The 115343-nt window shown below is 73.7% G+C and carries 105 protein-coding genes and 1 tRNA gene (1 of these 106 running past the window's edge); 72 read left to right on the top strand and 34 right to left on the bottom strand.

Translation table 11 applies throughout. The annotated features are described in order from the left end of the window. From SNE206_RS06985 to SNE206_RS07050, 14 genes are all read left to right on the top strand, one after another. Positions 1-2002, top strand: a 2002-nt coding sequence (locus SNE206_RS06985) for a peptidoglycan D,D-transpeptidase FtsI family protein (RefSeq protein ID WP_407912482.1), incomplete at its 5' end; no start/stop codon positions are given. Next, positions 2002-3705 carry a UDP-N-acetylmuramoyl-L-alanyl-D-glutamate--2,6-diaminopimelate ligase gene (locus SNE206_RS06990; protein ID WP_407912483.1) on the top strand — a complete coding sequence of 568 codons (1704 nt, stop codon included), beginning with the start codon at positions 2002-2004 and terminating at the stop codon, positions 3703-3705. The genes SNE206_RS06985 and SNE206_RS06990, both read left to right, overlap by 1 nt. Further along, positions 3702-5105: a UDP-N-acetylmuramoyl-tripeptide--D-alanyl-D-alanine ligase gene (gene murF / locus SNE206_RS06995; RefSeq protein ID WP_407912484.1), complete on the top strand. Its 1404-nt coding sequence runs from the start codon at positions 3702-3704 to the stop codon at positions 5103-5105. Before SNE206_RS06990 ends, murF begins: the two co-directional genes overlap by 4 nt. Then, positions 5102-6163, top strand: a complete 1062-nt coding sequence (gene mraY, locus SNE206_RS07000) for a phospho-N-acetylmuramoyl-pentapeptide-transferase (RefSeq protein WP_407912485.1) — start codon at positions 5102-5104, stop codon at positions 6161-6163. Before murF ends, mraY begins: the two co-directional genes overlap by 4 nt. Next, the gene (gene murD / locus SNE206_RS07005) at positions 6160-7587 is read left to right on the top strand and encodes a UDP-N-acetylmuramoyl-L-alanine--D-glutamate ligase (RefSeq protein ID WP_407912486.1); all 1428 of its coding nucleotides are present in this window, start codon (positions 6160-6162) and stop codon (positions 7585-7587) included. Before mraY ends, murD begins: the two co-directional genes overlap by 4 nt. Before the next feature lie 41 nt (positions 7588-7628). Next, entirely contained in the window at positions 7629-8999 is a 1371-nt protein-coding gene (gene ftsW / locus SNE206_RS07010) for a putative lipid II flippase FtsW (RefSeq protein WP_407912487.1), read from the top strand. A 6-nt stretch (positions 9000-9005) separates the two neighbouring features. Continuing rightward, the gene (murG, locus tag SNE206_RS07015) at positions 9006-10112 is read left to right on the top strand and encodes an undecaprenyldiphospho-muramoylpentapeptide beta-N-acetylglucosaminyltransferase (protein ID WP_407912488.1); all 1107 of its coding nucleotides are present in this window, start codon (positions 9006-9008) and stop codon (positions 10110-10112) included. 159 nt (positions 10113-10271) lie between these two features. Next, a complete protein-coding gene (locus SNE206_RS07020) occupies positions 10272-11042 on the top strand; it encodes a cell division protein FtsQ/DivIB (protein WP_407912489.1) in 771 nt (256 codons plus the stop codon). Between the two features lie 363 nt (positions 11043-11405). After that, on the top strand, positions 11406-12608 hold the full coding sequence (ftsZ, locus tag SNE206_RS07025) for a cell division protein FtsZ (protein WP_407912490.1): 1203 nt from the start codon (positions 11406-11408) through the stop codon (positions 12606-12608). An 11-nt stretch (positions 12609-12619) separates the two neighbouring features. After that, a complete protein-coding gene (gene pgeF / locus SNE206_RS07030; protein ID WP_407912491.1) occupies positions 12620-13354 on the top strand; it encodes a peptidoglycan editing factor PgeF in 735 nt (244 codons plus the stop codon). Beyond that, complete coding sequence (locus SNE206_RS07035) at positions 13351-14139, top strand: YggS family pyridoxal phosphate-dependent enzyme (RefSeq protein ID WP_407912492.1); 789 nt, start codon at positions 13351-13353, stop codon at positions 14137-14139. Before pgeF ends, SNE206_RS07035 begins: the two co-directional genes overlap by 4 nt. 209 nt (positions 14140-14348) lie before the next feature. Next, a complete protein-coding gene (locus tag SNE206_RS07040) occupies positions 14349-14957 on the top strand; it encodes a cell division protein SepF (RefSeq protein WP_405013766.1) in 609 nt (202 codons plus the stop codon). Between the two features lie 76 nt (positions 14958-15033). Beyond that, positions 15034-15324 (top strand): YggT family protein, encoded by a 291-nt coding sequence (locus SNE206_RS07045; RefSeq protein WP_030262809.1) that lies wholly within the window; start codon positions 15034-15036, stop codon positions 15322-15324. 49 nt (positions 15325-15373) lie between these two features. Beyond that, complete coding sequence (locus SNE206_RS07050) at positions 15374-16786, top strand: DivIVA domain-containing protein (RefSeq protein ID WP_407912493.1); 1413 nt, start codon at positions 15374-15376, stop codon at positions 16784-16786. A 156-nt stretch (positions 16787-16942) separates the two neighbouring features. Here SNE206_RS07050 and ileS read toward each other — a convergent pair whose 3' ends face one another. Then, entirely contained in the window at positions 16943-20071 is a 3129-nt protein-coding gene (gene ileS, locus SNE206_RS07055; RefSeq protein ID WP_407912494.1) for an isoleucine--tRNA ligase, read from the bottom strand. 639 nt (positions 20072-20710) lie between these two features. On the opposite strand from ileS, the gene SNE206_RS07060 reads away from it, so the two are divergent. The 4 genes from SNE206_RS07060 (at position 20711) to SNE206_RS07075 (ending at position 23632) form a co-directional block, all read left to right on the top strand. Beyond that, complete coding sequence (locus SNE206_RS07060) at positions 20711-21217, top strand: TraR/DksA family transcriptional regulator (protein WP_407912495.1); 507 nt, start codon at positions 20711-20713, stop codon at positions 21215-21217. A 190-nt stretch (positions 21218-21407) separates the two neighbouring features. Beyond that, positions 21408-22151, top strand: coding sequence for a signal peptidase II (gene lspA, locus SNE206_RS07065; RefSeq protein ID WP_407912496.1), 744 nt, complete (start codon positions 21408-21410; stop codon positions 22149-22151). A gap of 85 nt (positions 22152-22236) precedes the next feature. Further along, on the top strand, positions 22237-23175 hold the full coding sequence (locus SNE206_RS07070; RefSeq protein ID WP_407912497.1) for an RluA family pseudouridine synthase: 939 nt from the start codon (positions 22237-22239) through the stop codon (positions 23173-23175). A gap of 1 nt (position 23176) precedes the next feature. After that, positions 23177-23632: a GNAT family N-acetyltransferase gene (locus tag SNE206_RS07075; RefSeq protein ID WP_407912498.1), complete on the top strand. Its 456-nt coding sequence runs from the start codon at positions 23177-23179 to the stop codon at positions 23630-23632. Positions 23633-23783: 151 nt separating this feature from the next. Here the strand turns inward: SNE206_RS07075 and SNE206_RS07080 are convergent, their stop codons facing one another. After that, positions 23784-25070: an SUKH-4 family immunity protein gene (locus SNE206_RS07080; RefSeq protein ID WP_407912499.1), complete on the bottom strand. Its 1287-nt coding sequence runs from the start codon at positions 25068-25070 to the stop codon at positions 23784-23786. Positions 25071-25371: 301 nt separating this feature from the next. Here SNE206_RS07080 and SNE206_RS07085 point away from each other — a divergent pair, with 301 nt between their 5' ends. The 6 genes from SNE206_RS07085 (at position 25372) to SNE206_RS07110 (ending at position 31027) form a co-directional block, all read left to right on the top strand. Next, positions 25372-25722: a hypothetical protein gene (locus tag SNE206_RS07085; RefSeq protein WP_407912500.1), complete on the top strand. Its 351-nt coding sequence runs from the start codon at positions 25372-25374 to the stop codon at positions 25720-25722. Positions 25723-25816: 94 nt separating this feature from the next. Next, positions 25817-26113, top strand: coding sequence for a hypothetical protein (locus SNE206_RS07090; RefSeq protein WP_407912501.1), 297 nt, complete (start codon positions 25817-25819; stop codon positions 26111-26113). Positions 26114-26274: 161 nt separating this feature from the next. Then, positions 26275-26853, top strand: coding sequence for an O-methyltransferase (locus SNE206_RS07095; protein WP_407912502.1), 579 nt, complete (start codon positions 26275-26277; stop codon positions 26851-26853). Between the two features lie 291 nt (positions 26854-27144). Continuing rightward, positions 27145-29763 (top strand): alpha/beta fold hydrolase, encoded by a 2619-nt coding sequence (locus SNE206_RS07100; protein WP_407912503.1) that lies wholly within the window; start codon positions 27145-27147, stop codon positions 29761-29763. Continuing rightward, entirely contained in the window at positions 29760-30617 is an 858-nt protein-coding gene (locus SNE206_RS07105; RefSeq protein WP_407912504.1) for an ABC transporter permease, read from the top strand. The genes SNE206_RS07100 and SNE206_RS07105 overlap by 4 nt, the downstream gene beginning before the upstream one ends. Before the next feature lie 74 nt (positions 30618-30691). Further along, the gene (locus tag SNE206_RS07110; protein WP_407912505.1) at positions 30692-31027 is read left to right on the top strand and encodes a hypothetical protein; all 336 of its coding nucleotides are present in this window, start codon (positions 30692-30694) and stop codon (positions 31025-31027) included. 51 nt (positions 31028-31078) lie between these two features. Here the strand turns inward: SNE206_RS07110 and SNE206_RS07115 are convergent, their stop codons facing one another. Next, positions 31079-32758 (bottom strand): alkaline phosphatase D family protein, encoded by a 1680-nt coding sequence (locus SNE206_RS07115; RefSeq protein ID WP_407912506.1) that lies wholly within the window; start codon positions 32756-32758, stop codon positions 31079-31081. A 165-nt stretch (positions 32759-32923) separates the two neighbouring features. Between SNE206_RS07115 and SNE206_RS07120 the strand changes: the two genes are divergently transcribed. Beyond that, positions 32924-33517: a dienelactone hydrolase family protein gene (locus SNE206_RS07120; RefSeq protein ID WP_407912507.1), complete on the top strand. Its 594-nt coding sequence runs from the start codon at positions 32924-32926 to the stop codon at positions 33515-33517. 120 nt (positions 33518-33637) lie between these two features. Here the strand turns inward: SNE206_RS07120 and SNE206_RS07125 are convergent, their stop codons facing one another. From SNE206_RS07125 to SNE206_RS07135, 3 genes are all read right to left on the bottom strand, one after another. Beyond that, on the bottom strand, positions 33638-34975 hold the full coding sequence (locus SNE206_RS07125; RefSeq protein ID WP_407912508.1) for a DUF2252 domain-containing protein: 1338 nt from the start codon (positions 34973-34975) through the stop codon (positions 33638-33640). A 104-nt stretch (positions 34976-35079) separates the two neighbouring features. After that, positions 35080-35622 carry a hypothetical protein gene (locus SNE206_RS07130; RefSeq protein WP_407912509.1) on the bottom strand — a complete coding sequence of 181 codons (543 nt, stop codon included), beginning with the start codon at positions 35620-35622 and terminating at the stop codon, positions 35080-35082. A gap of 116 nt (positions 35623-35738) precedes the next feature. After that, positions 35739-36677: a hypothetical protein gene (locus SNE206_RS07135; RefSeq protein WP_407912510.1), complete on the bottom strand. Its 939-nt coding sequence runs from the start codon at positions 36675-36677 to the stop codon at positions 35739-35741. A 262-nt stretch (positions 36678-36939) separates the two neighbouring features. Between SNE206_RS07135 and dnaE the strand changes: the two genes are divergently transcribed. Further along, positions 36940-40473 carry a DNA polymerase III subunit alpha gene (gene dnaE / locus SNE206_RS07140; RefSeq protein WP_407912511.1) on the top strand — a complete coding sequence of 1178 codons (3534 nt, stop codon included), beginning with the start codon at positions 36940-36942 and terminating at the stop codon, positions 40471-40473. A 62-nt stretch (positions 40474-40535) separates the two neighbouring features. Here dnaE and SNE206_RS07145 read toward each other — a convergent pair whose 3' ends face one another. Both SNE206_RS07145 and SNE206_RS07150 read right to left on the bottom strand, forming a co-directional pair. Beyond that, positions 40536-41201 (bottom strand): RDD family protein, encoded by a 666-nt coding sequence (locus tag SNE206_RS07145; RefSeq protein WP_407912512.1) that lies wholly within the window; start codon positions 41199-41201, stop codon positions 40536-40538. 115 nt (positions 41202-41316) lie between these two features. Further along, positions 41317-41763: a type II toxin-antitoxin system PemK/MazF family toxin gene (locus SNE206_RS07150; protein WP_407912513.1), complete on the bottom strand. Its 447-nt coding sequence runs from the start codon at positions 41761-41763 to the stop codon at positions 41317-41319. A gap of 75 nt (positions 41764-41838) precedes the next feature. Between SNE206_RS07150 and SNE206_RS07155 the strand changes: the two genes are divergently transcribed. After that, positions 41839-42600: a class I SAM-dependent methyltransferase gene (locus SNE206_RS07155; RefSeq protein ID WP_407912514.1), complete on the top strand. Its 762-nt coding sequence runs from the start codon at positions 41839-41841 to the stop codon at positions 42598-42600. 47 nt (positions 42601-42647) lie between these two features. Here the strand turns inward: SNE206_RS07155 and SNE206_RS07160 are convergent, their stop codons facing one another. Further along, a complete protein-coding gene (locus SNE206_RS07160) occupies positions 42648-43547 on the bottom strand; it encodes a LysR substrate-binding domain-containing protein (protein ID WP_407912515.1) in 900 nt (299 codons plus the stop codon). Between the two features lie 29 nt (positions 43548-43576). Between SNE206_RS07160 and SNE206_RS07165 the strand changes: the two genes are divergently transcribed. Further along, positions 43577-44551 (top strand): dihydrodipicolinate synthase family protein, encoded by a 975-nt coding sequence (locus tag SNE206_RS07165; protein ID WP_407912516.1) that lies wholly within the window; start codon positions 43577-43579, stop codon positions 44549-44551. Between the two features lie 236 nt (positions 44552-44787). Then, positions 44788-45816: an aspartate-semialdehyde dehydrogenase gene (locus SNE206_RS07170; RefSeq protein WP_407912517.1), complete on the top strand. Its 1029-nt coding sequence runs from the start codon at positions 44788-44790 to the stop codon at positions 45814-45816. A gap of 163 nt (positions 45817-45979) precedes the next feature. Here the strand turns inward: SNE206_RS07170 and SNE206_RS07175 are convergent, their stop codons facing one another. Next, positions 45980-46741 (bottom strand): hypothetical protein, encoded by a 762-nt coding sequence (locus tag SNE206_RS07175; protein ID WP_407912518.1) that lies wholly within the window; start codon positions 46739-46741, stop codon positions 45980-45982. A 163-nt stretch (positions 46742-46904) separates the two neighbouring features. On the opposite strand from SNE206_RS07175, the gene SNE206_RS07180 reads away from it, so the two are divergent. The 4 genes from SNE206_RS07180 (at position 46905) to SNE206_RS07195 (ending at position 50960) form a co-directional block, all read left to right on the top strand. Continuing rightward, on the top strand, positions 46905-48131 hold the full coding sequence (locus tag SNE206_RS07180) for an NYN domain-containing protein (protein ID WP_407912519.1): 1227 nt from the start codon (positions 46905-46907) through the stop codon (positions 48129-48131). 72 nt (positions 48132-48203) lie between these two features. Beyond that, the gene (locus tag SNE206_RS07185) at positions 48204-49229 is read left to right on the top strand and encodes an ABC transporter ATP-binding protein (protein ID WP_407912520.1); all 1026 of its coding nucleotides are present in this window, start codon (positions 48204-48206) and stop codon (positions 49227-49229) included. 10 nt (positions 49230-49239) lie between these two features. Continuing rightward, positions 49240-50043 carry an ABC transporter permease gene (locus SNE206_RS07190; protein WP_407912521.1) on the top strand — a complete coding sequence of 268 codons (804 nt, stop codon included), beginning with the start codon at positions 49240-49242 and terminating at the stop codon, positions 50041-50043. A 56-nt stretch (positions 50044-50099) separates the two neighbouring features. Further along, positions 50100-50960, top strand: a complete 861-nt coding sequence (locus SNE206_RS07195) for a hypothetical protein (protein WP_407912522.1) — start codon at positions 50100-50102, stop codon at positions 50958-50960. Between the two features lie 21 nt (positions 50961-50981). Here the strand turns inward: SNE206_RS07195 and ybaK are convergent, their stop codons facing one another. From ybaK to SNE206_RS07210, 3 genes are all read right to left on the bottom strand, one after another. After that, a complete protein-coding gene (gene ybaK, locus SNE206_RS07200) occupies positions 50982-51476 on the bottom strand; it encodes a Cys-tRNA(Pro) deacylase (protein ID WP_407912523.1) in 495 nt (164 codons plus the stop codon). A gap of 33 nt (positions 51477-51509) precedes the next feature. Further along, complete coding sequence (locus SNE206_RS07205; protein ID WP_407912524.1) at positions 51510-52238, bottom strand: LON peptidase substrate-binding domain-containing protein; 729 nt, start codon at positions 52236-52238, stop codon at positions 51510-51512. Positions 52239-52308: 70 nt separating this feature from the next. Continuing rightward, positions 52309-53889: an oxidoreductase gene (locus SNE206_RS07210; RefSeq protein WP_407912525.1), complete on the bottom strand. Its 1581-nt coding sequence runs from the start codon at positions 53887-53889 to the stop codon at positions 52309-52311. Positions 53890-53980: 91 nt separating this feature from the next. Here SNE206_RS07210 and hisD point away from each other — a divergent pair, with 91 nt between their 5' ends. From hisD to hisF, 8 genes are read left to right on the top strand one after another with little or no spacing between them, the layout of a single operon-like run. Further along, positions 53981-55288 carry a histidinol dehydrogenase gene (gene hisD, locus SNE206_RS07215; RefSeq protein WP_407912526.1) on the top strand — a complete coding sequence of 436 codons (1308 nt, stop codon included), beginning with the start codon at positions 53981-53983 and terminating at the stop codon, positions 55286-55288. Then, positions 55285-56388 carry a histidinol-phosphate transaminase gene (locus tag SNE206_RS07220; RefSeq protein WP_407912527.1) on the top strand — a complete coding sequence of 368 codons (1104 nt, stop codon included), beginning with the start codon at positions 55285-55287 and terminating at the stop codon, positions 56386-56388. Before hisD ends, SNE206_RS07220 begins: the two co-directional genes overlap by 4 nt. Positions 56389-56394: 6 nt before the next feature. After that, positions 56395-56988: an imidazoleglycerol-phosphate dehydratase HisB gene (gene hisB, locus SNE206_RS07225; RefSeq protein WP_407912528.1), complete on the top strand. Its 594-nt coding sequence runs from the start codon at positions 56395-56397 to the stop codon at positions 56986-56988. Then, complete coding sequence (locus tag SNE206_RS07230; protein WP_407912529.1) at positions 56985-57137, top strand: hypothetical protein; 153 nt, start codon at positions 56985-56987, stop codon at positions 57135-57137. Before hisB ends, SNE206_RS07230 begins: the two co-directional genes overlap by 4 nt. 22 nt (positions 57138-57159) lie before the next feature. After that, positions 57160-57795: an imidazole glycerol phosphate synthase subunit HisH gene (hisH, locus tag SNE206_RS07235; RefSeq protein ID WP_407912530.1), complete on the top strand. Its 636-nt coding sequence runs from the start codon at positions 57160-57162 to the stop codon at positions 57793-57795. Positions 57796-57843: 48 nt separating this feature from the next. Then, a complete protein-coding gene (gene priA, locus SNE206_RS07240; protein WP_405013805.1) occupies positions 57844-58569 on the top strand; it encodes a bifunctional 1-(5-phosphoribosyl)-5-((5-phosphoribosylamino)methylideneamino)imidazole-4-carboxamide isomerase/phosphoribosylanthranilate isomerase PriA in 726 nt (241 codons plus the stop codon). Further along, the gene (locus SNE206_RS07245) at positions 58566-59000 is read left to right on the top strand and encodes a RidA family protein (RefSeq protein ID WP_407912531.1); all 435 of its coding nucleotides are present in this window, start codon (positions 58566-58568) and stop codon (positions 58998-59000) included. Before priA ends, SNE206_RS07245 begins: the two co-directional genes overlap by 4 nt. After that, positions 58997-59767 carry an imidazole glycerol phosphate synthase subunit HisF gene (gene hisF / locus SNE206_RS07250; protein ID WP_405013807.1) on the top strand — a complete coding sequence of 257 codons (771 nt, stop codon included), beginning with the start codon at positions 58997-58999 and terminating at the stop codon, positions 59765-59767. Before SNE206_RS07245 ends, hisF begins: the two co-directional genes overlap by 4 nt. A gap of 60 nt (positions 59768-59827) precedes the next feature. Here the strand turns inward: hisF and SNE206_RS07255 are convergent, their stop codons facing one another. The 3 genes from SNE206_RS07255 to SNE206_RS07265 all read right to left on the bottom strand — a co-directional run bounded on the left by SNE206_RS07255 (position 59828) and on the right by SNE206_RS07265 (position 62078). Further along, positions 59828-60607: a VOC family protein gene (locus tag SNE206_RS07255; protein WP_407912532.1), complete on the bottom strand. Its 780-nt coding sequence runs from the start codon at positions 60605-60607 to the stop codon at positions 59828-59830. A 158-nt stretch (positions 60608-60765) separates the two neighbouring features. After that, positions 60766-61413, bottom strand: a complete 648-nt coding sequence (locus SNE206_RS07260; protein WP_407912533.1) for a TIGR03085 family metal-binding protein — start codon at positions 61411-61413, stop codon at positions 60766-60768. A 62-nt stretch (positions 61414-61475) separates the two neighbouring features. Continuing rightward, entirely contained in the window at positions 61476-62078 is a 603-nt protein-coding gene (locus SNE206_RS07265; RefSeq protein ID WP_407912534.1) for a hypothetical protein, read from the bottom strand. Positions 62079-62372: 294 nt separating this feature from the next. On the opposite strand from SNE206_RS07265, the gene SNE206_RS07270 reads away from it, so the two are divergent. Continuing rightward, positions 62373-63065 (top strand): ester cyclase, encoded by a 693-nt coding sequence (locus tag SNE206_RS07270; protein ID WP_407912535.1) that lies wholly within the window; start codon positions 62373-62375, stop codon positions 63063-63065. A 24-nt stretch (positions 63066-63089) separates the two neighbouring features. Here the strand turns inward: SNE206_RS07270 and SNE206_RS07275 are convergent, their stop codons facing one another. Both SNE206_RS07275 and SNE206_RS07280 read right to left on the bottom strand, forming a co-directional pair. Then, the gene (locus tag SNE206_RS07275; RefSeq protein WP_407912536.1) at positions 63090-63611 is read right to left on the bottom strand and encodes a hypothetical protein; all 522 of its coding nucleotides are present in this window, start codon (positions 63609-63611) and stop codon (positions 63090-63092) included. Positions 63612-63682: 71 nt separating this feature from the next. Continuing rightward, complete coding sequence (locus tag SNE206_RS07280; RefSeq protein WP_407912537.1) at positions 63683-63982, bottom strand: MTH1187 family thiamine-binding protein; 300 nt, start codon at positions 63980-63982, stop codon at positions 63683-63685. 162 nt (positions 63983-64144) lie between these two features. Between SNE206_RS07280 and hisI the strand changes: the two genes are divergently transcribed. The 20 genes from hisI (at position 64145) to SNE206_RS07380 (ending at position 86375) form a co-directional block, all read left to right on the top strand. Beyond that, positions 64145-64519, top strand: coding sequence for a phosphoribosyl-AMP cyclohydrolase (gene hisI / locus SNE206_RS07285; RefSeq protein WP_407912538.1), 375 nt, complete (start codon positions 64145-64147; stop codon positions 64517-64519). A 48-nt stretch (positions 64520-64567) separates the two neighbouring features. Next, positions 64568-66094: an anthranilate synthase component I gene (locus SNE206_RS07290; protein ID WP_407912539.1), complete on the top strand. Its 1527-nt coding sequence runs from the start codon at positions 64568-64570 to the stop codon at positions 66092-66094. 127 nt (positions 66095-66221) lie between these two features. After that, a complete protein-coding gene (locus SNE206_RS07295; protein WP_407912540.1) occupies positions 66222-66710 on the top strand; it encodes a Uma2 family endonuclease in 489 nt (162 codons plus the stop codon). Positions 66711-66717: 7 nt separating this feature from the next. Next, on the top strand, positions 66718-67323 hold the full coding sequence (locus tag SNE206_RS07300) for a TIGR02234 family membrane protein (RefSeq protein WP_407912541.1): 606 nt from the start codon (positions 66718-66720) through the stop codon (positions 67321-67323). A 110-nt stretch (positions 67324-67433) separates the two neighbouring features. Beyond that, complete coding sequence (locus tag SNE206_RS07305; RefSeq protein WP_407912542.1) at positions 67434-67694, top strand: HGxxPAAW family protein; 261 nt, start codon at positions 67434-67436, stop codon at positions 67692-67694. 103 nt (positions 67695-67797) lie between these two features. Continuing rightward, positions 67798-68229, top strand: coding sequence for a DUF2752 domain-containing protein (locus SNE206_RS07310; RefSeq protein ID WP_407912543.1), 432 nt, complete (start codon positions 67798-67800; stop codon positions 68227-68229). Positions 68230-68499: 270 nt separating this feature from the next. Continuing rightward, positions 68500-69306: an indole-3-glycerol phosphate synthase TrpC gene (gene trpC, locus SNE206_RS07315; protein WP_407912544.1), complete on the top strand. Its 807-nt coding sequence runs from the start codon at positions 68500-68502 to the stop codon at positions 69304-69306. Between the two features lie 9 nt (positions 69307-69315). Then, positions 69316-69465: a tryptophan biosynthesis modulator TrpM gene (gene trpM / locus SNE206_RS07320; RefSeq protein WP_405013822.1), complete on the top strand. Its 150-nt coding sequence runs from the start codon at positions 69316-69318 to the stop codon at positions 69463-69465. Positions 69466-69511: 46 nt separating this feature from the next. After that, a complete protein-coding gene (gene trpB, locus SNE206_RS07325; protein ID WP_407912545.1) occupies positions 69512-70783 on the top strand; it encodes a tryptophan synthase subunit beta in 1272 nt (423 codons plus the stop codon). 2 nt (positions 70784-70785) lie between these two features. Further along, positions 70786-71595 carry a tryptophan synthase subunit alpha gene (trpA, locus tag SNE206_RS07330; protein WP_407912546.1) on the top strand — a complete coding sequence of 270 codons (810 nt, stop codon included), beginning with the start codon at positions 70786-70788 and terminating at the stop codon, positions 71593-71595. 162 nt (positions 71596-71757) lie between these two features. Continuing rightward, entirely contained in the window at positions 71758-72072 is a 315-nt protein-coding gene (locus SNE206_RS07335; protein WP_407912547.1) for a hypothetical protein, read from the top strand. Between the two features lie 139 nt (positions 72073-72211). Then, positions 72212-72727 carry a MauE/DoxX family redox-associated membrane protein gene (locus SNE206_RS07340; protein ID WP_407912548.1) on the top strand — a complete coding sequence of 172 codons (516 nt, stop codon included), beginning with the start codon at positions 72212-72214 and terminating at the stop codon, positions 72725-72727. A gap of 78 nt (positions 72728-72805) precedes the next feature. Beyond that, positions 72806-73663 carry a DsbA family protein gene (locus tag SNE206_RS07345; RefSeq protein ID WP_407912549.1) on the top strand — a complete coding sequence of 286 codons (858 nt, stop codon included), beginning with the start codon at positions 72806-72808 and terminating at the stop codon, positions 73661-73663. An 84-nt stretch (positions 73664-73747) separates the two neighbouring features. After that, on the top strand, positions 73748-74782 hold the full coding sequence (gene lgt, locus SNE206_RS07350; protein WP_407912550.1) for a prolipoprotein diacylglyceryl transferase: 1035 nt from the start codon (positions 73748-73750) through the stop codon (positions 74780-74782). A 206-nt stretch (positions 74783-74988) separates the two neighbouring features. Continuing rightward, positions 74989-75732: a VIT1/CCC1 transporter family protein gene (locus SNE206_RS07355; RefSeq protein ID WP_407912551.1), complete on the top strand. Its 744-nt coding sequence runs from the start codon at positions 74989-74991 to the stop codon at positions 75730-75732. Positions 75733-76372: 640 nt separating this feature from the next. After that, the gene (gene gltB, locus SNE206_RS07360; protein ID WP_407912720.1) at positions 76373-80953 is read left to right on the top strand and encodes a glutamate synthase large subunit; all 4581 of its coding nucleotides are present in this window, start codon (positions 76373-76375) and stop codon (positions 80951-80953) included. Next, the gene (locus SNE206_RS07365; protein WP_407912552.1) at positions 80946-82406 is read left to right on the top strand and encodes a glutamate synthase subunit beta; all 1461 of its coding nucleotides are present in this window, start codon (positions 80946-80948) and stop codon (positions 82404-82406) included. Before gltB ends, SNE206_RS07365 begins: the two co-directional genes overlap by 8 nt. Before the next feature lie 496 nt (positions 82407-82902). Beyond that, positions 82903-83769 (top strand): helix-turn-helix domain-containing protein, encoded by an 867-nt coding sequence (locus SNE206_RS07370; RefSeq protein WP_407912553.1) that lies wholly within the window; start codon positions 82903-82905, stop codon positions 83767-83769. Positions 83770-83837: 68 nt separating this feature from the next. After that, entirely contained in the window at positions 83838-85295 is a 1458-nt protein-coding gene (locus tag SNE206_RS07375) for an aldehyde dehydrogenase family protein (protein ID WP_407912554.1), read from the top strand. A 207-nt stretch (positions 85296-85502) separates the two neighbouring features. Further along, positions 85503-86375 carry an alpha/beta fold hydrolase gene (locus SNE206_RS07380; protein ID WP_407912555.1) on the top strand — a complete coding sequence of 291 codons (873 nt, stop codon included), beginning with the start codon at positions 85503-85505 and terminating at the stop codon, positions 86373-86375. A gap of 95 nt (positions 86376-86470) precedes the next feature. Here SNE206_RS07380 and SNE206_RS07385 read toward each other — a convergent pair whose 3' ends face one another. Continuing rightward, positions 86471-86983 (bottom strand): GNAT family N-acetyltransferase, encoded by a 513-nt coding sequence (locus SNE206_RS07385; protein ID WP_407912556.1) that lies wholly within the window; start codon positions 86981-86983, stop codon positions 86471-86473. 58 nt (positions 86984-87041) lie between these two features. Continuing rightward, complete coding sequence (locus tag SNE206_RS07390) at positions 87042-87956, bottom strand: hypothetical protein (RefSeq protein ID WP_407912557.1); 915 nt, start codon at positions 87954-87956, stop codon at positions 87042-87044. Positions 87957-88092: 136 nt separating this feature from the next. On the opposite strand from SNE206_RS07390, the gene SNE206_RS07395 reads away from it, so the two are divergent. Next, positions 88093-88314, top strand: a complete 222-nt coding sequence (locus tag SNE206_RS07395) for a DUF6296 family protein (protein WP_407912558.1) — start codon at positions 88093-88095, stop codon at positions 88312-88314. A 31-nt stretch (positions 88315-88345) separates the two neighbouring features. Here SNE206_RS07395 and SNE206_RS07400 read toward each other — a convergent pair whose 3' ends face one another. Continuing rightward, positions 88346-90166, bottom strand: a complete 1821-nt coding sequence (locus SNE206_RS07400; protein ID WP_407912559.1) for a bifunctional metallophosphatase/5'-nucleotidase — start codon at positions 90164-90166, stop codon at positions 88346-88348. A gap of 405 nt (positions 90167-90571) precedes the next feature. On the opposite strand from SNE206_RS07400, the gene pyk reads away from it, so the two are divergent. Beyond that, entirely contained in the window at positions 90572-91999 is a 1428-nt protein-coding gene (pyk, locus tag SNE206_RS07405; protein ID WP_407912560.1) for a pyruvate kinase, read from the top strand. A 64-nt stretch (positions 92000-92063) separates the two neighbouring features. Here pyk and SNE206_RS07410 read toward each other — a convergent pair whose 3' ends face one another. Both SNE206_RS07410 and SNE206_RS07415 read right to left on the bottom strand, forming a co-directional pair. Next, positions 92064-92843 carry a transcriptional regulator gene (locus tag SNE206_RS07410; RefSeq protein WP_407912561.1) on the bottom strand — a complete coding sequence of 260 codons (780 nt, stop codon included), beginning with the start codon at positions 92841-92843 and terminating at the stop codon, positions 92064-92066. A gap of 107 nt (positions 92844-92950) precedes the next feature. Further along, positions 92951-93023: transfer RNA gene (locus tag SNE206_RS07415), tRNA-Leu, on the bottom strand. A gap of 99 nt (positions 93024-93122) precedes the next feature. On the opposite strand from SNE206_RS07415, the gene SNE206_RS07420 reads away from it, so the two are divergent. The 3 genes from SNE206_RS07420 to SNE206_RS07430 all read left to right on the top strand — a co-directional run bounded on the left by SNE206_RS07420 (position 93123) and on the right by SNE206_RS07430 (position 95431). Then, positions 93123-93773 (top strand): ANTAR domain-containing response regulator, encoded by a 651-nt coding sequence (locus tag SNE206_RS07420; RefSeq protein ID WP_407912562.1) that lies wholly within the window; start codon positions 93123-93125, stop codon positions 93771-93773. A 171-nt stretch (positions 93774-93944) separates the two neighbouring features. Beyond that, positions 93945-94466: a SigE family RNA polymerase sigma factor gene (locus SNE206_RS07425; protein WP_407912563.1), complete on the top strand. Its 522-nt coding sequence runs from the start codon at positions 93945-93947 to the stop codon at positions 94464-94466. 65 nt (positions 94467-94531) lie between these two features. Continuing rightward, the gene (locus tag SNE206_RS07430; RefSeq protein WP_407912564.1) at positions 94532-95431 is read left to right on the top strand and encodes a hypothetical protein; all 900 of its coding nucleotides are present in this window, start codon (positions 94532-94534) and stop codon (positions 95429-95431) included. Between the two features lie 80 nt (positions 95432-95511). Here the strand turns inward: SNE206_RS07430 and SNE206_RS07435 are convergent, their stop codons facing one another. From SNE206_RS07435 to SNE206_RS07465, 7 genes are all read right to left on the bottom strand, one after another. After that, complete coding sequence (locus SNE206_RS07435; RefSeq protein ID WP_407912565.1) at positions 95512-96228, bottom strand: ABC transporter ATP-binding protein; 717 nt, start codon at positions 96226-96228, stop codon at positions 95512-95514. Beyond that, complete coding sequence (locus SNE206_RS07440) at positions 96225-97067, bottom strand: ABC transporter ATP-binding protein (RefSeq protein WP_407912721.1); 843 nt, start codon at positions 97065-97067, stop codon at positions 96225-96227. Before SNE206_RS07440 ends, SNE206_RS07435 begins: the two co-directional genes overlap by 4 nt. A gap of 8 nt (positions 97068-97075) precedes the next feature. Next, positions 97076-99001 (bottom strand): branched-chain amino acid ABC transporter permease, encoded by a 1926-nt coding sequence (locus SNE206_RS07445; RefSeq protein WP_407912566.1) that lies wholly within the window; start codon positions 98999-99001, stop codon positions 97076-97078. Between the two features lie 5 nt (positions 99002-99006). Next, positions 99007-99936: a branched-chain amino acid ABC transporter permease gene (locus SNE206_RS07450; protein WP_405013845.1), complete on the bottom strand. Its 930-nt coding sequence runs from the start codon at positions 99934-99936 to the stop codon at positions 99007-99009. 105 nt (positions 99937-100041) lie between these two features. Further along, positions 100042-101268: an ABC transporter substrate-binding protein gene (locus SNE206_RS07455; RefSeq protein ID WP_407912567.1), complete on the bottom strand. Its 1227-nt coding sequence runs from the start codon at positions 101266-101268 to the stop codon at positions 100042-100044. Between the two features lie 288 nt (positions 101269-101556). Then, complete coding sequence (locus SNE206_RS07460; protein ID WP_407912568.1) at positions 101557-101976, bottom strand: hypothetical protein; 420 nt, start codon at positions 101974-101976, stop codon at positions 101557-101559. Between the two features lie 394 nt (positions 101977-102370). Next, positions 102371-102823: a PaaI family thioesterase gene (locus SNE206_RS07465; RefSeq protein ID WP_407912569.1), complete on the bottom strand. Its 453-nt coding sequence runs from the start codon at positions 102821-102823 to the stop codon at positions 102371-102373. Positions 102824-103035: 212 nt separating this feature from the next. On the opposite strand from SNE206_RS07465, the gene polA reads away from it, so the two are divergent. Both polA and SNE206_RS07475 read left to right on the top strand, forming a co-directional pair. Further along, positions 103036-105714, top strand: a complete 2679-nt coding sequence (gene polA, locus SNE206_RS07470) for a DNA polymerase I (RefSeq protein WP_407912722.1) — start codon at positions 103036-103038, stop codon at positions 105712-105714. 252 nt (positions 105715-105966) lie between these two features. Continuing rightward, on the top strand, positions 105967-106584 hold the full coding sequence (locus tag SNE206_RS07475) for a DinB family protein (RefSeq protein ID WP_407912570.1): 618 nt from the start codon (positions 105967-105969) through the stop codon (positions 106582-106584). Here the strand turns inward: SNE206_RS07475 and hrpB are convergent. Together hrpB and SNE206_RS07485 are read right to left on the bottom strand one after the other, a co-directional pair. Continuing rightward, the gene (gene hrpB, locus SNE206_RS07480; RefSeq protein ID WP_407912571.1) at positions 106568-109063 is read right to left on the bottom strand and encodes an ATP-dependent helicase HrpB; all 2496 of its coding nucleotides are present in this window, start codon (positions 109061-109063) and stop codon (positions 106568-106570) included. The genes SNE206_RS07475 and hrpB overlap by 17 nt on opposite strands. A gap of 3 nt (positions 109064-109066) precedes the next feature. Continuing rightward, entirely contained in the window at positions 109067-109939 is an 873-nt protein-coding gene (locus tag SNE206_RS07485; RefSeq protein ID WP_407912723.1) for a class I SAM-dependent methyltransferase, read from the bottom strand. A gap of 417 nt (positions 109940-110356) precedes the next feature. Here SNE206_RS07485 and rpsA point away from each other — a divergent pair, with 417 nt between their 5' ends. Both rpsA and SNE206_RS07495 read left to right on the top strand, forming a co-directional pair. Further along, the gene (rpsA, locus tag SNE206_RS07490; protein WP_407912572.1) at positions 110357-111853 is read left to right on the top strand and encodes a 30S ribosomal protein S1; all 1497 of its coding nucleotides are present in this window, start codon (positions 110357-110359) and stop codon (positions 111851-111853) included. 196 nt (positions 111854-112049) lie between these two features. Continuing rightward, positions 112050-114260: an MMPL family transporter gene (locus tag SNE206_RS07495; protein WP_407912573.1), complete on the top strand. Its 2211-nt coding sequence runs from the start codon at positions 112050-112052 to the stop codon at positions 114258-114260. Here SNE206_RS07495 and SNE206_RS07500 read toward each other — a convergent pair. Together SNE206_RS07500 and SNE206_RS07505 are read right to left on the bottom strand one after the other, a co-directional pair. Further along, positions 114250-114396, bottom strand: coding sequence for a hypothetical protein (locus tag SNE206_RS07500; protein WP_407912574.1), 147 nt, complete (start codon positions 114394-114396; stop codon positions 114250-114252). The genes SNE206_RS07495 and SNE206_RS07500 overlap by 11 nt on opposite strands. Positions 114397-114503: 107 nt before the next feature. Next, positions 114504-114920, bottom strand: coding sequence for a MarR family winged helix-turn-helix transcriptional regulator (locus tag SNE206_RS07505; RefSeq protein ID WP_407912575.1), 417 nt, complete (start codon positions 114918-114920; stop codon positions 114504-114506). A 63-nt stretch (positions 114921-114983) separates the two neighbouring features. Between SNE206_RS07505 and SNE206_RS07510 the strand changes: the two genes are divergently transcribed. Further along, positions 114984-115343, top strand: the 5' portion of a protein-coding gene (locus SNE206_RS07510) for an MBL fold metallo-hydrolase (protein WP_407912576.1). The gene runs 282 nt beyond the window's last position; only the first 360 of its 642 coding nucleotides appear in the window; its start codon is at positions 114984-114986; the stop codon falls past the right edge of the window.

Consider the following 115343-nt stretch of genomic DNA (forward strand, 5'->3'; position numbering starts at 1 on the left):
CGGCCGCCCGCAGCCCCCCCGCCCGCGCGCGGGCGACCCCGACCGCCCGGCACCGCGCCGCAGCGCCCCGCCCCGGCGGCGGCCGGCGCGGCCCGCGTCCCGCCCGCAGCCGATCCGGCTCGCCGACCCGCGCAAGCGGCTGCGGCTCGCGGGCATGGCGCTGGTCGTCGTGCTCTCGGTCTTCGCGGGGCGCCTCGTGCAGCTCCAGCTCCTCGACTCGGACGCGCTCGCCGCCGAGGCCGGCGCCAACCAGTACGTGCCGGTCGTGCTCTCCGCGGAGCGCGGATCGATAACGGCCGCCGACGGCACCGTCCTGGCCACCACCGTGGACGCGTACGACATCACCGCCGACCCGACGCTCTTCACCCCCGAGACGACGCACATCCCGGACGCGCCCGAGCAGGCCGCCGCGCTGCTCGCGCCGCTCCTCGGCCTCACCCGGGAGAAGGTCGCCGGACTGCTGCACCTCAACGCCAAGAACCCCAGGAGCCGGTACGCGCTGCTCGCGGCCCGGCAGACCCCGGAGACCAAGAACCGGATCTCCGAGCTCAGGACCCGCCTCGCCAAGCAGGCCGACACCAAGGCCTGCGCGGCCCAGCGCCGCCTGCTCGCCAAGCCCGAGGACCAGGGCGGACGCAGCGCGGTCGACACCGCCTGCACCAACCCGCTGGCGGGCGTCGTGTACGCGCCGAGCAAGCGGCGGGTGTACCCGGCGGGCGACCTCGCGGGCAACCTGGTGGGCTTCGTCAACGCGGAGGGCACCGGCACCGGAGGCCTCGAACTCCAGTACCAGAAGGACCTGGCGGGCGTCGACGGCCGCTCCACGTACGCCTCCGTGGGCGGGCGGATCGTGCCCAGCTCCGGCGGCAGCCAGCAGGCCCCGGTGCCCGGGGCGGACCTCCGGCTGACCGTCGACAAGGACATCCAGTGGGCGGCCCAGCGGGCCATCACCGACCAGGTCGACGCCGCCGGTGCGGAGAAGGGGTACGTCGTCGTCCAGGACGTGAGGACCGGCCAGGTCCTCGCGATGGCCACCTCGCCCGGACTCGACCCCAACAAGCTCGCCTCGGCCCGCCCGGAACAGCTCGGCAACGCCGCCGTCCAGGACGCGTACGAACCGGGCTCCACCGCCAAGCTGATGACGATGGCCGCCGTGCTGGACACCGGCACCGCGACCTGGGACACCCACGTCACCGTGCCCAACACCCTGCAGCGCTCGGACCGGGTCTTCCACGACGACATCGACCACGAGACCTGGTACCTGACCCTGGCCGGCGTGCTCGCCAAGTCGTCCAACATCGGCACCATCGAGGCCGCCGAGCACCTCGGCAAGAACCAGGCCGAGGCCAACCGGGTGCTCGGCGGCTACCTGACGAAGTTCGGCATCGGGCAGCCCAGCGGCCTCGGCTTCCCCGGCGAGACCCGCGGCATCCTCGCGAAGCCGGAGGACTGGAAGGGCTCGCAGCAGTACACCATCCCGTTCGGCCAGGGCCTGGCGGTGAACGCCCTCCAGGCGACGTCGGTGTTCTCCACCATCGCCAACGGCGGGGTGCGGGTCGCCCCGAGCCTCGTCATGGGCAGCACCGGCGCGGACGGCCGCTACACCCCGGCCCCGGCGGGCGCGCAGACCCGGGTGGTGACGGAGGCGACCGCGAAGACGCTGACCGAGATGCTGGAGTCCGTCGTCACCGACGAGCAGGGCACCGGCACCAAGGCGCAGATCCCGGGCTACCGGGTCGCCGGCAAGACCGGCACCGCCAACCGGGTGGACCCGAAGACCGGTCGGTACTCCGGGTACACCGCCTCCTTCATCGGCTTCGCACCGGCCGACCAGCCCCGGGTGACGGTCTCCTGCGTCATCCAGGACCCGGTCAACGGCCACTTCGGCGGCCAGCTGTGCGGGCCGGTGTTCAAGCAGGTGATGGAGTTCGCCCTGAAGACCCTGCGGGTCGCGCCGAGCGGGAGCGAGGCGCCGAACCTGCCCGTCGACTGGAAGCCCTGATGAGCGACACCCCCGGCCGCCGCGGTACGCCGCCGCACCGCACCGACCGGAACGACGGGGGAGGCCCCGCCCGGTTTGGCCCTGGAGGCCCTCCGGCCGATACCCTGCCCGCCGTGCCGAAACCCGATCAAATCTCCGCGAGCCCGCCCCGCCCGACCGGCTCGGCGGCGCTGCCGCTCGCCGAGGTCGCCCGCCTGCTGGACGTGGCGCCCGCCGAAGGCCCGGCGGTCACCGGCATCACCCACGACTCCCGGGCCGTCCGCCCCGGCGACGTGTACGTGGCGTTCCCCGGCGCCAACCACCACGGCGCCGCGTTCGCCGGCCAGGCCGTGCAGGCCGGTGCCGTCGCGGTGCTGACCGACCCCGCCGGCGCCGAACAGGCCGCCGGGGCCGGGGTGCCGCTGCTGGTGGTCGACAACGTCCGCGGCGTCATGGGCGGCCTCGCCGCCGCCGTGTACGGCCGCCCCAGCGAGCAGCTGCTGATGATCGGTCTGACCGGCACCAACGGCAAGACCACCACCTCGTACCTGGTCGAGGCCGGGCTGCGCGGCGCCCGGATGCTGCCCGGGGTGATCGGCACCGTCGAGATGCGGGTCGGCGACGAGCGGATCAAGAGCGAGCGCACCACCCCCGAGTCGACCGACCTGCACGCCGTCCTCGCGGTGATGCGCGAGCGCGGCGCGGCCGCCGTGGTCATGGAGGTCTCCAGCCACGCGCTGGTGTTCGGCCGGGTCGACGGCGTGCTGTACGACGTCGCGCTGTTCAACAACCTCACCCCCGAGCACCTCGACTTCCACCCCGACATGGAGGACTACTACCGGGCCAAGGCCCGGCTCTTCCACACCGACAAGGCCCGCCTCGGGGTGGCCAACTTCGACGACGCGTACGGCCGCAGGCTCGCCGGCGAGGCGCCGATCCCGGTCGTGACGTTCTCCGCCCGCGGCGAGGCGGCCGCCGACTGGCGGGCCGTCGACGTGCAGCTCGGCCCGGCCGGCTCGACCTTCCGCGTGCTCGGCCCGGACGGCGCCGCCGCGGACGCCTCCGTGCCGCTGCCCGGTCCGTTCAACGTCTCCAACGCGCTCGGCGCGATCACCGCCCTCGTCACCGCGGGCATCCCGCTGCAGGACGCCGTCGCCGGTGTCGCCGCCTCCGCCGGCGTGCCCGGCCGCCTCGAACGGGTCGACGCCGGGCAGCCGTACGTCGCCGTCGTCGACTACGCGCACAAGCCGGACGCCCTGCGCGCCGTGCTGGAGTCGCTGCGCGAGGTCACCAAGGGCCGGCTGCACGTCGTCGTCGGCTGCGGCGGCGACCGCGACCCGTTCAAGCGCGGCCCGATGGGCGCGATCGCCGCGGCGATCGCCGACACCACCGTGCTCACCAGCGACAACCCGCGCTCCGAGGACCCGCTGGCGATCCTCACCGCGATGCTCGCCGGCGCCGCCGAGGTGCCCGAGGACGAGCGCGGCGAGGTGCTGGTCGTGCCCGACCGCGCCGACGCCATCGCCCACGCCGTCGCACGCGCGCACGCCGGGGACGCCGTCCTGGTGGCCGGCAAGGGCCACGAGGTCGGGCAGTACGCGAAGGGCGAGGTCCGCCCGTTCGACGACCGGGAGGTGCTGCGCGCGGCCATCGTGCACGGCACCCGGCCCGGGTCAGGAGCGCCCGGGGGCGAGCGCGTTACCGAAGGAGTGGAGCAGCCGTGATCGCACTGACCCTGGCCGAGGCCGCCGCGGCGGTCGGCGGCACCCTCGACGGCGCCGACCCGGACGCACGGGTGACCGGCCCCGTGGTCGTCGACTCGCGGCAGGTGCAGCCCGGCGGGCTGTTCGCCGCGGTCGTCGGCGAGCGCGTGGACGGCCACGACTACGCGGTGAAGGCCGTCGCCGACGGCGCGGTCGCCGTGCTGGCCTCCCGGCCGGTCGGCGTGCCGGCGATCCTCGTCGACGACGTGGTGACCGCCCTCGGCCGGCTCGCCCGTGCCGTCGTCGAACGCGCCCACGGCACCCGGGTGGTGGCGCTCACCGGCTCGTCCGGCAAGACCAGCACCAAGGACCTGATCGCCCAGGTGCTGCAGCGCCACGGCGAGACGGTCTACCCGCCCGGCAACCTCAACAACGAGATCGGCCACCCGATGACCGCGCTGCGGGTCGAGGGGACGACCCGTCACCTCGTCCTGGAGATGGGCGCCCGGCACAAGGGCGACATCGAGTACCTGACCTCGATCACCCCGCCGCACGTCTCGGTCGTGCTCAACGTCGGCTCCGCGCACGTCGGGGAGTTCGGCTCCAAGGAGGGCATCGCCGAGGCCAAGGGCGAGATCGTCGAGGCGCTGACCACCGACGGCATCGCCGTGCTCAACGCCGACGACCCGCTGGTGCGGGCGATGGCCGAGCGCACCAAGGGCCGGGTCGTGCTGTTCGGCGAGAGCCGGGACGCCCACGTCCGTGCCGCGGACGTTCGCCTGGACGACGCCGGACGGCCGTCCTTCACGCTGATCACCCCAGCCGGTTCCGCACCCGTGAACCTGCGCCTGTACGGTGAGCACCACGTCTCGAACGCCCTCGCCGCCGCAGCGGTGGCGGTGGAGCTCGGGATGCCCGTCGACGACACCGCCGAAGCCCTCAGCCAGGCGGGCGCGCTGTCCCGCTGGCGCATGGAGGTCGTCGACCGGGCCGATGGTGTGACCGTCGTCAACGACGCCTACAACGCGAACCCGGATTCGATGCGGGCCGCACTCAGGGCGCTCGTGTCGATGGCCGGCCGCGGCCCGGGGCGCCGCCGCACCTGGGCGGTGCTCGGGGAGATGCGGGAGCTCGGCGAGGACAGCCTCGTCGAGCACGACGCCATCGGGCGGCTCGCCGTCAGGCTCGACGTCACCACACTGGTGGCGGTGGGCGGACGCGAGGCGGCCTGCATGGAACTCGGCGCGAGGAACGAAGGTTCGTGGGGTGAGGAGTCGGTGCTGGTGTCCGACGCGGACGCGGCGATCGAGCTGCTGCGCAGTCAGCTGCAGCCAGGGGACGTGGTGCTGGTGAAGGCCTCCCGTTCGGCCGGCCTGGAGAAGGTGGCCGATGCCCTGCTCGCCGATGGGGCCGTCCAGTGAAGCAGATCCTCTTCTCCGGCGGCATCGGCCTCGTGCTGTCGCTGCTGGGCACGCCCGCGCTGATCAAACTGCTGGCCAAGCGCGGCTACGGCCAGTACATCCGTGACGACGGCCCCAAGGCGCACCACAGCAAGCGCGGTACGCCCACCATGGGCGGCATCGCGTTCATCCTGGCGACGCTGATCGCCTACTTCGCCACCAAGGCGATAACGGGCGAGTCGCCCACGGCTTCCGGCCTGCTGGTGCTGTTCCTGACGGCGGGTCTGGGCCTGGTCGGCTTCCTGGACGACTACATCAAGGTGGTCAAGCGCCGCTCGCTCGGCCTGCGCGCCAAGGCGAAGCTGCTCGGCCAGTCCTTCGTCGGCCTCGCCTTCGCGGTGCTGTCGCTGCAGTTCAGCGACAGCCGCGGCCTGACCCCGGCCTCGACCCACCTGTCGTTCGTGAAGGACTTCGGCTGGTCCGTCGGCCCGGTGCTCTTCGTGATCTGGGCCTACTTCATGATCGCCGCGATGTCGAACGGCGTGAACCTCACCGACGGCCTCGACGGCCTCGCCACCGGCGCCTCGGTGATGGTCTTCGGCGCCTACGTCTTCATCGGCGTCTGGCAGTACGGCCAGACCTGCGCCCACATGATCACCGCCACCGCCAACTGCTACGACGTCCGCGACCCGCTGGACCTCGCCGTGGTGGCGTCCGCCCTCATGGGCTCCTGCTTCGGCTTCCTCTGGTGGAACACCTCGCCCGCCAAGATCTTCATGGGCGACACCGGCTCCCTCGCGCTCGGCGGCGCCCTCGCGGGCCTCGCGATCTGCTCGCGCACCGAGATGCTGCTCGCCCTGCTCGGCGGCCTCTTCGTGATCATCACCCTCTCGGTGATCATCCAGGTCGGCTCGTTCCGGATGACGGGCAAGCGCGTCTTCAAGATGGCCCCGCTCCAGCACCACTTCGAACTCAAGGGCTGGAGCGAGGTGCTGATCGTCGTCCGGTTCTGGATCATCCAGGGCCTGTGCGTCGCGGTCGGCCTCGGACTCTTCTACGCAGGATGGGTGGCCGGATGACGGACAACCCCGACTGGGCGGGCCTCCGCGTCGTCGTCGCCGGCCTCGGACTCTCCGGCGTCAGCGCCGCACGGGTCCTCGCCGGCCTCGGCTCCGAGGTCACCGTCGTCGACGGCGGCGACGGGCCCGCGCTCCGCACCAAGGCCGGCACCCTCGCGGGCGTCGCCGTGCGCCTCGGCGACGGCGACACCCTGCCCGAGGGCACCGACCTCGTCGTCACCTCGCCCGGCTGGCCGCCCAGCAGCCCGCTGTTCGCGGCCGCCGACGCCGCGGGCGTGCCCGTCTGGGGCGACGTCGAACTCGCCTGGCGCCTGCGCCGGCCGCTGGGGAGCACCGGCGAGCCGGCCCCCTGGCTGGCCGTCACCGGCACCAACGGCAAGACGACCACCGTGCAGATGCTCGCCTCGATCCTCACCGCCGCCGGCCGGCGCACCGCCGCCGTCGGCAACGTCGGGGTCTCCGTGCTGGACGCGGTGCTCGCCGACGAGCCGTACGACGTGCTCGCCGTCGAACTCTCCAGCTACCAGCTGCACTGGGCGCCCTCGCTGCGCCCGCACTCGGCGGCCGTGCTCAACCTCGCCCCCGACCACCTCGACTGGCACGGCTCCATGGAGGCGTACGCCGCCGACAAGGGCCGCATCTACGAGGGCAACCAGGTCGCCTGCGTCTACAACCTCGCCGACCCCGCCACCGAGGCGCTGGTCCGCGAGGCCGACGTCGAGGAGGGCTGCCGGGCGATCGGCTTCGGCCTCGCCGCGCCGGGCCTGTCGAACTTCGGCGTCGTCGACGGCCTGCTCGTCGACCGGGCGTTCGTCGACGACCGCGCCAACAACGCGGCCGAGCTCGGCGCGGTCGACGACATCGTGCCGCCCGCCCCGCACAACATCGCCAACGCGCTCGCCGCGGCCGCCCTCGCCCGCGCCTACGGCGTCGACGCGAAGGCCGTCCGCGACGGCCTGCGGGCCTTCCGGCCCGACGCGCACCGCATCGCGCACGTCGCCGAGATCGGCGGGGTCACCTACATCGACGACTCCAAGGCCACCAACACGCACGCCGCCGCGGCCTCCCTCGCCGCGTACGAGCCGGTCGTCTGGATCGCCGGCGGACTCGCCAAGGGCGCCACCTTCGACGAGCTCGTCCAAGGTGCCGCCGCGGGTCTGCGCGCCGCCGTGCTCATCGGCCAGGACCGCGCGCTGATCCGCGAGGCACTGGCGCGACACGCCCCGGATGTGCCGGTCGTCGAAGCCGCCGAGGGCCAGACTGGCGCGGTGGCGATGACCGAGGTGGTGCGGACGGCGGCCTCGCTCGCCAGACCGGGTGACACCGTCCTGCTCGCACCGGCCTGCGCGTCGATGGACATGTTCACCAACTACGGTGAGCGCGGCGACCTGTTCGCCGCGGCGGTCACGGAACTGACGAAGTAGCGGCACGAGCAGCGGCCGGCGGAGCCGGAAGGGGGAGCGGAGTGTCCGGTGAGGGAAAGGCGGGCACGACCGCCCCGCCGGAGCGCGGCTCCGCCCGCCTGCAGCTGATCTCCGCGACGACCACGACCTTCCGGTCCGCCACCCCGGTCACCCGCCTCCGGGTGTTCCGCGACCGGGTGCGCTGGACCCTCGACCGCCCGCTCACCCCGTACTACCTGATCCTCGGCTCCACGTTCCTGCTCGTGGTGCTGGGGCTCGTCATGGTGTTCTCCTCCTCCCAGATCCTGGTGATGGAGCACCACCTGCCGATCACCTTCTTCTTCCGCAAGCAGCTCGTCGCCGTCCTCCTCGGCACCGCCATGCTGGTGCTGCTCGCCCGCACGCCGGTCAAGGCGATGCGGCTGCTCGCGTACCCGCTGCTGCTCGCGGTCGTCGGCGGCATGCTGCTCGTGGCGATCCCCGGCATCGGCATGATGGTCAACGGCAACCGGAACTGGCTGAACTTCGGCTTCTTCCAGGTCCAGCCGTCCGAGTTCGCCAAGCTCGCCCTCGTGCTGTGGGGGGCCGACCTGCTCGCCCGCAAGCACCGCACCCACATGCTCGACCAGTGGAAGCACCTGCTGGTGCCGCTCGTGCCCGGCACCGTGCTGCTCATGATGCTGATCATGCTCGGCGGTGACATGGGCACCACCATGGTGCTCGTCGCCATGCTCTTCGGGCTGCTCTGGATGGTCGGTGCCCCGATGCGGCTCTTCGGCGCCACCCTCGGCATCGCCGTCGTCGCCTGCACCGCGCTCATCATCACGGTGCCGCACCGCCTCGACCGGCTCGCCTGCATCGGCGTCACCAAGCCCGACCCCGACATGAACTGCTTCCAGGCCCTCCACGGCCTGTACGCCTTCGCCGCCGGCGGCCCGTTCGGCTCCGGCCTCGGTGCCGGCGTCGAGAAGTGGGGCCAGCTGCCCGAGGCCCACACCGACTTCATCTTCGCCGCCACCGGCGAGGAACTCGGACTGGTGGGGACGCTGTCGGTGCTCGGCCTCTTCGCGGCACTAGGCTACGCGGGTATCCGTGTGGCCATCAGCACGAAAGACCCTTTCGTCAGGTACGCCGCGGGAGCCGCCACCACGTGGATCATGGCCCAGGCCATGGTCAACCTGGGGTCGGCCCTGGGACTGCTCCCCATCGCGGGCGTGCCCCTCCCGCTGTTCTCCTACGGCGGGTCCGCCATGCTGTCGGCCATGTGTGCCATTGGGGTGCTGGTCAGCTTCGCGCGCAGCACCCCCGCGGCCAAGGCGGCACTCGCCGCCCGGAACCCCACCCGTGCCGGGACACTCCTGGCCCGGGTGATGCCACGACGACGAACCACAGCGCGCAAGGCGGCCGCACGGCCGACGCGCAGGGAGCGGTGAATTTCGGTGCATGTCGTACTCGCCGGCGGCGGGACCGCCGGTCACATCGAGCCGGCCATGGCCCTCGCGGACGCCCTCCGCAGGCACGACCCGTCCTGCGGGATCACCGCCCTCGGCACCGAGCGGGGCCTGGAGACCCGGCTCGTTCCCGAGCGCGGCTACGAGCTGGCGCTCATCCCCGCCGTGCCGCTGCCCCGCAAGCCCACCCCCGAGCTGATCACCGTGCCCGGCAGGCTCCGCGGCACCGTCCGCGCCGCCCAGGACGTCATCGAGCGCGTCAAGGCGGACGCGGTCGTCGGCTTCGGCGGCTACGTCGCCATGCCCGCCTACTTCGCGGCCAAGCGCGCCGGCGTCCCGATCGTCGTGCACGAGGCCAACGCGCGCCCCGGCCTCGCCAACAAGATCGGCGCCCGCTACACCGACTTCGTCGCCGTCTCCACCCCGGACTCCAAGCTCCGCGACTCCCGGTACATCGGCATCCCGCTGCGCCGCACCATCGCGACGCTGGACCGCAATGCGATGCGCCCCGAGGCCCGGCACTACTTCGGCCTCGACCAGCGGCTGCCCACCCTGCTGGTGTCCGGCGGTTCGCAGGGCGCCCGGCGCCTCAACGAGACCGTCCAGGCCATCGCCCCCCGGCTCCAGCAGTACGGCGTGCAGATCCTGCACGCCGTCGGCCCGAAGAACGAGCTGCCGCGGATCGACGACATCCCGGGCATGCCGCCGTACCGCGCGGTGCCCTACGTCGACCGCATGGACCTCGCCTACGCCGCGGCCGACCTGATGCTGTGCCGGGCCGGCGCCATGACGGTGGCCGAGCTGGCGGCGGTCGGCCTGCCCGCCGCGTTCGTGCCGCTGCCGATCGGCAACGGCGAGCAGCGGCTCAACGCCCAGCCGATGGTGAAGGCCGGCGGCGGCCTGCTGGTCGACGACGCCGAGCTGACCCCGGACTGGGTGCTGCAGAACGTGCTGCCGGTCCTCACCGACCCGGCACGCCTGTGGGACATGAGCCGCGCGGCCGGCGAGTTCGGCCGCCGCGACGCGGACGACCTGCTGGTGCGCATGGTCTACGAGGCGATCGACGCCGCCCGCGGCGGCCGCCGCCGGGGCTGACCGCCGGCCCCGCCCGGGGCCGCACGGACGGGGGAACAGGACGGATGCCGGGCCGGAGGCGGCCGGAGGCGGACGGGCGGGTCACCGCCCCCGGCCGACGGCCGCACCGGCGCCGGCCGGGACGGTCGGGCGGAGCGAGTGCGGGAGCGAGGAGCGCCGGTGCCGGGTCAGGAACGGCCGGAGGCGGACGGACGGCCGGCCGGGGTGACGGCCACCCGGCTCCGGCTGTCCCGGCGGGGTGTCGTGGTGCTGTGCGCGCTGGGCGCACTGGTGGCCGGGGTGTTCGGCTGGCTGGTGTTCCTCTCCTCGGCACTGGAGGTGCGCACCGTCGCGGTGCAGGGCCTGGAGAGCGGGCGGCTCGGCGAGGACGACGTCCGCACGGCGCTCGGCGGGCTGCGGCAGGGGCCGCTGGCCCGGGTCGACCTGGACGAGGCGGAGCACCGCGTGGAGGCGCTGCCGCGGGTGGCGAGGGCCGAGGTGTGGCGCGGCTGGCCGCACACCCTGCGGGTGAAGGTGACGGAGCGCAGGCCGGTGGCCGCGGTCCGGACCGACGACGGGAAGTTCGCCCAGGTCGACGCGGGCGGCTTCACGTTCGCGACCGAGGCGACGGCTCCGGCGGGCGTGCCGGTGGTGGACCTGCAACTCGGTCAGCAGGCGAACGAGGCGCTGGACGTGTTCGACCGGCCGTCGCTCGTCCGGGCGGCGATCACGGTCGCGGCCGGGCTGCCGGCCGAGGTGGCGAAGCGTGCAGGTGCAGTACAGGTCCACAGTTACGACGACATCCGGCTGCAGCTGTCGGGCGGGGTGACCGTGCACTGGGGGAGCCCCGAGCGGACGGACCGGAAGGCCCGGGTGCTGACCGCGCTGATGGCGCGCAAGGCGGCCAATTACGACGTGAGTGCACCGGATGCCCCGGCCGTGTCGGGATGATCCGGTAAGTTCTTCCCGAAGGGGCGGTATTGACGGGGCCGAGGCTCCGGTCCGACCCTTGGTGGTCACCCCGGTTTCACCAGGGGATCGATGATCACATAGGCTCAAAAGAAAAACGGGAAGCTCGGCGTGTTCGTTGAACACCGACCGGATGCGACCTACTGTCCTGTGTCACCAGGCTGTGTTCCACAGTGATGTGACAGAGGCACAGCCACAACCCTAAACCTCAAGTTTAGGGTTCGGGTCGGCGGTCGGCATTTCGGACATACACCACCGAAAGCACGTGCTCCCCACCCATCGACATCCGTCGGCCTTCGCGACACGGGGAGCCGACCCGGAAATTCGAGGCGAGAGGCCTTCGACGTGGCAGCACCCCAGAACTACCTCGCAGTCATCAAGGTCGTCGGTATCGGCGGCGGTGGTGTCAACGCCATCAACCGGATGATCGAGGTCGGGCTCAAGGGCGTCGAGTTCATCGCGATCAACACCGATGCGCAGGCCCTCCTGATGAGCGACGCCGACGTCAAGCTCGACGTGGGCCGTGAACTCACCCGGGGCCTCGGCGCCGGAGCCAACCCCGAGGTCGGCCGGAAGGCCGCCGAGGACCACCGCGAGGAGATCGAGGAGGTCCTCAAGGGGGCCGACATGGTCTTCGTCACCGCGGGCGAGGGCGGCGGCACCGGCACCGGCGGCGCGCCCGTCGTGGCCAACATCGCCCGCTCGCTCGGCGCGCTGACCATCGGTGTGGTCACCCGTCCCTTCACGTTCGAGGGCCGCCGCCGGGCCAACCAGGCCGAGGACGGCATCGCGTCGCTGCGCGAGCAGGTCGACACCCTCATCGTCATCCCCAACGACCGCCTGCTGTCGATCTCCGACCGCCAGGTCAGCGTGCTGGACGCGTTCCGCTCCGCCGACCAGGTGCTGCTCTCCGGTGTCCAGGGCATCACGGACCTGATCACCACGCCGGGCCTGATCAACCTCGACTTCGCCGACGTCAAGTCCGTCATGTCGGACGCCGGCTCGGCGCTCATGGGCATCGGCTCGGCCCGCGGCGAGGACCGCGCCAAGGCGGCCGCCGTCATGGCGATCTCCTCCCCGCTGCTGGAGGCGTCCATCGACGGCGCCCGGGGCGTGCTGCTCTCCATCTCGGGCGGCTCCGACCTCGGCCTCTTCGAGATCAACGAGGCCGCCCAGCTGGTCAGCGAGGCCGCCCACCCCGAGGCCAACATCATCTTCGGCGCCGTCATCGACGACGCCCTCGGCGACGAGGTCCGGGTCACCGTCATCGCGGCCGGCTTCGACGGCGGGCAGCCCCCGGCGATCGTCCGCGACCCGGTGGTCAAGGCCTCCACCCCGTCCACGGCGTCCACCCCGGACCGCCCGGCCACCCGGCCGTCCTACGGCATCGGCTCGGTGACGGCCCGTCCGGACGACGCCGTCCGCGCCGACGTCCCGGTCCGTCCGGTCCCGGCCGTCAGCCCGGTGCCGCCGCAGGTGCAGCCGGTCCGCCAGCCGTACGTGGAGAGCCCCGCCGAGGAGCTCGACGTGCCCGACTTCCTGAAGTAGACGCCTCTCCCGTGATTCCTCACATCAGTCGCAACGGTGCTCACTTCGCCTCCACCACCCGGTGGGGCGGGGTGAGCACCTCGCCGTACGGGGAGCTGAACCTCGGCGGGGCCGTCGGGGACGACCCGGCGGCCGTCCGCCGCAACCGGGTGCTCGCCGCGCAGCAGCTCGGGCTCGACCCGGCGGACGTGGTCTGGATGAACCAGGTGCACGGCGCGGACGTGGCCGTGGTGACGGGACGGCAGCGCGACGGGGAGGCCCCGACCGTCGACGCGGTGGTCACCGACCGCCCGCTCGCCCTCGCCGTGCTGACCGCGGACTGCACCCCGGTGCTGCTCGCCGACCCGGTCGCCGGGATCGTCGGCGCCGCGCACGCCGGCCGTCCGGGCCTCGCCGCCGGGGTCGTCCCCGCGGCCGTCCGCGCGATGGCCGCCCTCGGCGCCGAGCCGGGGAGGATCACCGCCGTGCTCGGGCCCGCCGTCTGCGGCCGCTGCTACGAGGTGCCCGCCGGACTCCGCGCCGAGGTCGCCGCGGTGGTGCCGGCCGCGTACGCCGAGACCTCGTGGGGCACCCCGGCGCTGGACGTGGCGGAGGGCGTCGCCGCCCAGCTCGCCGACGCCGGCGTCGCCGACGTGGTGCGGTCGACCGTCTGCACCCTCGAATCGGACGACCACTACTCCTACCGCCGCGAGCAGCGGACGGGCCGGCTCGCGAGCTACGTCTGGTGGGGCTCCGCACAGTCATGACGAACGACATCTTCGGTCCGTTCCCCGGCGGTCCCGCCTTCCAGTCCTCCCTCGACGAGCGGCAGCGCGCGCGGTACGAGCAGCTCGGCGCCAACCTCGACGTGGTCGAGAAGCGGATCGCCGACGCCTGCGCCGCCGCCGGCCGTGCCCGCGACGAGGTCACGCTCGTGGTGGTGACCAAGACCTACCCCGCCGAGGACACCGCGCTCCTCGCCGGACTCGGCGTCACCGAGGTCGCGGAGAACCGCGACCAGGACGCCGCCCCCAAGGCCGAGCGCTGCACGGAGCTGCCGCTGACCTGGCACTTCGTCGGCCAGCTGCAGACCAACAAGGTGCGGTCGGTGGTGCGGTACGCCGACCACGTGCACTCCGTGGACCGCGCGCGCCTGGTGGCGTCGCTCTCCGCCGCGGTGCTCTCCGCCGGGCGCGCGCCCCTCGGCTGCCTGGTACAGGTGGCACTCGACAAGGAGGCCGGGGAGGGCGGGCACCGCGCCGGGGTCGCCCCGGCCGAGGTCGGGGAACTCGCCGACCTGATCGCCGGCACCCCCGGGCTCCGGCTCGACGGGGTGATGACGGTGGCTCCGCTGGCCGGCCCGCTGGCCGGCGATCCGGCCCGTGCCTTCGCACGACTGGCGGAAATCGCAAGCGGGGTACGGGCACGGCATCCTGCTGCCACGATGGTGTCCGCAGGCATGAGCGGCGACCTGGAGCAGGCGGTGGCGGCCGGAGCGACACATGTACGCGTCGGTACGGCGGTACTCGGCGTGCGGTCACCGCTCGGGTAACGTCACCGGGTAGTAGATCAGATCGCAGGACAAAACAGGACAGAACCTAGCAGCCCATCAGCGCGCTAGTGACAACTTCGTGGATCGCATCTCCGCAGAATCCTCACGGCCTGACGGGCCGTCGGCCCGGCGGGCGCCGGGCGCTGCGGGGACCGCAGGCCGAGGCCGGAGTCGGAGCCGATCCACCACAGAGCGGAGGAGACAGGAGCATGGCCGGCGCAATGCGCAAGATGGCGGTCTACCTCGGCCTCGTGGAGGACGAGACGTACGACGGTCAGGGGTACGACCCCGACGACGACTACGACGCAGACCCGGAGCCCCTCCGTACCGGCCGTACCGAGGACCTGCGTCCGGTCGCGGAGCAGCGGCCCGCGCCCGCGCCCGTCGCCCACATCGCCCCGCAGCCCGTGCCGGCCGCCGTGCCGATCCGGCAGGAGGCCCCGCGGATGGCACCAGTGTCGTCCATCACACCCGACCGCCGCCAGAACGTGGAGAAGAGCGCCCCGGTGATCATGCCCAAGGTAGTGAACGAACGAGAGCCCTACCGCATCACCACGCTGCACCCCAGGACCTACAACGAGGCCCGTACCATCGGGGAACAGTTCCGCGACGGCACTCCCGTGATCATGAATTTGACCGAGATGGACGACACGGACGCCAAGCGCCTCGTAGACTTCGCCGCTGGACTCGTCTTCGGTCTGCACGGCAGTATCGAGCGCGTGACGCAGAAGGTGTTCCTCCTGTCTCCTGCTAACGTCGATGTCACGGCGGAGGACAAGGCTCGGATCGCCGAGGGTGGGTTCTTCAACCAGAGCTGACCCGGCCACGACTTTACGTGTGGACCGATCGACGGTGCGTCACAGACGGGCCGAGGACCAGGGAGAGGGAGACCACATGGGGATCGTCGGGGCGGTGCTGTACTACGCGCTGACAGTCTTCCTGCTCATCCTGCTCTTCCGGCTCGTGATGGACTGGGTCTTCCAGTTCGCCCGCTCATGGCGACCCGGAAGGGCCATGGTCCTCGTCCTGGAGGCCACGTACACTGTCACGGATCCGCCGCTCAAGCTTCTTCGGCGCTTCATCCCGCCGTTGCGTCTCGGGGGCGTGGCGCTCGACCTGTCCTTCTTCGTACTGATGATCATTGTGTATGTCCTGATCTCGCTCGTGCGGTCCCTGTCGTTGTGAGCGATGCGACAGGATTCCGGAGTGCCGACGATCACGTTGAGGTGAAGAGATGCCATTGACCCCCGAGGACGTTCGGAACAAGCAGTTCACGACCGTCCGGCTGCGCGAAGGCTATGACGAGGACGAGGTCGATGCCTTCCTCGACGAGGTCGAAGCCGAGCTGACCCGCCTGCTGCGCGAGAACGAGGACCTGCGCGCCAAGCTGGCAGCCGCCACGCGTGCCGCGGCGCAGAACCAGGCCAACATGCGCAAGGAGCAGCCCCAGGACGCCCGCCCCGGCGGCGCCCCGGTGCCCGCCGCCATATCCGGCCCGCCGGTGCCCGGCCAGCAGCAGGGCCCCGGTCCGCAGCAGATGGGCGGCCCGCAGCAGCAGCAGCAGATGGGCAACCAGCCCCTCGGCCTGCCGTCCGGCGCCCCCGCGCTTCCCCCCGGCAACGGCGGCCACATGGGCCAGCCGCAGCAGATGGGGCAGCCGCAGCTCGGGCAGCCCCAGCAGATGGGGCAGCCGCAGATGGGGCAGCCGCAGCAGATGGGCCAGACCATGGGCGGCCAGCAGCAGCTGGTGCAGCCGATGGGCGGTCAGATGCTGCAGCCCATGGGCGGTCCGATGGGGCAGCCGCAGCAGATGGGCCAGACCATGGGCGGCCAGCAGCAGCTGGCCCCGATGGGCGGTCCGATGGGTCAGCCCATGGGCGGTCCGCTCGGCGGCCCGATGGGCCAGCCGCAGCAGGCTCCCGGCGGCGACAGCGCGGCCCGCGTGCTCGCACTCGCCCAGCAGACCGCCGACCAGGCGATCTCCGAGGCGCGCTCCGAGGCCAACAAGATCGTCGGCGAGGCCCGCAGCCGCGCCGAGGGCCTGGAGCGGGACGCCCGCGCCAAGGCCGACGCCCTGGAGCGGGACGCGCAGGAGAAGCACCGCGTCGCGATGGGCTCCCTGGAGTCCGCCCGCGCCACGCTGGAGCGCAAGGTCGAGGACCTGCGCGCCTTCGAGCGCGAGTACCGCACGCGTCTGAAGTCGTACCTGGAGACCCAGCTGCGCCAGCTGGAGTCGCAGGCGGACGACTCGCTCGCCCCGCCGCGGATCCCGGCCACCGCCTCGCTGCCCCCGGCGGCGTCGTCGATGGCTCCGGCTGGCTCCTCGGCCGGCAGCAGCGCGCCGAGCTTCGGCAGCCAGTCGTCCTTCGGCGGCAACGGCCAGTCGTTCGGCGGCGGAGGCCAGTCCTTCGGCGGGAACGGCCAGTCCTTCGGTGGCAACGGCCAGTCGTTCGGCGGGAACTCCTTCGGTTCGGGCAGCAACCCGAGCTTCGGCGGCCAGCCCGGCGCCGGCACCGGTGCCGCGCAGATGGCGCCCGCCGGGATGACCCAGCCGATGGCCGCGGTCCGCCCGCAGCCGCCGCAGCCGATGCAGCAGGCTCCCGCGCCGATGCGGGGCTTCCTCATCGACGAGGACGGCGACAACTAGCAGCACCCGCGAGGGCGCCCCCACGGTGACGACGGTCACGGTGGGGGCGCCCTCGTCCGTGCGTGCCGGGCCCGGGCGGGTACCGGCTGCCGCACGTGGCGACGGGCGGGCAGGTGACCGTGGTCACCTGCCCGCCCGTCGTGGTGCGGTGCGGGGTCAGGCCCTGCGGAGCTGGAAGGCGAGGCCGAGCGACTCGTCGGTGAAGGTGTCGGACTCCCAGTCGGCGGCGCCCGCCGCGAAGTCCACCGCGAGGACCTCCTCGGCGACCAGGCCGCCGTGCTCGGTGACGGCCTCGGCCGTCTCCTCCGCGGAGGCCTGCCAGCGCAGCACGATCCGGTCGGCGACGTCCAGGCCGGAGTTCTTCCGGGCCTCCTGGATCTGCCGGATGGCGTCGCGGGCGATGCCGAGCCGCTTGAGCTCGGGGGTGATCGCCAGGTCGAGCGCGACGGTGGCGCCGGCCTCGTTGGCGACGGCCCAGCCCTCGCGCGGCGTCTCGGTGATGATCACCTCGTCCGGGGAGAGCTCGATCCGCTCGCCCGCCAGGTCGACGCCCGTGACGCCGGAGGCGCGCAGCTCGGCGGCGAGCACGGCGGCGTCGGCGGCGGCGACCGCCTTGGCGACGTCCTGCACGCCCTTGCCGAACCGCTTGCCGAGCGCGCGGAAGTTGGCCTTGGCCGAGGTGTCGACGAGCGAGGCGCCGACCTCCGCGAGCGACTCCAGGGCCGAGACGTTGAGCTCCTCGGCGATCTGCGCCCGCAGGTCCGCGGGCAGCTCCTCCCAGCCCTGGGCGGCGACCAGCGCGCGCGACAGCGGCTGACGGGTCTTCACCCCGGACTCGGCGCGGGTGGCGCGGCCGAGCTCGACCAGGCGCCGGACGAGCGCCATGTGCCGCGAGAGGTCCGTGTCGATCAGCGACTCGTCGGCGACCGGCCAGGAGGCCAGGTGCACGGAGGCCGGGGCGCCGGGGGCGACCGGTACGACGAGGTCCTGCCAGACCCGCTCGGTGATGAACGGGGTGAGCGGGGCCATCAGGCGGGTGACCGTCTCCAGCGCCTCGTGCAGGGTGGCGAGCGCCGCGGCGTCGCCCTGCCAGAAGCGGCGGCGGCCGCGCCGCACGTACCAGTTGGAGAGGTCGTCGACGAAGCCGGAGAGCAGCTTGCCGGCCCGCTGGGTGTCGTACGCCTCCAGGGCGAGGTCGACCTCGCGGACGAGCGTGTTGAGCTCGGAGAGCACCCACCGGTCGAGCTGCGGGCGGTCGGCGGGCGCCGGGTCGGCGGCCGAGGGCGCCCAGCCGGCGGTGCGGGCGTACAGCGCCTGGAAGGCGACGGTGTTCCAGTAGGTCAGCAGCGTCTTGCGGACGACCTCCTGGATGGTGCCGTGACCGACGCGCCGCGCCGACCAGGGCGAGCCGCCCGCGGCCATGAACCACCGCACGGCGTCGGCACCGTGCTGGTCCATCAGCGGGATCGGCTGCAGGATGTTGCCGAGGTGCTTCGACATCTTGCGGCCGTCCTCGGCGAGGATGTGGCCGAGGCAGACGACGTTCTCGTAGGAGTTCTTGTCGAACACCAGGGTGCCGACCGCCATCAGCGTGTAGAACCAGCCGCGGGTCTGGTCGATCGCCTCGGAGATGAACTGCGCCGGGTACCGGCTCTCGAACAGCTCCTTGTTGCGGTACGGGTAGCCGTACTGCGCGAACGGCATCGAGCCGGAGTCGTACCAGGCGTCGATCACCTCGGGCACCCGGGTCGCCGTCGCCGGGCAGCTCGGGCAGGTGAAGGTGACGTCGTCGATGTACGGGCGGTGCGGGTCGAGCGCGCTCTGGTCGGTGCCGGTGAGCTCACCGAGCTCGGCCAGCGAGCCGACGCAGGTGACGTGGCCCTCCTCGCAGCGCCAGATCGGCAGAGGGGTGCCCCAGAACCGGTTGCGGCTCAGCGCCCAGTCGATGTTGTTGTTCAGCCAGTCGCCGAAGCGGCCGTGCTTGACGCTCGACGGGAACCAGTTGGTCGCCTCGTTCTCGCGGATCAGGGCGTCCTTGACCGCGGTGGTGCGGATGTACCACGAGGGCTGCGCGTAGTAGAGCAGCGCGGTGTGGCAGCGCCAGCAGTGCGGGTAGCTGTGCTCGTACGGCAGGTGGCGGAAGAGCAGTCCGCGGGCCTGGAGGTCGGCGACGAGCGCCTCGTCGGCCTTCTTGAAGAAGACGCCGCCGACCAGCGGGACGTCCGCGGCGAAGGTGCCGTCGGCCTCGACCGGGTTGACCACGGGCAGGCCGTAGCGGCGGCAGGTGGCGAGGTCGTCCGCGCCGAAGGCGGGCGACTGGTGGACGATGCCGGTGCCGTCCTCGGTGGTGACGTACTCGGCGGTCAGCACGTAGTGCGCGTTCTCGATCTCGACGAGGTCGAACGGCCGGGTGTAGGCCCAGCGCTCCATCTCGGCGCCGGTGAACGACTGCCCGGTGCTCTCCCAGCCCTCGCCGAGCGCCTTGCCGACCAGCGGCTCGGCGACGACGAGCTTCTCGATGCCGTCGGTGGCCACCACGTAGGTGACCTCCGGGTGCACGGCGGCGGCCGTGTTGGAGACCAGCGTCCACGGGGTGGTCGTCCAGACGAGCAGCGCGGCCTCGCCCGCGAGCGGGCCGGAGGTCAGCGGGAAGCGGACGAACACCGACGGGTCGACGACGGTCTCGTAGCCCTGCGCCAGCTCGTGGTCGGAGAGGCCGGTGCCGCAGCGCGGACACCAGGGGGCGACCCGGTGGTCCTGCACGAGCAGGCCCTTGTCGAAGATCTGCTTGAGCGACCACCAGACCGACTCGATGTAGGAGGGGTCCATGGTGCGGTACGCCTCGTCGAGGTCGACCCAGTAGCCCATGCGCTCGGTGAGCCTGGTGAACTCGTCGGTGTGGCGGGTGACGGACTCCCGGCACTTGGCGTTGAACTCGGCGATGCCGAACGCCTCGATGTCCTTCTTGCCGGAGAAGCCGAGCTCCTTCTCGACGGCGAGCTCGACCGGCAGGCCGTGGCAGTCCCAGCCGGCCTTGCGGGCGACGTGGTAGCCCTTCATCGTGCGGTACCGCGGGAAGACGTCCTTGAAGACGCGGGCCTCGATGTGGTGGGCACCCGGCATGCCGTTGGCGGTGGGCGGGCCCTCGTAGAACACCCACTCGGGGCGGCCCTCGGACTGCTCCAGGCTGCGCTGGAAGATCTTGTTGTCCTGCCAGAACGACAGGATGCCGTGCTCCAGGACGGGCAGGTCCACCTGTGCGGGAACGGCGTTGTAGGTGGTCATCGCGGGCGTCTACCTCCGGCGGATGCGTGGACTGGCTTCCGACGGAGGGACGAGACGGCGAGCCGTCCCGCGGTACCACCCTCCTTGGCCGCGGCTGGTGCCCGCGACCCACTTGTTTGGGGGTTGCTGCCGGTTCTACCGGGCCGTGAGGCCTTTCTTCCGGCGGCTCCGGGGTGATCTTCCCGCCGCGCACACCCCCGGGCTCGCACCGTCCCCGGGTCGCTCATGGCTGCGTACTGCGGTACTCGTCCCATCTGCGCCTTGCAGGCCCAGTGTATCGGCCTGCGCAAACCGATTCGTGCCCGGCGGCGCGAGTCCGGGCGGCGCGCGCCCGTCCAGTCCCGCGGGCGGGGAGGTTAGCCGGTGTCGATCTGGGCACAACTTGGTCAGCACCTGGGCGCGGGCCATCGGCGGAGGCTGCCCGGGTGTGATCGGATTCGATTCGATTCCGTCATCGGTATGTCCCGTTGTGGCCGGATTCGATGGGGATTATCGTTCCGGCACCGGAGGCCGCCGGGAACCGGCGGTACGCATCATTCGTGAATGAGGTCGAAAGCCATGGCTGAGAGAGCGACTGGCGCACGCACCGCCACCACGCGGGCGCGCGAGGCTGTGGCAGGCGACCCAGGGGAGGGGACCGTGAGCACTGCACGGCGGAAGACCAGCACCAGCACCGGCCGGGCGGCGACCAGCCGCACCCATGTCCCGGCAGGCACCGGCGCCCGCAGCGGCGGCGCCGAGTCGGTGGACCCGGCCGAGCTGCCGGTGCGGACCGGCGAGGACGCCTGGACGTCGGCCGAGGTCACCGAGCTCCACGCCGAGCTCAACGCGGACCTCGAACGGCTCCGCGCCGAGATCGAGGCCTCCGAGGCGGCGATCACCGGCCTGATGCGGGATTCCAACGACGGCGCGGGCGACGACCAGGTCGACGCCGGCACCAAGAACATCAACCGGGAGAGCGAGCTCGCCCTCGCCAACAACGCCCGGGACAGCCTCGCCCAGACCGAGCGCGCCCTCACCCGCCTGGAAGGCGTCGGCTTCGGTGTCTGCGAGTCCTGCGGACAGGCGATCGGCAAGGCCCGGCTGCAGGCCTTCCCGCGGGCCACCCTCTGCGTCAGCTGCAAGGCCAAGCAGGAACGCCGCTGACCGGCCCCGGCCGCCGACCGGGCCCCGGGCCCCGTCCGGCCGGTCCTGCCGGACCCGCACGACCGGCCTGACGGAACCCGGGGCGGACCGCCCCGCGTGAGGGGTGACGGGAGACGGGCGTTCCGGCCATCGGGTGCCGTACGCTCGTCCCCGTAACCTCGGCCCCGGCCGGCCCCCACGGCCGGACCCCTTGTACACGGCAGCGGAGCGGATCATCAGCACCTCAGGTTCCCCCCAGACGCAGGACGAAGCCGTCCCCACCGCCCGCGTGTCGCACGAGCCGGAGACCGTCGTGGACGAGCCCGCCGCCGAGCCCGCCGGCCAGGCCGGTCCCGCGGGCGCCACCGCCGCGTCCGGCACCCGCGCCGCCGTCCGCCGCCGCCGCATCGGCGTGCTGCTCGCCGTGGCCCTGCTCGCCTACCTGATCGACCTCGGCAGCAAGCTGCTCGTCGTCGCCCGGCTGGAGGGCCGCCCGGCGATCCAGGTCATCGGCGACGTCATGACCTTCCAGGTCATCCGCAACCCCGGTGCCGCCTTCGGCATGGGCCAGGCGATGACCGTCGTCTTCACCGGCATCGCCGCCGCCGTGATCGTCGTGATCTGGCGGATCGCCCGCCGCCTCTACAGCCTGCCCTGGGCCGTCGCCCTCGGCCTGCTGCTCGGCGGCGCACTCGGCAACCTCACCGACCGGCTGTTCCGCGCCCCCGGCGTCTTCCGCGGCCACGTCGTCGACTTCATCTCCGTGCAGCACTTCGCCGTCTTCAACCTCGCCGACTCGGCGATCGTCTGCGGCGGCATCCTCGTCGTGCTGCTCTCCTTCCGCGGCTCCAACCCGGACGGCACCGTCCACCAGCCCGGCAAGCCCGCGAAGGCCGGCTCCGAGGCCGACACCGCCGCCGGCGACGGGCCGAAGCCGGTCGACGACACCGAGTGACCCGCCCGCCGCGACCGCCCGGGGGCCCGTGCCCCTGAGCAGGGACGGTGAGGGACGGGCCGCGCCGTCCGGCATACTCGTACGAGTGAGTATTGCAGCGCAGACCCGCAGCCTCCCCGTACCCGACGGCCTGGAGGGCGAGCGACTCGACGCCGCCCTCGCCCGGATGTTCGGGTTCTCCCGGACCAAGGCCGCCGAGCTGGCCACCGAGGGCAAGGTGACGCTCGACGGCGCCGTCGCCGTCAAGTCGGACCGGGTGAGCGCCGGCGCCTGGCTGGAGGTCGAGATCCCGGCCCCGGCCGCAGCCGTGCGGATCGTCGCCGAACACGTCGAGGGCATGCGGATCGTCCACGACGACGACGACATCGTGCTGATCGACAAGCCGGTCGGCGTCGCCGCCCACCCCAGCCCCGGCTGGACCGGCCCCACCGTCATCGGCGGCCTCGCCGCCGCCGGGTACCGCATCTCCACCTCCGGCGCCGCCGAGCGCCAGGGCATCGTGCACCGCCTCGACGTCGGCACCTCCGGCCTCATGGTCGTCGCCAAGTCCGAGCGCGCCTACACCGACCTGAAGCGGCAGTTCCACGACCGCATCACGGAGAAGAAGTACAACGCGCTCGTCCAGGGCCACCCCGACCCGCTGTCCGGCACCGTCGACGCCCCCATCGGCCGTCACCCCAGCAGCGACTGGAAGTGGGCCGTCACCCGCGACGGCAAGCCCTCCGTCACGCACTACGACCTCATCGAGGCGTACCGCGCGGCCTCCCTGCTCGACATCAAGCTGGAGACCGGCCGCACCCACCAGATCCGGGTGCACATGAGCGCGCTGCGCCACCCCTGCGTCGGCGACCTCACCTACGGCGCCGACCCGACGCTCTCCAAGCGCCTGGGCCTCGCCCGTCAGTGGCTGCACGCCGTCCAGCTCGGCTTCGAGCACCCCTCGGACGGTCAGTGGGTCGAGTTCCGCAGCGACTACCCGGACGACCTGCAGAAGGCCCTCGACGTGATCTCCGCGGAGAGCTGACATGACCGGGATCCGCGTCGCCACCGGCGAGGCCGACCTCGCCCGGGTGCGCAGCGTCCGCCACGAGGTCTTCGTCGAGGAGCAGAACGTCCCCGTCGAGCTGGAGTACGACGAGCTCGACGCCACCTCGGTGCACCTCCTCGCCACCGGCCCCGACGGCGAGGCGCTCGGCACCGGCCGCCTCATCCACGGGGCCGACGCGCTGAAGCTGACCGGCACCGAGGGCCGGGTGCTCCTCGGGCGCCTCGCCGTGCGGAAGGCCGCCCGCGGCACCGGGCTCGGCGCCGAGCTCGTCCGGGCGATCGAGCAGGAGGGCCGCGACCGCGGCGCCCGCGAGCTCGAACTCCACGCCCAGGTGCACGCACTCGGCTTCTACGAGCGCCTCGGCTACACCGCCGAGGGCCCGGTCTACGACGACGCGGGGATCCCGCACCGCACGATGGTGCGGGTGTTCTGACAGCTTTTCCGACAACCTGTCAGGCCGCTGCGCTCCTGCCCGTGAAGGATCCTCGGGTGGGAGCGCTCGTCGTCGCGGGGCGTGCCGGACGGCCGCCCGCCCCGTCCGCCCCGCCCGGCGACCGGCACCGGGACGGAACCCCCGGCGCCGCTCAGAACAGGCCGTGCCACATCTGCTCGACGACCACGCTCCACCAGGCCGACTCCTTGTGGAACGCGTCCGGGTCGATCGCGGCCAGGCCGCTCTGGAACGAGGCCACCGCGGCACCGGCCGCCACCGGATCCAGGCCCCGCATCCCGGCGCGGGCGGGGGCCAGCAGCGCCAGGCTGCGCAGGAACGCGGAGACCGAGGCGTTGACGAAGCGTCCGCTGCCGGTGCGCGGGTGGACCGCCCACACCGAGCCGACCGCCCGTTCGTCGCCGCCGCACTGCACGGCGATCACGCAGAAGCCGTCGGTGCCGATCCGCGTCCAGCCGGCCAGGACGTCCAGCGCGGAGGCCCCGGCCTCCGTGCCCGCGGCCGTCAGATGGGTGCGGAGGTCGGCGAGCAGCCCGCCCGCGGGCGGGTCGCCGGGGCGGTCCGCGGTGAAGAACAGCGGCACGTCGGCGGGCAGGCCCGCCCAGGTGAGGGTCGCCCGTGCGGCGTCCGGCAGGGCACTGTTCGACAGGTCGTCGGCGTCGAGACGGACCGTCCCGCCGAAGACCTCGGTGAGCAGGCGGCCCAGCGCCACGTCACGGACGGGCCCGGCCGCCTCCACCGCGCCCGGCTCCGGCGCGGGCACCCGGCGCGGGCGGGGCGGGCCCGGACGGCCCGCCAGCCGGCCGACGGACTCCACGCGGTCGGCGAGCGCCCGGACGCCCTCGGCCCGCTCCTCGGCGACGATGCCGTACGGGTGGGCGCAGGAGATCTCGGCGTTCGGGAAGGACCGCTCCAGCAGCGCCGCGGTGTAACCGCCCGGCAGGGTCGCCGGACGCAGGTCGGTGTGCACGGCGAGCACGTCGCCCGCGGGCACCCCGAGCCGGTCGAGCTCGGCCACGAGCTGGTGCTCCGCCGGGGGCAGGCCGGGGCCGGACATGCGGTGGAGCATCACCTCCCCGCCGTCCGACGGGTCCCGGTAGGTGGCGACGGCGGTGTTGCCCGGTCCGGTGGCCGGCGGCGCGTGCTTCTCCGTGTACCGCCGGATCACCTCGTCGACCGGCACCGACGGCCAGACCTCCAGCGCACCGGTGGCGCGGTCGATCACGCCGCAGGCGTCGCCGATGTCGGCGGGCGGGCGGCGCCCGCCCGTCACGGGATCGCGCTCCGGCGGGGCGGGCGCGGCCCAGACCACCCAGCCCAGGCCGAACTCGCGGTGGCGGACGCCACGGCGCTCCCCGGCGGGGGCACCGCCGTTCAGCCAGCCCTCGGCGGCGGCGAGGGCCTGCTCCTGCGTGATCACGAGAATCCTCCGTGCGTGCGGACCGGTCGGGAACCCGGCCCGGGACGACCGTTCGGCCGGCAGGCCGCCGTTCGGCTGCACATGATCGCATGATCGAGCGGGCTCGGGGGCCTGACCCGGGGTGATTCCCGGACCACTGCCCGACGGACCGTCACGTGACGCCTCGTCCGCTTCCCGGCGCCTGCGTCACGCCGGGGCGGTTGCATATGATCTCACCGTCAGTGCGCCCGCCCCTGCCCGGGAACGACCGCGGCAGCGGTGCGTGTCGCGCATCCTGCACGAGGACGGGGAGGTGGCCGTGATGGCCGCAGAGCGTGAGATCGGTGACGACGAACTGCTGGAGGTGGCCGACAACCCGGAGCAGGCGGCCTCGCTGCACAAGGCGCTGCGCACCATCGCCAACACCCCTGCGCTGGGGCCGGAGTTGCAGGGCATGGCGAAGGACGTGCTGAGCGGCCGGATCGGCATGCAGGACGTGATCGGGTCCGACCGCTACATGCACGCCATCGGTGACCGGCTGGGACAGATGCGGGAGGCGGCCGAGAACATGTCGCCGGAGGACCGCCGGAAGTCGGAGGCGCGCGCGGAGAAGATGATCCGCGAGGCCGAGGAGGCCGAGCGCGAGAGGCCGAAGCGGGACGGCCGGCCGTAGCGGTCCGCCGGACGCCGGCTGCCGGCCGCGCCCGCCGTCCGGCTGCCGACCGTCCCGCCGTGCGCGTGCCGGTCGGTCGGCGCAAGGTCGAGTCATGGACACTCTCGTCTACCGCGGATCGGCGACCCTCCTCGCGGAGGGCCGTGAGGTCGACGTGCACGCCGACCTCACGGGATTCCTGCCCGAGTTCGGTCTCACGAGCTGGTCGGGCACGCTGGAGTCGCGGGACGGCGCGGCGGCCGTGGGCGCGGTCGGCCGGAGCCGCCGCGGCCGGCTCCGGCTGCCGGGCGGCTGGGAGTCGGCCTTCGCCGTGACCCGGATCGTGCTGGGGTCCTCGGTGATCTGGGTGCGCGGCAGCGAGCCGGACGTCTCCCCGGCCGAGTGGGTCTGAGCCTGCGGCGGCGCGGCCGGGCGCGCGGCCGGCCTGCCGGACCGGGCGCGACACCGGGGCGGGGGACACCGGGCGGCGAAACCGGGGTGCGAAACCGGGGTGCGAAACCGGGGTGCGAAACCGGGGTGCGGCCGGTCCGGTCGTACCCCGAGAATCCCGGCATGGACGACACCACGCCCCGAATCCCTCCCGCCGTCGCCGGGCTGCGCGCCGCCGCCGCGGACCACGGCTTCACGATGTCCTGCGACGCCCGCACCGGCGCCCTGCTCGCGGCGCTCGCCGCCGCCCGGCCCGGCGGCCGCATCCTCGAACTCGGCACCGGCGTCGGCGAGGGCACCGCCTGGCTGCTCAGCGGCATGGACGCGGCCGCCTCGCTGGTCACCGTCGAACTCGACGGCGACGTACAGGCCGTCGCCCGCGAGCAGCTCGGCGGCGACCCGCGGGTCGGCTTCGCGTGCGGCGACGGCGGCGCCTGGCTGGAGGCGTACCGCGGCGCGCCCTTCGACCTGGTCTTCGCCGACACCTGGCCCGGCAAGTACACCCACCTCGACACGGCCCTCGGACTGGTGGCGCCCGGCGGCACCTACCTCGTGGACGACCTGCTGCCGCAGCCCGACTGGCCCGCCACCCACCTGGACTCCGTGCACCGGCTGCTCGGCGAGCTGACCGACCGTCCCGGTTTCCGGACCGTACGGATGGGGTGGGCGTCCGGTCTGCTGATGGCCGTCCGCACGTCCTGACAGGTCAGGGGCCTGTCAGGTGATCGCGGCCTTTACGGGCTTCCTACCGGCCACGGGGTTAGGGTCGGTGCCCATGGGGATCGGTGGGGACTGGCGCAGGCGGCTGGTGGGGCGGCGTGCGCTGGTGGCGTATGTGGTGGTGGCGGGGGGGGGCGGCCGGGGGGGGGGGGGCCCCCCCCCCCCCCCCGGCGCGGCCCCCCCCCCCCCCCCGGGGGCCCCCCCCCCCCCCCCCCCCCCCCCGCCACCGGCGGTTCCGGCGCCGCGGTGCGACAGGAGGACCGCCTCCTCGCCATGCCCGAGACCCCCGGCAGCACGGCGACCGTGCAGATCGACACCTCCTTCTTCACCACCGGCAGCTCGCCGCGGCCCGCCGTCCTCCTCGCGCACGGCTTCGGCGGTTCCAAGGAGGGCGAGCGCGCCCGGGCCGAGCAGCTCGCCCGCTCCGGCTACGCGGTGCTGACCTGGTCCGCCCGCGGTTTCGGGCACTCCGGCGGCCGGATCGGCCTCGACGCCCCCGACCGCGAGATCCAGGACGTCACCCGGCTCGTCGACTGGCTCGCCCGGCGCCCCGAGGTGCAGCTCGACAAGGCCGGCGACCCCCGGGTCGGCATCACCGGCGCCTCGTACGGCGGCGCCGCCGCCCTGCTCGGTGCCGCCTACGACCCCCGGGTCGACGCGGTCGCGGCCGGCATCACCTGGTGGAACCTCGCCGACGCGCTGTTCCCGCAGGCCGCGCAGGGCTCGACCGCGGCGGACGGCGTCTTCAAGAAGCTGTGGGCGGGCCTCTTCTTCACCACCGGCTCCGCCGACGCCCCGACCGGTGCCGCCCCGCAGGGCGGCACGGACACCGGGCGGACCGGCACGGACACCGCCCAGGGCCCGGTCGGCTGCGGCCGCTTCCTCGACTCCCTGTGCACCATGTACAACCGGGTGGCCACCGCCGGGCGGCCGGACGCGGACGCCGTCGCCGCCCTGGAGGCGTCCAGCCCGTCCTCGGTCGCCGACCGGATCACCGTGCCGACCCTCGTCGTGCAGGGCCAGCAGGACTCGCTCTTCCCGCTCGACCAGGGCGACCGGATCGCCCGCGCCGTCGCCGCCAACGGGGCCCCCGTCGCCGTCGACTGGTTCGCCGGCGGCCACGACGGCGGCACCGAGAGCAGCGAACGCACCGACGCCCGCGTCACCGCCTGGTTCGACCACTACCTCGCGGGCAAGCCCGCCGACACCGGCCCGGCGTTCCGCGTCACCCGCACCGGCGGCGTCGACTCCACCGGCTTCGAGGCCGTCCTGCGCGGCGCCGACGCCCCCGCGTACCCCGGCCTCGGCGGCACCGCCACCCGCAGCGTCGAACTCGCCGGCCGCGGACGGACGATCGCCAACCCGCCCGGCGGCGCCCCGCCGAACATCTCCACCGTGCCCGGCATCGGCGCCCTCTCCCAGGCCGCCGCCCTCGGCACCGGCCTCGCCGTCGACTTCCCCGGCCAGTACGCGGCCTTCGACTCCGCCCCGCTCGACCGGGCCCTCGACCTCACCGGGCAGCCGCGCGTCTCCGTCACCGTGCACGCCGACCGGCCGGACGCCGTGCTCTTCGCCAAGCTCTACGACCTCGGCCCGGACGGCCGGCAGACCCTGCCGCAGCAGCTCGTCGCCCCGCTCCGGGTCACCGGCGCCGACACGGCAGGCGGCCGCACCGTCGAGGTCGCCCTGCCGGCCGTCGACCACTCCTTCGCGGCCGGGCACCGCCTGCGGCTCGTCCTCGCCTCCACCGACCTCGCGTACGCCTCGCCGGCCCAGCCCGCCGTCTACACCGTCGCCGTGGCCGGCCCGCTGACCGCACCGACCGTGCCCGCCCTGCACACCGAGCCCGCACCGCTGCCCGCCCGGGTCTGGCAGCTGCCGCTGCTCGCCGTGGCCGCCGCGGCCGCGCTCCTCCTGCTGCGCCGCCGCCGCCGGCCCCAGGTGCCGGCCGACCCGGCGCTCGCCGGCGTGCCGCTGGAGATCACCGGGCTCTCCAAGCGCTACAAGGGCGCCGCCGACCGGTACGCCGTCCGCGACCTGTCGTTCCGCGTCGAACAGGGCCAGGTGCTCGGCCTGCTCGGCCCCAACGGCGCGGGCAAGACCACCACCCTGCGCATGCTCATGGGCCTGATCGGCCCCGACGCCGGCGAGATCCGGATCTTCGGCCACGCCGTGCGGCCCGGCGCGCCCGTGCTCTCCCGGGTGGGCGCGTTCGTCGAGGGCGCCGGCTTCCTGCCGCACCTCAGCGGCCGGGCCAACCTGGAGCTGTACTGGCAGGCCACCGGCCGCCCCGCCGAGGACGCCCACCTGGACGAGGCGCTCGCCATCGCCGACCTCGGCGAGGCCCTCGCCCGCCCGGTGCGCACCTACTCGCAGGGCATGCGGCAGCGCCTCGCCATCGCCCAGGCCATGCTGGGACTGCCGGACCTGCTGATCCTCGACGAGCCGACCAACGGCCTCGACCCGCCGCAGATCCGCGAGATGCGCGGCGTCATGATCCGCTACGCCGCCGCCGGGCGCACGGTCATCGTCTCCAGCCACCTCCTCTCCGAGGTCGAGCAGAGCTGCACCCACCTCGTCGTCATGGACCACGGCCGGCTCGTCACCGCCGGCCCGGTCGCCGACATCGTCGGCGCGGGCGAGCAGCTCCTCGTCGCCACCGGCGACGGGTACGGCCCCGAAGAGCTCGCCGCCGCCGCGGAGAAGGCCGCCGCGCTCGACGGCGTCGCCGAGGCCACCGTCGTGCCCGGCGGACTGCTCGTGCAGCTCGACGGCACCAGCGCGGCCCGGCTCGTCGCCGAACTCGTGCGTCTCGACGTGCCGGTGGAGCGGGTCGGCCCGCACCGCCGCCTGGAGGACGCCTTCCTCTCCCTGATCGGGGGCCCCGCATGAGCGCCACCTCCACCGCCACGGCCGCCGCGGGCTACTCGGCGCGGCGCACCCTGCCGCTGCGGGTGGAGGCCGTCCGCCAGCTGCGCCGGCGCCGCACGATGGTGATCGCCGGGGTGCTCGCCGCGCTGCCGTTCGTCGTCCTCGTGGCGTTCCGGATCGGCGGCACCCCGGACCGGCCCGGCCGCACCACCTTCATCGAACTCGCCACCGCCTCCGGGCCCAACTTCGCCGCCACCCTGCTCTTCATGGGCACCGGCTTCCTGCTGGTCATCCCGGTCGCGCTGTTCTGCGGCGACACCGTGGCCTCCGAGGCCGGCTGGTCGTCGCTGCGCTACCTGCTCGCCGCGCCCGTGCCGCGGGCCCGGCTGCTGGCCCGCAAGCTGACGGTCGGGCTGGCCTTCTCCGCCGCCGCCATCCTGCTGCTCCCGCTGGTCGGGCTCGCCGTCGGCACCGTCGCGTACGGCTGGGGAGACCTGCAGCTGCCCGCCGGCACCAGCCTGCCCGCGGCCGAGGCCCTGCCCCGGCTCGGCCTCGCCGTGCTGTACGTCTTCGTCGCCGAACTCGTCGTCGCCGCGCTCGCGTTCTGGCTCTCGACCGCCACCGACGCCCCGCTCGGCGCGGTCGGCGGCGCCGTGTTCCTCACCATCGTCACCGGGGTCCTCGACGCCATCACCGCGCTCGGCGACCTCCGCGAGTGGATCCCCGCGCACTGGCAGTACGCCTGGGCCGACGCCCTCCAGCCGCAGCTCGAATGGGGCGGCATGATCCAGGGCGCCTCCCTCTCGGTGTCGTACGCGATCGTGCTGCTCGCCCTCGCCTTCCGCGGGTTCGCCCGCAAGGACATCGTGTCCTGAACACCGGTGTGCCGGGCCGTCCGTGCGCGGTACGGTCTCGCGGGGGACGACGAACGGACGACAAGGGGAGAGCCGTGGCCGACTGGCTGATCACGGTGCACCGGGTGGACGCCTCGGACGTCACACCCGAGTTCAAGACGCTGCGCACGGTGCGGGGCACCCGGGAGGAGGCCGTCGCCGCGCTGCGGGCGGAGTGCAACACCTACGCGCCGCACGTCTCGAAGCTCGTGCGCCGCGAGGTCTTCGAGTACCTGCCGGACCGGGCCTACCTGGTGCGCACCCGGGGCCGGTTCGGCACGGTCGACAACCTGATCGCCCTCCTGCAGAAGGTGGCCGACACGGCCGATCCGGAGCTTCCCGACGGGCTGCCCGGGGCGGTGCCGGGAGCCCTTCCCGGGGCGGCGTTCTGACGTGCGGCCCGTGCGGCGCCCCGGGAAGGGCGCGCCGCACGGGCGGGGGCGTCACTTCACGGGGGAGGAGGCCCGTTCGACCTGCTGGGTGCCGGTGCGGGTGCGGTACGAGCGGGTCCACCGGGTGGTGGCGTCCTGGCGGGTGCGGTCGGAGAGCACGTAGTAGTCCATCTGCACGGCCTGCGGGGTGACGTCGAGGACGCCGTAGCCGTGCGAGTCGAGGTCGACCCACTTGATGTGGCGGTTGGCGGCCTTGATGGCGCCGGCGGCCAGCAGCGAGACGGTCTGCGGTGCGACCTTGAGGAAGTCGTCGATGTTGTCGGAGCTGACCGAGGTGACGACGAACTCGGTGGCGGCGCTGCCGGAGAGCGGGTAGGTGGCGGCCTCGAACGGCACGTCGGCCGCCCAGGCGGAGTGGATGTCGCCGGTGAGGAAGACCGTGTTGCCGATGCCGTTGCTCCGCAGGTGGCCGAGGAGTTCGCGCCGGTCGTGGGTGTAGCCGTCCCACTGGTCGGGGTTGACGGCGAGGCCCTCGCCGGGCAGGCCGAGCAACTGGGCGAGCGGGCGCAGCAGGTAGTCGGGCAGCGAGAGGAAGGCGACCGGCGAGATCATCACCTCGTTGCCGACGAGCCGCCAGGTGGTGTCGGAGGCCGACAGGCCGGCCTTCAGCCAGTCGAGCTGGGCGCGGCCGGTGAGGGTGCGGTCGGCGGAGTCGACCTCGCCGCTGCCGGTCTTCGCCTGCGCGGAGCGGAACGACCGCAGGTCGAGCAGGTGGAGGTCGGCGAGCTTGCCGTAGCGCAGCCGCCGGTAGGTGGTGCCCGCGACGGACGGCCGCACCGGCATCCACTCGAAGTACGCCTGCTTGGCGGCCGCCTGCCGGGCCGCCCAGTCGCCCTCGGTGCCGGGGGTGTGGTTCTCGGCGCCGCCCGACCAGGCGTCGTTGGCGAACTCGTGGTCGTCCCAGACGGCGATGGTGGGCACGATCGCGTGGAGGGCCTGCAGGTCGGTGTCGGTCTTGTACCGGCCGTGCCGGGCGCGGTAGTCGGCGAGGGTGGTGATCTCGTGCGCCGGCTCGTGCGGACGCACGACGGTGCCCGCCGCGCAGAACTCGCCGCTCCTGTACTCGTAGATGTAGTCGCCGAGGAAGAGGAAGACGTCGAGGTCGCCGCGGGCGGCCAGGTGCCGGTACGCGGAGAAGTAGCCGGCCTCCCAGTTGGCGCAGGAGGCGACGCCGAGGCGCAGCCGGTCGAGGGCGGCGTCGGTGGCGGGCGTGGTGCGGGTGCGGCCGGCGGGGGAGGTGGTGCCGCCGGCGGTGAAGCGGTACCAGTAGGCGGTGTCGGGGGCCAGGCCGCGGACGTCGACCTTGACGGTGTGGTCGGTCGCGGCGTCGGCTGTCACCGTGCCGGTGGCGCGGACGGCGGTGAACGCCTTGTCGGTGGCGACCTGCCAGAGGACCTCGGTGGCGGGCCCGGCGCCGGAGCCGGGGACGGCCTCCGGGGTGGGCGTCACCCGGGTCCAGAGCAGCAGGCCGTCCGGCAGCGGGTCGCCGGAGGCGACGCCGTGCAGGAACTGCGGTGCGGCGGGGGCGGGCGCCGGGGTGCCGGCGGCCGTCGCGGATCCTGCGGTGATCGGCAGGACGGCCGCGCCGGCGGTGAGGGCGGCGGCCTTCAGCACCCGGCGGCGGCGCGGGTGGGCGGCGGCGGGTGTCGTGGAATCGGTGGGATCGGTCACATCCGCCAAGGCTACTGACGGGTAATCATTTGTCCATACTCTGGGACGACTGTTCGTCGGCTCTTCACCCGGCCGTCCCCTCCCGCCGGGCCCCCGGTGCCCGGGCGCCCCCACCACCATGCGGGATCATGGAGGTGGCACCGCACGCGAGCGAAGGAAAACCCCGTGGCCCAGATCGTCCTCTTCCATTCCGCCTACGGCCTGCGCCCGGCCGTCCACGCCGCCGCCGACCGGCTGCGCGCCGCCGGCCACCGGGTCCACACCCCCGACCTCTACGACGGCCGCACCTTCGACGACGTCGAGGAGGGCATGGCCTACAAGGAGGAGCTCACCAACGACGAGCTGCTGCGCCGCGGCGTCACCGCCGTCGCCCCGCTGCTCGCCGCCGACGGGCCCGACGGCCCCGGCCTCGTCTACGCGGGCTTCTCGCTCGGCGGAGCCGTCGCGCAGAACCTCGCCCTCGCCGACGACCGCGCCCTCGGCCTGCTGCTCCTGCACGGCACCTCCGACATCCGCGACGACGCCTCGACGGCGGTCCCCGTGCAGCTGCACGTGGCCGAGCCCGACCCGTTCGAGTCCGAGGACTGGCTGAACGCCTGGTACCTGCGCATGACGAAGGCCGGCGCCGATGTCGAGGTGCACCGCTACCACGGCGCCGGGCACCTCTACACCGACCCCGACCTGCCCGATCACGACGCCGAGGCCGCCGGGCGCACCTGGGCCGCCGCCCTCGCCTTCCTCGCCGACCTGGACGGCTGACCGGAGCCCCACCGGACGGCTGACCGGCGCGGGCCCGGGTGCGGCATCGCGGGCCCGGGTGCGGCGGGGACGAGGCGCGGTGCGGCGGCGACCCGACCGGCCGCCGCCGTGGTGCCGCGCCTACAGGCCGGGGATGCGGCCGTTGCGGAAGAGGTCGACGAAGACCTGGTGGTCGCGGCGCGCCCGGTCGCCGTACGCGTGGGCGAAGGCGACGAGCATGTCGGCGAAGCCCTCCTCGTCGCGGGAGATCGCCTCGTCGATGGCGTGCTCGGTGGAGAACGGCACCAGGCTGTGGCCGCTGGAGGACTCGTCGGCGGCGGCGTGCATGCTGGCCGTCGCCCGGCCGAGGTACTCGGTGACGGTGCGCAGGTCGTCCGGCTCGACGAGGTCCGTCCAGTCGAGGTCGGCGGCGTACGGGGAGACCTCGGCGACCAGCTGGCCGCGGCCGCGCAGGGTGGTGTAGCCGAGCCACGGGTCGCTGTGCGCCTGCAGGGCGCGCTGCGAGATGACGGTGCGGTGGCCCTCGTGCGTGAAGTAGTCGCGGATCTCCGGGTCCGTGACGTGCCGGGCGACCGCCGGGGTCTGGCCCTGCTTCATGTAGATGATGACGTCGTTCTCCAGGGCGTCGGTGTGCCCCTCCAGCAGCAGGTTGTACGAGGGCAGGCCGGCGCTGCCGATGCCGATGCCGCGGCGGCCGACCACGTCCTTCACGCGCAGTGCGTCCGGGCGGGTGCGGGAGGCGGGCGGCAGGGTCTCCAGGTACGCGCCGAAGGCGTCGAGGACCTCGCCGCGGGTGGTGTCGTCGAGCTCGAAGGCGCCGCCGCCGATGCGGAAGCGGCGGTCGTAGCCGTCGATCACGGTCTCCGAGTCGAGCAGCGAGACCCGGGTCTGGAGGCGGGCGCGGCGCAGGGTGTCGAGGATCGGGCCGTCGGCGGTGTCCAGGGTGTACTGCGAGGAGTCGCCGCGCGCGACGAGGTCGGAGATCCGGCCGCGGTAGGCGGCGGCGAAGGCGCGCACCAGGCCGGTGATGGTGTCGTCGGACAGCGCCTTGGCGTAGCCGATGAGGGCGAGGCTCGCCGCGAGCCGCTGGACGTCCCAGGTGAAGGCGCCGACGTACGCCTCGTCGAAGTCGTTGACGTTGAAGACCAGCCGGCCCTCGGCGTTGAGGTAGCTGCCGAAGTTCTCCGCGTGCAGGTCGCCGTGGATCCACACCCGGCCCGTCCGGTCGTCGAGGAACGGCGCGCCGTGCCCGGCGAACGGCCCCTCGGTGACGTCGGCGTAGAAGAGCGCGGCAGTGCCCCGGTAGAAGGCGAACGCGGAGGCGGCCATCTTCCGGAACTTCACCCGGAACGCGCCCGGGTCCTGGGCCAGCAGCTCGCCGAACGCGGAGTCGAACACCCGCAGGACGGTCTCGGAGCGCTCGGGCTCCCGGTCGGCGAGGGTGGGCTGGTCGGCCATGGTGCGTCAGTCCTTCGGTGGTGCGGGCGGTCTCGCACCGATCATCCCCGGCCCGGCCCGCCCTCACCCCGCCGGGGCGGGCCGCTCCGGCGGACGGCCGACCGCTACGGCGCCCGGTAGGGCCCGTCCGCGGGCGAACCGCCGGGCGCGGGCAGCGGGGAGTGCGCGGGCGACACGGGTCTGCGCGTCGCGGCGACCACCGCCACCACCACCCCCGCGAGGACGACCGCGACGGCCGGCTCCAGCACGGCGACCAGGTCGCGGACCGGCAGGGAGAGGACGTCCGTGCCGGTCGAGAGGGTGGTGAACAGCTGGGTGCCGGCGCCGGAGCAGGCGATCACCGGCAGCAGCGCCACGGCGGCCGGCCGTACCCATCGGGCGCCGTTGAACGCGGACACCGCGAGGGTGAGGAGCGCGGCGCACACCACCGCGACCGGCGTGAAGAAGCCCGCCATGGCCAGGAGGTCGAGGTCGGCGTTCCGGTGCGCGAGGCGGAACACCGCGTCGTAGCGGCCGGTGGCGAGGTCGGACACCAGCAGCCCGAGGTCGAGGGCCAGCTGGACGAGCATCAGCACCCCGATCGCGACGAGCCCTCCGCCGTGTCCCGCCGCCCCGTACGCCTGCCGTGCCGTCTGGTCGTATGCCATGGGCCCCCCTTGTCGACGTCGTCGGGCCGACCGTAGCGGCCCCGGATGAACGCGTGGCGGTCTGCGCGGGCGTGTCCCCGCACGGCCCTGCCGGTCGGCCCGCCGGTCCGGGGCGGTCAGCCGGCCGGCGGTGCGGGCGGGCCCTGCGGGGCCGCGTCGGCCGGGGCGCCCTGCGGCTTCGGCGGCGGTCCGGCGGGCGCACCCGGCACGGGGTACGGCGCCGCGGCCTGCGGGGCCTGCGGGGCCTGCGGGGCCGGTGCGTACGGGCCCGCGGCGTGCGGGCCCGCGGTGTGCGGGGCCGGTGCGTGCGGCGCGGGTGCGTACGGGGTCGGCGCCGGGGCGTGCGGGAAGGCGGCCCCGGGGAGGCCCGGTCCGCCCGGTCCGCCCGGTGCGGCGCCCGCCGTCCGGGTCGCCGCCACGACCACGCCGACCGCGATGCCGATCACGACGGCCAGCACGGCCGTCAGGTTGAGCCACAGGTGGCTCAGCGGCTCCGCGAAGTGCTCCCGGGAGCTGCCGTGCACCAGCTGGTTGAACAGCCCGGACGCGGCCGAGAAGGCGTTCACGGCGAGCAGCGTGGCGGCGGCCGGCCGCACCCAGCGGCGCCGGGTGAACGCGGCCACGGCGAGCACCGCCAGGGCGGCGCAGAGCGCGGTGTCGTACGGGAAGAACCCGACGGGCGCCCCGACGTACTCGGCGTACGAGTAGCCGACCGTGACCGACAGGTAGCCGGCGCCCGCCTCGGCGAGGTCGTAGCCGAGCACGCAGAGCTCGGCCACGAGCAGGACGAGCAGCAGCACGCCGATCACCGCCGTCCCGCCCGCTCCGCCGGTCCCGGCCGGACGCGGCGCGGGCGGCGCGTACGCCCCCCACGGCGTGGCCGGGGCGGCCGCCGGGTGCGGCGTCCACGGGCCCGGCTGCGGGCCCGGCTGCGGCGGGACGCCCTGCGGGGGCCACGCCGAGGGCGGGCCCGGCGGCGGGTACGGGCCGGCCTGCGGTGCCTGGTGTGCGTACGGGTTGCCCGCCCCGTACGGCTCGTTCTGCCCCTGCGTCATGGCCGCCCCCTGGTCCGTAGCCGTTCGTGCCCGAGGCTAGCGCCGCGGGAGGCCCGGGCGGAACACGTGTGCCGTACCGTGACCCGGCGTACGGATGTGAGGGACACGGGGACACTCCCGGCGCGTGGGGTGACAGCCGCGACGGGGGACTAGACTCGACCCCGCGAACGCGGAAGCCGTGGTCCGGGCCCTGGAGATGGCTCGGGCCTCACGTGTTTCGGACCGCTTCGCCCGTCCGCACCGAGACACCGGAGGCCCCGTCTTGAGCGACCAGCCGTACGCGCACCTGCACGTTCACACCGAGTACTCGATGCTGGACGGCGCCGCCCGGCTGAAGCAGCTCTTCAAGGAGGTCGAGCGGCTCGGGCAGACCCACGTGGCGATGACCGACCACGGCAACATGTACGGCGCCGCGGAGTTCCACAAGCAGGCGGCCGCCGCCGGCATCACCCCGGTGATCGGCATCGAGGCGTACGTCGCGCCGGAGTCGCGCTCCAACACCAAGCGCATCCTGTGGGGCCAGCCGCACCAGAAGAAGGACGACGTCTCGGCGTCCGGCGCCTATACCCACAAGACCATCTGGGCCCGCAACAAGGAGGGCCTGCACAACCTCTTCAAGCTGACCTCGCGCTCCTACGCCGAGGGCTGGCTCGTGAAGTGGCCCCGGATGGACAAGGAGATCATCGCCGAGCACGCGGCCGGCCTGATGGCCACCACCGGCTGCCCCTCCGGCGAGGTGCAGACCCGCCTGCGGCTCGGCCAGTTCGACGAGGCGGTCAGGTCGGCCTCCGACTACCGCGACATCTTCGGCGCCGAGAACTACTTCCTGGAGCTGATGGACCACGGCCTCGACATCGAGAAGCGGGTCCGCGACGGCCTCCTGGAGATCAGCAAGAAGCTGAACATCCCGCCGGTGGTCACCAACGACTCGCACTACACCACCGAGTCCGACGCCGGCGCGCACGACCTCCTGCTCTGCGTGCAGACCGGCAAGAACCTCTCCGACCCGGACCGCTTCCGCTTCGACGGCACCGGCTACTACATCAAGTCGGCCGCCGAGATGTACGGCCTCGACACCTCCGACGCCTGGCAGGAGGGCTGCCGCAACAGCCAGCTCCTCGTCGCCTCCCGCGTCGACACCGCCGGCATGTTCGAGTTCAAGAACCTCATGCCGCGGTTCCCGATCCCGGAGGGCTTCGAGTCCGAGTCGGAGTTCTTCCGGTCCAAGGTCTGGGAGGGCATGGACTGGCGCTTCCCCGGCGGCTACGACGAGGAGCACAAGAAGCTCGCCGAGTACGAGATGGACACCATCATCCAGATGGGGTTCCCGGCGTACTTCCTCGTCGTCGCCGACTTCATCATGTGGGCCAAGGAGCAGGGCATCGCGGTCGGCCCCGGCCGAGGCTCCGCGGCCGGCTCGCTCGTCGCGTACGCCATGGGCATCACCGACCTCGACCCCATCCCGCACGGCCTGATCTTCGAGCGCTTCCTCAACCCCGAGCGCATCTCCATGCCCGACGTCGACATCGACTTCGACGAGCGCCGGCGCGGCGACGTGATCCGCTACGTGACGGAGAAGTGGGGCTCCGACAAGGTCGCCATGATCGTCACGTACGGCACCATCAAGGCGAAGGCCGCCATCAAGGACTCCTCGCGGGTCCTCGGCTACCCGTACGCGATGGGCGACCGCATCACCAAGGCGATGCCGCCGGACGTCATGGGCAAGGGCATCCCGCTCTCCGGCATCACCGACACCGCGCACCCCCGCTACGGCGAGGCCGGCGAGATCCGCGGCCTCTACGAGACCGACCCGGACGTCCGCAAGGTCATCGACACCGCGCGCGGCATCGAGGGCCTGATCCGCCAGCCCGGCGTGCACGCCGCCGGCGTCATCATGTCCGCCGAGCCGCTCACCGACCACATCCCGGTCTGGACCCGGCACTCCGACGGCGTCACCATCACGCAGTTCGACTACCCCACCTGCGAGGGCCTCGGCCTTCTCAAGATGGACTTCCTCGGCCTGCGCAACCTGACGATCATGGACGACGCCGTCAAGGCGATCGAGAAGAACAAGGGCATCAAGATCGAACTCCTCGATCTGCCCCTCGACGACAAGCCGACCTACGAACTCCTCGCGCGCGGCGACACCCTCGGAGTCTTCCAGCTCGACGGCGGCCCCATGCGCTCGCTGCTGCGCCTGATGAAGCCCGACAACTTCGAGGACATCTCCGCCGTCCTGGCGCTCTACCGGCCGGGCCCGATGGGCGTCAACTCGCACACCAACTACGCGCTGCGCAAGAACGGCCAGCAGGACATCACCCCGATCCACCCGGAGCTGGAGAAGCCCCTGGAGGAGATCCTCAAGCCGACCTACGGCCTGATCGTCTACCAGGAGCAGGTGCAGAAGGCCGCGCAGATCCTCGCCGGCTACTCCCTCGGCCAGGCCGACCTGCTGCGCCGCGCCATGGGCAAGAAGAAGAAGGAGATCCTGGAGGCGGAGTTCGTCCCCTTCCAGCGGGGCTGCCGCGAGCACGGCTACTCCGACGCCGCCATCCAGGCCGTCTGGGACGTCCTCGTCCCCTTCTCCGGCTACGCCTTCAACAAGGCGCACACCGCCGGCTACGGCCTCGTCTCGTACTGGACGGCCTACCTCAAGGCCAACTTCCCGGCCGAGTACATGTCCGGCCTGCTCACCTCGGTCAAGGACGACAAGGACAAGTCCGCGATCTACCTCAACGAGGCCCGGAAGATGGGCATCAACGTCCTGCCGCCGGACGTCAACGAGTCGGACGGCGACTTCACCCCGCACGGCGACGACACCGTGCGCTTCGGCCTCACCGCCATCCGCAACGTCGGCGGGCCGGTCGTCGAGTCGATGATCCGCACCCGCAAGTCCAAGGGGAAGTTCTCCTCCTTCCCCGACTTCCTCGACAAGGTCGAGTCGGTGGTGTGCAACAAGCGCACCGTCGAATCCCTCATCAAGGCAGGCGCGTTCGACTCCCTCGGCCACACCCGCAAGGGCCTCACCGCGCAGTTCGAGCCGATGATCGACAACGTCGTCGGCGTCAAGCGCAAGGAGGCCGAAGGGCAGTTCGACCTCTTCGGCGGCGACGCCGTCAGCGACGAGCCCAGCTTCGGCCTCGACGTCGTCTTCTCCGAGGAGGAGTGGGAGAAGTCGTTCCTGCTCACCCAGGAGCGCGAGATGCTCGGCCTCTACGTCTCCTCGCACCCCCTGCACGGCATCGAGCACGTGCTCTCCGACAAGGCCGACTGCGCCGTCGCCGACCTCGCCGAACGCCCCGACGGCGCCATCGTCACCATCGGCGGCATCATCTCGGGCCTGCAGCGCAAGATGACCAAGCAGGGCAACGCCTGGGCCATCGCCACCGTCGAGGACCTCGCCGGCTCCATCGACTGCATGTTCTTCCCCGCCAGCTACCAGCTCGTCTCCTCCCAGCTCGTCGAGGACACCGTCGTGTTCGTCCGCGGCAAGCTCGACAAGCGGGAGGACGTGCCCCGGCTCATGGGCATGGAACTCTCCGTCCCGGACCTCTCCAACGCCCACGCCGACGCGCCGATCGTCATCAACATCCCCAGCGGGCGCATCACCCCGCCGCTGGTCTCCCGCCTCGGCGAGGTGCTCACCCACCACAAGGGCACCACCGAGGTGCGGCTGCGCCTGGAAGGCCGCAACAAGACCACCGTGCTGCGCCTCGACCGGCACCGGGTGAAGTCCGACCCGGCACTCTTCGGCGACCTCAAGCAGCTCCTCGGCCCGAGCTGCCTCGCCGTCTGACCCGCACGACGGAGGGCCCCGCCCGGTGCACGCACCCGGCGGGGCCCTCCGTACGAGCGGGCTCAGTGCTCCTTGACCACCAGGGTCCGGCCCGCCTTGTCGTGGATGCACTGCTGCAGCGGCTTGTCCCACAGCTGCCACAGGTCGTCGAGCAGCGAGAAGAACGCGCCCACCGACGACAGGGACTGCGGCAGCGCGTAGACCGCCGAACGGGCCCACAGCCGGCCGTCCTCCGGGCGGCCGCCGCCGTCGGCCTCCACCACCCGCAGCCGCATGACCTTCTTGCCGACGGTCTGCTGACCCGCCGCCAGCATCATGCCGATCTCGTAGCCCAGCGTCACCACGGCCATCGCGAGGGAGGCCAGCCCCGGCGTCCGGCTGCCGAACAGCACGAACAGCACGAACGACGGGACGAGCAGCACCGCGAAGTCGATCAGCCGGGCGAGGAAGCGCTCGCCGAACGACGCCAGGGTCCGCGACCCCGGAGCCTCCGGGCCGCCGGACCCGCGCGGCGTGAGCCACCGCGGCAGCGGCGACCCGTACCGCCCGCCGTCCTGCGGAGCACCCTCGTACGGCTGCCGGGCGTGCGGGACGCCGCCGGGCGGTGCCTGCCCGTACGGCGCCGGCCCGCCGGGCCCGCCGTAGGGGTTCTCCTTCGCGGTACTGCCGTACGGGTTCTGCCCCGGGTCGGTCGGACGACCGTTCTCCGTGGGATCCTCGGTGCTCATGCTCTCCCGGCTCGTCTCGTGCAGGGCCGCCGAACGCGATCACTGCGCACGCCAGTTCTACCGGGTGCGCACCCCGCGGCGACAGCCCCCCGGGACGACGCCGGGCGAACTCCCGTCAGCGCCAGCGGTAACGGCGGCGCAGGCTGTCGACCACGGTGTTGAAACGGGCCCGGTCCAGCGCGCAGGCCTCACGGCGCATCCCGCCGTCCCACACCCGCATCACGCGGTCGAGGGCGACCCACGAGTCGCGCCCGGACTTGTCCCACGGGCCGGAGCCGATCGGCACCCAGTCGCGGTCACCGGTGTGCCCCTTGCTGGAGAGCATGACGGCCAGCAGGCTGCCGCCCTCCTCCCGGGCCACCACCAGCACCGGCCGGTCCTTGCCGCGCCCGTCCCGCTCCTCGTACGGCACCCACGTCCAGACGATCTCGCCCGGGTCGGGGTCGCCGTCGTGCTTCGGGGAGTACTCGGTGCGGACGGCGCCCACCTCGTACGCCTCCACCTCGACGGTCGCGTCGGGGCCGTGACGGCCGGGGACGTCCTCGTTGATCAGCTCAGCCATGCGCGAAGGGTAGCGGGTGCGGCCCGGCCGGTATCCGGTGGCCCGCACCCCCGCGGCGGCGGGAGGATCGGCACCATGGCACCCACCTTCGACGCGCTCGTCACCGAGGCCGGCACCGCCCCCGTGGACGGCTGGGACTTCTCCTGGCTCGACGGCCGCGCCACCGAGCAACGCCCCTCCTGGGGCTACCAGCGGCTCCTGCGCGAGCGCCTGGCCACGGTCGGCGCCGCCCTCGACATCGAGACCGGCGGCGGCGAGGTACTGGCCGGGGCGGCCCCCTTCCCGCCCGTCATGGCCGCCACCGAGTCCTGGCCGCCCAACCTGGCCAGGGCGACCGCCCTGCTGCGCCCGCTCGGCGCGGTCGTCGTCGCGGCCCCCGGCGAACGGCCGCTGCCCTTCGCCGACGCCGCGTTCGACCTCGTGACCAGTCGTCACCCCGTCGCCCCGCGCTGGACGGAGATCGCCCGTGTGCTGCGCCCCGGCGGCACCTACCTCGCCCAGCACGTCGGCCCCGCCAGCGTCTTCGAGCTCGTCGAGCACTTCCTCGGCCCGCTGCCGGAGGCCGCCCGCCGCGGCCGCCACCCCGACGACGAGCGCGCCGCCGCGGAGGCCGCCGGCCTGGAGGCCGTCGACGTCCGCACGGAACGGCTGCGCACCGAGTTCCACGACGTCGGCGCGGTCGTCTGGTTCCTCCGCAAGGTGATCTGGATGGTGCCCGGTTTCACCGTCGAGCAGTACCGCGACCGCCTGCGCGACCTGCACGGACTCATCACCTCGCAGGGCCCGTTCACCGCCCACGCGGCCCGCACCCTCGTCGACCTCCGCAAGCCGGCCTGACCGCGGCCCGTCCGGCGCCGGTCCGCCGGCCGTCTGTCCGCCGGCCGTCAGTTCGCCGGCGGGGTTCCGCCCAGGGCCGGCGGGACGGCCGTGTGCAGGGCGGCCGTGAAGGCGCCGACCGCCGGGTGGCCCGCCCCGCCCGCGCGGAAGGCCGTGCGGGTGCGGCGGTACATCGGGAGCCGGGTCAGGGTGACGCCGGCGGGCGTGCCGCCGGCGGTGCCCAGGTGCGGGACGAGGGCGACGCCCTGCCCGACGGCCACCAGGGCGAGCACGGTGGCGAAGTCGTCGACGTGGTGCCGCACGCGCGGTGTGAACCCGGCCTGCTGGCAGGCCCGCAGGGCCATCGCGTGGCAGAGCGTCCCCGGCGGGGACATGATCCACGGGGAGTCGCGGTGCCCGGCGACCGTGCCCGGGGCGGCCGCGGCGAGGTACATCGGCTCGGTGAAGACCGGCTGGGTCAGGGCGAGTCCGGGTTCGGGCTCGGACGGCACGAGGTCGTACTCGTGCACGAGCGCGACGTCGAGCTCCCCGGCGCGCAGCGCGGCGGCGACGGCGGCCGGGTCGACCTCGGAGACCATCGGCTCCAGCCCGGGGTGGCGGGCGGCGAGTTCGGCGAGGGCGGCGGGCATGACGGCGCGCGCCGCGGACGGGTAGGTGCCGATCCGCAGCGGTCCGGCCAGGCCGCGGCGGGCGTGGGCGAGTTCGGCGCCGGCCTGTTCCAGGAGTTCGAGGACGGCTTCGGCGTGCCGGACGAGGTTCCGGCCGGCGGGGGTGAGCGCGACCCGGCGGCCGGTGCGTTCCAGCAGGGGCACGCCGGCCTCCCGTTCCAGCACGGAGAGCTGCTGGGAGACGGCGGACGGGCTGAAGGCGAGCGCCTCGGCGACCGCGGCGATCGTGCCGTGGTGGGCGAGTTCGCGCAGCAGGCGCAGGCGGCGGACGTCGAGCATCGGCCCAGCTTACGAGAAGCCTCGGAAACGTGAACTGGACCTGCACGATGCCGGGCGGCAGGCTCGTCGGCATGGAACCGCTGGAACCGCTGGAAGCACCGGAACCCCGCGCACCGCTGGCACCGCCGGCCCTGCACGGCATTCACGTCCCGCTGATCACCCCCTTCGCCGCGGACGGCTCGGTGGCGCTCGACGCCCTGGAGGGCCTCGCCCGCGACGTGCTCGCGCAGGGCGCGACCGGCCTCGTCGCCCTCGGCACCACCGGCGAGCCGGCCACCCTCGACGAGGCGGAGCGCCAAGCCGTCGTCGGGGTGCTGTCCCGCGTCGCCCGCGAGCACGGCGCCCACCTGACCGTCGGGGCGGGCAGCAGCGACACCCGCCGCAGCGTCGGGGCGCTCGCCGCCCTGGACGGCGTCGCGGACGCCGCGCTGGTGACGGTGCCGGCGTTCGTCCGCGCGGGCGGGCCCGGGGTGCTGGCGCACTTCCGGCACCTCGCCGCGCACAGCCCCGTGCCGCTGGTCGTCTACCACGTGCCCCACCGCACCGGGCAGCCGCTCGGCGCCGACGTGCTCGGCGCGCTCCTGCGGCTGCCGAACGTGGCCGGGCTGAAGTACGCGACGGGCGGCCTCGACGAGGCCGCCGTGGAACTCCTCGGCGCCGGACACGACGGGGTGATGGCGGGCGACGACACCTACCTGTCGCCGATGCTCGCGCTCGGCGCGGCGGGCGGCATCCCGGCCTCCGCGCACCTGGCGACCGCCCGCCACGCCGAACTCGCGGACGCCTGGGGCAAGGGCGACACCGACCGGGCGCGCGAGCTGGGCCACCGGCTCGCGGCGCTCGCCCGCGCGGCCTTCGCCGAGCCGAACCCGGCGGTCGTCAAGGGGGTGCTGCACGCCCGGGGCCGCATCCCGACGCCGGACGTGCGGCTGCCGCTGCTGCCCGCGACCGCCCCCGCGGTGGCCGCCGCCCTGGAGCGCCTCGCCGCCCTCGACGAGGACTGAGTTCCCGTACGAATCGTATTCGGACGAATCCCCGTCCGCGCGGACCCGCCCCGCAGTTCTTCCGGGGCCCGCGGACTCCGCCCGCAGGCCGTCTCGGTGCGGGCCCGCACGGCCCCGCGGCCGCCGGCCCACACCGTGGGACACCGCGGCGGCCCCCGCCTGCGACAGGGCATGATGGCAGGGTGCGGACGGCGATCAAGCACAACCCGGTCGAGCACGACACTGGAGGAAACGCAATGAGGATCGGCATCGTTGGAGCCACCGGCCAGGTGGGCGGCGTCGTCCGCGAGATCCTGGCGGAACGGGACTTCCCGGTCGAACAGCTGCGGCTGTTCGCGTCGGCGCGTTCCGCCGGGCGCACGCTGCCGTGGCAGGACACCGAGGTCACCGTCGAGGACGCGGCCACGGCGGACTACAGCGGCCTGGACATCGTGATCTTCTCCGCGGGCGGTTCCACCTCCAAGGCGCTCGCCCCCAAGGTCGCCGCCGCGGGCGCCGTCGTCGTCGACAACTCCTCGGCCTGGCGCCGCGACCCGCAGGTGCCGCTCGTCGTCGCCGAGGTCAACCCGCACGCGATCGCGGACCGCCCGCTCGGCATCATCGCCAACCCGAACTGCACCACCATGGCGGCCATGCCGGTGCTGCGCCCGCTGCACGAGGAGGCCGGCCTGGTCTCCCTGGTGGTCGCCACCTACCAGGCGGTGTCGGGCAGCGGCCTGGCCGGCGTGGCCGAGCTGCACGAGCAGGCCGGCAAGGTCGTCGGGAACGCGACCGCGCTCGTCCACGACGGGTCCGCCGTCGCGTACCCGGAGCCGGGCGTCTACAAGCGCCCGATCGCCTTCAACGTCATCCCGCTGGCCGGGTCGATCGTCGAGGACGGCTCCAACGAGACCGACGAGGAGCAGAAGCTCCGCCACGAGAGCCGCAAGATCCTGGAGATCCCCGGGCTCAAGGTCTCCGGCACCTGCGTGCGCGTGCCGGTCTTCACCGGCCACTCGCTGCAGGTCAACGCCCGCTTCGCCCGCCCGGTCGCCCCGGAGCGCGCGGTGGAGCTGCTGGCCGGCGCACCGGGCGTCGAGCTGACGGACATCCCGACCCCGCTGCAGGCGGCCGGCCAGGACCCGACGTACGTGGGCCGGATCCGCGCCGACGAGACCGTCGACAACGGCCTGTCGCTGTTCCTCTCCAACGACAACCTGCGCAAGGGCGCGGCGCTCAACGCCGTGCAGATCGCCGAGCTGGTCGCCGCCGAGCTCCGCGGCTGACCCGCCCCGCCGCAGCAGCCGGCCCCGCACCCGTGAGCCACGGGTGCGGGGCCGGCCCGCGTCGGGACGCCTGCGCGGCGGCACCCGTGACGGCGGCGGGTTGCGACGGGAGCACCCGTGACGGGGAACGCCTGCGACGGGGAGGCCGCGCGCCCCGCGCCGCTCAGCGGGTGCGGACCGGCATCTCCCGGGAGACCGCGTCGCCCGTCCACTTGTCGCCGGGCGCGTACCACTGGAAGTCGCCGGGGCCGGTCACCTTCGCACTCGCCCGCACCGTGCCGGAGGCGGTGGAGACCGCCCGGGCGACGGTCGTCCAGCGGTGCGAGCCCTCGGCGCGGAACTGCAGGTACGCCACGCCGTCCTTGTACCCGTGGAACTTGTTGTCCGTCCAGAACGACCGCGCCAGCCAGCCCTGCACGGCGATCCGCTGCCCGGCCGTCGCCGTCGCCGGCACCCCCGACCCGGAGAGCTTCGCCGCGCGCTTCAGGGAGAACCCGCCCGTCGCCTTGCCGACGAAGCGGTCGCCGTCGTTCGCCGTCACCTGGAGGTCGACGAACCACGTGCCGGCCTCGTCGTTGAAGATCTCCTTCTGCACCGGGTCGACCGTCACCGTGCCCCGGCACACCGACTCGGTGCCCGGCCCGGCCGTGCAGCGCAGGGCGCCGACCTTCAGCACCCCGTAGTTGGGCCCCCAGACACCCACCGGGTCGACCGCGCGGATCCCCGAGTCGTCGCGCGCCCGGACCACCAGGGGGAACGCCGCCGCCCTGGCCGGCCCCAGCAGGACAGGCTTGCCGTTGTTGACCGTGATCGAGGTCACGGCGGTGTCGCCGTGCGAGCGGTCGGTGGTGACGGTCGGCACCGCGAGCACGGCCACCGCCGAGCCCGCCGCCGCCGCGCACAGCGCCCAGGATGTCTTCCGCATGATCCGACCAGTATCGCCGCCGCCCGGGGGTGCTCCGGCACGTGGGGGTGCGCCCGCAGCGGTTCGGCGGCCGATCCGAGGGTAAGGACTGCCCAATTCCTCACTCCGTGAGGGGTGCCCAGCCCCCGCCCCACCGGGGGCCGACCGGAGGAGAGGAGCGGATGTGGACCGCTGCGTAGTCCTCGTCGACGCCGGCTACCTGTTGGGAGCCGCCGCCAGTCTGCTGGTCGGCGAGCCGTCCCGTTCCCGGGTGACCGTCGACCACACCGTGCTGATCTCCGCGCTCCGCGAGCGCGCCGAGGCCGAGACCGGCCTGCCGCTGCTGCGCGTCTACTGGTTCGACGCCGCCCCCGACCGCCGCCCGCTGCCCGAGCACCGCCGGCTGCGCGTGCTGCCCCGGGTGACCGTACGGCTCGGCGCGCTCACCCGCGCCGAGGGCCGGTGGGTGCAGAAGGGCGTCGACGCGGCCATGCACGCCGAGCTGACCGAGCTCGCCCGCAACCACGCCTGCGCCGACGTGGTGCTCGTCACCGGCGACGGCGACCTGCTGCCCGGCGTGATGTCGGCCAAGGAGCACGGCGTCGCCGTCCACCTGTGGGCGCTGCAGGCCGCCGACGGCGACTTCAACCAGTCCGAGGACCTCGTCGCCGAGGCCGACGAGCGCCGCGTCCTCGACCGCGCCTGGATGGAGCGCTGGGTACGGCTCCGCGACGTGCCGCCGCCCTACGCCGCCCCCGGTGCCCCGTCCCGGATCGCCACCCTGCTGGCCGCACCGGCCGCCCCGCCCGCGGACCCGGCCGCCGCGCCGGTGCCGGTGCCCGTGCCCGCCCCGGGACGCCCGCAGCCGGCCGCCGCCCTCAAGGTCGTGCCCACCCCCAGGGACCTCGCCGCCCGCACCTCCGTGCCCCACCCGGCCGTCCCCCAGCCCGCCGGGCCGCCCCCGCAGCCCGCCGCCGCGCACGGCGGCCCCGTGCTGCGCTGGACCTCCGACCGGGGCTGGGTGGACCGCCCGCCCGCCGACCCCGCCGCCACGGCCGGCGACGCCCTCCCGACGCTCGCCCAGCTCACCACCGCCGCCCAGCGCTGGACCGACCGCGAGGAGGACATCACCGGCATCGGCGGCGACGCCCACGAGGTCGGCCAGGTCTTCGCCCGCCGCTGGCTCGACCGCCTCGGCCCGGGCCGCCGCCCCGCCGTGCTGTGGGCCGACTACCCGCGCATCCCGCACCGCCTCGACGGCGAGCTGCTGCGCTACGCCGCCCGCTTCGGGCTGCTCGCCCACAAGGACGACCAGATCGACGAGGCCGACCGCTACGCGATCCGCGACGGCTTCTGGAAGGAGCTCGCCGCCCGGGTGCCCGGCGGCCGGGTGGCCCTCGCCGAGGAGTAGCCGCGCCCGCGGCCCGCCCGGGTCGGGCCCCGTCGTCCGGTTCGCGGGCCGCGGAGCGTAGAGTCTCCGACCGTGAGCACAACCGACCGGCCGGCACCGCAGGCCCCGCCGCGGGCCGCGGACGACCGGGCCGGCCAGGCCTGCTGCACGGTGCGCGGCCTCGCCAGGTCGTACCGCAGCGGCACCGGTGCGAAGGCCGTCGAGGTCCGGGCCAACGACGGGATCGACCTGACCGTGCGGTGCGGCGAGATCTTCGGCCTGCTCGGCCCCAACGGCGCCGGCAAGTCGACCCTGGTGCGCCAGCTCACCGGCCTGCTGCGCCCCGACGCCGGCAGCATCGACATCCTCGGCCACGACATCGTGCGCCACCCCGAGCGGGCCGCCCGGCTGCTCGCCTACCTCGGCCAGGAGTCCACCGCACTGGACGAGCTGACCGTCGCGCTCGCCGCCGAGACCACCGGCCGGCTGCGCGGCCTCGGCCGGGCGCAGGCCCGCGCCGCGACCGCCGACGTGCTCGACGAGCTCGGCCTGGGGCCGATCGCGCACCGCCCGCTCGCCAAGCTGTCGGGCGGTCAGCGCCGGCTCGCCTGCTTCGCCGCCGCCCTGGTGGGGGAGCGGCCGCTGCTCGTCCTGGACGAGCCCACCACCGGCATGGACCCGGTCGCCCGGCGTGCCGTCTGGTCGGCCGTCGACCGCCGCCGTGCGGAGCACGGCACCACCGTGCTGCTGGTCACCCACAACGTGATCGAGGCCGAGACCGTCCTCGACCGGGTCGCCGTCGTCGACGACGGCCGGGTCATCGCCTGCGACACCCCCGGCGGCCTCAAGGCGCTGGTCGACGGCGACGTCCGGCTCGACCTGGTGTGGCGCACCGACGCGCCCCTCGACGTCCCCGCCGTCGCCCTGCTCGCCGGACGCGCCGAGCGCACCGGCCGCCGCTGGACGGTGCGCACCACCCCCGACGAGGCCCGCGAGCTGGTGGCCGCCGTCACCAGCGGCGCCGCCTTCGCCGCCCTCGACGACTTCACCCTGGCCACGCCCAGCCTGGAGGACGCCTACCTCAAGCTCGGCGGCCGGCACAGCGGCCTGGCGAAGTAAGGACCCCGACGTGACGATCCTGGAAGCCGCGGCCCCCGCCGCCCCGCCGGTGCCCGCCGCCGGACTCGCGCCCGCCGCCCGGCTGCTGCCCTCGCTCGCCGCCGTCTACCGGGCGCAGCTCGCCCGCGCCCGGGTGGCCCGGATCCCGCTGCTGTTCGTCGCGACGTTCCAGTCGCTCGGCATCCTCGTCATGATGCGCGGCGTCGTCGAGCCGGGCGACAACCCGGCCGCGCACGCCGTCGTCGCCGGGTCGGCGGTGCTGGTGGTCGCGTTCGTCGCGCTGAACCTGCTCGCCCAGTACTTCGGGCGGCTCCGCGCCACCGGCGGCCTCGACCACTACGCGACGCTGCCGGTGCCGCCCGCCGCCGTGGTGCTGGGCGCGGCCGGCGCGTACGCCTCGTTCACCCTGCCGGGGTCGCTGGTGACGGCCGCCGCCGGCGCCTGGCTGTTCGACCTGCCGATCGCCCACCTGTGGGTGCTGCTGGCGGTCGTGCCGCTCGCCGGTGCCGCGCTGGCGGGCCTCGGCGCCGTCTGCGGCCTGCTCGCGCCCCGCCAGGAGATCGCCACCCTGCTCGGCCAGCTCGGCATGTCGGCGGCGCTGCTGCTCGGCGTCCTCCCGGCCGGCAACCTGCCGCAGCCCGTCACCTGGCTGCGCGACCTGCTGCCCTCGACGTACGGGGTGGAGGCGTTCGCCCGGACGTTCACGGCCTCCCCCGACTGGGCGGCCGTCCTCGGCGACCTCGGGGTCTGCGCGGCGGTGGGCCTGTGCTCGCTCACGGCGGCCACCTGGGCGTACCGGCGGGCCACCCGCTGAGGCGGTGATCGAACCGTGTCCGACCGGAGCGGGCCCGGTCGTGAAACGATGGGCCGGTGACCGCACCGAACACACCTACGGGCCCGGACGCGCACCCGGCCGTCCCGCACGACCCGTTCGCCCCGCCCCCGCTGCCCGCCCGGCCGGACCGGCCGCAGCGCGCGCTGCTCCCGGAGCTCAGGGTCGGCGGGCTGACGGCGGCCGCGTGCGCGCTGCTCGGTGTGGTGCTGGGCCTCCTCTGGCTCTGGCTGGCCCCCCGGGTGGGCCTGATCGTCAAGGGCGACCAGCTGCTCTACGCGGATCCCGAGGGTGAGCAGCGGGCCGGCGCGGACAGCGTCTTCGCCCTCCTCGCGCTCGGCGCGGGCATCCTCACGGCCTTGGCCGCGTTCCTGCTGACGCGGCGCCGCGGCGGCGGCATCGCGGTCGCGGTGGGCCTGGCCGTCGGCGGGCTGGCGGGCTCGGTGGCCGGCTGGCAGCTCGGCATGCGGCTCGGCCCGACCTCCGACCTGGTGGCCCATGCCCGGGCGGCCGGCGAGGGCGGGCATTTCAGCGCCCCGCTGGAGCTCGGTGCGCACGGCGCGCTGCTGGTCTGGCCGATGACGTCGATGGTGCTGCTGCTGGCGCTCTCCGCGGCCTTCGGCAAGCGCGAGGAGGACCCGCCGCCGTACTGGGCGTCGCCGCAGCCCTGGGCCGGTCCCGTGCCGCAGGACGCGCCGCAGCAGCCGGGCCTGCCGCCCGGTTCGCACCCGCACCCGCACCCGGACGAGCCGGTGCACGGCACGCAGCCCTGGGACGGCCACCCGTACGACGGGCCCGGTCCGTACGGAGGCCCCGGCCCGTACGGCAGGCCCGGCCCGTACGCGGGCGAGCCCCGGCCCGACGGTCACCGGCCCGACGGGCAGCGGCCGGGCGCTTAGCGGCGCCCGGCGCCGGTCGGGTCAGCGCCCGATCGGGGCCGTCCGGGCGCCGGTGAGCGCCACCAGGTCGGCGGGCGCCAGCTCCACCTCCAGGCCGCGGCGGCCCGCCGACACGAAGACCGTGCCGTGGTCCAGGGCGCTCGCGTCCAGCACGGTGCGCAGCGGCCGCCGCTGCCCGAGCGGGGAGATGCCGCCGAGCACGTAGCCGCTGCTGCGCTCGGCGGCCGCCGGGTCGGCCATCGCCGCCCGCTTGCCGCCGACGGCGGCGGCCAGCGCCTTCAGGTCGAGCTGCCCGGAGACGGGCACGACGCCCACGGTGAGGGTGCCGTCGACGTCGGCGACCAGGGTCTTGAACACCCGGGCGGCGGGGACGCCCAGCACCTCGGCCGCCTCGCCGCCGTACGAGGCCGCGGCCGGGTCGTGGTCGTAGGCGTGCACGGTGTAGGCGATCCCGGCGCCGTCCAGGGCGACCGTGGCCGGGGTGCCCTGGCCGCCCCTCTTCGTCTTCTTCGCCATGGCGGTGCGGCGCTCCTCGCGTGCTCGCGGTGGTCAGTTGGGGCTGAAGGCCTGACGGGTGAGGTCGGCGGCGGGCACCGACGGCAGCCACGCCAGCAGCGCGTTCTCCCGGCGCAGCAGCTCCAGCTCGGTGGTGAGCCGCTGCGCGGTCTGCGGGCTGGCGAGCAGCTCCTGCTTGACCGGGGCGGGCAGCACCGCGGCGGCCGCGACGAGGTAGGAGAGCACCTGCGGGTCGAGCGGCAGGTCCTGGTCGCCCGCGAGGCTGGACTCCCTGGCGCCGGCGAGCCGCTTGCGGTAGGCGCGGAAGGCCCGTTCGACGGCGGCCGCCAGCGCCCCGGAGCCCTGGCCGGACTCCTCCGGCAGCGGCTCGGTCTCGCCGACCAGGTAGGGCCCGGTGGCGTCGACGGTGAGCAGCCGGAACCGCGTCGTGCCGGTGATCAGCAGCTCGTACCGGCCGTCGGACTGCCGGCGGGCGGTGGTGACGTCGGCGACGCAGCCGACCTTGTACAGCGCCTCCAGCGGATCCCCGGTCGTCGTGCCCAGGCCGTCGAGCGGCCCGGCGGGCCCGTCCTTCTCCCGGACGGGCGCGACCTCGCGGCCGTCGCGGATGGCGAGCACGCCGAAGCGCCGCGGGGCGTCCTCGGGCCCGGCCAGCAGATCGGCGACGAGTCGGCGGTAGCGCTCCTCGAAGACGTGCAGGGGCATCACCAGGCCCGGGAAGAGGACCGTGTTGAGCGGGAAGAGCGGGAGCCGTTCAGTCACGGCGCACAGCGTAGTTGCAGCGGTGCCCGGCGCGCGGGGGCGTTCCGCCACGCGGGGCGCGCCGGGCGGTTCAGCCGCGCTGCAGCAGGCGGGTGGCGCCGGTGACCACGGTGGTCGCGAGGATCCAGCCGGTGAGCACCAGCGCGGCGGCCACCCACTGCCCGGGGCGGTCCGGGTTCCAGCCGCCCTGGCCGAGGTCGACGACCGGCAGCAGCTTGCCGAGCACGTACAGCGGCGCGTTCCAGGTGGGGGCCTCGTCGGCTTTCAGCGGGGCGGGCGGGTGGCCGGCGAACCAGGCGGTGCCGGCGAGCCAGGCGAGCAGCAGCCAGAGCGCGGCCCGGCCGGGGCGGTAGCCGTAACCGACGGTGACGTCCTGCAGCAGCCCCCAGAGCCGGGCGTGCGGCGGCAGGGCGGCCCGGCGGCGGCGCTGCTTGGCGTGGAGCACCTCGCGGGCGTCCTCGTCGCGGCCGTCGCGGCGCAGCGCGGCGGCGAGCTGCTCGTACGGCTCCGGCTGGTACTCGGCGAGGGAGTCCTCCAGCCAGGCGATCCGCTGGGCGACGCTGAACGGCGCGGCGGGGCGCAGCGAGTCGTAGGCGAAGCCGCCGAGGCCGACCCGGCCGCCGCCGGGCCAGGAGGCGGGCGTGTCGACGAGGTTGCCCACCCGGGCCCGGGAGAGCGAGACGCGGCCCGCCGCGGGGGCGGGGCAGGTGAACCGCAGTTCGGGGGTCTGGATGCGGCGCAGCGCGAGTTCCTGCCGGCCGGTGAAGGTGAACACGGCGTCGTTGACCAGGCAGGCGTTCTCGAACCGGCCGTCGGAGAGGCGGACGCCGCCGCGTGCCCGGAACGGCGTGGTCGGCGCGCCGGGATCGGGCGGGTCGCCGTAGCCGTGCCCGTAGAGCGTGCGGGAGCCGCGCCACCCGTTGTCGAGCGAGCCGGTGAGGTAGAGGGTGCTGCCGACGGTGATCCGGGCCAGGTTGAGGCAGCTGCGGCCCGGCCCGGTGACCCGCAGGTCGGCGCCGCGCAGGGAGAGCCGCCCGCCGACGCGTCCGGTGCGCAGGCTCACCTCGCCGACGGCGACGAGGCGTTCGGCCTCGACGTCCTGGCCGACGGTGATGCCGTCGGCCGCCAGCGCCCGGCCGTACCGGTCGCCGCCGAGCACCGCGTGGTTGAGCAGCAGGTCGGTGCCGATCCTGGCGTCGGTCAGCCGGATGCCGGCGGGCACCGTGCACCGGGCCAGGTGGAGGTCGCCCTCGGTGGCGAACCGGGCGCCCTCCAGCCGGGGTATGAGGCAGCCGACGAGCCGCACCGTGCCGGCCCGGGCCTCGGAGATGAGCAGCTTGTGGTCGAAGCGGCAGTCCTCCAGCTCGACGTAGTGCCCGATGGTCGCGCCGGCGAGTTCCAGCGGGCCGGTGACGAGCGCGCCGGTGAGCTTGAGGGCGGCGACCCGCCCGTCGGCGGCCGTGGGGCCGTCCAGCAGCAGCCGGGCGACCGCGGCGGCGCGCACCGTCCGTCCGGGCCCCCAGTCGCCGCTGCGCACCGCGTCGTCGAGGGTGGCGTCGCCGGTGCGGAGGTCGAGCGGTTCGCCGTGCCGGAACGCCTCCCAGAGGCGTTGCTCGACCGGTGTCCAGCCGTCCGGTGCCGTGCCCGCCATGGTCCCCCCGTGATCACTGGCCGTCCCGCCCTTCGTATCACGGACTGAAATGCGGGGCCCCCGGTTTCGGCCACTCCTTACACTGGTCCCTGTGATCTCTCGAATCGACCTGCGCGGCTCCCTCTCGGACCCGCGCGATCTGCTGCCCCGAGCCGAGTTCGACGTCGAGGCCGCCCTGGAGAAGGTGCGGCCGATCTGCGAGGACGTCCGCCATCGCGGGGTCGCGGCGCTCGTCGAGATCACCGCCCGCTTCGACGGCGTGACGCTGGCGTCGACCCGGGTGCCCGAGGAGCGGATCACCGCCGCCCTGGAGGCGCTCGACCCGAAGGTGCGCGCCGCGCTGGAGGAGTCGATCCGCCGCGCCCGCCTCGTCCACCGCGCGCAGCGCCGCACCGACCACACCACCGAGGTGGTGCCGGGCGGCACGGTCTCCGAGCGCTGGGTGCCGGTCGACCGGGTCGGCCTGTACGTGCCGGGCGGCCTCGCGGTCTACCCGTCCTCCGTCGTGATGAACGTCGTGCCCGCGCAGGAGGCGGGGGTGCCCGGCATCGCCGTCTCCTCGCCGCCGCAGAAGGACTTCGACGGCTCCGTCCACCCGACGATCCTCGCGGCGTGCGCGCTGCTCGGCGTCACCGAGGTGTACGCGGTCGGCGGCGCCCAGGCGGTCGCGATGTTCGCGTACGGCACCGAGGAGTGCCGCCCGGTCAACCTGGTCACCGGCCCCGGCAACATCTACGTCGCCGCCGCCAAGCGCCTCCTGAAGGGCCGGATCGGCATCGACGCCGAGGCGGGCCCCACCGAGATCGCGATCCTCGCGGACGACTCCGCGTCCCCGCGTGACGTCGCCGCCGACCTGATCAGCCAGGCCGAGCACGACCCGATGGCCGCCTCCGTGCTGGTCACCGACTCCCTCGCGCTCGCCGACGCGGTCGAGACGGAGCTCAAGGCCCAGGTCGCGAACACCCGGCACCGCGAGCGCGTCACCGAGGCGCTCGCCGGCCGGCAGTCCGGCATCGTGCTGGTCGACGACGTCGAGCAGGGCCTGGCGGTGGTCAACGCGTACGCCGCCGAGCACCTGGAGATCCAGACCCGCGACCCCCGCGCGGTCGCCGCCCGGGTCCGCAACGCGGGCGCGGTCTTCATCGGCCCGTACGCGCCGGTCTCGCTCGGCGACTACGCGGCGGGCTCCAACCACGTGCTGCCGACCGGCGGCTGCGCCTGCCACTCCTCGGGCCTGTCCGTGCAGTCGTTCCTGCGCGGCATCCACGTCGTGGACTACACCCGCGAGGCACTGGCCGACGTCGCCGCGCACGTCGTCAACCTGGCGAACGCCGAGGACCTGCCCGGCCACGGCGACGCGATCCGCGCCCGCTTCGACTGGACGGTGCCGGGCGCATGAGCATCCGCATCGACGACCTCCCCGTCCGCGACGAGCTGCGCGGGCAGTCCCCGTACGGCGCGCCGCAGCTCGACGTGCCCGTCCAGCTGAACACCAACGAGAACCCGTACCCGCTGCCCGGGGCGCTCGTCGCCCGGATCGCCGAGCGGGTCGCCGAGGCCGCCCGCCACCTCAACCGCTACCCCGACCGGGACGCCGTCGAGCTGCGCGAGGGCCTCGCGGCGTACCTCACCCGCACCACCGGCCACCCGGTCACCCGGCCGCAGGTCTGGGCGGCCAACGGCTCCAACGAGGTCCTCCAGCAGCTGCTGCAGACCTTCGGCGGGCCCGGCCGCACCGCGCTCGGCTTCGAGCCCTCGTACTCGATGCACGCGCTGATCTCCCGCGGCACCGGCACCGGCTGGATCTCCGGCCCGCGCAACGACGACTTCACGATCGACGTCGACGCCGCCGTCGCCGCGATCGCCGAGCACCGGCCGCACGTCGTCTTCGTCTGCTCGCCGAACAACCCGACCGGCACCGCCGTCGCGGCCGACACCGTGCTCGCCCTGTACGAGGCCGCGCAGGCCGCCCGGCCCAGCATCGTCGTCGTCGACGAGGCGTACGTCGAGTTCTCGCACCGCGCCTCGCTGCTGCCGCTGATCGAGGGCCGCCCGCACCTCGTGGTCTCCCGCACCATGTCGAAGGCGTTCGGCGCGGCCGGCCTGCGGCTCGGCTACCTGGCCGCCGACCCGGCCGTCGTCGACGCCGTGCAGCTGGTGCGCCTGCCGTACCACCTGTCGGCCGTCACCCAGGCGACCGCGCTGGCCTGCCTGGAGCACACCGACACCCTGCTCGGCTACGTCGAGCAGCTCAAGGCCGAACGCGACCGCGTCGTCGACGCGCTGCGCGGCCTCGGCGTGGAGGTCACCGACTCCGACGCCAACTTCATCCAGTTCGGCCGCTTCGCCGACACCCACGCGGTCTGGCAGGCGATCCTCGACCGGGGTGTGCTCGTCCGCGACAACGGCGTGCCCGGGTGGCTGCGCGTCACCGCGGGCACGCCCGCCGAGAACGACGCCTTCCTGGACGCCGTCCGCCTAGTGATCAAGGAGCTGTAACCCCGCATGTCCCGTATCGGCCGCGTCGAACGCACCACCAAGGAGACCTCGGTCCTCGTCGAGATCGACCTCGACGGCACCGGAAAGACCGAGATCTCGACGGGCGTCGGGTTCTACGACCACATGCTCGACCAGCTCGGCCGCCACGGCCTCTTCGACCTCACGGTCAAGACCGAGGGCGACCTGCACATCGACACCCACCACACCATCGAGGACACCGCCCTCGCCCTCGGTGCCGCCTTCAAGCAGGCGCTCGGCGACAAGGTCGGCATCTACCGCTTCGGCAACTGCACCGTGCCGCTGGACGAGTCGCTCGCCCAGGTCACCGTCGACCTCTCCGGCCGGCCCTACCTGGTGCACACCGAGCCGGAGTCGATGGCGCCGATGATCGGCTCCTACGACACCACGATGACCCGGCACATCCTGGAGTCCTTCGTGGCCCAGGCCCAGGTCGCCCTGCACGTCCACGTGCCGTACGGCCGCAACGCCCACCACATCGTCGAGTGCCAGTTCAAGGCGCTCGCCCGGGCGCTGCGCTACGCCTCGGAGCGCGACCCGCGCGCGGCCGGGATCCTCCCCTCGACCAAGGGTGCACTGTGAGCAAGGGCGCCCTCGCGCTGATCTTCGTCGGCCTGTTCCTCACCGGCGGCGTCATCTCGTTCTGGAAGCAGAAACTGCCCAAGGGCGTCATCGCCGTCCTCGCCATCGGCGCCGCCCTGTGCCTCGCCGCCGGCGCCATGCGCCTCTAGCCCCGTAGGAGAGACAGAACCGATGGGCAAGAACGTCGTCGTCCTCGACTACGGGTCCGGCAACCTCCGCTCCGCGCAGCGTGCCGTCGAACGCACCGGGGCCACCGTCACCGTGACCTCCGACTTCCAGGCCGCCCTCGACGCGGACGGCCTGCTCGTGCCCGGTGTCGGCGCCTTCGAGGCCTGCATGCGCGGCCTGAAGGCCGTCCGCGGCGAGCAGATCATCGGCCGCCGCCTCGCCGGCGGCCGCCCGGTGCTCGGCATCTGCGTCGGCATGCAGATCCTCTTCGAACGCGGGGTCGAGCACGGCGTGGAGACCGCCGGCTGCGACGAGTGGCCCGGCACCGTCGAGCCGCTGGACGCCCCGATCGTCCCGCACATGGGCTGGAACACCGTCGACGCCCCCGAGGGCAGCCGGCTCTTCGCCGGGCTCGACGCCGACGCCCGCTACTACTTCGTCCACTCCTACGGCGTCAGCCGCTGGGAGCTGGAGGTCCACAGCGCACGCCTGCACGCCCCGGTCGTCACCTGGGCGACCCACGGCCGGCCCTTCGTCGCCGCCGTGGAGAACGGGCCGCTCTGGGCCACGCAGTTCCACCCCGAGAAGTCCGGCGACGCAGGCGCCGCCCTGCTGACCAACTGGGTCGGAACCCTCTGACCGGGTCGCCACCCGCCGAAAGCCCCTCTTGAGCCTGGAGAGCCGTACGTGAGCCGCCTCGAACTCCTCCCCGCCGTCGACGTCCGCGACGGCCAGGCCGTCCGCCTGGTCAAGGGCGCCTCCGGCACCGAGACCTCCTTCGGCGAGCCCCTCGCCGCCGCCCTCGCCTGGCAGAACGCCGGCGCCGAGTGGCTGCACCTCGTCGACCTCGACGCCGCCTTCGGCACCGGCTCCAACCGCGAGCTGCTCGCCGAGGTCACCGGCCGCCTCGACATCAAGGTCGAGCTGTCCGGCGGCATCCGCGACGACGCGACCCTCGCCGCGGCCCTCGCCACCGGCTGCACCCGCGTCAACCTCGGCACCGCCGCCCTGGAGACCCCCGACTGGGTCGCCAAGGTCATCGCCGAGCACGGCGACAAGATCGCCGTCGGCCTCGACGTCGTCGGCACCACCCTGCGCGGCCGCGGCTGGACCCGCGACGGCGGCGACCTGTACGAGGTGCTCGCCCGCCTCGACTCCGAGGGCTGCGCCCGCTACGTCGTCACCGACGTCAACCGCGACGGCACCCTCACCGGCCCCAACCTGGAACTGCTGCGCAACGTCTGCGCCGCGACCGACAAGCCGGTCGTCGCCTCCGGCGGCGTCTCCTCGCTGGACGACCTGCGGGCCATCGCCACCCTCGTGCCCGAGGGTGTCGAGGGCTCGATTGTGGGCAAGGCCCTCTACGAGCAGAAGTTCACCCTCGAAGAGGCCCTGGAGGCTGTGTCCCGATGACCGAGACCCCGGCTGCGTCACGTCCGCTACGAGTGTCCGGCTTCTCCCCCTGGGAGGAGGAGTTCGGATTCTCCCGCGCCGTCGCGGCCGGGGACTTCGTCCTCGTGGCCGGCACCACCGCCTACCACGACGGCATGGTGCAGGACGAGGGCGACCCGTACGCCCAGACCCTCACCGCGTTCGCCGTGGCGCTCAAGGCCCTGGAGCCGTACGGGCTTTCCGCGGCCGACGTGGTCCGCACCCGGATCTACCTCACGCACGTCCGCGACAGCGACGAGGCCGGCCGCGCGCACAAGAAACTCTTCGACACGATCCGCCCGGTGCTGACCGTGGTCGTGGTGGAGGGCCTGATCGACTCCCGGATGATGGTCGAGGTCGAGCTGGAGGCCCACCGCGCCGGGCTCGCAACCTCCCTGGAAGGCAAGCCGTGACCCTCGCAGTACGTGTCATCCCCTGTCTGGACGTCGACGCCGGACGGGTCGTCAAGGGCGTCAACTTCCAGAACCTGCGCGACGCCGGCGACCCGGTCGAGCTCGCCAAGGCCTACGACGCCCAGGGCGCCGACGAGTTGACGTTCCTCGACATCACCGCCTCCTCCGGCGACCGGCAGACCACGTACGACGTGGTGCGCCGCACCGCCGAGCAGGTCTTCATCCCGCTCACCGTCGGCGGCGGCGTGCGGGCCGTCGGCGACGTCGACCAGCTGCTGCGGGCCGGCGCGGACAAGGTCGGCGTCAACACCGCGGCCATCGCCCGCCCGGAGCTGATCCGCGAGATCGCCGCCCGCTTCGGCCGGCAGGTCCTGGTGCTGTCCGTGGACGCCCGCCGCGCGCCGGAGGGCACCGAGACCGCGTCCGGCTTCGAGGTCACCACGCACGGCGGCCGCCGCGGCACCGGTCTGGACGCCGTCGAGTGGGCCGTGCGCGCCGCCGAGCTCGGCGCCGGCGAGATCCTGCTCAACTCGATGGACGCCGACGGCACCAAGGACGGCTACGACCTGGAGATGATCCGGGCCGTCCGCAAGAACGTCTCGATCCCGGTGATCGCCTCCGGCGGCGCCGGCAAGCTCGCCGACTTCGCCCCGGCCGTCGACGCCGGCGCCGACGCGGTGCTCGCCGCCTCGGTCTTCCACTTCGGCGACCTCACCATCGGCCAGGTCAAGGACGCCCTCCGGGAGACCGGCCACCCCGTCCGCTGACCCCGCCCGTCCGCCGACCCGACCGCGGGCCCCGCCGCCCGGCGGGGCCCGCGGAGCCGTTCAGGACGGCGTCTCGCTGCGGATCACGGCGAACACCGCGCCGTGCGGGTCCGTCGCCCAGCCCATCCGGCCGACACCCGGCACGTCCATGCCCGGCATGACGACGGCCCCGCTGCTGTGCTCCACCCGGCCGAGCACCGCGTCCACGTCCGCGACCTCGAAGTACGGCACCCAGCGCAGCGGCTCGTCCTCGCTCTGCAGCGGGGCGATGCCGCCCAGCGACGCCTCCTGCCGGTCGCCGCCCTCGGCCGTGGAGACCACGGTGTACGTCATGCCGGGCATCTCGACGTCCTCCGCGCGCCAGCCGAACAGCGCCTGGTAGAACGCCGTCGCGGCGGCCGGCTCGGCGGTGTGCAGCTCCGCCCAGCAGAGCGTGTTCGGGTCGTTGACGGCGTCCACGCCCGCCGTGTTCCCGGGCTGCCACAGCGCGAACTGCACCCCGGCCGGGTCGGACAGCTGCGCCATCCTGCCCTCCGCCATCACGTCGCCCGGCTCGACCCGCACGGTGCCGCCGTGCTGCTCGGCCGTCTTGACGGCGGCGTCCACGTCCGGGGTCGAGAAGTAGATCATCCAGGCCGGGGAGGAGCCCTCCTCGGTCTGCGGGCCGACGGCGCCGACCCTGCGGCCGTCCTGGTGGAAGAAGCCGTACCCGCCCGCGCCCTCCATCGGGTGGAACGTCCAGCCGAGGACCGTGCCGTAGAACGCGGCGGTCGCGGGGACGTCGGGGCTGCCGAGGTCGATCCAGCAGGGGGAACCGGTCCGGAAGTCCGTGGTGAGCATGAGGGTGCCCTTCGACGGTCGGTGGCCGGGCGGCTCCGCCGGGCGCGGAGACCTCGACCCACGGCCACCAGCCAGTGTGACCGGCGCCACCGACAACCGCGCGCGCGGCGCCCCCGGCCGTCGCGCGTGCCGCACCGCGCACCCGGTATCCGGGCAGGTCAGCGCGGTGGGGGCAGCGGCACGGCCGCACGCAGGGCGGCGACGGCCGCCTCCGGGCCCGCCACCGTCACGGCGGCCCGCGCCCCCCGGCCGAGGGCGAACAGCACCAGCTCGCCCGGCTCGCCGGTGACGTGCACGGCAGGCCCGGTACGGCGGCTCACCGCGGTGCTCCGCCCGTCCGGCCGCTCCAGCACGAGCGGCACGGGGGAGCGGCGGCCCGCCTCCAGCCGGGCCGCCGTCGGCAGCCGCCGCCACAGGGCGTCGGCGACCGGCGCCGCCACCGGCCCCGGCGTCCGGTCCGGTCCCGCCCGGCGGACGTCCTCGGCGTGCACGAAGTACTCGACGAGGTTGGCCGCCTCGTCCGCCCCCGGCAGGGCGAACGGCGAGAACCGCGGAGGCCCCGTCCGGAACATCCGCACCAGCTCCTCGTACGGCCGCCGCGCGTACCCGCGCTGCACCCGGGCCGTCCAGCCGGCGAGCGGGCCCAGCTGGATGCCGGCCGCGGCGTCCGGCCGGCGCTCCCGCAGCAGCAGGTGGGCCGCCAGGTCGCGGGTCGTCCACCCCGCGCACAGGGTCGGGGCCTCCGGCCCGGCCGCCGCCAGCAGGTCCGCCAGCCGTTCACGCTCCGCCCGTGCATACGTCGCCATGCGCACCACCCTAGCCAGCGGCCCGCCGGTCCTGCGGCGGTACCGGCGGGGGGAGTTGCCGCTCAGGCGTCCCCGGCGGGGCGCAGCGGCCGCTTGTAGTAGCGCCAGGGGAACCAGCCGGTGCCGACCGGGGTCCAGCCCTCGGCCTCCAGGCGGCGGTGCCGTCCGCCGGACGCCAGGGTGACGCGGCAGTGCTCCCAGGGGTGGCCGGAGGCCTCCACCTCGTGGAACAGCGGGCCGTAGCCGACGAGGTGCCAGCCGTCGCGACCGGCCTCAGCGAGGGCGGCCATCTCGTTGAAGGCGGAGAGCGGGGTCAGGACGCGGCGCTCGGCGCCGCCGCTCCCGGTGCCGTCGGCCGGTCCGGACGGGGCCGGGGCGAGGGCCTTCTCGGCGAACCGCTGCTGGGCGGCCTGGCGGCTCACCCCGAGGACGCGTCCCACCGTGTCCCAGCTGTGGCCGGCGGCCCGGGCGCCCTGGACCGCCTCGCGGAGCAGCCGGCCGGTCTCCTCGGCGCCGACCCGGGTGGCGTCCACCAGGCGCAGGTAGCCCGCGGGGTCGTGCTCCAGGGCGTCGGCCAGGCCCTCGGGAGCGCCGAGGACGGCCGCGGCGACACCCTCGCGGATCCGGGTGACCTCGTCGGGGGCGAGCAGGGGTTCAGCGGTCATGGCGGGGCCTCCGGGGGGTGTGCGGCTCGGTCGGCAGGAGGGCGGGCAGGGCGGTGGTGGCGGGTCGCGGGGCGCTCCGGCGCCGGCCCTGGGGTGTCGTGGCCGCCGTATGTCAAGGAAACCTTGACATGATCGAAGTTGTCAAGGTTTCCTTGACATGCCTTCCGGGCCTGCGGCGGCCCGCCCGGCCGCGCCTTGCCCGCCACGCGCACCGGGAGGATCGTAAGAAGCCGAGGGCACGGCGGCCGGCGAACGATCATGGGCCGTGGGGGCGATGCCACCAGGAGGTGCAGCATGACGTTCGTCCAGCTCATCGAATGCAGGACCGACAAGGTCGACGACCTGAACCGGCTGATGGACAGCTGGGTCGAGCAGACCAGGGGCCGCAGGACGGCCACCCACTCCATGGTGGGCGCCGACCGCGCCGACGGCCGGCACGTCGTCGAGATCGTCGAGTTCCCCTCCTACGAGGAGGCGATGCGCAACTCGAAGCTCCCCGAGACCGACCGGATCTTCCGCGAGATGGTGGCGCTCTGCGACGAGCCGCCGACCTTCACCGACCTCGACATCGTCCGCGACGAGCAGCTCAACAAGCAGACCGCGCGCCGCTTCATGGACGGGCTGTCGGCCGGAGACCTCTCCGTCCTCGACGAGTTCATGGCCGAGGGCTACCACGACCACGACATCGCCGACGAGACCGACGTCATGGGCCGCGACGCCATGCGGGAGAAGTGCGCCGGGTGGCTCGACGCCTTCGACGTCGGCTTCACCATCGAGAGCCAGCTCGCCGACGGCGACCAGGTCGCCACCCGCTGGACCTTCAGCGGCCTCCACAAGGGCGAGTTCATGGGCCTGCCGGCCACCCACAAGCGCGTCGAGATGACCGGCACCACGACCTTCCGCATCGAGGACGGCATGATCTGCGAAGGCTGGTGGCACTGGGACAGCATGAGCATGATGCGGCAGCTCGGGCTCGTCCGGATGTGACGCCCGGCCGCGCCCGCCCGCGGGTCAGCGCAGACGGCCCGTCAGCTTCCGGCCCTCCTGCCGGGAGCTGACCGTCATCGCGCACGTCGCGTCCCGCATGCCCTGCCCGTAGAACGCCAGGGACGGGCCGAACGGGAAACCGTAGTACGGGCCGCCGCCGCCCTGCCGGCGGTCCCACTCCGCGAGCGGGACCTTGCAGAGCTCCCGCAGGGCCCGGCCGATCCCCGCGTCGCTCGTCAGCCCCTCCGGCAGCCGGACGTTCGCGATGGCCTCGCCGTCGTGCGACTGCTCGCAGGGGCGCGCCTCGACCGTCGTGATCACCTTGCTGAGCTGCGGGTGGTCCAGGCACGTGCCCGGCGGGAAGAACGGGTACGGCAGCGTCGGCGACGGGCTGGGCGACGGGCTCGGCGAGGCACCGACCGCCACCGGCGGCGGCTGCGCCGAGCGGTGGCCGCCGTCCGGCCACAGCCACACCGCGGCCGCGGCCACCAGCACCGCCGCCACGCCGGTCGCCACGACCGCCCGCCGCCTCTGCGCCTGCTCCACCCCGAGCCCCCTCGCCCCTGCGTCCGCAGCCATTCTGACCCCCGGCGGGGGACGCCGTCAGCGGATCGGAGCTACTGCCCGCCCCCCAGGTGGCGCTCGACGGTCGCCACCTTCGCCGTCAGACCGTCCGTCACCCCCGCCCGGTCGTCGATCTTGATGACGGTGCTGACCCGGCTCGCGTACGCCTTCACCGCCTCGATCGCCGCCCGCACCACCGGCATCACCTCGTCCCACTCGCCCTCGACCGAGGTGAACATGGCGTCCGTCCGGTTCGGCAGCCCGCTCGCGCGCACCACCCGCACCGCCGCCGCCACGGCTTCGCCCACGTCCTCGCCCACGCCCAGCGGCGTGACGGAGAAGGCCACGATCACGGCTGTCCTCGCTCTCCCTGCGCGCCCGTCGGGCGCTCCCGCCCCAGCATGCCCTGCCGGGCCGCCCGCCGTCCGCACCGTCCGCACCGTCCGGCCGGACGGCTGCGAGGGCCCCGCCCCGCACCGACCGACCCGCCGGAGCGGACCTGCGAGAATGTCCCCATGTCCTCCACACCTGCCGCGCCCGGCACCACCGCCCTCGACCCGGCCGTCGCGGCCCGCCTCAAGCGCTCCGCCGACGGCCTGCTCCCCGCCATCGCCCAGCAGTACGACACCGGCGAGGTGCTGATGCTCGGTTGGATGGACGACGAGGCCCTGCACCGCACCCTCACCACCGGCCGCTGCACCTACTGGAGCCGCAGCCGCAGCGAGTACTGGGTCAAGGGCGACACCTCCGGCCACGTGCAGCTCGTGAAGTCCGTCGCCCTCGACTGCGACGCCGACACCCTGCTCGTCAAGGTCGACCAGACCGGGGCCGCCTGCCACACCGGCGCCCGCACCTGCTTCGACGCCGACGTTCTCCCCGTCGCTCGCTAGTCTTCTCCCCATCCAAGCCCGCCCCTTCCCCGAACGGTGCACGCTCCCATGGACCTTGAGGCCTTCCGCCGACTCGCCGCAGACACCCGGGTCATCCCCGTCACCCGCCGGCTCCTCGCGGACGGCCTCACCCCGATCGGGCTGTACCGCAGCCTCGCCGGCGAACGCCCCGGCACCTTCCTGCTGGAATCCGCCGAACAGGGCCGCAGCTGGTCGCGCTACTCCTTCGTCGGCGTGCACAGCGCCGCCACCCTCACCACCGACCCCGACGGCACCGCCCGCTGGCACGGCACCCCGCCCGTCGGCATCCCGCAGGGCGGCGACCCGCTGGAGGCCGTGCGCGCCACCCTCGCCACCCTCCACACCCCCCGCCGCACCGACGACGGCCTCCCGCCGCTCACCGGCGGCCTGGTCGGCTACCTCGGCTACGACGTCGTCCGGCGGCTGGAGAAGCTCCCCGACCTCACCCCGGACGACCTGAAGCTCCCCGAGCTCACCCTCCTCCTCGCCACCGACCTCGCCGTCCTCGACCACGCCGACGGCACCGTGCTGCTGATCGCCAACGCCGTCAACCACAACGACCTGGACAGCGGCGTCGACGAGGCCTACGCCGATGCCGTCGCCCGCCTCGACGCCATGGAGACCGACCTCCTGAAGCCGGTCGACCCCGGCCTCGCCACCTTCACCCCGACCGCCGCCGAGGCGCACTCGCCGTTCGGCGGCGCGCCCTACCGGGCCGCCGTCGAGACGGTCAAGGAGCGCATCCGGGCCGGCGAGGCGTTCCAGGTGGTGCCCTCCCAGCGCTTCGAGGTGCCCTGCCCCGCCTCCGCCCTCGACGTCTACCGGATGCTGCGCACCACCAACCCCAGCCCGTACATGTACCTCTTCCGCTTCCCCGGGCCGGGCGGCGGCGCCGAGGGCGGCTTCGACGTCGTCGGCTCCAGCCCGGAGGCGCTCGTCAAGGTCAGCGACGGCGAGGCGATGCTGCACCCCATCGCCGGCACCCGGCACCGCGGCGCCACCCCGCACGAGGACGCCGACCTCGCCGCCGAACTCCTCGCCGACCCCAAGGAGCGCGCCGAGCACCTCATGCTCGTCGACCTCGGCCGCAACGACCTCGGCCGGGTCTGCACCCCGGGCACCGTCGAGGTCGTCGACTTCATGGCGATCGAGCGGTACAGCCACGTCATGCACATCGTCTCCACCGTCACCGGCAGGGTCGCGGAGGGCCGCACCGCCTTCGACGTGCTCACCGCCTGCTTCCCCGCCGGCACGCTCTCCGGCGCCCCCAAGCCGCGCGCCATGCAGATCATCGAGGAGCTCGAACCCACCCGCCGCGGCCTCTACGGCGGCTGCGTCGGCTACCTCGACTTCGCCGGCGACTCCGACACCGCCATCGCGATCCGCACCGCCCTGCTCCGCGACGGCACCGCGTACGTCCAGGCCGGCGCCGGCGTGGTGGCCGACTCCGACCCGCACGGCGAGGACACCGAGTGCCGCAACAAGGCCGCCGCGGTGCTCCGCGCCGTCGCCACCGCCAACACCCTGCGCCCGCCGGCATCGCCGGTATCGTGAGGACATCGGCCGCCCGGGGCACCGGTCACCCGGGACGGAGGGGGACGGCCCGGCCGGGTGACGGCCGGACAGGCGAGGCCGGACCGGGAGACGCTCGGATGACGGCGACACGCACCACGAGGCCCGCATGACGGCCGGCGGCAGCCGGCGGCAGCTGCTCGGCGGCACGGAGCCGCAGATCACCGCCCAGCTCGGCGGGCAGGGAGAGGTCCTCCGCGACCCCGCGGTGGACCTCCCCGGCGCGCCGTCCGGCTACGTCCCGGACCTCGCGGTCACCGCCCCCGGGGCCGCCCCCGGCGGCGACGGGCGCTGGGCCGCCGCCGACCTGGAGGCCGTCCTCGACGTCCTGCCCCGTCCGGCCCCCGGCCCGGACCTCGCCGGCCTGCTGCGGCTGTACGCGGCCTCCGGCGTCCCGGTGTACGTGGCGGTCGACCCGGCCGCCGCCGCCTGCACGGTGCACACCGAGCCGCAGCGTCCCGGCGCGTACCGCCTCGCGGAGAAGGTGCCGTTCGGCGAGGACCTCCACCTGCAGCTCGCCGGCCGGACGCTGGTCATCGACACCGCGGGCCTCCCGGCGGACCCCGCCCGACCGGCCCGCGGCCGCCGTCGTGGATAGTGGACGGGTGAGTTCACCTGCACCCCGCCCCGGCCGCCGTTCCCTCTCCCTCATGCTGCTGCTGACCGTGCTCGGCGCCGTGCTCGTCCTGACGGCGACCGGCCGGACCTGGGCCGAGGGGATCGTCACCGGCACCGCCGGCGGCCGCCTCGGCGTGAGCGCCACCGGCTCACGGCTGACCGGCCTGCCCGGCGGGCTCGCCCTGGCCGTGGCGGCCGCGTCCGTGGCGGTGTTCGCCGTCCGCGGCCGGGCCCGGGCCGCCGTCGGGGTCCTCATGCTGCTGGCCGGCCTCGGCGCGGTCGCCGCGGCCGTCACCGGGGTCACCGACACCGCGGGGCTGGACGCCGAGGCCGCGGGCCGGCTCGCGCTCGCCGGCGCGCACGCCGAGCAGGTCACGCACACGCCCTGGCCCTGGGTGGCCGCGGCGGGCGGCGTCCTGCTGGCACTGGCGGGCGCCGTGACCGTCCGGGCGGGCCGGAACTGGCCCGCGATGGGCGCCCGCTACGAGGCGCCGGCGCGCAGGGCCGCGCCCGCGCCCCGGGCCGCCCGTCCCGTCGACAGCGCCGCGGAACTGTGGAAGGCCCTCGACCGTGGCGAAGATCCCACCCGCTGAGCCCGGGGCCGCCTTGGGGATGGGTGTGAGGGCCCGGCACAATGGAAGGGTCAACCAGCCGCGCCCCACGGGCCGCCGGCCGGGATCCGGATAACAAGGAGCACCATCAGATGTCGGCAGCAGCGCACGGCCACACTCCCGCCGCCTGGACCGGCGTGACCATCGCTTTCATCGGTTTCACGGTCAGCGGCGTCGCCATGATCATCCCCAACGTCCTGCTCGTCTGGGCGGGCCTGGCGATCGTCGTGGTCGCGGGCGTGGTCGGCAAGGCGATGTCCATGGCCGGCATGGGCCGTCAGCCCAGCACCAACTTCGCCCCCGCGGCCCCGGTCGCGGCCGCCGAGGAGCGCACGCCGGTCGCCGCGGCCTGACCGGCTGCGGCACCTGCGGGTCGGAGGCACCGGACGGCGGGCGCGCCACGCCCGCCGTTCCCGTTCCCGGACGGCCGCCCGCCGACGGGGGACAATCGGCGGCGTGAACGCTCCCGCCGCCCCCGCCCCGTTCGGCCGCCGGCTCGCCCGCCCGCTGGCCGCGCTGGTGGCCGTCGCGCTGCCGACCGCGTACGTCGCCCGGGTCGACCCCAACGCGCCGGGCCACTACCCGGTGTGCCCGGTGCTGCAGGCCACCGGCTGGTGGTGCCCGGGCTGCGGCGGCCTGCGCTGCGTGCACGCCCTCGCCCACGGCGACCTCAACGCCGCCGGCCACGACAACCTGCTGGTCATGGTGCTCGCGGTGGCGGCGGCCGTCCTCTGGCTGCGCTGGGCGTGGGCGGCCCTCACCGGGGGCCCGCCGCCGCGGTTCGCGGTCACCCTGCGGCAGACCGTGGTGGCGGCCGTCGTCCTCGTGCTCTTCACGGTGCTGCGCAACCTCCCGGCAGGCGCCGGGCTCGGCCCGCTGCCGCTCTGACCCTCCGGAGCCTCCCGGACGCCCCCGCCGGGCGCCTTCCGCCCGCCGCGGGCCCCGGACGGCCCGGCGGACCGGTCCGCTCCGCGAGACGCGCGCCGGGCGGATGCGCCGCGCGCGCCGGGCGCCGGATACCATCGAAGGGCCGACGGAGCAGGCGTGCGCACGAAGGATCCGCGAGGTCCGTGCGACACACCTCCGACGGCTGACCGCACCAGGCCGGGCAGGCCATGCCCACCCGGCTCCTTGCCAGCAAACGATGGGGGCGCTCTCGTGAGTGTGCTCGACGAGATCATCGACGGGGTCCGTGAGGACCTCGCCGAGCGACAGGCCCAGGTCTCCCTGGACGAGCTCAAGGAGCTCGCCGCCAAGGCGCCCGCGGCCAAGGACGGCGTGGCCGCGCTGCGCGGCGACGGTGTCCGGGTGATCTGCGAGGTCAAGCGCTCCAGCCCCTCGAAGGGCGCCCTGGCGGCGATCGCCGACCCGGCCGCGCTCGCGCAGGACTACGCCGCCGGCGGCGCCGCCGCGATCAGCGTGCTCACCGAGCAGCGCCGCTTCGGCGGCTCGCTCGCCGACCTCGACGCCGTGCGCGCCGCGGTCGACACCCCGGTGCTCCGCAAGGACTTCATCGTCACCGCCTACCAGCTGTGGGAGGCCCGCGCCCACGGCGCCGACCTCGCCCTGCTGATCGTCGCCGCCCTCGAACAGGAGGCCCTGGTCTCGCTGATCGAGCGGGCCGGGTCGATCGGCCTGACGCCGCTCGTCGAGGTGCACGACGAGGAGGAGATCGCCCGCGCGGTCGACGCCGGGGCGAAGATCATCGGCGTCAACGCGCGCAACCTCAAGACGCTGGAGGTCGACCGCAACACCTTCGGCAACGTCGTCGACGCCATCCCCGCCGGGATCGTCAAGGTCGCCGAGTCCGGTGTGCGCGGCCCCCTCGACGTCATCCAGTACGCCAACCTCGGCGCCGACGCCGTCCTCGTCGGCGAGTCGCTGGTGACCGGCCGCGACCCGAAGGCGGCCGTGGCCGACCTGGTCGCGGCCGGCGTGCACCCCGCGATCCGGCACAAGGGCTGACCCACCGCCATGTCACTCGCCTCCCGCCTCGCCCCCGGCTGCCGCCCCCGCGGCTGCCGCGCGCCCGCACGCCGGGTGCTGGGGCGGCGGGTGCGCTACGTGATCGGCTGCGAGCCCGGCCAGGTCCCCGGTCGTCGATGGCGCGGTCCGCGCGGCTGAACCGCGCTCCGTCCGCCCTTCCATCGACCCATGAGGACGTTCGACCATGTCCGAGAAGGACTACCTTCCGGGTGCCCAGGTGCCCGATGCCCGCGGCTACTTCGGCGCCTACGGCGGCCGCTTCATCCCGGAGGCGCTCGTCGCCGCCGTCGAGCAGGTCGCCGAGGAGTACGAGAAGGCCAGGACCGACCCGGCCTTCACCGCCGAACTCGACGGCCTGCTGAAGGACTACACCGGGCGGCCGAGCCCGCTCACCGACGTCCACCGCTTCTCCGCGGAGGCCGGCGGCGCCCGGATCCTCCTCAAGCGCGAGGACCTCAACCACACCGGCTCGCACAAGATCAACAACGTGCTCGGCCAGGCCCTGCTCACCCGCCGGATGGGCAAGACCCGGATCATCGCCGAGACCGGCGCCGGCCAGCACGGCGTCGCCACCGCCACCGCCTGCGCCCTCTTCGGCTTCGACTGCACCATCTACATGGGCGAGGTCGACACCCGGCGCCAGGCGCTCAACGTCGCCCGCATGCGCATGCTCGGCGCCGAGGTCGTCGCCGTCACCTCCGGCAGCCGCACCCTCAAGGACGCCATCAACGAGGCGTTCCGCGACTGGGTCGCCAACGTCGACTCCACGCACTACCTCTTCGGCACCGTCGCCGGCCCGCACCCCTTCCCGATGATGGTCCGCGACTTCCACCGCGTGATCGGCGTCGAGGCCCGCGAGCAGGTCCTGGAGCGCACCGGCCGCCTCCCCGACGCGGTCGTCGCCTGCGTCGGCGGCGGGTCCAACGCGATGGGCATCTTCCACGAGTTCATCCCCGACTCCGGCGTCCGCCTCGTCGGCTGCGAGGCCGCGGGCGAGGGCGCCGAGACCCCGAGGCACGCCGCCACCCTGACCAAGGGCGACCCCGGCGTGCTGCACGGCTCCCGCACCTACGTCCTCCAGGACGAGGACGGCCAGACCATCGAGTCGCACTCCATCTCGGCGGGCCTGGACTACCCCGGCGTCGGCCCCGAGCACGCGTGGCTCAAGGACACCGGCCGCGCCGAGTACCGCCCGGTCACCGACGACGCCGCCATGCAGGCCCTGCGCCTCCTCTCCCGCACCGAGGGCATCATCCCGGCCATCGAGAGCGCCCACGCGCTGGCCGGCGCCCTGGAGCTCGGCCGCGAGCTCGGCCCGGAGGCGACCATCCTCGTCAGCCTCTCCGGCCGCGGCGACAAGGACATGCACACCGCGGCCGAGTACTTCGGTCTGTACGACGCGCAGCAGGCCGCGCAGGACGACGCGGAGAACACCGAGACCGGCGGGGGCAAGTGACCATGGCATCGAAGCTCAGCACCATCCTGGCCGCGGCGAAGGCCGAGGACCGGGCCGCACTGATCGGCTACCTCCCCGCCGGCTTCCCGTCGGTCGACGGCGGCATCGCGGCCGTCAAGGCCCTCGTCGAGGGCGGCTGCGACATCGTCGAGGTCGGCCTCCCGCACTCCGACCCGGTGCTGGACGGTCCCACCATCCAGACCGCCGACGACATCGCGCTGCGCGGCGGCGTCCGCATCAAGGACGTGCTGCGCACCGTCGCCGAGGTCGCCGCGGCGCACCCGGAGGCCGCGGTGCTGGTCATGACCTACTGGAACCCGGTCGACCGCTACGGCACGGCGCGGTTCGCCGCGGACCTCGCGGCGGCCGGCGGTGCGGGCTGCATCCTGCCCGACCTGCCGGTCGAGGAGTCCGCGGAGTGGCGCAAGGCGGCGGGCGAGCACGGCCTCGACACCGTGTTCGTGGTCGCCCCCAGCAGCAAGAACCCGCGCCTCGCCGAGGTCACCGCGGCCGGCTCCGGCTTCGTGTACGCCGCCGCGGTCATGGGCGTCACGGGCACCCGGGCCCAGGTCGGCAACCTCGCCGAGGACCTGGTCGCCCGCACCCGGGCCACCACCGACCTGCCGGTCTGCGTCGGCCTCGGCGTCTCCACGGCCGCCCAGGCGGCCGAGGTGGCGGCCTTCGCCGACGGCGTCATCGTCGGCTCCGCCTTCGTCCAGCGGATCCTGGACGCCGACGGCGACGAGCAGGCGGCGCTGGCCGCCGTCCGCGACCTCGCCGGCGACCTCGCGGCGGGTGTCCGCAAGCGCTGACCCCCGTCCGACGGCCCGTCATCTCAGAGGAGGTGACGGGCCGTCGGCGTTCCCGGCCGCAGCCAGGTTCACCCGGACGAGTGGAGAGCGGGCGGCCGGCGCATCGACGGTGATTGACCCGCGTTGAGTGGAGGGACGGGTCGACCGTGCCGTCCGCGCCCCGTGGTTCGTGCACCGTTCACCCAGGCCGACCGGTCGAAAGGGCTGCCCGTGCCGTTCCTGCACCGCGCCGTACTCCTCCGTGCCTCCGCGGCCGCCCTCGCCCTGGGGGCCGCCCTCGGGGTGCAGGCCGCAGCAGGTCAGGCACTGGCCAGACGGGGTGCCGAACAGGCCGAGCGCAACGCCCGCGCCTGCGTGGAGGCCGCCGCCGCGGTCGCGGACCTGGGCGCCCTCCCGCCCCGGGCGGACGGGGCCGGACCGCGGCCCGGCGAGGGCGGGCCGGGCCGGTGCGGCCCGGCGCACCGCCGGACCCCTTAGAACAGACCGGACACCACCGCTCAATTCATCACCCTTTCGGCTTAATTCGTCAATGTGGAGGAACCGGACGGCTTCCCCTACGGTTCATCCGTCAGGAAGCCGCTCCCGCGGCAGCCGCACCACTCCGAGGGGGAGTCCGATGGCCAGTCCGCAGACGGTCGAGGCGAGGCGGCCCGGCGCGCTGCGCCGGGCGCTGGACGGCCCGGCCGCCGAGTGGTTCGGGCTGGCCGTCCGGCTGGGCCTCGCCCTGGTCTGGGGCTGGGCCGGCCTCGCCAAGATCGCCGACCCGGCCGAGGCGGCGCAGGCGGTGCGCGCCTACGAGATCCTCCCCGAGTCGCTGGTCAAGCCGATCGGGTACGGGCTGCCGTTCCTGGAGCTGGCCCTGGCCCTCCTGCTCGTCATCGGCCTCGGCACCCGGATCGTCGCCGCGGTCTCGGCCCTGCTGCTGCTCGCCTTCATCGCCGGCATCGCCTCCGCCTGGGCCCGTGGCATCTCGATCGACTGCGGCTGCTTCGGCGGAGGGGGCACGGTCGACGCCTCCAAGACCGAGTACCTCCAGGAGATCCTCCGCGACTCCGGCTTCCTGCTGATGTCCGCGTGGCTGATCGCCCGGCCGCGGACGAAGCTCTCGGCCGACGCCTGGCTCGCGGCCTAGGCGGCGGGGCCCCGGCCCCGCCGCCCGCCCCCACCCTCCCCCTCCCGACGACCGGACACGGCTTTGGACACAGCACCCATGAGCGAGAAGAACCGAGACGGCAAGCGCACCGCCCGCCAGCGGATGGCCCAGCAGCGGGCCGCCGACGAGGCCCGCGGCAAGCGCAAGAAGCAACTGGTGGTCGGCGGCGTGGTGCTCGCGGTGATCGCCGCCGCCGTCGTCACCGGCGTGATCGTGCAGAACCAGCGGTCCAAGCCGGAGACGCCCGTCGCCTACCCGGCCGGCGCCACCGGCGACAGGAACCTCGTCATCCCCTCCGGCGGCGCCGACGCCCCGTCCGTCCTGACCGTCTACGAGGACCCGCGCTGCCCGGCCTGCGGCAGCTTCGAGCGGACGTTCTCGCCGACCATCGACCAGTTGGAGGACGCGGGCAAGCTCCGGGTCGACTACCACCTGGTGTCGTTCATCGACCGCTCGCTGGGCGGCAAGGGCTCCAAGTACGGCGTCAACGCCCTGGCCTGCGCGCAGGACGCCGGGCACTTCCGCGACTTCCACGACGTGCTCTACCGCAACCAGCCGGACGAGACCTCCGACGCCTTCGGCGACAAGCAGACGCTGGTCGACCTGGGCAAGAAGGTCCCCGGGCTCGACACCCCCGCCTTCGAGGCGTGCGTCCGGGACAACACCTACGGCGACTGGGTCTCGGCCGTCCAGCAGGACTTCGACAAGTCGAGCTACAAGTCGACCCCCACCCTGCTGCTCAATGGCGAGCCGGTCTACCCGTCGAAGGGCGACGAGCAGATCTCCCCGGAGAACCTCGTGAAGTGGGTCGACGAGGCCAACGCGGGCAAGCAGCTCGGCACCCCCGGCTCGCACGGCCAGAGCCCGGCGCCGTCCAGCACCGCGGCGGAGTCCAACACCCCGCCGTCGCCCTGACGGCCCGGCCCCGCGACCGTTCGGAAGATGTGACCCGTACCGGTGCCGGTCCGGCGGCCCCGACAGGGTAGCGTCGACCCTGCCATGGATCTCGCATACATCCCGAGCCCGTCGCGGGGCGTCCTCCACCTCGGACCGGTCCCGCTTCGCGCCTACGCGTTCTGCATCATCATCGGCGTCGTCGTCGGCGTCTGGCTCGGCAGCAGGCGCTGGGTCGCCCGGGGCGGTGCCAAGCACACCGTCGGCGACATCGCCGTCTGGGCCGTGCCCTTCGGCCTGGTCGGCGGCCGCCTGTACCACGTCATCACCGACCACCAGCTGTACTTCGGCGAGGGCCGCAACGCCTGGGCCGCCTTCAAGATCTGGGAGGGCGGCCTCGGCATCTGGGGCGCGATCGCCCTCGGTGCGGTCGGTGCGTGGATCGGCGCCCGCCGACGGGGGGTGCCGCTGCCCGCGTACGCCGACGCGATCGCGCCGGGCATCGCCCTCGCCCAGGCCTGCGGCCGCTGGGGCAACTGGTTCAACCAGGAGCTCTACGGCAAGGCGACCACGCTGCCCTGGGGCCTGGAGATCCACAAGGTGGAGACCGACGGCACCGTGATCGACGGCGTCTACCACCCGACCTTCCTGTACGAGTCGCTGTGGTGCGTCGGCGTCGCCGTGCTGGTGATCTGGGCCGACCGCCGCTTCACCCTCGGCCACGGCCGCGCGTTCGCGCTGTACGTCGCCGCGTACACGGTGGGCCGGTTCTGGATCGAGTACCTGCGCATCGACGAGGCGCACCACATCCTCGGCCTGCGGCTGAACGACTGGACGTCGATCCTGGTCTTCATCGGCGCGGTGGTCTACCTGGTCGTCTCCGCGAAGCTGCGCCCGGGCCGTGAGGCACCGGACTCCATCGACCCGGCCTCCCGCCCCGCGGACGACGCCGACGCGCAGGGCGACGGCGTCGGGGACGGCGCCGTCCCCGCGAAGGCCGCGTCCGACGGCGAGGCCGAGGCGGGCGGTATCGGAAGTGCCGATGACCCCGCCGACGGTCCGTCCCGCCCCTCGGACACCCCGCCGACCACGGAGCGGTCCTCGGCCCAGGACGGTGTCACCCCCGGGCAGGCCGTCTGACCTGCGATGTTCCCGGCCCTGCGGCCGCCTGCCACCTCCCGTGGCCGGCGGCCGCAAGCATGTTCGGACAGCCTTACTTTGCTGGAAAGTCCCAGGTCAACGGGCTACGTTCGAAAGGTGAGCGCCCAGGGGGCAGCCCGGTTTCCACGGCAGAGTCGCCGTACCGGCTGTGCGGGGCGACATCCGACAGGGGAGGGCGCACCGCCATGACCACGACCGCGACAGCCGCGACCACCACCGGAGAACCCCAGCCGCGCATCCCCGACGAGGGGCACCACCGCGACGTCAACGGCGGCTGGCTGCGGCCGGCGGTGTTCGGCGCGATGGACGGCCTGGTCTCCAACCTCGCCCTGATGACCGGCGTGGTCGGCGGCGACGTCGGCCACCGCACGGTCGTCCTGACCGGGCTCGCCGGGCTCGCGGCGGGCGCCTTCTCGATGGCGGCGGGGGAGTACACCTCGGTGGCCTCGCAGCGCGAGCTCGTCGAGGCCGAGATCGAGGCCGAACGGCTGGAGCTGCACCGCAACCCGCACGGCGAACTCGCCGAACTCGCCCAGCTCTACACCGCGCGCGGCGTCGACCCGGAACTCGCCCACGAGGTCGCCCGGCAGCTCTCGCGCGACCCGGAGCAGACCCTGGCCGTGCACGCCCGGGAGGAGCTCGGGGTCGACCCGGACGACCTCCCGTCCCCGCTCGTGGCCGCCGCGTCCTCCTTCGCCTGCTTCGCGGTGGGCGCGCTCCTGCCGGTGCTGCCGTACCTGCTCGGGGCCACCGCGCTCTGGCCGGCGCTGCTCCTCGCGACGGCGGGCCTGTTCCTGTGCGGTGCCGTGGTCGCGCGGGTCACCGCGCGCAGCTGGTGGTTCAGCGGACTGCGCCAGCTGGCGCTGGGCGGTGCGGCCGCGGGGCTCACCTTCCTGCTCGGGTCGGTGATCGGCGGCCAGGTCGGCTGAGCCGCCTGCCTGCCTGTCTGTCGGCCGCCGCCTGCCGTTCGCCTCCTGCTGCCTCCTGCTTGCTGTCGGCCGGCCGCTGCCCGTCCTGCCCCCGTGGCCTTCTGCCGTGCGTGGCGGGCCCGGTGCCGGCCGGTGGGGGCGCCCCGGCGCGTGGCCGGGGTGGCTGACCTCGGACGATGCCTGCAGGCTTACCTTGTGCGACGCGACAGGGCCCTGTATGGCTATGCTGCGGCCCGCGTGACGTTTCACACACGGGCCCGGCCGCCCGCCTGGCCTAGACCTGGCCCGGGCGCCGCCCGCCCTCGGAATCCATTCCGGCGGTCGGCTGTGCGGGTTGGATTCGCAGGCGGCCCCGGACGGTGCAGGTGGACAGGGCGTTTCGGCTCTGTTTCACCCCGCGGCAGGTTGGGCACACTGGTGGAAGCGCGCGGTCGGGCCGCCACTCCGTTGGGCTGCCCCTACCGGTCGGTAACCGCCGCTGACCTGCGGGTTGCGTCCGCCATGTGGACGCCGTGTTCCACTTCCCGGGATATTCGGCATCATGTAACCTGCACGAAATCGCATGAGGGCCAACGTCGTCCCTATTGCACTACGCAACTTGCCAATGACGACGACGGGAGAGCCGATGCTGTCTGCATCCATGCACTCCGCCAACGAGCCCGCGCAGGCCAACCGCCCGTATGCGCTCGTTCCGGATGCGCGACCTGCTGCTCAGGGCCTGTACGACCCGCGGAACGAGCACGACGCCTGCGGCGTCGGCTTCGTCGCCACGCTGACCGGCATCGCCGACCACACCGTCGTCGACCAGGCGCTCACCGTCCTGCGCAACCTGGAGCACCGAGGCGCCACCGGCGCCGAGCCGGACTCCGGTGACGGCGCGGGCATCCTCACCCAGATCCCGGACGCCTTCCTGCGTTCGAAGGTCTCCTTCGACCTCCCGGCCGCCGGCTCGTACGCGGTCGGCATCGCCTTCCTCCCCGACGAGGACGCCGCCGACGCCGCCGCGGTTGCGGCCGTCGAGACGATCGCCGCCGAAGAGGGCCTCACCGTCCTCGGCTGGCGCGACGTCCCGGTCACCCCGGACCTGCTGGGCGCCACCGCCCGCTCCGTCATGCCGCGCTTCCGTCAGGTGTTCCTCGCCGACGGCAACCGCAGCGGCATCACGCTCGACCGCGTCGCGTTCGTCGTCCGCAAGCGCGCCGAGCGCCAGGCGGGCGTGTACTTCCCGTCGCTCTCCGCCCGCACCATCGTGTACAAGGGCATGCTGACCACCGGCCAGCTGGAGCCCTTCTTCCCCGACCTGTCGGACCGGCTCTACGCCTCCGCCATCGGCCTGGTGCACTCGCGGTTCTCGACCAACACCTTCCCGAGCTGGCCGCTCGCACACCCCTACCGTTTCGTCGCGCACAACGGCGAGATCAACACGGTCAAGGGCAACCGCAACTGGATGACCGCCCGCGAGTCGCAGCTCGCCACCGACCTCATCCCCGGCGACCTCGACCGGATCTTCCCGATCTGCACCCCGGACCACTCCGACTCCGCGTCGTTCGACGAGGTCCTGGAGCTGCTCCACCTCGGCGGCCGCTCGCTGCCGCACTCGGTGCTGATGATGATCCCGGAGGCGTGGGAGAACCACGCCACCATGGAGCCCGCCCGCCGCGCGTTCTACCAGTACCACTCCAACCTGATGGAGCCCTGGGACGGCCCGGCCTGCGTCACCTTCACCGACGGCACCCAGATCGGCGCGGTCCTCGACCGCAATGGCCTGCGCCCCGCCCGGTACTGGATCACCGAGGACGGCCTCGTCGTCCTCTCCTCCGAGGTCGGCGTGCTCGACATCGACCAGGAGAAGATCACCCGCAAGGGCCGTCTGCAGCCCGGCAAGATGTTCCTCGTCGACACCGCCGAGGGCCGCATCGTCGAGGACGAGGAGATCAAGTCCTCCCTCGCCGGCGAGCACCCCTACGAGGAGTGGATCGCCGCCGGGCAGATCCAGCTCGCCCAGCTCCCCGAGCGCGAGCACATCGCCCACACCCACGCCTCCGTCACCCGCCGCCAGCAGACCTTCGGCTACACCGAGGAGGAGCTGCGCGTCATCCTGGCGCCGATGGCGAAGACCGGCGGCGAGGCCCTCGGCTCGATGGGCACCGACAGCCCGATCGCCGCGCTCTCCGAGAAGCCGCGCCTGCTGTTCGACTACTTCGTGCAGCTCTTCGCGCAGGTCACCAACCCGCCGCTGGACGCCATCCGCGAGGAGCTCGTCACCTCGCTGCTGAGCAACCTCGGCCCCGAGGGCAACCTGCTCGACGCCGCGCCGTCGCACTGCCGCTCCGTCGGCATCACCTTCCCGGTGATCGACAACGACGAGCTGGCCAAGCTCATCCACATCAACGCCGACGGCGACCAGAACGGCCTCAAGGCCGTCACGCTGTCCGGCCTGTACAAGGTGTCGACCGGCGGCCAGGGCCTCGCGGCCCGCCTCGCCGAGATCGCCGCCGAGACGGACGCCGCGATCGCCGACGGCGCCCGCATCATCGTCCTCTCCGACCGCCACTCGGACGCCGAGCACGCGCCGATCCCGTCGCTGCTGCTCACCTCCGCGGTCCACCACCACCTGATCCGCACCAAGCAGCGCACCCAGGTGTCCCTGGTCGTCGAGGCCGGCGACGTCCGCGAGGTGCACCACGTCGCCCTGCTGATCGGCTACGGCGCCGGCGCGGTCAACCCGTACCTGGCGATGGAGTCCGTCGAGGACCTCGTCGCGCAGGCCGTCTTCATCGAGGGCATCGAGGCCGAGAAGGCCATCAAGAACCTGATCAAGGCGCTCGGCAAGGGCGTGCTCAAGGTCATGTCGAAGATGGGCATCTCCACCGTGGCCTCGTACCGCGGCGCCCAGGTCTTCGAGGCGATCGGCCTCTCCCAGGGCCTCGTCGACTCGTACTTCGCGGGCACCACCACCAAGCTCGGCGGCATCGGCCTGGACGAGATCGCCAAGGAGGTGGCCGCCCGCCACGCCAAGGCGTACCCGGCCTCCGGCATCCCCGCCGCGCACCGCGCGCTGGAGATCGGCGGCGAGTACCAGTGGCGCCGCGAGGGCGAGCCGCACCTGTTCGACCCGGACACGGTGTTCCGCCTGCAGCACTCCACGCGCAACCGGCGCTACGACATCTTCAAGCAGTACACCGACCGCGTGAACGAGCAGTCCGAGCGCCTGATGACGCTCCGCGGCCTGTTCAAGCTCGACGGCAAGGGCCGCGCCCCGATCTCCGTCGACGAGGTCGAGCCGATCTCCGCGATCGTCAAGCGCTTCTCCACCGGCGCCATGTCGTACGGCTCCATCTCGATGGAGGCGCACGAGACCCTCGCCATCGCGATGAACCGCCTCGGCGGCAAGTCGAACACCGGTGAGGGCGGCGAGGACCCGGAGCGCCTGTACGACCCGGAGCGCCGCTCCGCGATCAAGCAGGTCGCCTCCGGCCGCTTCGGCGTCACCAGCGAGTACCTGGTCAACGCGGACGACATCCAGATCAAGATGGCCCAGGGCGCCAAGCCCGGCGAGGGCGGCCAGCTGCCCGGCCACAAGGTCTACCCGTGGGTCGCCCGCACCCGGCACTCCACCCCGGGCGTCGGCCTGATCTCCCCGCCGCCGCACCACGACATCTACTCCATCGAGGACCTGGCTCAGCTGATCCACGACCTCAAGAACGCCAACCCGAAGGCCCGCATCCACGTGAAGCTGGTCTCCGAGGTCGGCGTGGGCACCGTCGCCGCGGGCGTCTCCAAGGCGCACGCCGACGTGGTGCTCGTCTCCGGCCACGACGGCGGCACCGGAGCCTCCCCGCTCACCTCGCTCAAGCACGCGGGCGGCCCCTGGGAGCTCGGCCTCGCCGAGACCCAGCAGACCCTGCTGCTGAACGGCCTGCGCGACCGCATCGTCGTCCAGACCGACGGCCAGCTGAAGACCGGCCGCGACGTCGTCATCGCCGCCCTGCTGGGCGCCGAGGAGTTCGGCTTCGCGACCGCCCCGCTCGTCGTCTCCGGCTGCATCATGATGCGCGTCTGCCACCTCGACACCTGCCCGGTCGGCGTCGCCACCCAGAACCCGGTGCTCCGCGAGCGCTTCTCCGGCAAGCCGGAGTTCGTCGTGAACTTCTTCGAGTTCATCGCCGAGGAGGTCCGCGAGATCCTCGCCGAGCTGGGCTTCCGCTCCATCGAGGAGGCCGTCGGCCACGCCGAGCACATCGACGCGGCCGCCGCCATCGACCACTGGAAGGCCGCCGGCCTCGACCTGGCGCCGCTCTTCCACGTGCCCGAGCTCCCCGAGGGCGCGGCCCTGCACAACACCACCGTGCAGGACCACTCGCTCGACAAGGCCCTCGACAACCAGCTCATCGAGCTCGCCGAGGACGCCCTGCAGCGCGGCGAGGCCGTCCGCATCCAGCTGCCGATCCGCAACGTCAACCGCACGGTCGGCACCATGCTCGGCCACGAGGTGACCAAGCGGTACCGCGGCGCGGGCCTGCCCGAAGGCACCATCGACGTGACCTTCACCGGCTCCGCCGGCCAGTCGTTCGGCGCCTTCGTGCCCACCGGCGTCACCCTGCGCCTGGAGGGCGACGCCAACGACTACGTCGGCAAGGGCCTCTCCGGCGGCGTCGTCATCGTCCGCCCGGCCCGCGACGCCGCGGCCATCGGCGCCGACGCCCAGAACCACGTCATCGCCGGCAACACCATCGGTTACGGTGCCACCTCGGGCCGTATCCACCTGCGCGGCAAGGCCGGCGAGCGCTTCGCCGTCCGCAACTCCGGCGCTACCCTGGTCGTGGAGGGCGTGGGCGACCACGGTCTTGAGTACATGACCGGCGGCCGGGTCGTCGTCCTCGGCGAGACCGGGCGGAACCTCGCCGCGGGCATGTCCGGCGGCATCGCGTACGTCCTCGACCTGCGCCCGGCCAATGTCAACGGCGGCATGGTCGGCATCGAGGCCCCCGACGCCAAGGACCGCGAATGGCTGCGCGAGACCGTGCAGCAGCACTACGAGGAGACCGGCTCCACCGTGGCCGCCGAGCTCCTGGCCGACTGGGGCGGCGGGGTCTCCCGCTTCTCCAAGATCATGCCCACCGACTACAAGGCTGTGCTCGCCGCCAAGGATGCCGCTGAGCGCGACGGGCTCTCCGAGTCCGAGACCACTCGCAAGATGATGGAGGCGGCACATGGCTGACCCGAAGGGCTTCCTGACCACCCCGAAGCAGCTGGCCGAGCGCCGCCCCGTCGACGTGCGTCTGCGGGACTGGAACGAGGTCTACGTCGAGCGCAGCCTCCTGCCGATCATCACCAAGCAGGCCGGCCGCTGCATGGACTGCGGCATCCCGTTCTGCCACAACGGCTGCCCCCTCGGGAACCTCATCCCCGAGTGGAACGACCTCGCGTACCGGGACGACTGGGCCGGCGCCATCGAGCGCCTGCACGCCACCAACAACTTCCCGGAGTTCACCGGCCGCCTCTGCCCGGCGCCCTGCGAGTCGGCGTGCGTCCTCGGCATCAACCAGGACGCGGTGACCATCAAGAACGTCGAGGTCACCATCATCGACAAGGCCTGGGACCGCGGCGGCGTCGCCGCCCAGGTCCCGGAGCGCCTGTCCGGCAAGACCGTCGCCGTCGTCGGCTCCGGCCCGGCCGGCCTCGCCGCCGCCCAGCAGCTCACCCGGGCCGGCCACACCGTGGTCGTGTACGAGCGCGCCGACCGCATCGGCGGCCTGCTGCGCTACGGCATCCCCGAGTTCAAGATGGAGAAGCGCCACATCAACCGCCGCATCGAGCAGATGCGCGCGGAAGGCACCCGGTTCCGCACCGGTGTCGAGGCGGGCGTCGACATCTCCGGCCAGCAGCTGCGCGACCGCTTCGACGCCGTCGTCATCGCAGCCGGCGCCACCACCGCCCGCGACCTCCCCGTCCCCGGGCGGGAGTTCAAGGGCGTGTACCAGGCCATGGAGTACCTGCCCCTGGCCAACAAGGTGCAGGAGGGCGACTTCGTCGACTCGCCGATCAGCGCCAAGGGCAAGCACGTGGTCGTCATCGGCGGCGGCGACACCGGCGCGGACTGCGTCGGCACCGCCCACCGCCAGGGCGCGGCCTCGGTCACCCAGCTGGAGATCATGCCGCGGCCCACCGAGGACCGCCCCGGCCACCAGCCCTGGCCGACCATGCCGATGACCTACAAGGTCACCTCCGCGCACGAGGAGGGCGGTGAGCGGGTCTACTCCGTCAACACCACCCACTTCACCGGCGACGAGGACGGCAACGTCCAGGAACTCCACCTCGTCGAGGTCGAGTTCAAGGACGGCAGGTTCGTGCCGGTGCCCGGCACCGAGCGCGCCCTCCCGGCCCAGCTCGTCACCCTGGCCATGGGCTTCACCGGCACCGACGTCCGCAACGGCCTCGTCGAGCAGCTCGGCGTCGACCTGGACAACCGCGGCAACGTCGCCCGCGACGGCAAGTTCGGCACCAACGTGGACGGCGTGTACGTCTGCGGCGACGCCGGCCGCGGCCAGTCCCTGATCGTCTGGGCCATCGCCGAAGGCCGCTCGGCCGCGGCCGCGGTCGACACCTACCTGGGCGGCAAGACCCCGCTGCCCGCCCCGATCCGTCCGACCGACCGCCCCCTGGTGGTCTGACGACAGGTCACACCCTCACCTGAACCGCCGGGCCGCACCCGGCTGCTCCACACCGCGACCCGCCAGAGCCGCCGGGCCCATGCGGTACGACGCCTGCCCCCTCCCCGACCAAGTTGGGGGCAGGCGTCGTTGTGCTGTGCTGCTGTGTCGTCGCCCGCTCGCCTCCGGGCGCTCGTGGTGCTGTGTCGTCGCCCGCTCGCCTCCGGGCGCTCGTGATCCGGTGCCGGCGTTCGTCGCTCCGGCGCTTCCTCCTGCGTCGGTCGCTGGTCGCTCCTCTCTTCCGGCACCGGCGCGCCCTTCGGCTCGGGGCGGGTGTCCCCCTGTATCGGTGCGCGGTGCGCGACGGAGCCGTTCCCCGTCCGAGGTTTCGCGGAGCCGGAAGCGGGTATTCCTGGCAATCGACTGGGAGCGGGCTGATCGCCCTTCCGACTGTCGGACCCGGGTGGCAGACTGCCGCCGACGGGCAACTGCCCTACGGGACACGGAGGTCGGCGCGATGAGCATGCTCCACACGGGCGGCGGGGTCACCGCCCACAGGCTGCTCCTGGGATCGCAGCTACGACGGCTCCGCGAGGCCCGCGGCGTCTCCCGGGAGGACGCCGGCTACTCGATCCGCGCCTCCGAGTCGAAGATCAGCCGCATGGAGCTGGGCCGGGTCGGCTTCAAGGAGCGCGACGTCGCCGACCTCCTCACCCTCTACGGCCTGGAGCAGGGCGATGAGCGCAACACCCTGCTCGGCCTGATCGCCGAAGCCAACGCCGTGTCCTGGTGGCACGGTTACGAGGACGTCGTACCGACCTGGTTCCAGACCTACCTCGGGCTGGAGGAGGCCGCCTCCACCATCGCCAGCTACGAGATCCAGTACGTGCCCGGGCTGTTGCAGACCGAGGCCTACGCCCGCGCCGTCGTCCTGCTCGGACGCCACAACGCGGAGCCGGAGGAGGTCGACCGCCGGGTCGCCGTGCGGATGCGCCGCCAGCAGGTGCTGGCCTCCCGCCGGGCGCCCGCCCTGCACGCCGTGCTCGACGAGGCCGCGCTGCGCCGCCCCTGCGGCGGACCGGACGTCATGCGCGGCCAGTTGGGGCACCTGATCGAGGCGGCCGGGCGGCCGGGCGTCCGGCTGCAGGTGGTGCCGCTCGGTACGGACCTCCCGGGTGCCGAGGCGGGGGCGTTCTCCGTGCTGGGCTTCGCCGAGGCCGAACTCCCGGACGTGGTCTACCTGGAGCAGTTCACCAGCGCGCTCTACCTCGACCGGCCCGCCGAGGTCGCGGAGTACGCGGCCGCCCTGCAGCGGCTCAGCGAGGCGAGCCTCTCCCCGGAGCGTTCGCTCGCTCTTCTCCGGACCGTTCACGAAGAGATCTGATCCGCAATCAGTAGAATGAGCTTTCGTCAGATCCGTTCGCGCGGACGGAACTCATCGAAAGGCAGCGGATGTCTCACTTCACGGAACTGTCGCAGCAGTACATCGACGGCCGGTGGCGCCCCGGCAGCGGCTCGTGGGACATCGTCGACATCAACCCGTACGACGGCGAGAAGCTGGCCTCCATCACCGTGGCCACGGCCGGCGAGGTCGACGAGGCGTACCGGGCGGCCGCCCTCGCACAGCGCGCCTGGGCGAAGATCAACCCCTACACCCGGCGCCTGGTCTTCGAGCGGGCCCTGCGGATCCTGGAGGACCGCGAGCAGGAGATCACCGCGACGATCATCGCCGAACTCGGCGGCACCCGCCTCAAGGCCGGGTTCGAGATATCGCTCGCCAAGGACATGCTCCGCGAGTGCATGCAGCTCTCCCTGCGCGCCGAGGGCCGCATCCTGCCCTCCCCGGTGGACGGCAAGGAGAACCGCCTCTACCGGCTCCCGGTCGGCGTCGTCGGCGTCATCAGCCCGTTCAACTTCCCGCTGTTCCTCTCGCTGAAGGCCGTCGCCCCCGCCCTCGCCCTCGGCAACGGCGTGGTGCTCAAGCCCCACCAGGACGCGCCGATCACCGGCGGCACCCTGATCGCGAAGATCTTCGAGGAGGCGGGCCTGCCCGCCGGCCTGTTCAACGTCGTGCTCACCGACATCGCCGAGATCGGCGACGCCTTCATCGAGCACCCGGTGCCCAAGGTCATCGCCTTCACCGGCTCCGACCAGGTCGGCCGGCACGTCGCCACCGTCGCCGCGAGCCACTTCAAGCGCACCGTGCTCGAACTCGGCGGCAACAGCGCGCTGATCGTCCTCGACGACGCCGACCTCGACTACGCCGTCGACGCCGCCGTCTTCAGCCGTTTCGCCCACCAGGGCCAGGTCTGCATGGCCGCCAACCGCGTGCTCGTCGACCGTTCCGTCATCGACGAGTTCACCGCGAAGTTCGTGGCCAAGATCCGCACCCTGACCGTCGGCGACCCGCAGGACCCGGCCACCGACATCGGCCCGCTCATCAACACCGCCCAGGCCGACTCCATCACCGCGCAGGTCGACCAGGCCGTCACCGAGGGCGCCGAGGTGCTGCTCCGCGGCTCCACCGTCGGCACCCTCATGGACCCGGTCGTCCTGGCCGGCGTGCCGCACGACGCCACGATCCTGCGCCGCGAGATCTTCGGCCCGGTCGTCGTCGTCCTGCCCTTCGACGGCGACGACGAGGCCGTCACGATCGCCAACGACACGCCGTTCGGCCTCAGCGGCGCCGTCCACACCGGCAGCATCGAGCGCGGCGTCGCACTCGCGCAGCGCATCGAGACCGGCATGATCCACATCAACGACGGCACCATCGCCGACGAGCCGATCGTGCCCTTCGGCGGCGAGAAGAACTCCGGCGTCGGCCGCCTCAACGGCGAGGCCACCGTGGAGGCCTTCACCACCGTCAAGTGGATCTCGATCCAGCACGGGCGCACCCGCTTCCCGTTCTGACCGGCCACCGCGCCGCACCGGCCCGGCCGCGCCCCCGCCACGGGGCCCGGCCGGGCCGCCGCACAACCCCTGGGACAACCCGGGGGCAGCCTCGGGACAACCCCTGGGACAACCCCCGGGACAGCCTCCGCGGGGACGGCACGGACACGGACGGCACAGCCGCGTACGGTGGGACACGGAGGACCGGGACACGGACGAGGGAGCCACGTGCACGGGACAGGGCCGACGGAACCCGCCACGACGGAGACCGACCTCGCACTCCCCGACGGCCGCACCCTCCACGCCTACGACACCGCCCCCGGCGACCCCGGCCGCCTCGCCGTCGTCTGGCACCACGGCACCCCCAACACCGGCGCACCCCCGGGGCCGCTCCTCGCCGCCGCCGACCGCCTCGGCCTGCGCTGGGTCTCCTACGACCGCCCCGGCTACGGCGGCTCCACCCCGCACCCCGGACGCGACATCGCCTCCGCCGCGGCCGACACCGCCGCCGTCACCGCCGCCCTCGGCATCGACCGGTTCGCCGTCATGGGGCACTCCGGCGGCGCGCCGCACGCGCTCGCCTGCGCCGCCCTCCTCCGCGGCCGCGTCCTCGCCGCCGTGTCCTCCGCGGGCCTCGCACCGTACGGCGCCCCCGGTCTCGACTGGTACGCCGGCATGACCGCCTCCGGTGTCGCCTCGCTGCGCTCCGCCGCCGCGGGACGCGCCGCCAAGGAGGCCCACGAGTCCTCCGGTGCCCTCTACGACCCGGAGTTCACCCCCGCGGACCTCGCCGCGCTCCACGGCGCCTGGGCGTGGTTCGACGAGGTCGTCGGCCCCGCCGTCGCCGCCGGTCCCGCCGCCCTGATCGACGACGACCTCGCGTACACCGCCCCCTGGGGGTTCGACCCCGCCGACGTCCGCTGCCCCGTCCTCCTCCTGCACGGCGAGCGCGACCGCATCGTGCCCGCCGCCCACAGCCGCTGGCTCGCCCGCCGGCTGCCCTCCGCCGAACTCCGCACCACCCCCGGCGACGGCCACATCTCGGTGCTCGGCAACGCCGGGGACGCGCTCACCTGGCTCCGCGACCGCACCACCGGCTGACCCGGGGAAGCCCGGGCGCCTCACCGGCCCGCAGCTTCACCCGCCCGCGGCCCGCAATCGGCGGCCCGCAACCGGCTGGCCTCACGCGACAGGCCTCACGCGGCAGGCCGGCCGAGCCGGAACACCTCCAGTTCCGTGCCGTACCAGCGGTCCGACCGGCCCAGCGACACCATCCCCAGCCGCCGGCACACTGCCGCCGACGGCCCGTTGTCCGGCCGCACCACGGCGTGGATCTCCGCCAGGCCGTCCGCGAAACCCTTCGCCACCACGGCCTCCGCGGCCTCGGTGGCGAAGCCGTTGCCCCACGCGTCCGGATGGAAGTGCCAGCCGACCTCCACCTCGCCGTCCCCGTCCGGCAGCGGCACCAGCAGCACCGACCCCGCCACCACCCCCGTGTCCAGCCGCTCCACCGCCCACACGCCGAACCGCGGATCCGCCGACCGCCCCCGGAACCGCTCGACCATCGCCGCGGCCTCCGCCTCGTCCGCGAGCACCCGCGGCGCCGCACCCAGCCACCGGGCCACCTCCCACCGCCGGTACAGGTCGAAGGCGCGCGCCACGTCGCCCGCCTCCCACTGCCGCAGCACCAGCCGCCCGGTCCGCCACATCCCAGCCTCCCCACGCCGTCGCAACGCCCCGATCCTGCCCCCGGCCCCGCCCCGGGCGCTACCGCCCGCCCGGACCGCCCTGCGAGGGCCCGCCGGGGCCCTCCCGCGGCAGCTCGGGAGCCCCCGTCCACAGATCGAGCACCACCCGGCCGCCCAGCGGGCGCTCCAGCCGGAAGTCCACCGGCGACATCCGCAGCGCCGCGTCGCACGCCGTCCCCGGCCCCGCCGTCGGCCGCGCCAGGGCGATCAGCACCACCGCCGCATCCGTCTCGTACGCCTCGGCCCGCTCCGGCCGCTCGCACGAGCCGTGGCCCACCGACGCCGTCAGCGTCCGCCCGTCCGCCGACACGGCGGGCCCCACGGCCCGCAGCACCCCCTCCAGGTCCCGGGACGCCTGCGGCACCTCCGGGGGCGGCAGCTGCCCCTCCACCGCCGGATACACGAACGGCGCCGCATACCCGGCCACCACGAACTCCCACACCGGGATCTCCGCCCGCCCGCGGCTCGTCGCGACCTCCCGCGTGCCCGGCTGCGCGCCGGTCACCTCCAGCGGCCGCCCGCAGTCACCCCCGCAGGGCTTCCCGGCGGCCACCAGGCCCCGGAACACCGCATCCGCCGACCGCAGCGGCAGCGACAGCTCCGCGCCGTCCGCCCACCGCACCTGCGCCCGCCCCGACAGCGTCTGCGGCAGCCCGCCCGTCAGGACCAGCCGGCCCGCGGCGTACGCCTGCTTGTCCGCGTCGTCGTGGAACGCGTCCGCGGGCAGCCACTCCGGCGGCACGTCCAGCGGCGCGTAGCCCGTCCGCCACACCTGCTCCTGCGGCGACCCCGGCCAGGCCCGCGCCACCGCCGCCGCCCGCTCCCGGGCGGCCGCCTGCACCTCCGCGGGCGGTGCGCCACCGCCGCCCGCCGTACTGCCGCACCCCGCCGCCAGCACCGCCAGCAACGCCACCGCTCCCGCACGCCCGCGCATCGCACACCCCTGCCGCTCGTCCCACCGGACGGCACTGTGACGCAGCCGGGTGCCCCCGGGTTCCGCAGGCGCGGACGGCCCCCGCGGGCGAGACTGGTGAGCGGCCCACGCACCCGCGCGGCCGAGGAGGTGCCCGATGACCGAGTACGAGCTGACCTTCCCGCACCCCGGCCAGGACGCCGACGACCACGTGGTGGTGCACCCCACCGGCACCCTCGGCCCCGGCGGACACCCCGTCTACACCGACGACAGCGGCATCGTCCGCGCCGAGATCAGCGACCGCGACGAGGTCCGGATGCTCGCCACGGGCGGACGGCAGGAACTCACCCCGCCGTCCGCCGTGCACCGCCGCGGGTGACGCCGCCCGCCGGCGCCACCCGCGCCGCCGGCTAGAACACCGGCACACCCGCACGGACCAGCCGCCACGTCACGCCGCCGAACTCCGCCGGGTCGACGACACCCTTCGCCTTCACCCAGGCGATCATCGTGTTGCGGATCTCCTCCGAGTTCGACCACACCACCTTGGCGCCCGCGACGTGCGGGAAGTTGCCGCCGCCGCCCGCCCGGTAGTTGTTGACCGCCAGCACGAACTGCGCCGCCGGGTCCACCGGGGCACCCGCGTACGACAGCCCCGTGATCCGCGAACCGGCCGGCTGCGCGATGTCGATGTCGTACGAGACGCCGTACACCGAGTCGAAGTTGTAGTCCGGGGTGGACTGCGCGTTGGTCAGCGTCGCGAGGTCGACCGGCGCACCCGGCGCCAGCTGCGCGAAGTAGCGCGCCGAGAACTCCAGGTAGTCCTTGATCTGCGCACCCGTCAGGACGCGCGCCTCCAGGGTGTTCTCGTAGATGTACAGGCCCGCCGCGTCGCGCAGCCGCACGTCACCCGCCGGGATCAGCGCGGTGCGGTTGAACGGCGCCGCCTGCGCCAGCACCGGCAGCGCCGCGTACTCCGTCGACGCCAGCGCGGCCCGCACCGTGTCGGCCTGCACCCGGCCGATCAGGTCGATGATCGGCACGTCCTTGAACGGCGCCTCGGCGATGGAGAGTTCGGCCTTGCAGGTGCCGATCGTCTGGTTGACGTACGCCACGACCTTCTTGTGCTGCCCGGCGATCAGCTTCACGATCTTCGGGTCCTCCGGCACCGTGTTGGCGTTCAGCACCCGCGCCGCCACCGACGTCACCTGCCAGGCCCCGTGCGCGTACTCCACCTCGAAGTCGAAGCAGGTCAGCCGCTGGCCGTAGCAGAGCGGCTCGGAGAGCACGACGGTCTTCCCGGTCTCCGTGTTGACGACCAGCTGCTGCGGGATCTCCTTGTGGGCGTGCCCGACCAGCACCGCGTCGATGCCCGGCACCGTCTCGGCGAGCTGCCTGGAGACGTTCTCGCCCCACGGCAGCTGGTCGCCGTACGAGGTGGCACCGTCGACGCCGGAGTGCGAGGAGACGACCACCACGTCCGCACCGGCCGCACGCATCCGCGGCACGTACTTCTTCGCCGCCTCCACGATGCCCGGGAAGACCATCTGCCCGCTCACGTTGGCCTTGTCCCAGATCGCGATGCCCGGGTTGGTCAGACCCAGGATGCCGACCCGCAGCGGACGGCCGTGGCCGAGGTGCAGCGTCTTGACGACGAACGGGTCGAACGCCGGCTTCTCGTTCTTCGCGTACAGCGCGTTGGCGCCCAGCAGCGGGAAGTCGAGCTGCTCCTCGTACGCGCGCAGCAGCGGGATGCCGTAGTTGAACTCGTGGTTGCCGAGGGCCGCGGCGTCGTAGCCGATGGCGTTCATCGCGGCGGCCATCGGGTGGCGCGGCGGCCGCTCGGCGGTGATCGGCTCGACCCGGGCGTAGTAGTAACTCAGCTGCGTGCCCTGGATGGTGTCGCCGGAGTCGATCAGCAGGGTGCGGTGACAGCCCTTCTCGGCGCGGACCTGCTCGACGAGCGTGGAGATCTTCGCGAGGCCGACGTCGTTGTGCACCTTGTCGTCGTACTCGGCGTCCGTGAAGTAGTCCCAGTTGAGCACCCGGCCGTGGAGGTCGGTGGTGCCCATGACGGTGAACGCCTCCTTCCGTGGGGCCTTCCCGCGGGCGCCGTCCCCGTCCTGGGCCGCGGCGGCCGGGGAGGCCGCGGCGACCGGCACGGCGCCGGCCAGGGCGGCGCCGGCCGCGGTGGCGGCCGAGCGGGAGACGAAGTCACGGCGGTTCAGGGGCATGGACGACTCCAGCGTGGGGCGGGACGGACCGTCAACGGCGCAGCCGACGTTGACGCGCGTAGAGAAACGCGCGTAGAAGTCTGCCCGGAAAACGCCCCCGCCGACAGCCCCCGGACGTTTCCGGCAGGTGAGATGTCGGTGACCCCGGCATGGCGGACGCACCCCGGGGGCCGGCTCCGGGGCCTCCGTCAACCCGGGGCCCCGCGCTCACCCGGCAGGGTGCCGGCCCCCGTCCCGGGAGAGCGTTTGCGCAGGTCGGCGACGACCGCCGGGGGCGCCAACGCGGCCTCACAGCAAGCGAGGTCACGTTGTGTCAGTTTGTTAATCAAAACTTTCAGCAACTGCCGCAAGGGAGCCTGCCGGAACAGCGATGTTACGCCCCGGTAATGCCTACGCTCTGGAGGCATGCGCCGAGCAAAAATCGTCTGTACCCTCGGGCCCGCCGCCGACTCGTACGACCAGATCAAGGCCCTGGTCGAGGCCGGCATGGACATCGCCCGGTTCAACCTCAGCCACGGCTCCCAGCTCGAACACGAGGAGCGTTACCACCGCGTCCGCAAGGCCGCCGACGAGACGGGCCGCAGCGTCGGCGTCCTCGTCGACCTCCAAGGTCCGAAGATCCGCCTCGGCACCTTCGCCGACGGCCCCGTACTTCTTGAACGCGGCGACGAGTTCACCGTCACCGTCGACGAGGCCGAAGGCACCCGCGACCTCTGCAGCACCACCTACGCCGGCCTCGCCGCCGACGTCACCCCCGGCGAGCACATCCTCGTCGACGACGGCCGCGTCTGCCTGCAGGTCACCGGGGTCGACGGACCGAACGTCCGCACCACCGTGCTCGAAGGCGGCCTCGTCTCCGACCACAAGGGCCTCAACCTCCCCGGAATCTCCGTCTCCGTGCCCGCGCTGAGCGACAAGGACGTCGACGACCTGCGCTGGGCCCTCCGCCTCGGGGCCGACATCATCGCCCTCTCCTTCGTGCGCAGCGGCAAGGACGCCGACGACGTGCACCGCATCATGGAGGAGGAGGGCCGCCGGCTCCCCGTCATCGCCAAGGTCGAGAAGCCCCAGGCCGTCGACAACCTCGAATCCATCGTCGACGCCTTCGACGGCATCATGGTCGCCCGCGGCGACCTCGGCGTCGAGATGCCGATGGAGGACGTGCCGATCGTCCAGAAGCGCGCCGTCAAACTGGCCAAGCGCAACGCCAAGCCGGTCATCGTCGCCACCCAGATGCTCGACTCGATGATCCACGCCTCCCGGCCCACCCGCGCCGAGGCCTCCGACGTCGCCAACGCCGTCCTCGACGGCACCGACGCCGTCATGCTCTCCGGCGAGACCTCCGTCGGCAAGTACCCCGTCGAGACCGTGCGCACCATGGCCCGCATCATCGAGGCCGCCGAGAACGAGATCCTCGCCGACGGGCTCCCCCCGCTCACCGAGCGGAACAAGCCCCGCACCCAGGGCGGCGCCGTCGCCCGCGCCGCCGCCGAGATCGGCGACTTCCTCCACGCCAAGTACCTCATCGCCTTCACCCAGAGCGGCGACACGGCCCGGCGCCTCACCCGCTACCGCTCGCCCATCCCCGTGCTCGCCTTCACCTACGAACCCGCCGTGCGCAGCCAACTCGCCCTCACCTGGGGCGTGGAGACCTTCCTCGGCCCGTTCGTCCTCACCACCGACGAGATGGTCGCCCAGGTCGACGCCCACCTGCTGAGCCTCGGCCGCTGCGAGAAGGGCGACATCGTCGTCATCACCGCCGGATCGCCCCCCGGCCTCGCCGGCTCCACCAACCTCGTCCGCGTCCACCACGTCGGCGAACTCGACAACTGAGAAGGGGTGGTGACGGCGCATCGGGGAGCCGCGCCGTCACCACCCGGGCCACCGGGGCCCGCCGTCACCACTTCGGGCCGACGTGCGCGTCCATCAGCGCCACGGACGCCCGGCGGGCGACGGAGACGTCGAGGTCGCCGCTCCGGCGTTCGCGGACGCGCCACTCGACCCCGACCGTGTCGAGGGTTCCGGTGAGGAGGCCGACGATGTCGCGGGAGCCGTTGGTGAAGAAGTAGCGCGGGTAGGCGTTCTCCCGCGTGACGCCGTCGGCGCCCTGTCGGCGGACCCGGTTCACCGTGCGGCAGCCGTCGGAGTGGATCAGGCCCCGGACGAAGTGCCAGGGGGCCGCGGCCACCTCGCTCCGCTGCCAGCGGGCGAGGGCCACGGTGCGCAGGTGCTTGGGCCCGGCCCCGTGCTGCGGGAAGAGGCAGGGCCAGTGCTTGCTGCGGCTCACCACGCTGGTGCAGCCCGGCGCCCGGACCCGGTGCACGGTGCTTCCCGGGAGCACGGCCCGCACGGCCGCGGCGCACTCGTCGATCAGCCCCGGCCATGCGTCGGCGCAGGCGATGCGCAGGGCGTGGACGCCGCGGCGTTCCTCGCCCTGCGCATCGCCTGCGCCGAGGTAGAGGCCGAGGAGGTAGGAGTAACTGCCGGGCGGTGGTGCGGGATCCGGCCGGCCGTCGCGCAGGGGGCAGTCGGCGGTCATCCGCGGGCTCGGGTCGGGCCGCAGGGTCCAGGAGCGGAGGGTGGAGCGGGAGATGCCGGCCGCCCGGCTCACGGCGCTGACGGTCGCTCCGGTGCGGAGGAGGCCGAGTGCGGTGCGGCGGGTGTCGCTGTCGTACATGCGGCCGATCGTCCGCCGCGTCGGGGGGAATGGTCGGCCCGGACGAATTACTTACCCGAAGTGATGAAGATCTCCAACGGGTTCCCGACCTTCAAAGTAAAGGTAAGTGCCCCGAGTGGGATTCGAACCCACACTGAATGGTGTTTGAGACCATCGCCTCTGCCATTGGGCTACCGGAGCGACCAGCGAATCAAAGGTTGCCCCCGATATGCTGTGACTCAAACATACCGTGTCTAGGTAGGCTCGTGCATGCAGCACCCCGCCGGAACAAGGAGCCCCGTGAGCACCGCCGACGAGCAGCCCCAGCCGCTTGAGCTCGACCCGCCCCAGATCACCCGCATCGTCATCGCCGAGGACGAGGCCCTCATCCGCCTCGACCTGAAGGAGATGCTGGAGGAGGAGGGATACACCGTCGTCGGCGAGGCCGGGGACGGCGAGACGGCGGTGAAGCTCGTCGAGGAGCTCAAGCCCGACCTCGCCATCCTGGACGTCAAGATGCCCGTCCTCGACGGCCTGTCCGCCGCCGAGCGCATCCACGAGCAGCACCTGGCCCCGGTGCTCATGCTGACCGCCTTCTCGCAGCGCGAGCTGGTCGACCGGGCGCGGGACGCGGGCGCGATGGCGTACATCGTGAAGCCGTTCAGCAAGAGCGACCTCGTGCCGGCGATCGAGATGGCGGTCTCCCGCTACACCGAGATGCGCACGCTGGAGCAGGAGATCGCGGACCTCTCGCAGCGTCTGGAGACCCGCAAGCTGGTGGACCGCGCGAAGAGCGTGCTGCAGACGAAGTTCGGGCTGACGGAGCCGGCCGCGTTCCGCTGGATCCAGAAGACGTCGATGGACCGCCGGATGACGATGGCCGCCGTGGCCCACGCCGTCATCGAGGAGGGCGAGGCCCAGGACCGGAAGAAGCCCGAGTCCGAGGCCTGAACCCCGCACGCACGACCTGACCGCCCCCGCCGGAGTCTCCGGCGGGGGCGGTGCCGTTCCCGCCCGGCGTTGCTCCGCACGGGATGCCGCACCGCGTGAGACCTCCTGCCGGGTGGGGGCGTTCTGTACGGGTGACAGCAGAACGGTTCGTGGTCGTCGGGGGAGAGCGGGATGCGCGAGAGGCCGGACTTCGAGGAGTTCGCAGCCGGCAGGGCACGCAGGCTCTTCCAGATCGCCTACCTGATGTGCGGCGACCGGCACCAGGCGCAGGACCTGGTGCAGACGGCGCTCGGCAAGATGTACGCGGTCTGGGAGCGGCTGCAGTTCGACGGCGGGGACGCGGGGCTCGACGCCTACGCGCGGAAGGTGCTGCTGCGCACCTACCTGTCGCACCGGCGCCTGCGGCGGTCGTCGGAGCTCACGGTCGAGCGGGTGCCCGACGCCCCGTCGGACGGTGCGGCGGACGGCGGCGCGGGCCGCACGGAGCTGCGGCTGGTGCTGGTCGACGCGCTGGCGCAGCTGCCGCCCCGCAACCGGGCGGTGGTGGTGCTGCGGTACCTGGAGGACCACAGCGTGGAGGCGGTCGCGGAGATGCTCGGCACGTCCCCGGCGGGGGTGAAGAGCCTGACGACGCGTTCGCTGGCGAAGCTGCGGGAGCTGCTGGGCGACCGCGACCTGTTCCAGTCGAGTTGATGCCGGGGCCCGCCGGGCGGAAGCCGGACGGGTGCGGAGCGGTCCGGAGAGCGAGGGGTGCGAGGGTGGAGATCGAGGACGGGCTGGGGCGGCTGCTGGCGGACGGGGTGTCCGGACTCCGGCCGCCGGTGGGGGAGATGGTGCGGGAGGCGGGCCGGATCGGGCGGCGCCGTCGGCGGGTGCGCCGGCTGGTGACCGGGGGCGCGGCCGTGCTCGCGGTGGCGGTGGTGGCGGCGGGCTCGGCGGTGTGGCCGGACCGGTGGGGCGCCCCGCGGTCCGTGGCCGCGGGCCCGCCGTCCGTGGCCACGGTGTCCGGCGGCCCGTCCGGGTCTCCGGCGGCGGCGGACCCGCCGCGGGTGGACGCGACGTGGCCGGCCGTGCTGCAGGTGCTGTCGGACCTGCTGCCCCCGGGCGGTCGGTTCGTGGAGCTGGATCCGTACGCGACGTACGCGGCGAACGTGGACAGGGCGGCGGGGGTGGTCGTGGGGTACGAACGGAACTCGGCGCCGGTGTCGCTGAGCGTGCGGATGCTCCGGAACGTGGACCCTGCGGTCGTCGCCCGGGCGTGTGCGGCCTTCGGCGAGGAGGAGCAGAGGCGGAAGGACTGGGGGCCCCGCGGGGCGGGGGTGGAGGGGGCCGGGTGCCGTACCCGGCTCCTGGCGGACGGCAGCACGCTGCTCAGCGGGGTGACGCACACGACCGTGGGGGGGTTCTTCGAGGACGTGGTGCGGCTGTACCGGCCGAACGGCGAACTGGTGGAGCTGCGGGCGGGCAACGGCGTGGTCGGCGATGCGGTGGTGCCCCGGCCGCCGTTCGGACCGGTGTGGTGGGAGGAGGCGGTGCAGCGCCCGGAGTGGGCGTTCCGGGTGCCGCCGTCGACGGCGGCGGCCGGCGACCGGCTGGCGGTCACCGTGTCGCGGCAGCCGTGTCCGGACACCGCGCCGGCCTCGTCCTGCGTGCAGTGAGGGTGACCTCGACGGAAACGGTCCGCCCCGGAGCCTTGGTGGCTCCGGGGCGGACCGTTTCTGCAGCGGGACGGTGGGGCTCAGTCCTCGCCGAGGTAGGCCTTGCGGACGGACTCGTCGTGGAGGAGGTCCGCGCCGGTGCCCTTGAGCACGATGCGGCCGGTCTCCATGACGTAGCCCTGGTCGGACAGCGACAGCGCCGCCTGGGCGTTCTGCTCGACGAGCAGGATCGTGGTGCCCGACGCCTTGAGTTCGACGATGGTCGCCATGATCTTCTGCATCATCAGCGGGGACAGGCCCATCGAGGGCTCGTCCAGCATGAGCAGCTTGGGCCGGGACATCAGGGCGCGGCCCATGGCGAGCATCTGCTGCTCGCCGCCGGACAGCGTGCCGGCGGCCTGCTTGCGGCGCTCGCCGAGGATCGGGAAGAGCGTGTAGGCGCGCTCGACGTCCTCGGTGATGCCGGCGGTGTCCTTCCGGAGGAAGGCGCCGAGGAGGAGGTTCTCCTCGATGCTCATCCGCGGGAAGATGTGCCGGCCCTCGGGGGAGTGGGCGAGACCCAGCGACACGATCTTGTGGGCGGGCACGCTGGTGAGCGGTGCGCCGTCGAAGGTGATGGTGCCGCCGGTGGGCCGCAGCAGCCCGGAGAGGGTGCGCAGCGTCGTGGTCTTGCCGGCGCCGTTGGTGCCGATGAGGGTGGTGACCTCACCCTGTTCGACGGTGAAGCTGATGCCCTTGACGGCTTCGATCTTGCCGTAGGCGACGCGGAGGTCCTGGACCTCCAGAAGGGCTGTCACAGGTCTGCCTCCGTGCTTGCTGCCGTCTCGGTGGCGCCTTCGAGGGGCGCACCGAGGTAGGCGGTGATGACGCGCTCGTCGTTCTGGACGGTCTCCCGGTCGCCCTCGACGATCTTCTGGCCCTGGACGAGCACGGCGGTGCGGTCGCACAGGTTGAAGATGAACCGCATGTCGTGCTCGATGACGAGGACGGCGATGCCCTTGTCGCGGATCGCGAAGACGAGTTCCTCGGCGGCGCGGGTCTCCTGCGGGTTCATGCCGGCGGTGGGTTCGTCGAGCAGGAGCAGGCCGGGCTCGCTGGCCATGGCGCGGGCGATCTCCAGCTTGCGCTGCTCGCCGTAGGGGAGGTTGCGGGCGAGGTGCTCGGCCTTGCCGGCGAGGCCGGTGAACTCCAGGAGTTCCATGGCCTTCTCGCGGCTCTCGGCCTCGGCCCGCTTGTAGCCGGGGCCGCGGAGGATGGCGGAGAAGAGGCCTTCCTTGGTGCGGCTGTGGCGGCCGACGAGCACGTTCTCCAGGACGGTCATGTTGGCGAAGAGCCGGATGTTCTGGAAGGTGCGGGCGATGCCGGCGGTGGTGACGAGGTGGGGCTTGGGCGGGAGCACGGTGCCCTGGTAGCGGACGGTGCCCTCGGTGGGGACGTACAGGCCGGTGAGGCAGTTGAAGAAGGTGGTCTTGCCGGCGCCGTTGGGGCCGATCAGACCGACGATCTCGCCCTTGTTGACGGTGAGGTCGACGTTGTTGACGGCGGTGAGGCCGCCGAAGCGCATGACGACGCCGCTGGCTTCGAGGACGGGCACCGGTGCGGTGGCGGTGGCGGCGGGGGCGGTCTCGGTGGTCATCTGGGTGGTCACGCCCCTGCCTTGGTGAGGGTGTCGTCGACGGGCGACGCCTGGGCGGGGATCTCCGCCGCCTCGTGGAATTCGAGCTGCTGACGGCGGTTCGGGATGAGGCCCTCGGGGCGGACCCGCATGAGGATGATCAGCGCGATGCCGAAGGCGAGCAGCTGGTAGTCGGCGAGGAATTCCAGCTTCTTCGGGATGAGGAAGAGGAGGGTGGCGCCGACGAGGGGGCCGCTGATGGTGCCCATGCCGCCGAGGATGACCGCGGCGAGCAGGAACGCGGAGTTCGGCGGGAGCGCCTCGGCGAAGGTGTACTGGTCCGGGGTCACGGTGTAGCTGACGTGGGCCTGCACGGTGCCGGCGAGGCCGGCGAGGAAGGCGCCCAGGGCGAAGGCGACGAGCTTGACCCGGAAGCCGTTGATGCCCATGGCCTCGGCGGCGGTCTCGTCCTCGCGGATGGCGACCCAGGCGCGGCCGAGGCGGGAGTTGGAGACCCGGGCGAAGACCAGCACCACGACGGCGGTGACGGCGAGCATCAGCAGGTAGTAGTTGGAGAACCGGCCGAGTTCGACGCCGAGCACGGTGTGCTTCTGGCCGAGGTCGAAGCCGAAGATCTCCATGTCGGGGATCCGCGGGATGCCGTTGGAGCCGTTGGTGACGTCCGGTCCGGTGGTGCCGTTGAGGTTCAGCATGGTGATGCGGAAGATCTCGCCGAAGCCCAGGGTGACGATGGCGAGGTAGTCGCCGCGCAGCCGCAGGGTGGGGGCGCCGATCACGACACCGAAGATCATGGAGACGGCTGCGCCGATCAGCATGGCTGCCCACCAGGGGAGCTGCAGCTGGATGGGCGAGGCCGGGGAGCCGGAGAACAGGGCCGCGGTGTACGCGCCGACGCCGAGGAAGGCGACGTAGCCGAGGTCGAGCAGGCCCGCGAGGCCGACGACGATGTTCAGGCCGAGGGCGACGGTCGCGAAGATCAGGATGTTCGTCGCGACGGAGGTGTACTGGTCGCTGGTCTGGGTGAACGGGAAGCTCGCGGCGGCGGCGAACGCGGCGCCGGTGGTGACCGAGCGGTGCTTGACCGTCAGGGCGCGCAGGCGGGCGATCAGGCCGGCCTTCGTGAACGCGGCGATGAGGAAGCCGAGCAGGAACAGGTAGCCGGTGAACAGCTCACCGTACTCGGTGTCGATGCCGAAGGTGACGATGAACAGGCCGGCACCGAACGCGCCGATGACGAACAGCAGCTCGACCCAGGAGGGCAGCGTGCGGGTCGGCGGGAGCGGGCGCTCGACGGTGCCGAGGCGCAGCCAGCTGTTGGCCAGGTGGACGAGCTGGGTGAGGATCACACCGCCGGCGGCGATCAGCAGGCCGACGGCGAGCATCGCCATGACGTCGGCGACGGGGTGGGTCTCGGGGATGGCGTCGGCGCCGACGACGGCGAGCGGGCCGATCGCGAGCAGCGAGAACACCGGCAGCGGCAGGACCTTGACCGGCACCGTGGTGCGGCGGTCGAGCGGCAGGCCGAGGGCGCCGGTGAGGGCGATCAGCGAGAAGACGCCGGCGATCCAGCCGCCGGGCTCCAGGTTGGCGAGGCCGCCGAGGTCGACCGAGATGGAGATCAGGGTGTACCAGGTGGTGACGGCGGCGCCGGCGGCGGCGAACAGGACGGCGTTGTTGCTGCCGCGGGGGCCGATCCAGCGCAGGCCGGGGACGCCCTGGGTGGCGAGGAGCAGCAGCAGGGTGGCGACGCCCGCGGTGAGCGTGAACCACTGGAGGCCGCCGGGGTAGCCGGTGACGGTGAGGTCGCCGGGGAACTCGGAGGTCCAGGTCCAGGCGAGGAACGCGGAGGCGAGGGTGCCGGCGGCGCCGACGGCGGTGACGATGCGGGCGGATCCGGCGGGGAGCGGGACGACCGGGGTGGTTTCGGTGCTCATGGTGGTCACGCCCTGTCCGCGACGCGCTCGCCGAGCAGGCCCTGTGGCCTCACGAGCAGCACGAGAATGAGGAGTACGAAGGCCCAGACGTCCTTCCAGGCTCCGCCGCCGAAGAGGTGCATGCCGGGCAGGTGCTGGATGTAGCCGGTGGCGAGGCTCTCGGCGAGGCCGAGGACGAGGCCGCCGAGCATGGCGCCGTAGATGTTGCCGATGCCGCCGAGGACGGCTGCGGTGAACGCCTTGAGGCCGAGGAGGAAGCCCATGCGGAAGTCGACCTGGCCGGTGCGCAGGCCGTAGGCGACGGCGGCGACGGCGGCGAACGCGGCACCGATGGCGAAGGCCATGACGATGATGCGGTCGGTGTCGATGCCCATGAGCTTGGCCGTGTCGGGGTCCTGGCTGGTGGCCTGCATGGCGCGGCCGGAGCGGGTCTTGGTGACGAACCAGCCGAGGATCAGCATGCAGACGGGGGCGGCGATGATCAGGAAGACGTCGCTGCGCTGGATGGTGACCGAGGCGAGCTCGAAGGGGTCGCCGGGGATCTTCGGGAAGACCCGGGCCTTCTTGGCGTCCGGGTAGAACGCGAAGACGAGCTGCTGCAGGGCGAGCGAGAGGCCGATCGCGGTGATGAGCGGTGCCAGCCGGGGCGCGGTGCGCAGCGGCCGGTAGGCGAACCGCTCGGCGCCGACGGCGACGAGGGTGGAGACGAGGATGCCGGCCAGCAGCATCAACGGGATGGCGAGCCAGAGGGTGGTTCCGCCCGGGAGGGCGAGGAAGGCGGTGAGGGCTCCGAAGCCGCCGACCATGAAGATCTCGCCGTGGGCGAAGTTGATGAGTTGGACGATGCCGTAAACCATCGTGTAGCCGATCGCGACGAGCCCGTAGAGGGCTCCCAGGATCAGGCCGTTGGCCAACTGCTGCGGTAGCTCGTTCACCGCTCGGCCTCCGTGTGCGTGGTGCGCTGGTGGGGGGGATGTGGGTGCGCGGGGGCGCTCGTGGCGCCCCCGCGCGGTGTGGTGCGGGTGGTGCTGCGGTTCAGGTCAGCCGGCGAAGGTGCCGGACTTCTCCACGGCCCACTTGCCGTCCTTCACCGAGTAGACGGTGAGCTGCTTGTTGGTGGTGTCACCGAACTCGTCGAAGGAGACCTTGCCGGTGACGCCCTCGAAGGAGGCCGACTGGACGGCGGCGACGACCTTGGCGCGGGCGTCGTCGGGCAGCTTGCCGCCGTTGGCGCCGGCGACGGCCTTGACGGCCTGGATGATGGCCCAGGCGCTGTCGTAGGAGTAGCCGCCGTAGGTCTCGTAGGCGTCCTTATAGGCGGCGGCCTTGTAGTCCGCGATGAACTTCGCGGCGGAGGGCAGCTGCTCGACGGGGAGGCCGACGGCGGTGGCGAGGTCGCCCTGGCCCTTGGGGTTGAGCTTGATGAAGTCGCCGCTCTGGATGCCGTCGCCGCCCATGAGGGGGATGTTGACGCCGGCGTCCTTGAGCTGCAGGGAGAGCGGGCCGGCGGCCGGGTACTCGCCGCCGTAGTAGACCGCCTCGGCGCCGGAGGACTTGACCTTGGTGACGATGGCGTTGAAGTCGCGGTCGTCGGGGTTGACGTGCTCCTCGCCGACGATGGTGCCGCCGAGCTTGGTGAACTCGCCCTTGAAGGTGGAGGCGAGGCCCGCGCCGTAGGTCTTCTGGTCGTCGATCAGGAAGACCTTCTTCTTCTTGGCGTCGTTCACCAGGTACTGCGCGGCGAACGGGCCCTGCACGGCGTCCGTGGTGGCGGTGCGGAAGTAGGACTTGAACGGGCGGGCCTTGGGGCCGGTGGCCCACTTCTCGCCCTGGGAGAGCGCGACGCCGGTGTTGGCGGGGGAGATCTGCACGAGGCTGGCGTCGTTGAAGATCTGCTGCATCGACTGGGCGACGGAGGAGTTCAGCGGGCCGACGACACCGATGACCTTCTTGTCGGCGACGAGCTGGGTCGCGTTCTGCTGGCCGGGGGCCGGCTTGGCCGTGTCGTCGAGCGCCTTGATCTCGAACTTGATGCCGGGCACCTCGTTGGTCTCGTTGGCCTTCTTGACAGCCAGGTCGACCGAGTTCTTGATGCCGATGCCGAGGGCGGAGAGGTCACCGGTGAGCGGCGCGTCCACGCCGATGGTCACGGTGGTGCCGCCCGCGTCGCCGCTGGTGCCGGACTTCTCACCGCGCGAGCCGCAGGCGGTGACGGTGAGCGCTCCGACGACGGCGATGCTCACGACAAGCATGGAACGGTTACGCACGAAGTTCCCCTTCTGGATCAGGTAGGCAGGGACGCCGGAGTGGCGGGTGCCGGGTCGCGCGCTGGGGCCTGGCCCGATCGGATGGCGCGGTGACTGGCCGTGACTCTAGAACGGCTTCGGCGCCTCGGGCAGCCCTCCGGACATGCTGTGATTCTCTTGTTATGAGGACCCTTCGGAAGAATCTCGGATATTGGTCATAAGCGCCCGATTCTGCGCGGGATGATAAGAGCTGTCTCGTCCCTCGATACGCCTGAGGGCCGCAAAGGGCCTGCTACCGGCAGTGTTCGACTATCGGACGCGAGTGTCCGAGCTCTTCTCTGCGGACACCCGTGTCCGGTCAGCGGAAATCGGGCATGCCGAATGCAGCCGCTCGGACAGGTCGAGCGGATACCGGCCCCCCAGGATCTGACTCACGGTCTGCATTGCGCGCGTGTTACGCAGCGTTACATCCAGGAAAGGCATGCCCGCGTCCGGCGGGGCCGAGGAGCAGTCCGTGACGCGGTAGTCGACGGTCAGCAGCACCGCCTGACCCGGCGTCACCGGCACCGGGCCGCCACCACGCAGGGAGACGGACAAACCGGGATAGCCCTGGCGGACCGCCACCACCTCGTACGGGGAGTCCGCCGCCGCCCACAGCCGCAGGGCGAAGGTGCCGGGCGACCCCGGGGCGGCCGGGGCGGGCCCGGCGTAGCGCAGGTGCGAGACCAAGGCGGGCACGGGCGGGCGCGGCGGGTCGGGCGGGGGCGCGGGCCCGTGCTCCCCGCGGGGGGCCAGCAGTGCGGCGAGCGCCGCGGCGAGCCCGGCGAGCAGCAGGACCTGACGCCGCGGCAGGAGTCCGCGCGGGCGCGGCGGGTCGGGCGGCGGCGCCTCGGTGCCCCCGGCCGCCTCGACCGGGCCGATCCCCCCGTGGCCGCCGGGCCGTGCGTCGCCGTGCCCCGTGCCGGACATGCTGCCGCCCCTCGTCTGGGCACCATCTGCCCGGGGCCGGGCGTGGCCAAACAGCCCGGATCGAACGCCCGGCCGGGCCGACGGCCGGGCCGACGCGCGGGGCCTGCGGGGACGAGGGGGCGGGCGGGGCGGGCGGTGCGCCCCGGAGCCGTGCCTACAGGTCGCGCAGCATGCAGGTCAGACGGCAGCTGGTGATCCGGCGGCCGGTGTCGTCGGTCACGGCGATCTCGTACGTCGCCGCGGTGCGGCCCTTGAAGACGGCCGTCGCCACGCCGGTCACCAGGCCGGAGGTGGCGGAGCGGTGGTGCGTGGCGTTCAGGTCGACCCCGACCGCGTACCGGCCGGGCCCGGCGTGCAGCATCGCGCCGATCGAGCCGAGCGTCTCGGCGAGCGCCGCCGAGGCGCCGCCGTGCAGCAGGCCGTACGGCTGCTGGTTGCCCTCGACCGGCATGGTGCCGACCACGCGGTCCGGGGAGGCCTCGGTGATGTGGATGCCGAGCTTCTCGCCGAGGTGCCCGCCGGAGAACGTCTCCGGGCTCACCCCGAGCTTGGCGAAGTGGTCGAGGACGTCCTGGGGCACGTTGAGTACGGGGGCCGCGTCGGTCATGGTGCTCCTGCCGGTGAGGGGTCACGTCGCCGTGTCCCCGTGATCGTACGGCGGGCCGCCCGCCGGCCGCCGGTGGCCTCGGCGCCGTTGCGAGGGATGTCGGCGACCGGCCCTAGGATCGGGGCGTGGCAGAGGAACCGGCAGGAACGGACGTTGACGTGGCTACGCAGGGTGCTGCACAGGAAACGGCGGGTGGCGGCCCGCGCCGCCTGATGCTGCTCGACGGGCATTCGATGGCCTACCGGGCCTTCTACGCGCTGCCGGTGGAGAACTTCAACACCACCACCGGGCAGCCGACCAACGCCGTGTACGGCTTCGCGTCGATGCTCGCCAACACCGTCCGTGACGAGCGGCCGACCCACCTCGCGGTGGCGTTCGACCTGTCCCGGCAGACGTTCCGCTCCGTGGAGTTCCCCGACTACAAGGCGAACCGCGCCAAGACGCCGGACGAGTTCCGCGCCCAGATCGGCCTGATCGGCGAGCTCCTCGACGCCATGCACATCCCGCGGATCACCGCGGAGGGCTTCGAGGCCGACGACGTCATCGCCACCCTCGCCACCGCCGCCGCGGCGGAGGGCTTCGAGGTGCAGATCGTCACCGGCGACCGGGACTCCCTCCAGCTCGTGAGCGAGCAGGTCACCGTCCTCTACCCGACCAAGGGCGTCTCCGAGCTCACCCGCTACACCCCGGAGAAGGTCGCCGAGAAGTACGGCGTCACCCCGCGCCAGTACCCCGACCTCGCGGCGCTGCGCGGCGACCCGTCCGACAACCTGCCCGGCATCCCCGGCGTCGGCGAGAAGACCGCCGCGAAGTGGGTCAACCAGTTCGGCTCGTTCGACGAAATCGTCGCCCGCGCCGACGAGGTCAAGGGCAAGATCGGCGACAAGCTCCGCGAGCACCTCGACTCCGTCAAGCGCAACCGCGTGCTCACCGAGCTCGTGCGCGACGTCGAACTCCCGCTCGGCGTCGCCGACCTGGCCCGCGCGCCGTTCGACCGGCCGGCCGTCGGGGAGATCCTCGAAGCGCTGGAGTTCCGCAACCCCAACTTCCGCGAGCGCGTCCACGGCATGGACCCGGCCGGCGCCGCCGAGGCCGAGGCGCCGCAGACCGAGGCCGGCCCCGAGGTCGACGGCGACGTCCTCACCGAGCCCGGCGCCCTCACCGCCTGGCTCGCCGAGCACGCCACCGGCCGGACGGCCCTCGCCACCGTCCACACGTGGGCGCTGGGCACCGGCGGCGTCCAGGAGGTCGCCCTCGCCGCCGGCGAGGCCGCCGCCTGGTTCGACCCGGCCGCGCTCGACCAGGCCGACGACCAGGCGTTCTCCGCCTGGCTCGCCGACCCGGACCGCCCCAAGGCGCTGCACATCGCCAAGCACGTCATGCGGGCCTTCGCCGAGCAGGGCTGGACGATCCGCGGCGTCACCGCCGACACCGCCCTCGCCGCGTACCTGGAGAAGCCCGGCCGCCGCACCTTCACCCTCGACGTCCTCGCCGAGGAGTACCTCGCCCGCTCGCTGGAGCCCGCCGCCGCGGCCGAGACCGGCCAGCTCTCCTTCGACGCCCCCGAGGAGGACACCACCGCCGCGGCCCGCGCCCTCATGGTGCAGGCCCGCGCCGTGCTCGACCTCGCCGAGCTGTTCGACACCCGCCTCACGGAGGTCGGCGCCGACGGACTGTTCCACGACATGGAGCTGCCCATCGCCGAGCTCCTCGCCCGCATGGAGCGGTACGGCATCGCCGCCGACCGCGACTGGCTCACCGGCCTGGAGTCGCAGTTCGCCGCCGAGATCCAGCGCTGCGTCGAGGAGGCCCACGCCGCCGCCGGCCGCCCCTTCAACCTCGGCTCGCCCAAGCAGCTCCAGGCGATCCTCTTCGGCGAGCTCGCGCTGCCCAAGACCAAGAAGATCAAGACCGGCTGGACCACCGACGCCGACGCCCTCACCTGGCTCGCCGCGCAGACCACCAACGAACTGCCGGTCATCCTGCTGCGCCACCGCGACCAGGCGAAGCTGCGCACCACGGTCGAGGGCCTCCTCAAGACCGTCTCCGACCAGGGGCGCATCCACACCACCTTCAACCAGATGGTCGCCGCGACCGGCCGGCTCTCCTCGCAGGACCCGAACCTGCAGAACATCCCCGTCCGCACCGAGGAGGGGCGCGCCATCCGCCGCGCCTTCGTCGTCGGCACGGGCTACGAGACGCTGCTCACCGCCGACTACTCGCAGATCGAGCTGCGCATCATGGCGCACCTCTCCGAGGACGCCGCGCTCGTCGAGGCGTTCGCCTCCGGCGAGGACCTCCACACCACCGTCGCCTCGCAGGTCTTCGAGGTGGCGCGGGACGCCGTCGACGCCGAGATGCGCCGCAAGATCAAGGCGATGTCCTACGGCCTCGCGTACGGGCTCTCCGCCTACGGCCTGTCGCAGCAGCTCAACATCCGGCCCGCCGAGGCGCAGGGCCTGATGGACACGTACTTCGAGCGGTTCGGCGGGGTCCGCGACTACCTGCAGAACGTCGTCGAGGAGGCCCGCGCGGTCGGCTACACCGAGACCCTGCTCGGCCGCCGCCGCTACCTGCCGGACCTCACCAGCGACAACCGGCAGCGCCGCGAGATGGCTGAGCGGATGGCGCTCAACGCGCCGATCCAGGGGTCGGCCGCGGACATCGTCAAGATCGCCATGCTGCACGTGGACCGCGCGCTCACCGAGGCCGGGCTGGGCACGCGCATGCTGCTGCAGGTGCACGACGAGATCGTGCTGGAGGTCGCCCCCGGCGAGCGCGAGCAGGTCGAGGCGCTGGTGCGCGCGCAGATGGCCGGCGCCTACCCGCTGCGGGCCCCGCTGGACGTCTCCGTGGGCGTCGGCGCGAACTGGGAGGCCGCCGCGCACTGACCCGGCCCGGTACACCCGGCCCGGTACACCCGGCCCGGCGCACCCGGCCCGGCGCGGCGGGCCCACCCCTCCGGGGGCGGGCCCGCCGCGCCGTTCCACCGGGTGCCCCGAAGTCCTGCAAGGCTTTGCAGCAAGTTACCGAAAATCTTTTCGATTTCTCTTGACCCGGCCGGTCGCGGGACGGGAGGGTCGACCTGCGGGCGTGCGCGCCGCCCTGCGGCCACCCACCCACCGCCCCGAAAGGCCCTCCGCATGCCCGGACACGCCCCGCCCGTCGCCGACGAGCGCGACGCCCTCCTCGCCTACCTCGCCCAGCAGCGCCAGAGCCTGCGGGTCACCGCGCACGGCCTGACCGAGGAGCAGGCCCGGTCGGCGCCCTCCGCCAGCGAGCTCAGCATCGCCGGCCTGATCAAGCACGCCGCCCGCTGCGAGCGCGGCTGGACGGACCTCGTGCTGCAGCGCACCCGCGGCCCCGAGCGGGCGGCCGACGAGGACGACGCCTCCGACTTCGTCCTCACCGCCGGCGAGACGCTCGCCGGGGTGCTGGAGGACTACGCGCAGGCCGCCGCCGAGACCGACGCGGTCGTGCACGGCATCGCCGACCTCGGGCAGCCGGTGCCGGTGCCGAAGGGCCTTCCGTGGTTCCCCGCCGACGTCGAGGCGTGGTCGGTGCGCTGGGTGCTGCTGCACCTCATCGAGGAGACCGCCCGGCACGGCGGCCACGCCGACATCATCCGCGAGACCCTCGACGGCGCCACGCTCTACCCGCTCATGGCCGCCGCCGAGCAGTGGCCCGACCCGTGGTTCAGCCCGTGGGAGCCGCCGCAGGCCGGCCGGCCCCGGCCGGCGCGCGTCAGCGCCGCGGATTGACCCGCCGGGTCGGCTCGGCCGCGGCCGGGTCCTCCGGCCAGGGGTGCCGCGGGTAGCGGCCGCGCAGCTCGGCCCGGACGGCCCGGTAGCCCTCGCGCCAGAACGACGCGAGGTCGCCGGTCACGGCGGCCGGACGCCCGGCGGGGGAGAGCAGGTGCACGGTGAGCGGCACCCGCCCGCCGGCCAGCGCCGGGGCGGCCTGCCAGCCGAACAGCTCCTGGAGCTTCACGGCGAGCACCGGCCGGTCGGCCGTGTAGTCCACCCGCACCGCGGAGCCGCTCGGCACGGTGATCCGCTCGGGGGCCAGCTCGTCGAGCCGGCCCGCCTCGCCGCCCGCCCAGGGCAGCAGCCGCCGGAGGGCCGCGGCCGTGTCGATCCGGGCGAGGTCGGCACGGCGCCGGGCGCGGGAGAGCTCGGGCTCCAGCCACTGCCCGGCGCGGGCGAGCAGGGCGTCGTCGTCGACCGCGGGCCAGGGCTCGCCGAGCGCTTGGTGCAGGAAGGCCAGACGGGCGCGCAGGCCCGTCGCGGCGGCCGGCCAGGTCAGCAGCGTGCCGACGCCCTCACGGGCCAGGCCGTCCACGAGGGCGGCCCGCACGAGCACGGGGTCGGGTGCGCCGAGGGCGGATTCGGCGAGTTCGACGGCGCCCAGCCGGGCGACCCGGCGGGCCGTCAGCTCGCCCCTCCGGGACGACCAGTGCACCTCCTCGTGCTCGGTGAGCAGGGCTTCGCCGGCCTGCCGGGCGGTGGCCTCGTCGAGGGCGACGGCGCGCTGCACCCGGGCGGACGGCGAGCCCGCCGGGCGGTCCGCGACCGCCACCGCCAGCCAGGCGGAGCCGGCGAGGTGCGAGCCGGGGCCGAGCTCGGCGGCCGTCCCGGAGGCCATCAGGTAGCCGCGGTCGGCACCGCGGCTGCGGGCGATGCGCTCGGGGTGGGCGAGGGCGACGACCAGGCCGGCCGCGCCGGCGTCGCCGGGCCCGATGCCGTCCGTGCCGTCGCGGCGCAGCCGCCGCACCTCCTCGCGCCAGCGGCGCGCGTACGGGTCGTCCCCGGCGCGGACGGCCCGCCAGACGGCGAGCAGGTCGTCGCCGAGGGCCCGCGGCGGCTCCTCGGAGAGCAGCGCGACGAGCTCGGCGGCGCGGCGCGCGCCGACCAGGCCGGTGCCGTCGAGCAGGGCGCGGGCGAGGCGCGGGTGCAGCCCGGTGCGGGCGATGCGGTGGCCGCGTTCGGTGGCCCGGCCGTCCGTGCCGACGGCGCCGAGCGCCTGCAGCACCGTGCGGGCGGCGGCCATCGCGCCGGCCGGCGGCCGGTCGGGCAGGGCCAGGGCGGTGGCGTCCGGGTCGCCCCAGCAGGAGGCCTGCAGCGCGAACGAGGTGAGGTCGGCCAGCGCGATCTCCGGCGTGGGGAACGGCTGCGCACGGGCGTCCTCGACCTCGGCCCAGCACCGGTAGACCGTGCCGGGGGCCTCGCGTCCGGCGCGCCCGGCGCGCTGCCGGGCGGCGGCCAGCGAGGCGCGGACGGTGACCAGGCCGGCGAGGCCGCGGGCGTGGTCGGTGCGCGGCTCGCGGGCGAGCCCGGAGTCGACGACCGACCGGACGCCGGGCACCGTCAGCGCGGACTCCGCGACCGAGGTCGCCAGGATGACCCGCCGCCGGCCCCCCGCGGCCAGCGCGGCGTCCTGGACGGCCTGCGGGGCCTGCCCGTGCAGCTGCAGCACCTCGGCGTCCACGTGCAGCCGCCCGGCGACCCGGGCGATCTCGCCGACGCCCGGCAGGAAGCACAGCACGTCGCCGTCGCGCTCGGCCAGGGCCCGCCGGACGGTCGCCGCGACGTGCTCCAGCAGCGCCGGGTCGGTGCGGGTGCCGTGGGCGGGCCGGACGGCGCGCGGCGGCGGCGCCCACACCACCTCGACCGGGTGCGCGAGGCCGTGCGCCTCGACGACGGGTGCGCCGCCGAGCAGCGCGGCCCACGCCGCGGTGTCGGAGGTCGCCGAGGCGCAGACGAGCTGCAGCTCGGGCCGGAGCGCGGCGCGGACGTCCAGCAGGAAGGCGAGGGCGGTGTCGGCGTCGAGGTGGCGTTCGTGGCACTCGTCGAGGATCACGGCGTCGACGCCCGGCAGCTCGGCGTCGCGCTGGAGGCGCTGCAGGAGCACACCGGTGGTGACGACCTCGACGACGGTGCGCGGCCCGGTGCGGCGCTCGCCGCGCACGGTGAGGCCGACCTCCTCGCCGACCGCGGAGCCCAGCAGCCAGGCCATCCGGCGGGCCGCCGCGCGGACCGCGAGCCGCCGCGGCTCCGCGACCAGGACGCGCCGGGCGGGCCCGGGCAGCCCGTCGACCAGCCCGGCGAGGGCGAGCGGCACCAGGGTGGTCTTGCCGGAGCCGGGCGGGGCGGTGAGGACGGCGGCGCCGTGGCCGGCCAGCGCCTGCTGCAGGGGCGCCACGGCGGTGCGGACGGGCAGGTCGAGTCCGGCTGCGCGCACCGCTCAGCCCCGCTGCGCGACGAAGACCGCGGTGCCGGGGAGGAGCCGGCCGCGCAGCGGTGACCAGCCGCCCCACTCCTGCTCGTGGCCCTCGGGCCACTCGGGCTCGACGAGGTCGAGCAGCCGGAAGCCGGCGCCGGTGAGCTCCCGCACCCGGTCGCCGAGCGTGCGGTGGTGCTCGACGTAGGTGGCGCGCCCTTGGTCGTCCTGCTCGACGTACGGGGTGCGGTCGAAGTAGGAGGCGGTGGCGGTGAGGCCCTCGACGCCGGGCTCGTCGGGGAAGGCCCAGCGGATCGGGTGGGTCACCGAGAACACCCAGCGGGCGCCCGGCCGCAGCACCCGGTGCACCTCGCGCATGAGGGCCGCGGTGTCGGCGGAGAACGGCACGGCGCCGTACGCGGAGCAGGCGAGGTCGAAGGCGCCGTCGGCGAAGGGCAGCACGGCGGCGTCGGCCTGGACGACGGGGACGGGCTCGCCGCCGCGCCCGAGGTCGATCCGCCGGGAGTGCTGGAGCTGGCGGAAGGAGATGTCGAGGGCGACCGGGCGGGCGCCGCGGGCGGCGAGCCACCGCGAGCACTGGGCGGCGCCGGAGCCGATCTCCAGCACGTCGAGGCCCTTGAGGGTGCCGGGCTCGCCGAGCAGCCGGGCGTCGGCCTCGTCGAGGCCCTCGGGGCACCAGGTGAAGCGGTCGTCGCCGAGGAAGGCGCCGTGCTCGTCCTGGTACTCGTCGGCGTTGCGGTCCCACCAGTGCCGGCTGGCGCGGCTGGACTCGCCGGTGCCGGCGGCCCGCCGCAGCGCGTCGTCCTCGTCGCCGCCGGCCTGCGGCCCGTGGTCGTCGCCGGCGGGGATCTCGGGGGTGGTGGTCACGATGCTCAGGCCTGTCGCGTAGGGTGTGGGGTGCGGAAGCGCCGCTGCCGTGAACCGGCTCCGACCAGGGTCGGCTCGGGGCGGTGGCATCCGGGGAGGGCCTCCTGCGAAAGCCGCCCGTTGCGGTGCGCCATCGGAGGATATGGCCTGATTGATCCCGGCCTCTACCGGTCTCGATGCTCTTCGCGTTGACCGTGCCCGGCTGTCCCCGTATGCTACAAGTTGCGCTGCGGGCCTGCGCGCCTCGGACGGAGCAGGTCGCGCTCGCATCTGTCGAAGACCCCACGGTCTGCAAGACGGACACCACCTTCGGATTTTTCGGGTCGGTGCGCCGTGTTCTTGGCTGTCCGGCTTCGGCGGAAGCGACACGGGCCCTCCGCGTGGCATTACCTACGACTTCATGTCCGTACCGGAGCCCTTTTCCTAATGACGAGCCCCACCGACACCTCTGTCAGCACCATCCCGCAGGTTGCGGTCAACGACATCGGCGACGCGGAAGCGTTCCTCGCGGCGATCGACGAGACCATCAAGTACTTCAACGACGGCGACATCGTTGAGGGCGTCATCGTGAAGGTCGACCGTGACGAGGTGCTCCTCGACATCGGTTACAAGACCGAGGGTGTCATCCCGTCCCGCGAGCTCTCGATCAAGCACGACGTCGACCCCCACGAGGTTGTCAAGGTTGGTGACAACATCGAGGCCCTGGTTCTCCAGAAGGAGGACAAGGAGGGTCGCCTGATCCTGTCCAAGAAGCGTGCGCAGTACGAGCGCGCCTGGGGCACGATCGAGAAGATCAAGGAAGAGGACGGCATCGTCACCGGTACCGTCATCGAGGTCGTCAAGGGTGGTCTCATCCTCGACATCGGCCTCCGCGGCTTCCTCCCGGCCTCGCTGGTCGAGATGCGCCGCGTCCGCGACCTCCAGCCGTACGTCGGCAAGGAGCTCGAGGCCAAGATCATTGAGCTGGACAAGAACCGCAACAACGTGGTCCTGTCCCGCCGTGCCTGGCTGGAGCAGACCCAGAGCGAGGTCCGCCAGACCTTCCTCACCACCCTCCAGAAGGGCCAGGTGCGCTCCGGCGTCGTCTCCTCGATCGTCAACTTCGGTGCCTTCGTGGACCTGGGCGGCGTCGACGGCCTGGTGCACGTCTCCGAGCTGTCCTGGAAGCACATCGACCACCCGTCCGAGGTCGTCGAGGTCGGCCAGGAGGTCACCGTCGAGGTTCTCGACGTGGACATGGACCGCGAGCGCGTCTCCCTGTCGCTGAAGGCGACCCAGGAGGACCCGTGGCAGCAGTTCGCCCGGACGCACCAGATCGGTCAGGTCGTCCCCGGCAAGGTCACCAAGCTCGTTCCGTTCGGTGCGTTCGTGCGCGTCGACGAGGGCATCGAGGGTCTGGTCCACATCTCCGAGCTGGCCGAGCGCCACGTGGAGATCCCGGAGCAGGTCGTCCAGGTCGGCGACGAGATCTTCGTCAAGGTCATCGACATCGACCTCGAGCGTCGCCGCATCAGCCTCTCGCTGAAGCAGGCCAACGAGTCGCTCGGTGCCGACCCGGCCTCGGTCGAGTTCGACCCGACCCTGTACGGCATGGCTGCCTCGTACGACGACGCGGGCAACTACATCTACCCCGAGGGCTTCGACCCCGAGGCCAACGACTGGCTCGAGGGCTTCGAGAAGCAGCGCGAGGCGTGGGAGGCCCAGTACGCCGAGGCGCAGTCCCGCTTCGAGCAGCACCAGGCCCAGGTCATCAAGAGCCGCGAGGCCGACGCCGTCGCTGCCGCCGAGGCCGGCGAAGAGGCCCCGGTCTCCGGTGGTGGCGGTTCGTCCTACTCCTCCAGCAGCGACGAGGGCTCCGGCGCTCTCGCTTCGGACGAGGCGCTCGCCGCGCTCCGCGAGAAGCTGGCCGGCGGCCAGAGCTGATCGCAGCCTGAGGGCTCAGCAGTAGAAGCGGAAACCCCCGCCCGGTTCGTCCGGGCGGGGGTTCCGCTTTTGTCGTGTCCGATATTCCTTATCTGGGGTTTAGGTCGCGAATGATGTGACATGAGGCTCATCGTCCCCCTATAGGACGGTCGTGGCGGACGACCTACATTGAGGGGAACTGCCCGAAAGGCCACTCATGCGCATCCCCCTCACCGCCGGTCCGCAGACGCCCGCCGACCACCGGGTCGGCGGGCGGCTCGCGGCCCTCGGCCGTGCCTGCCACCGCCACCGCCGCTGGGTCCTCGCCTTCTGGGCGCTCGTCCTCGCCGCGGGCGTGCTGATCGGCGGACGCGTCTTCGAGAGCACGGTGGCCGGTGGCGGGACGGGCGGCTCCGAGGCGGCCCGCGGCACGGCGGTGGTGCAGGCCGCGGACCCGGTGAAGGGCACGGTGACGGCCGTGGTCGACGGGGCGCCGGTGACGGACCCCGCCGTCCGTGCCGCGGTCACCGCCGCGGCGGCCGACCTCGCGCAGCTGCCCGGCGTCGCCTCCGTCGCCGACACGTACTCCGCGGGTGCGTCGATGGCCTCCACCGACGGCGACGCGAGCCTGGTGGCCGTCCGGATGACCGACGCCTCCACCACCGCCCAGCTGCACACCGTCACCGACCGCCTCGCGCAGATCGACGCCGACGGTGCGCACGTCACGGTCGGCGGCGACCTCGTGCTGCAGGAGGAGGTCAAGCAGCAGACCGAGCGGGACACCCGTTTCGGTGAAATCGTCACGCTGCCGCTGACGCTGATCGTCATGGTGCTGGTCTTCGGCGGCCTCGCCGCCGCCGGACTGCCCGGCATCGGCGCGATCGCCTCGGTCGGCGGGGCGCTGCTCGCGATGTTCGGCTTCAGCCGGCTGATGGACATCGACACCAGCGTGCTGCCCATCGCCACCGTGCTGGGCCTGGGCCTCTCCATCGACTACGCGCTGCTGATGGTCAACCGCTTCCGGGAGGAGCGCGGCCACGGCGCCACCATCGCCCAGGCCGTCGAACGCACCTCCGCCACCGCGGGCCGCACCGTGGCCTTCTCCGGGCTGACCGTCGCGGTGGCCCTGTCGGGCCTCTTCGTCTTCACCAGCCCGGTCTTCCGGGCCGTCGCCGTCGCCGGGGTCAGCGTCGTCGTCATCTCGGTCGCGGCCGCGCTGACCCTTGTGCCCGCCCTGCTCGGCTTCGTCGGCCGCCGCATCAAGGCGCCCGCCGAGCCCGTCCCGGACGAGGGCTTCTTCTCCCGCACCGTGCGCCGGGTGCAGCGCCGGGCGATACCCGTGGCCGTGGTGTCCGTCGCCCTCCTGGTCGCGGCCGGCGCACCCTTCCTCACCGCGCACCCCCGCAGCTCGGGCGCCGAGGTGCTGCCGAAGTCCTTCGCCGCCCGGCAGGTCGCCGAGACCGTCGCGGAGCGCTTCCCCCAGCAGGCCGCCGCCCCGGTCACCGTCGTCGTCGCGGGCGACCAGCGGGCCGCCCGGGCGTACGCCGACACGGTCGTCGAGAAGATCCCCGGCGTCGCCTCGGTCCGGGCGGTCACCCCGGTCGGCGACGACCTGACCGGCATCGACGTGCTGGTCGAGGGCGACCCCCAGGGATCCCGGGCCAAGGCGGTGGTCGACGGGCTGCGGGCCGACCGCGGCGGCCTCACCACGTACGTCACCGGCGACGCCGCCTCGGTGGTCGACTTCCAGCACGAGATCTCCAGCCGCGGGCCGTGGGCGCTCGGCCTGGTCGCGGCGGGCACGCTGCTGCTGCTCTTCCTGATGACCGGCTCGGTGGTGATGCCGGTCAAGGCCCTGCTCATGAACGTGCTGTCGCTCGGCGCCTCGCTCGGCGCGCTCACCATGATCTTCCAGCACGGCTGGTTCAGCGGGCTGCTCGGCTTCACCCCCGCGGGCGGGCTGGAGACCTTCGTGCCCGTGCTGGTCTTCGCCTTCGCGTTCGGCCTGTCGATGGACTACGAGGTCTTCCTGCTCTCCCGGATCAAGGAGCTGTACGACCAGGGCCACGGCTGCACCCGCTCGGTGCAGCTGGGCCTGCAGCGCAGCGGGCGGATCATCACCTCGGCCGCCCTGCTGATGGTGATCGTCTTCGCCGGGTTCGCGGCCGGCCAGATGCTCATGGTGAAGCAGATGGGCATCGCGTTGGCCGTGGCCGTCGCGGTGGACGCCACCCTGGTGCGGTGCCTGCTGGTGCCGGCCACGATGAGCCTGTTCGGCGAGTTCAACTGGTGGGCCCCGGCGCCGCTGCGCCGCCTGCACCGCAGGTTCGGCCTGAGCGAGCACGTCGCGCTGCCGCCGCTCGGCGCCAGGGCGGCACTGCCGGTGCAGCGCACCGACGCCGAGGAGCTCGCGGCCGTCAGCGGTTGACGCACGCGTTGCCGAAGCCGGGGGCGAGCCCGGCGGCGACGTCCAGCGGGCCGCAGGCGGCGGCCGGCCCGGCGGTGCCGAGCAGCAGGCCGCACACGGCGGCGGCGAGGGCGAGGGCGGTGCGGACGGGGGTCATGGCGGGGCGTCCCTTCGGATGCGCGGAGCTGGGCGGCCTGCCCAACGCGCGGCCGGCCCGCCCGGCATGCGCCCGGACGGGTGACGGCGCCCCCGGGGCGCGTCCGCTCAGGCGAGACGGCGCAGCAGCGGCACGGCGTCGCGCAGCAGCCGCTGTTCGGCGGGGGTGAGCCGCTCGGCGAGCGCCGTGGCGATCTCGCCCTCGCGGCGGGCGCGCTGCGCCTGCAGGGCCTCGGTGCCGGCGGGGGTGGCGGTGAGCACCGTCTTGCGGCCGTCGGTGGGGTGGGGGCTGGTGGTGACCAGGCCCGCCGCGGTGAGGAGGGAGACGGTGCGGGCCATCGACTGGTGGCGTACGCGCAGGAGCGCCGCGAGCTCGCTGGTGGTGTGGGGGCCCTCGCGGACCAGGACACCGAGGACGGCGGCCTGGTTCTGCGGCAGTTCGTCGCCGGGGCGCAGCGAGCGGACCAGCGTGCCGATCGCGGTGCGCAGTTCGGCGGCCAGTTCCAGCGGGTCGACCTCGTCCATGCCGATGATGGTAGCGGATCGGCCTCCAGCCAGACTGTACAGTCTTGCTGTAGTGTTTTCCTCATGCGACTGACCAAGCTCGGGCACGCCTGTGTCCGCATCGAGCACCAGGACACCACCGTCGTCATCGACCCCGGCCTGTTCACCGAGGCCGACGCCACGTCCGGGGCGGATGCCGTCCTCATCACCCACGAACACATGGACCACTTCGCCGAGGACCGGCTGCGCGCCGCCGTCGCCGCCGACCCCGGGCTGCGGATCTGGACCAACCGCGCCGTCGCCGCGCAGCTCGACGGCATCGGCGCGCACGTCACCGTGGTCGGCGAGGGCGACGCCTTCGACATCGACGGCCTCGGTGTCAGCGTCCACGGCGAGTGGCACGCCGTCATCCACCCCGACATCCCGCGGGTCGGCAACATCGGC

It is taken from the genome of Kitasatospora sp. NE20-6 (assembly GCF_045862635.1).

Bases quoted from the DNA above. Each gene is read 5' to 3' on its own strand.
- SNE206_RS06990 (WP_407912483.1), top strand. From the start codon at position 2,002: ATGAGCGACACCCCCGGCCGCCGCGGTACGCCGCCGCACCGCACCGAC.
- murD (WP_407912486.1), top strand. From the start codon at position 6,160: ATGACGGACAACCCCGACTGGGCGGGCCTCCGCGTCGTCGTCGCCGGC.
- SNE206_RS07035 (WP_407912492.1), top strand. From the start codon at position 13,351: ATGACGAACGACATCTTCGGTCCGTTCCCCGGCGGTCCCGCCTTCCAG.
- SNE206_RS07040 (WP_405013766.1), top strand. From the start codon at position 14,349: ATGGCCGGCGCAATGCGCAAGATGGCGGTCTACCTCGGCCTCGTGGAG.
- SNE206_RS07045 (WP_030262809.1), top strand. From the start codon at position 15,034: ATGGGGATCGTCGGGGCGGTGCTGTACTACGCGCTGACAGTCTTCCTG.
- SNE206_RS07050 (WP_407912493.1), top strand. From the start codon at position 15,374: ATGCCATTGACCCCCGAGGACGTTCGGAACAAGCAGTTCACGACCGTC.
- ileS (WP_407912494.1), bottom strand. From the start codon at position 20,071: ATGACCACCTACAACGCCGTTCCCGCACAGGTGGACCTGCCCGTCCTG.
- SNE206_RS07075 (WP_407912498.1), top strand. From the start codon at position 23,177: ATGACCGGGATCCGCGTCGCCACCGGCGAGGCCGACCTCGCCCGGGTG.
- SNE206_RS07085 (WP_407912500.1), top strand. From the start codon at position 25,372: ATGGCCGCAGAGCGTGAGATCGGTGACGACGAACTGCTGGAGGTGGCC.
- SNE206_RS07090 (WP_407912501.1), top strand. From the start codon at position 25,817: ATGGACACTCTCGTCTACCGCGGATCGGCGACCCTCCTCGCGGAGGGC.
- SNE206_RS07095 (WP_407912502.1), top strand. From the start codon at position 26,275: ATGGACGACACCACGCCCCGAATCCCTCCCGCCGTCGCCGGGCTGCGC.
- SNE206_RS07100 (WP_407912503.1), top strand. From the start codon at position 27,145: ATGCCCGAGACCCCCGGCAGCACGGCGACCGTGCAGATCGACACCTCC.
- SNE206_RS07105 (WP_407912504.1), top strand. From the start codon at position 29,760: ATGAGCGCCACCTCCACCGCCACGGCCGCCGCGGGCTACTCGGCGCGG.
- SNE206_RS07125 (WP_407912508.1), bottom strand. From the start codon at position 34,975: ATGGCCGACCAGCCCACCCTCGCCGACCGGGAGCCCGAGCGCTCCGAG.
- SNE206_RS07130 (WP_407912509.1), bottom strand. From the start codon at position 35,622: ATGGCATACGACCAGACGGCACGGCAGGCGTACGGGGCGGCGGGACAC.
- SNE206_RS07135 (WP_407912510.1), bottom strand. From the start codon at position 36,677: ATGACGCAGGGGCAGAACGAGCCGTACGGGGCGGGCAACCCGTACGCA.
- SNE206_RS07145 (WP_407912512.1), bottom strand. From the start codon at position 41,201: ATGAGCACCGAGGATCCCACGGAGAACGGTCGTCCGACCGACCCGGGG.
- SNE206_RS07150 (WP_407912513.1), bottom strand. From the start codon at position 41,763: ATGGCTGAGCTGATCAACGAGGACGTCCCCGGCCGTCACGGCCCCGAC.
- SNE206_RS07155 (WP_407912514.1), top strand. From the start codon at position 41,839: ATGGCACCCACCTTCGACGCGCTCGTCACCGAGGCCGGCACCGCCCCC.
- SNE206_RS07160 (WP_407912515.1), bottom strand. From the start codon at position 43,547: ATGCTCGACGTCCGCCGCCTGCGCCTGCTGCGCGAACTCGCCCACCAC.
- SNE206_RS07170 (WP_407912517.1), top strand. From the start codon at position 44,788: ATGAGGATCGGCATCGTTGGAGCCACCGGCCAGGTGGGCGGCGTCGTC.
- SNE206_RS07175 (WP_407912518.1), bottom strand. From the start codon at position 46,741: ATGCGGAAGACATCCTGGGCGCTGTGCGCGGCGGCGGCGGGCTCGGCG.
- ybaK (WP_407912523.1), bottom strand. From the start codon at position 51,476: ATGGCGAAGAAGACGAAGAGGGGCGGCCAGGGCACCCCGGCCACGGTC.
- SNE206_RS07210 (WP_407912525.1), bottom strand. From the start codon at position 53,889: ATGGCGGGCACGGCACCGGACGGCTGGACACCGGTCGAGCAACGCCTC.
- SNE206_RS07220 (WP_407912527.1), top strand. From the start codon at position 55,285: ATGAGCATCCGCATCGACGACCTCCCCGTCCGCGACGAGCTGCGCGGG.
- hisB (WP_407912528.1), top strand. From the start codon at position 56,395: ATGTCCCGTATCGGCCGCGTCGAACGCACCACCAAGGAGACCTCGGTC.
- hisH (WP_407912530.1), top strand. From the start codon at position 57,160: ATGGGCAAGAACGTCGTCGTCCTCGACTACGGGTCCGGCAACCTCCGC.
- SNE206_RS07245 (WP_407912531.1), top strand. From the start codon at position 58,566: ATGACCGAGACCCCGGCTGCGTCACGTCCGCTACGAGTGTCCGGCTTC.
- SNE206_RS07255 (WP_407912532.1), bottom strand. From the start codon at position 60,607: ATGCTCACCACGGACTTCCGGACCGGTTCCCCCTGCTGGATCGACCTC.
- SNE206_RS07260 (WP_407912533.1), bottom strand. From the start codon at position 61,413: ATGGCGACGTATGCACGGGCGGAGCGTGAACGGCTGGCGGACCTGCTG.
- SNE206_RS07265 (WP_407912534.1), bottom strand. From the start codon at position 62,078: ATGACCGCTGAACCCCTGCTCGCCCCCGACGAGGTCACCCGGATCCGC.
- SNE206_RS07270 (WP_407912535.1), top strand. From the start codon at position 62,373: ATGACGTTCGTCCAGCTCATCGAATGCAGGACCGACAAGGTCGACGAC.
- hisI (WP_407912538.1), top strand. From the start codon at position 64,145: ATGTCCTCCACACCTGCCGCGCCCGGCACCACCGCCCTCGACCCGGCC.
- SNE206_RS07290 (WP_407912539.1), top strand. From the start codon at position 64,568: ATGGACCTTGAGGCCTTCCGCCGACTCGCCGCAGACACCCGGGTCATC.
- SNE206_RS07295 (WP_407912540.1), top strand. From the start codon at position 66,222: ATGACGGCCGGCGGCAGCCGGCGGCAGCTGCTCGGCGGCACGGAGCCG.
- SNE206_RS07305 (WP_407912542.1), top strand. From the start codon at position 67,434: ATGTCGGCAGCAGCGCACGGCCACACTCCCGCCGCCTGGACCGGCGTG.
- trpM (WP_405013822.1), top strand. From the start codon at position 69,316: ATGTCACTCGCCTCCCGCCTCGCCCCCGGCTGCCGCCCCCGCGGCTGC.
- trpB (WP_407912545.1), top strand. From the start codon at position 69,512: ATGTCCGAGAAGGACTACCTTCCGGGTGCCCAGGTGCCCGATGCCCGC.
- trpA (WP_407912546.1), top strand. From the start codon at position 70,786: ATGGCATCGAAGCTCAGCACCATCCTGGCCGCGGCGAAGGCCGAGGAC.
- SNE206_RS07340 (WP_407912548.1), top strand. From the start codon at position 72,212: ATGGCCAGTCCGCAGACGGTCGAGGCGAGGCGGCCCGGCGCGCTGCGC.
- SNE206_RS07345 (WP_407912549.1), top strand. From the start codon at position 72,806: ATGAGCGAGAAGAACCGAGACGGCAAGCGCACCGCCCGCCAGCGGATG.
- lgt (WP_407912550.1), top strand. From the start codon at position 73,748: ATGGATCTCGCATACATCCCGAGCCCGTCGCGGGGCGTCCTCCACCTC.
- SNE206_RS07355 (WP_407912551.1), top strand. From the start codon at position 74,989: ATGACCACGACCGCGACAGCCGCGACCACCACCGGAGAACCCCAGCCG.
- gltB (WP_407912720.1), top strand. From the start codon at position 76,373: ATGCACTCCGCCAACGAGCCCGCGCAGGCCAACCGCCCGTATGCGCTC.
- SNE206_RS07365 (WP_407912552.1), top strand. From the start codon at position 80,946: ATGGCTGACCCGAAGGGCTTCCTGACCACCCCGAAGCAGCTGGCCGAG.
- SNE206_RS07370 (WP_407912553.1), top strand. From the start codon at position 82,903: ATGAGCATGCTCCACACGGGCGGCGGGGTCACCGCCCACAGGCTGCTC.
- SNE206_RS07375 (WP_407912554.1), top strand. From the start codon at position 83,838: ATGTCTCACTTCACGGAACTGTCGCAGCAGTACATCGACGGCCGGTGG.
- SNE206_RS07385 (WP_407912556.1), bottom strand. From the start codon at position 86,983: ATGTGGCGGACCGGGCGGCTGGTGCTGCGGCAGTGGGAGGCGGGCGAC.
- SNE206_RS07390 (WP_407912557.1), bottom strand. From the start codon at position 87,956: ATGCGCGGGCGTGCGGGAGCGGTGGCGTTGCTGGCGGTGCTGGCGGCG.
- SNE206_RS07395 (WP_407912558.1), top strand. From the start codon at position 88,093: ATGACCGAGTACGAGCTGACCTTCCCGCACCCCGGCCAGGACGCCGAC.
- SNE206_RS07400 (WP_407912559.1), bottom strand. From the start codon at position 90,166: ATGCCCCTGAACCGCCGTGACTTCGTCTCCCGCTCGGCCGCCACCGCG.
- pyk (WP_407912560.1), top strand. From the start codon at position 90,572: ATGCGCCGAGCAAAAATCGTCTGTACCCTCGGGCCCGCCGCCGACTCG.
- SNE206_RS07410 (WP_407912561.1), bottom strand. From the start codon at position 92,843: ATGTACGACAGCGACACCCGCCGCACCGCACTCGGCCTCCTCCGCACC.
- SNE206_RS07425 (WP_407912563.1), top strand. From the start codon at position 93,945: ATGCGCGAGAGGCCGGACTTCGAGGAGTTCGCAGCCGGCAGGGCACGC.
- SNE206_RS07440 (WP_407912721.1), bottom strand. From the start codon at position 97,067: ATGACCACCGAGACCGCCCCCGCCGCCACCGCCACCGCACCGGTGCCC.
- SNE206_RS07445 (WP_407912566.1), bottom strand. From the start codon at position 99,001: ATGAGCACCGAAACCACCCCGGTCGTCCCGCTCCCCGCCGGATCCGCC.
- SNE206_RS07465 (WP_407912569.1), bottom strand. From the start codon at position 102,823: ATGACCGACGCGGCCCCCGTACTCAACGTGCCCCAGGACGTCCTCGAC.
- polA (WP_407912722.1), top strand. From the start codon at position 103,036: ATGCTGCTCGACGGGCATTCGATGGCCTACCGGGCCTTCTACGCGCTG.
- SNE206_RS07475 (WP_407912570.1), top strand. From the start codon at position 105,967: ATGCCCGGACACGCCCCGCCCGTCGCCGACGAGCGCGACGCCCTCCTC.
- rpsA (WP_407912572.1), top strand. From the start codon at position 110,357: ATGACGAGCCCCACCGACACCTCTGTCAGCACCATCCCGCAGGTTGCG.
- SNE206_RS07495 (WP_407912573.1), top strand. From the start codon at position 112,050: ATGCGCATCCCCCTCACCGCCGGTCCGCAGACGCCCGCCGACCACCGG.
- SNE206_RS07500 (WP_407912574.1), bottom strand. From the start codon at position 114,396: ATGACCCCCGTCCGCACCGCCCTCGCCCTCGCCGCCGCCGTGTGCGGC.
- SNE206_RS07505 (WP_407912575.1), bottom strand. From the start codon at position 114,920: ATGGACGAGGTCGACCCGCTGGAACTGGCCGCCGAACTGCGCACCGCG.